This window comes from Streptomyces sp. NRRL B-3229, from assembly GCF_000719505.1.
Lineage (GTDB): Bacteria > Actinomycetota > Actinomycetes > Streptomycetales > Streptomycetaceae > Streptomyces > Streptomyces griseorubiginosus.
The window spans coordinates 1-113,590 of sequence record NZ_JOGP01000024.1; the positions used below are offsets into that span (position 1 = coordinate 1).

103 protein-coding genes, 1 tRNA gene and 1 riboswitch (1 of these 105 cut by a window edge) are annotated in these 113,590 nt (G+C 71.3%); of the genes, 47 read left to right on the forward strand and 57 right to left on the reverse strand.

Going from position 1 to position 113,590, the window contains the following annotated elements; genetic code table 11:
* Positions 1–329: 329 nt before the first annotated feature.
* A complete protein-coding gene (locus IF54_RS0131220) occupies positions 330–1,337 on the reverse strand; it encodes a stage II sporulation protein M (protein WP_030324852.1) in 1,008 nt (335 codons plus the stop codon).
* Between the two features lie 129 nt (positions 1,338–1,466).
* Here IF54_RS0131220 and IF54_RS0131225 point away from each other — a divergent pair, with 129 nt between their 5' ends.
* Positions 1,467–2,489 carry an RDD family protein gene (locus tag IF54_RS0131225; RefSeq protein WP_030324853.1) on the forward strand — a complete coding sequence of 341 codons (1,023 nt, stop codon included), beginning with the start codon at positions 1,467–1,469 and terminating at the stop codon, positions 2,487–2,489.
* Positions 2,490–2,527: 38 nt separating this feature from the next.
* Here IF54_RS0131225 and IF54_RS0131230 read toward each other — a convergent pair whose 3' ends face one another.
* The 8 genes from IF54_RS0131230 to IF54_RS0131265 form a co-directional block, all read right to left on the reverse strand.
* Positions 2,528–3,157 carry a hypothetical protein gene (locus IF54_RS0131230; RefSeq protein ID WP_030324854.1) on the reverse strand — a complete coding sequence of 210 codons (630 nt, stop codon included), beginning with the start codon at positions 3,155–3,157 and terminating at the stop codon, positions 2,528–2,530.
* Between the two features lie 154 nt (positions 3,158–3,311).
* On the reverse strand, positions 3,312–4,769 hold the full coding sequence (gene ahcY, locus IF54_RS0131235; protein ID WP_030324855.1) for an adenosylhomocysteinase: 1,458 nt from the start codon (positions 4,767–4,769) through the stop codon (positions 3,312–3,314).
* Between the two features lie 513 nt (positions 4,770–5,282).
* Positions 5,283–6,266: a cation diffusion facilitator family transporter gene (locus IF54_RS0131240; protein ID WP_030324857.1), complete on the reverse strand. Its 984-nt coding sequence runs from the start codon at positions 6,264–6,266 to the stop codon at positions 5,283–5,285.
* A 131-nt stretch (positions 6,267–6,397) separates the two neighbouring features.
* Positions 6,398–7,549, reverse strand: a complete 1,152-nt coding sequence (manA, locus tag IF54_RS0131245) for a mannose-6-phosphate isomerase, class I (protein ID WP_030324859.1) — start codon at positions 7,547–7,549, stop codon at positions 6,398–6,400.
* A gap of 45 nt (positions 7,550–7,594) precedes the next feature.
* Positions 7,595–8,722, reverse strand: a complete 1,128-nt coding sequence (locus IF54_RS0131250) for an SIS domain-containing protein (protein ID WP_030324861.1) — start codon at positions 8,720–8,722, stop codon at positions 7,595–7,597.
* 250 nt (positions 8,723–8,972) lie between these two features.
* On the reverse strand, positions 8,973–9,143 hold the full coding sequence (locus IF54_RS41590; RefSeq protein ID WP_007382472.1) for a Trm112 family protein: 171 nt from the start codon (positions 9,141–9,143) through the stop codon (positions 8,973–8,975).
* Positions 9,144–9,400: 257 nt separating this feature from the next.
* Positions 9,401–10,765 carry a phosphomannomutase/phosphoglucomutase gene (locus IF54_RS0131260; RefSeq protein WP_030324863.1) on the reverse strand — a complete coding sequence of 455 codons (1,365 nt, stop codon included), beginning with the start codon at positions 10,763–10,765 and terminating at the stop codon, positions 9,401–9,403.
* Between the two features lie 201 nt (positions 10,766–10,966).
* Positions 10,967–11,341: a DUF3499 domain-containing protein gene (locus IF54_RS0131265; RefSeq protein ID WP_020137945.1), complete on the reverse strand. Its 375-nt coding sequence runs from the start codon at positions 11,339–11,341 to the stop codon at positions 10,967–10,969.
* A gap of 376 nt (positions 11,342–11,717) precedes the next feature.
* Here IF54_RS0131265 and IF54_RS0131270 point away from each other — a divergent pair, with 376 nt between their 5' ends.
* The gene (locus tag IF54_RS0131270; RefSeq protein WP_199821267.1) at positions 11,718–12,167 is read left to right on the forward strand and encodes a metallopeptidase family protein; all 450 of its coding nucleotides are present in this window, start codon (positions 11,718–11,720) and stop codon (positions 12,165–12,167) included.
* A 154-nt stretch (positions 12,168–12,321) separates the two neighbouring features.
* On the opposite strand, the gene IF54_RS0131275 is transcribed toward IF54_RS0131270, so the two are convergent.
* The 3 genes from IF54_RS0131275 to IF54_RS0131285 all read right to left on the reverse strand — a co-directional run bounded on the left by IF54_RS0131275 (position 12,322) and on the right by IF54_RS0131285 (position 17,958).
* A complete protein-coding gene (locus IF54_RS0131275) occupies positions 12,322–13,827 on the reverse strand; it encodes a DUF5719 family protein (RefSeq protein WP_030324867.1) in 1,506 nt (501 codons plus the stop codon).
* Positions 13,824–17,510 carry a glycosyltransferase gene (locus IF54_RS0131280; protein ID WP_107047918.1) on the reverse strand — a complete coding sequence of 1,229 codons (3,687 nt, stop codon included), beginning with the start codon at positions 17,508–17,510 and terminating at the stop codon, positions 13,824–13,826. Before IF54_RS0131280 ends, IF54_RS0131275 begins: the two co-directional genes overlap by 4 nt.
* Before the next feature lie 184 nt (positions 17,511–17,694).
* Complete coding sequence (locus IF54_RS0131285) at positions 17,695–17,958, reverse strand: WhiB family transcriptional regulator (protein WP_020137941.1); 264 nt, start codon at positions 17,956–17,958, stop codon at positions 17,695–17,697.
* A gap of 705 nt (positions 17,959–18,663) precedes the next feature.
* Here IF54_RS0131285 and IF54_RS0131290 point away from each other — a divergent pair.
* The 4 genes from IF54_RS0131290 to IF54_RS0131305 all read left to right on the forward strand — a co-directional run bounded on the left by IF54_RS0131290 (position 18,664) and on the right by IF54_RS0131305 (position 22,662).
* Positions 18,664–19,173 (forward strand): cysteine dioxygenase, encoded by a 510-nt coding sequence (locus IF54_RS0131290; RefSeq protein WP_030324869.1) that lies wholly within the window; start codon positions 18,664–18,666, stop codon positions 19,171–19,173.
* Between the two features lie 90 nt (positions 19,174–19,263).
* A complete protein-coding gene (cofD, locus tag IF54_RS0131295; RefSeq protein ID WP_030324870.1) occupies positions 19,264–20,223 on the forward strand; it encodes a 2-phospho-L-lactate transferase in 960 nt (319 codons plus the stop codon).
* A 32-nt stretch (positions 20,224–20,255) separates the two neighbouring features.
* Positions 20,256–21,596, forward strand: a complete 1,341-nt coding sequence (locus IF54_RS0131300) for a coenzyme F420-0:L-glutamate ligase (RefSeq protein WP_030324873.1) — start codon at positions 20,256–20,258, stop codon at positions 21,594–21,596.
* A 58-nt stretch (positions 21,597–21,654) separates the two neighbouring features.
* The gene (locus tag IF54_RS0131305; protein WP_030324876.1) at positions 21,655–22,662 is read left to right on the forward strand and encodes a DNA-3-methyladenine glycosylase family protein; all 1,008 of its coding nucleotides are present in this window, start codon (positions 21,655–21,657) and stop codon (positions 22,660–22,662) included.
* A gap of 157 nt (positions 22,663–22,819) precedes the next feature.
* Here IF54_RS0131305 and IF54_RS0131310 read toward each other — a convergent pair whose 3' ends face one another.
* Positions 22,820–23,902, reverse strand: coding sequence for a sugar phosphate nucleotidyltransferase (locus IF54_RS0131310; RefSeq protein ID WP_030324878.1), 1,083 nt, complete (start codon positions 23,900–23,902; stop codon positions 22,820–22,822).
* Positions 23,903–24,023: 121 nt separating this feature from the next.
* Positions 24,024–25,571: a peptidoglycan recognition protein gene (locus IF54_RS0131315; protein WP_030324880.1), complete on the reverse strand. Its 1,548-nt coding sequence runs from the start codon at positions 25,569–25,571 to the stop codon at positions 24,024–24,026.
* A gap of 129 nt (positions 25,572–25,700) precedes the next feature.
* Here IF54_RS0131315 and IF54_RS0131320 point away from each other — a divergent pair, with 129 nt between their 5' ends.
* From IF54_RS0131320 to IF54_RS0131345, 6 genes are all read left to right on the forward strand, one after another.
* Entirely contained in the window at positions 25,701–26,435 is a 735-nt protein-coding gene (locus IF54_RS0131320; protein ID WP_030324881.1) for a TIGR03089 family protein, read from the forward strand.
* Between the two features lie 203 nt (positions 26,436–26,638).
* Entirely contained in the window at positions 26,639–27,823 is a 1,185-nt protein-coding gene (locus tag IF54_RS0131325) for an LCP family protein (protein WP_037820876.1), read from the forward strand.
* 153 nt (positions 27,824–27,976) lie between these two features.
* On the forward strand, positions 27,977–29,722 hold the full coding sequence (locus IF54_RS0131330) for an LCP family protein (protein ID WP_030324883.1): 1,746 nt from the start codon (positions 27,977–27,979) through the stop codon (positions 29,720–29,722).
* A gap of 131 nt (positions 29,723–29,853) precedes the next feature.
* Positions 29,854–31,455 carry an LCP family protein gene (locus IF54_RS0131335; protein WP_030324884.1) on the forward strand — a complete coding sequence of 534 codons (1,602 nt, stop codon included), beginning with the start codon at positions 29,854–29,856 and terminating at the stop codon, positions 31,453–31,455.
* Between the two features lie 275 nt (positions 31,456–31,730).
* Positions 31,731–33,458 (forward strand): LCP family protein, encoded by a 1,728-nt coding sequence (locus tag IF54_RS0131340; protein ID WP_030324886.1) that lies wholly within the window; start codon positions 31,731–31,733, stop codon positions 33,456–33,458.
* Positions 33,459–33,650: 192 nt separating this feature from the next.
* Positions 33,651–35,249, forward strand: a complete 1,599-nt coding sequence (locus tag IF54_RS0131345; protein WP_199821268.1) for an LCP family protein — start codon at positions 33,651–33,653, stop codon at positions 35,247–35,249.
* Positions 35,250–35,255: 6 nt separating this feature from the next.
* Here IF54_RS0131345 and IF54_RS0131350 read toward each other — a convergent pair whose 3' ends face one another.
* Positions 35,256–36,284 carry a glycosyltransferase family 2 protein gene (locus IF54_RS0131350; RefSeq protein ID WP_030324890.1) on the reverse strand — a complete coding sequence of 343 codons (1,029 nt, stop codon included), beginning with the start codon at positions 36,282–36,284 and terminating at the stop codon, positions 35,256–35,258.
* 131 nt (positions 36,285–36,415) lie between these two features.
* Here IF54_RS0131350 and IF54_RS0131355 point away from each other — a divergent pair, with 131 nt between their 5' ends.
* Both IF54_RS0131355 and IF54_RS43670 read left to right on the forward strand, forming a co-directional pair.
* A complete protein-coding gene (locus tag IF54_RS0131355; RefSeq protein WP_030324892.1) occupies positions 36,416–37,876 on the forward strand; it encodes an LCP family protein in 1,461 nt (486 codons plus the stop codon).
* Between the two features lie 148 nt (positions 37,877–38,024).
* Positions 38,025–38,126, forward strand: a complete 102-nt coding sequence (locus IF54_RS43670) for a GrpB family protein (protein ID WP_234439111.1) — start codon at positions 38,025–38,027, stop codon at positions 38,124–38,126.
* 67 nt (positions 38,127–38,193) lie between these two features.
* Here IF54_RS43670 and IF54_RS0131360 read toward each other — a convergent pair whose 3' ends face one another.
* Positions 38,194–38,763, reverse strand: a complete 570-nt coding sequence (locus tag IF54_RS0131360; protein ID WP_030324897.1) for an acyl-CoA thioesterase — start codon at positions 38,761–38,763, stop codon at positions 38,194–38,196.
* 118 nt (positions 38,764–38,881) lie between these two features.
* Between IF54_RS0131360 and IF54_RS0131365 the strand changes: the two genes are divergently transcribed.
* A complete protein-coding gene (locus tag IF54_RS0131365; RefSeq protein WP_030324899.1) occupies positions 38,882–40,144 on the forward strand; it encodes an LCP family protein in 1,263 nt (420 codons plus the stop codon).
* Between the two features lie 137 nt (positions 40,145–40,281).
* Here IF54_RS0131365 and IF54_RS0131370 read toward each other — a convergent pair whose 3' ends face one another.
* From IF54_RS0131370 to IF54_RS0131380, 3 genes are all read right to left on the reverse strand, one after another.
* Positions 40,282–41,097: a class I SAM-dependent methyltransferase gene (locus IF54_RS0131370; RefSeq protein ID WP_030324900.1), complete on the reverse strand. Its 816-nt coding sequence runs from the start codon at positions 41,095–41,097 to the stop codon at positions 40,282–40,284.
* A 70-nt stretch (positions 41,098–41,167) separates the two neighbouring features.
* A complete protein-coding gene (locus IF54_RS0131375) occupies positions 41,168–41,530 on the reverse strand; it encodes a four-helix bundle copper-binding protein (protein WP_030324902.1) in 363 nt (120 codons plus the stop codon).
* A gap of 182 nt (positions 41,531–41,712) precedes the next feature.
* A complete protein-coding gene (locus IF54_RS0131380; RefSeq protein WP_030324904.1) occupies positions 41,713–42,870 on the reverse strand; it encodes an acyl-CoA dehydrogenase in 1,158 nt (385 codons plus the stop codon).
* Positions 42,871–43,060: 190 nt separating this feature from the next.
* Here IF54_RS0131380 and IF54_RS0131385 point away from each other — a divergent pair, with 190 nt between their 5' ends.
* The 7 genes from IF54_RS0131385 to IF54_RS0131415 all read left to right on the forward strand — a co-directional run bounded on the left by IF54_RS0131385 (position 43,061) and on the right by IF54_RS0131415 (position 50,433).
* A complete protein-coding gene (locus IF54_RS0131385; protein WP_030324910.1) occupies positions 43,061–44,404 on the forward strand; it encodes a UDP-glucose dehydrogenase family protein in 1,344 nt (447 codons plus the stop codon).
* A 416-nt stretch (positions 44,405–44,820) separates the two neighbouring features.
* Positions 44,821–45,990, forward strand: coding sequence for an ATP-binding protein (locus tag IF54_RS0131390; RefSeq protein ID WP_030324911.1), 1,170 nt, complete (start codon positions 44,821–44,823; stop codon positions 45,988–45,990).
* A gap of 243 nt (positions 45,991–46,233) precedes the next feature.
* The gene (locus tag IF54_RS0131395; protein ID WP_030324912.1) at positions 46,234–46,869 is read left to right on the forward strand and encodes a hypothetical protein; all 636 of its coding nucleotides are present in this window, start codon (positions 46,234–46,236) and stop codon (positions 46,867–46,869) included.
* Positions 46,866–48,161 carry a copper resistance CopC/CopD family protein gene (locus IF54_RS0131400; protein ID WP_078852174.1) on the forward strand — a complete coding sequence of 432 codons (1,296 nt, stop codon included), beginning with the start codon at positions 46,866–46,868 and terminating at the stop codon, positions 48,159–48,161. Before IF54_RS0131395 ends, IF54_RS0131400 begins: the two co-directional genes overlap by 4 nt.
* 27 nt (positions 48,162–48,188) lie before the next feature.
* Positions 48,189–49,199 carry a cupredoxin domain-containing protein gene (locus IF54_RS0131405; RefSeq protein ID WP_030324917.1) on the forward strand — a complete coding sequence of 337 codons (1,011 nt, stop codon included), beginning with the start codon at positions 48,189–48,191 and terminating at the stop codon, positions 49,197–49,199.
* A gap of 110 nt (positions 49,200–49,309) precedes the next feature.
* Entirely contained in the window at positions 49,310–49,768 is a 459-nt protein-coding gene (locus IF54_RS0131410; protein ID WP_030324920.1) for a hypothetical protein, read from the forward strand.
* On the forward strand, positions 49,765–50,433 hold the full coding sequence (locus tag IF54_RS0131415) for a cupredoxin domain-containing protein (protein ID WP_037820882.1): 669 nt from the start codon (positions 49,765–49,767) through the stop codon (positions 50,431–50,433). Before IF54_RS0131410 ends, IF54_RS0131415 begins: the two co-directional genes overlap by 4 nt.
* 13 nt (positions 50,434–50,446) lie before the next feature.
* Here IF54_RS0131415 and IF54_RS0131420 read toward each other — a convergent pair whose 3' ends face one another.
* Positions 50,447–50,950 carry a CGNR zinc finger domain-containing protein gene (locus IF54_RS0131420; protein ID WP_030324924.1) on the reverse strand — a complete coding sequence of 168 codons (504 nt, stop codon included), beginning with the start codon at positions 50,948–50,950 and terminating at the stop codon, positions 50,447–50,449.
* A 117-nt stretch (positions 50,951–51,067) separates the two neighbouring features.
* Between IF54_RS0131420 and IF54_RS0131425 the strand changes: the two genes are divergently transcribed.
* Complete coding sequence (locus IF54_RS0131425) at positions 51,068–51,427, forward strand: VOC family protein (RefSeq protein ID WP_030324926.1); 360 nt, start codon at positions 51,068–51,070, stop codon at positions 51,425–51,427.
* Between the two features lie 27 nt (positions 51,428–51,454).
* On the forward strand, positions 51,455–51,838 hold the full coding sequence (locus tag IF54_RS0131430) for a VOC family protein (RefSeq protein WP_030324928.1): 384 nt from the start codon (positions 51,455–51,457) through the stop codon (positions 51,836–51,838).
* Between the two features lie 34 nt (positions 51,839–51,872).
* Here IF54_RS0131430 and IF54_RS0131435 read toward each other — a convergent pair whose 3' ends face one another.
* The 4 genes from IF54_RS0131435 to IF54_RS0131450 form a co-directional block, all read right to left on the reverse strand.
* On the reverse strand, positions 51,873–52,985 hold the full coding sequence (locus IF54_RS0131435; RefSeq protein WP_030324930.1) for a dipeptidase: 1,113 nt from the start codon (positions 52,983–52,985) through the stop codon (positions 51,873–51,875).
* 310 nt (positions 52,986–53,295) lie between these two features.
* Entirely contained in the window at positions 53,296–54,483 is a 1,188-nt protein-coding gene (locus IF54_RS0131440) for a dipeptidase (RefSeq protein ID WP_030324931.1), read from the reverse strand.
* Positions 54,480–54,977 carry a 5-(carboxyamino)imidazole ribonucleotide mutase gene (gene purE, locus IF54_RS0131445; protein WP_030324933.1) on the reverse strand — a complete coding sequence of 166 codons (498 nt, stop codon included), beginning with the start codon at positions 54,975–54,977 and terminating at the stop codon, positions 54,480–54,482. The genes IF54_RS0131440 and purE overlap by 4 nt, the downstream gene beginning before the upstream one ends.
* A gap of 20 nt (positions 54,978–54,997) precedes the next feature.
* Positions 54,998–56,158, reverse strand: coding sequence for a 5-(carboxyamino)imidazole ribonucleotide synthase (locus tag IF54_RS0131450; protein ID WP_030324938.1), 1,161 nt, complete (start codon positions 56,156–56,158; stop codon positions 54,998–55,000).
* A 177-nt stretch (positions 56,159–56,335) separates the two neighbouring features.
* Here IF54_RS0131450 and IF54_RS0131455 point away from each other — a divergent pair, with 177 nt between their 5' ends.
* A complete protein-coding gene (locus IF54_RS0131455; protein WP_030324939.1) occupies positions 56,336–56,851 on the forward strand; it encodes a GtrA family protein in 516 nt (171 codons plus the stop codon).
* Between the two features lie 152 nt (positions 56,852–57,003).
* Here IF54_RS0131455 and IF54_RS0131460 read toward each other — a convergent pair whose 3' ends face one another.
* Positions 57,004–58,278: an ATP-binding protein gene (locus IF54_RS0131460; RefSeq protein ID WP_030324941.1), complete on the reverse strand. Its 1,275-nt coding sequence runs from the start codon at positions 58,276–58,278 to the stop codon at positions 57,004–57,006.
* 32 nt (positions 58,279–58,310) lie between these two features.
* Positions 58,311–58,988, reverse strand: coding sequence for a response regulator transcription factor (locus IF54_RS0131465; RefSeq protein WP_007382513.1), 678 nt, complete (start codon positions 58,986–58,988; stop codon positions 58,311–58,313).
* Between the two features lie 296 nt (positions 58,989–59,284).
* On the opposite strand from IF54_RS0131465, the gene IF54_RS0131470 reads away from it, so the two are divergent.
* A complete protein-coding gene (locus IF54_RS0131470; RefSeq protein ID WP_030324943.1) occupies positions 59,285–60,829 on the forward strand; it encodes a peptide MFS transporter in 1,545 nt (514 codons plus the stop codon).
* Positions 60,830–60,928: 99 nt separating this feature from the next.
* On the opposite strand, the gene IF54_RS0131475 is transcribed toward IF54_RS0131470, so the two are convergent.
* The 6 genes from IF54_RS0131475 to IF54_RS0131500 form a co-directional block, all read right to left on the reverse strand.
* Positions 60,929–62,239 (reverse strand): hypothetical protein, encoded by a 1,311-nt coding sequence (locus IF54_RS0131475; RefSeq protein WP_420790698.1) that lies wholly within the window; start codon positions 62,237–62,239, stop codon positions 60,929–60,931.
* Positions 62,236–63,360 (reverse strand): hypothetical protein, encoded by a 1,125-nt coding sequence (locus IF54_RS0131480; RefSeq protein ID WP_030324948.1) that lies wholly within the window; start codon positions 63,358–63,360, stop codon positions 62,236–62,238. The genes IF54_RS0131475 and IF54_RS0131480 overlap by 4 nt, the downstream gene beginning before the upstream one ends.
* The gene (locus tag IF54_RS0131485; RefSeq protein ID WP_030324950.1) at positions 63,357–64,187 is read right to left on the reverse strand and encodes a hypothetical protein; all 831 of its coding nucleotides are present in this window, start codon (positions 64,185–64,187) and stop codon (positions 63,357–63,359) included. The genes IF54_RS0131480 and IF54_RS0131485 overlap by 4 nt, the downstream gene beginning before the upstream one ends.
* Positions 64,188–64,224: 37 nt before the next feature.
* The gene (locus IF54_RS0131490; RefSeq protein WP_030324952.1) at positions 64,225–64,938 is read right to left on the reverse strand and encodes an LPXTG cell wall anchor domain-containing protein; all 714 of its coding nucleotides are present in this window, start codon (positions 64,936–64,938) and stop codon (positions 64,225–64,227) included.
* A gap of 296 nt (positions 64,939–65,234) precedes the next feature.
* A complete protein-coding gene (locus tag IF54_RS0131495) occupies positions 65,235–65,717 on the reverse strand; it encodes an ATP-binding protein (protein ID WP_030324954.1) in 483 nt (160 codons plus the stop codon).
* 226 nt (positions 65,718–65,943) lie between these two features.
* A complete protein-coding gene (locus tag IF54_RS0131500) occupies positions 65,944–66,324 on the reverse strand; it encodes an STAS domain-containing protein (protein WP_030324956.1) in 381 nt (126 codons plus the stop codon).
* A 250-nt stretch (positions 66,325–66,574) separates the two neighbouring features.
* On the opposite strand from IF54_RS0131500, the gene IF54_RS0131505 reads away from it, so the two are divergent.
* Both IF54_RS0131505 and IF54_RS0131510 read left to right on the forward strand, forming a co-directional pair.
* Entirely contained in the window at positions 66,575–67,477 is a 903-nt protein-coding gene (locus tag IF54_RS0131505; protein WP_107047920.1) for an RNA polymerase sigma factor SigF, read from the forward strand.
* Between the two features lie 188 nt (positions 67,478–67,665).
* Positions 67,666–69,312, forward strand: a complete 1,647-nt coding sequence (locus IF54_RS0131510) for an RICIN domain-containing protein (protein ID WP_030324960.1) — start codon at positions 67,666–67,668, stop codon at positions 69,310–69,312.
* Positions 69,313–69,520: 208 nt separating this feature from the next.
* Here IF54_RS0131510 and hutI read toward each other — a convergent pair whose 3' ends face one another.
* The 4 genes from hutI to hutU are packed head-to-tail and all read right to left on the reverse strand — an operon-like array spanning position 69,521 to position 75,031.
* The gene (gene hutI / locus IF54_RS0131515) at positions 69,521–70,798 is read right to left on the reverse strand and encodes an imidazolonepropionase (protein WP_030324964.1); all 1,278 of its coding nucleotides are present in this window, start codon (positions 70,796–70,798) and stop codon (positions 69,521–69,523) included.
* Positions 70,795–72,135 carry a formimidoylglutamate deiminase gene (locus tag IF54_RS0131520; protein ID WP_030324966.1) on the reverse strand — a complete coding sequence of 447 codons (1,341 nt, stop codon included), beginning with the start codon at positions 72,133–72,135 and terminating at the stop codon, positions 70,795–70,797. Before IF54_RS0131520 ends, hutI begins: the two co-directional genes overlap by 4 nt.
* Positions 72,132–73,334: an allantoate amidohydrolase gene (locus IF54_RS0131525; protein WP_107047921.1), complete on the reverse strand. Its 1,203-nt coding sequence runs from the start codon at positions 73,332–73,334 to the stop codon at positions 72,132–72,134. Before IF54_RS0131525 ends, IF54_RS0131520 begins: the two co-directional genes overlap by 4 nt.
* A 32-nt stretch (positions 73,335–73,366) precedes the next feature.
* A complete protein-coding gene (gene hutU / locus IF54_RS0131530) occupies positions 73,367–75,031 on the reverse strand; it encodes a urocanate hydratase (RefSeq protein WP_030324969.1) in 1,665 nt (554 codons plus the stop codon).
* A gap of 137 nt (positions 75,032–75,168) precedes the next feature.
* On the opposite strand from hutU, the gene IF54_RS0131535 reads away from it, so the two are divergent.
* From IF54_RS0131535 to IF54_RS0131555, 5 genes are all read left to right on the forward strand, one after another.
* Positions 75,169–76,581, forward strand: coding sequence for a hypothetical protein (locus IF54_RS0131535; protein WP_030324970.1), 1,413 nt, complete (start codon positions 75,169–75,171; stop codon positions 76,579–76,581).
* A gap of 170 nt (positions 76,582–76,751) precedes the next feature.
* Positions 76,752–77,162, forward strand: coding sequence for a hypothetical protein (locus IF54_RS0131540; protein ID WP_030324971.1), 411 nt, complete (start codon positions 76,752–76,754; stop codon positions 77,160–77,162).
* The gene (locus tag IF54_RS43125) at positions 77,159–78,259 is read left to right on the forward strand and encodes a hypothetical protein (RefSeq protein ID WP_030324972.1); all 1,101 of its coding nucleotides are present in this window, start codon (positions 77,159–77,161) and stop codon (positions 78,257–78,259) included. The genes IF54_RS0131540 and IF54_RS43125 overlap by 4 nt, the downstream gene beginning before the upstream one ends.
* A gap of 34 nt (positions 78,260–78,293) precedes the next feature.
* Entirely contained in the window at positions 78,294–78,818 is a 525-nt protein-coding gene (locus tag IF54_RS0131550; RefSeq protein WP_030324974.1) for a roadblock/LC7 domain-containing protein, read from the forward strand.
* Positions 78,819–78,839: 21 nt separating this feature from the next.
* Complete coding sequence (locus IF54_RS0131555; protein WP_020137891.1) at positions 78,840–79,214, forward strand: hypothetical protein; 375 nt, start codon at positions 78,840–78,842, stop codon at positions 79,212–79,214.
* A gap of 19 nt (positions 79,215–79,233) precedes the next feature.
* On the opposite strand, the gene IF54_RS0131560 is transcribed toward IF54_RS0131555, so the two are convergent.
* The 3 genes from IF54_RS0131560 to IF54_RS0131570 form a co-directional block, all read right to left on the reverse strand.
* Positions 79,234–79,818: a hypothetical protein gene (locus tag IF54_RS0131560; protein WP_030324976.1), complete on the reverse strand. Its 585-nt coding sequence runs from the start codon at positions 79,816–79,818 to the stop codon at positions 79,234–79,236.
* Between the two features lie 105 nt (positions 79,819–79,923).
* Positions 79,924–80,775 (reverse strand): MurR/RpiR family transcriptional regulator, encoded by an 852-nt coding sequence (locus IF54_RS0131565; RefSeq protein WP_030324978.1) that lies wholly within the window; start codon positions 80,773–80,775, stop codon positions 79,924–79,926.
* Between the two features lie 5 nt (positions 80,776–80,780).
* The gene (locus IF54_RS0131570) at positions 80,781–82,424 is read right to left on the reverse strand and encodes an aromatic amino acid ammonia-lyase (RefSeq protein WP_030324980.1); all 1,644 of its coding nucleotides are present in this window, start codon (positions 82,422–82,424) and stop codon (positions 80,781–80,783) included.
* Positions 82,425–82,565: 141 nt separating this feature from the next.
* Here IF54_RS0131570 and IF54_RS0131575 point away from each other — a divergent pair, with 141 nt between their 5' ends.
* From IF54_RS0131575 to IF54_RS0131595, 5 genes are all read left to right on the forward strand, one after another.
* Positions 82,566–83,600 (forward strand): ABC transporter ATP-binding protein, encoded by a 1,035-nt coding sequence (locus IF54_RS0131575; RefSeq protein ID WP_030324983.1) that lies wholly within the window; start codon positions 82,566–82,568, stop codon positions 83,598–83,600.
* Positions 83,597–84,238 carry an ABC transporter permease gene (locus IF54_RS0131580; protein ID WP_030324984.1) on the forward strand — a complete coding sequence of 214 codons (642 nt, stop codon included), beginning with the start codon at positions 83,597–83,599 and terminating at the stop codon, positions 84,236–84,238. Before IF54_RS0131575 ends, IF54_RS0131580 begins: the two co-directional genes overlap by 4 nt.
* A gap of 1 nt (position 84,239) precedes the next feature.
* Positions 84,240–84,902, forward strand: a complete 663-nt coding sequence (locus IF54_RS0131585) for an ABC transporter permease (protein ID WP_030324985.1) — start codon at positions 84,240–84,242, stop codon at positions 84,900–84,902.
* Between the two features lie 11 nt (positions 84,903–84,913).
* Positions 84,914–85,843: an ABC transporter substrate-binding protein gene (locus tag IF54_RS0131590; RefSeq protein WP_030324986.1), complete on the forward strand. Its 930-nt coding sequence runs from the start codon at positions 84,914–84,916 to the stop codon at positions 85,841–85,843.
* 71 nt (positions 85,844–85,914) lie between these two features.
* Positions 85,915–86,346, forward strand: a complete 432-nt coding sequence (locus tag IF54_RS0131595) for a hypothetical protein (protein ID WP_107047919.1) — start codon at positions 85,915–85,917, stop codon at positions 86,344–86,346.
* A gap of 106 nt (positions 86,347–86,452) precedes the next feature.
* On the opposite strand, the gene IF54_RS0131600 is transcribed toward IF54_RS0131595, so the two are convergent.
* The gene (locus tag IF54_RS0131600) at positions 86,453–87,214 is read right to left on the reverse strand and encodes an SDR family oxidoreductase (protein WP_030324989.1); all 762 of its coding nucleotides are present in this window, start codon (positions 87,212–87,214) and stop codon (positions 86,453–86,455) included.
* Between the two features lie 177 nt (positions 87,215–87,391).
* On the opposite strand from IF54_RS0131600, the gene IF54_RS0131605 reads away from it, so the two are divergent.
* Positions 87,392–88,228 carry a helix-turn-helix transcriptional regulator gene (locus IF54_RS0131605; protein WP_030324991.1) on the forward strand — a complete coding sequence of 279 codons (837 nt, stop codon included), beginning with the start codon at positions 87,392–87,394 and terminating at the stop codon, positions 88,226–88,228.
* Positions 88,229–88,595: 367 nt separating this feature from the next.
* Here IF54_RS0131605 and IF54_RS0131610 read toward each other — a convergent pair whose 3' ends face one another.
* Positions 88,596–89,984 carry a cystathionine beta-synthase gene (locus tag IF54_RS0131610; protein ID WP_030324993.1) on the reverse strand — a complete coding sequence of 463 codons (1,389 nt, stop codon included), beginning with the start codon at positions 89,982–89,984 and terminating at the stop codon, positions 88,596–88,598.
* A 162-nt stretch (positions 89,985–90,146) separates the two neighbouring features.
* Between IF54_RS0131610 and IF54_RS0131615 the strand changes: the two genes are divergently transcribed.
* The 3 genes from IF54_RS0131615 (at position 90,147) to IF54_RS0131625 (ending at position 93,544) form a co-directional block, all read left to right on the forward strand.
* Complete coding sequence (locus IF54_RS0131615) at positions 90,147–91,169, forward strand: SGNH/GDSL hydrolase family protein (RefSeq protein WP_030324995.1); 1,023 nt, start codon at positions 90,147–90,149, stop codon at positions 91,167–91,169.
* Between the two features lie 103 nt (positions 91,170–91,272).
* Entirely contained in the window at positions 91,273–92,493 is a 1,221-nt protein-coding gene (locus tag IF54_RS0131620; protein ID WP_030324997.1) for an acetyl-CoA C-acetyltransferase, read from the forward strand.
* A gap of 268 nt (positions 92,494–92,761) precedes the next feature.
* The gene (locus tag IF54_RS0131625; protein WP_037820884.1) at positions 92,762–93,544 is read left to right on the forward strand and encodes a hypothetical protein; all 783 of its coding nucleotides are present in this window, start codon (positions 92,762–92,764) and stop codon (positions 93,542–93,544) included.
* 107 nt (positions 93,545–93,651) lie between these two features.
* Here the strand turns inward: IF54_RS0131625 and IF54_RS0131630 are convergent, their stop codons facing one another.
* Complete coding sequence (locus IF54_RS0131630) at positions 93,652–93,963, reverse strand: hypothetical protein (protein WP_028809678.1); 312 nt, start codon at positions 93,961–93,963, stop codon at positions 93,652–93,654.
* Positions 93,964–94,065: 102 nt separating this feature from the next.
* Between IF54_RS0131630 and IF54_RS0131635 the strand changes: the two genes are divergently transcribed.
* Entirely contained in the window at positions 94,066–94,296 is a 231-nt protein-coding gene (locus tag IF54_RS0131635) for a DUF4287 domain-containing protein (RefSeq protein WP_020137875.1), read from the forward strand.
* Between the two features lie 65 nt (positions 94,297–94,361).
* Here the strand turns inward: IF54_RS0131635 and IF54_RS0131640 are convergent, their stop codons facing one another.
* From IF54_RS0131640 to IF54_RS0131665, 6 genes are all read right to left on the reverse strand, one after another.
* Positions 94,362–95,252, reverse strand: coding sequence for a Bax inhibitor-1/YccA family membrane protein (locus tag IF54_RS0131640; protein WP_030325001.1), 891 nt, complete (start codon positions 95,250–95,252; stop codon positions 94,362–94,364).
* Between the two features lie 133 nt (positions 95,253–95,385).
* Complete coding sequence (locus IF54_RS0131645) at positions 95,386–96,561, reverse strand: 4-hydroxybenzoate 3-monooxygenase (protein ID WP_030325003.1); 1,176 nt, start codon at positions 96,559–96,561, stop codon at positions 95,386–95,388.
* Positions 96,562–96,732: 171 nt separating this feature from the next.
* Positions 96,733–97,407, reverse strand: a complete 675-nt coding sequence (locus IF54_RS0131650; protein ID WP_030325005.1) for a hypothetical protein — start codon at positions 97,405–97,407, stop codon at positions 96,733–96,735.
* Positions 97,408–97,684: 277 nt separating this feature from the next.
* Positions 97,685–99,619, reverse strand: coding sequence for a M50 family metallopeptidase (locus tag IF54_RS0131655; RefSeq protein ID WP_030325007.1), 1,935 nt, complete (start codon positions 99,617–99,619; stop codon positions 97,685–97,687).
* A gap of 95 nt (positions 99,620–99,714) precedes the next feature.
* Positions 99,715–99,933 carry a hypothetical protein gene (locus tag IF54_RS0131660; protein ID WP_020137870.1) on the reverse strand — a complete coding sequence of 73 codons (219 nt, stop codon included), beginning with the start codon at positions 99,931–99,933 and terminating at the stop codon, positions 99,715–99,717.
* Between the two features lie 57 nt (positions 99,934–99,990).
* Positions 99,991–100,206, reverse strand: a complete 216-nt coding sequence (locus tag IF54_RS0131665) for a hypothetical protein (RefSeq protein ID WP_030325009.1) — start codon at positions 100,204–100,206, stop codon at positions 99,991–99,993.
* 232 nt (positions 100,207–100,438) lie between these two features.
* On the opposite strand from IF54_RS0131665, the gene IF54_RS0131670 reads away from it, so the two are divergent.
* Complete coding sequence (locus IF54_RS0131670) at positions 100,439–100,816, forward strand: helix-turn-helix domain-containing protein (protein WP_030325012.1); 378 nt, start codon at positions 100,439–100,441, stop codon at positions 100,814–100,816.
* A 314-nt stretch (positions 100,817–101,130) separates the two neighbouring features.
* On the forward strand, positions 101,131–101,382 hold the full coding sequence (locus IF54_RS0131675; protein ID WP_234439110.1) for a hypothetical protein: 252 nt from the start codon (positions 101,131–101,133) through the stop codon (positions 101,380–101,382).
* 47 nt (positions 101,383–101,429) lie between these two features.
* Here IF54_RS0131675 and IF54_RS42805 read toward each other — a convergent pair.
* A tRNA-Leu gene (locus tag IF54_RS42805) sits at positions 101,430–101,513 on the reverse strand.
* Between the two features lie 392 nt (positions 101,514–101,905).
* Between IF54_RS42805 and IF54_RS0131680 the strand changes: the two genes are divergently transcribed.
* Positions 101,906–102,676: an ABC transporter ATP-binding protein gene (locus IF54_RS0131680; protein WP_030325015.1), complete on the forward strand. Its 771-nt coding sequence runs from the start codon at positions 101,906–101,908 to the stop codon at positions 102,674–102,676.
* Complete coding sequence (locus tag IF54_RS0131685) at positions 102,676–105,204, forward strand: ABC transporter permease (protein WP_030325017.1); 2,529 nt, start codon at positions 102,676–102,678, stop codon at positions 105,202–105,204. Before IF54_RS0131680 ends, IF54_RS0131685 begins: the two co-directional genes overlap by 1 nt.
* 75 nt (positions 105,205–105,279) lie before the next feature.
* Here the strand turns inward: IF54_RS0131685 and IF54_RS0131690 are convergent, their stop codons facing one another.
* From IF54_RS0131690 to IF54_RS0131725, 8 genes are all read right to left on the reverse strand, one after another.
* Entirely contained in the window at positions 105,280–106,569 is a 1,290-nt protein-coding gene (locus IF54_RS0131690) for a class I SAM-dependent methyltransferase (protein WP_030325019.1), read from the reverse strand.
* 264 nt (positions 106,570–106,833) lie between these two features.
* Positions 106,834–108,210, reverse strand: a complete 1,377-nt coding sequence (locus tag IF54_RS0131695; protein ID WP_037820886.1) for an NAD(P)/FAD-dependent oxidoreductase — start codon at positions 108,208–108,210, stop codon at positions 106,834–106,836.
* A gap of 432 nt (positions 108,211–108,642) precedes the next feature.
* Positions 108,643–109,584, reverse strand: coding sequence for a Ppx/GppA phosphatase family protein (locus tag IF54_RS0131700; protein ID WP_030325024.1), 942 nt, complete (start codon positions 109,582–109,584; stop codon positions 108,643–108,645).
* On the reverse strand, positions 109,581–110,186 hold the full coding sequence (locus IF54_RS0131705; protein WP_030325026.1) for a DUF501 domain-containing protein: 606 nt from the start codon (positions 110,184–110,186) through the stop codon (positions 109,581–109,583). The genes IF54_RS0131700 and IF54_RS0131705 overlap by 4 nt, the downstream gene beginning before the upstream one ends.
* 40 nt (positions 110,187–110,226) lie before the next feature.
* Positions 110,227–110,703, reverse strand: a complete 477-nt coding sequence (locus IF54_RS0131710) for an FtsB family cell division protein (RefSeq protein ID WP_030325028.1) — start codon at positions 110,701–110,703, stop codon at positions 110,227–110,229.
* A gap of 113 nt (positions 110,704–110,816) precedes the next feature.
* Positions 110,817–112,103, reverse strand: coding sequence for a phosphopyruvate hydratase (eno, locus tag IF54_RS0131715; protein WP_007382562.1), 1,287 nt, complete (start codon positions 112,101–112,103; stop codon positions 110,817–110,819).
* A gap of 268 nt (positions 112,104–112,371) precedes the next feature.
* Positions 112,372–113,052, reverse strand: coding sequence for a transglycosylase family protein (locus IF54_RS0131720; RefSeq protein ID WP_030325030.1), 681 nt, complete (start codon positions 113,050–113,052; stop codon positions 112,372–112,374).
* Between the two features lie 3 nt (positions 113,053–113,055).
* Positions 113,056–113,218, reverse strand: a riboswitch (cyclic di-AMP (ydaO/yuaA leader).
* Between the two features lie 205 nt (positions 113,219–113,423).
* Positions 113,424–113,590: the 3' end of a transglycosylase family protein gene (locus IF54_RS0131725; protein ID WP_030325032.1), read on the reverse strand. The gene runs 814 nt beyond the window's last position; the window shows 167 of its 981 coding nt (coding positions 815–981); the start codon falls outside the window, past its right edge — the gene reads right to left on this strand; it ends in the stop codon at positions 113,424–113,426.

Sequence of the window (113,590 nt, forward strand, 5' to 3'; positions counted from 1 at the left end):
CCCTTCGGTCTTGCGTTTCCGACTCTATCAGACCGTTTCCGGTTCCGATTTCCTCGGTGCTTTCCAGGTTCCCGCTTCCGCGTTTCCCTTTCCGGCGGTCCCAACATTATCAGAAGTTTCGGGCCGGACTGACCGGCCATCTGTTTCCGATTTATCGGGAGGAGCTCCTGCGAAATCGAGATTTCCAGAAGCAGATAGATACTAACCTCTGCCGAGCGGGATGAACCCGGCTCCAGGCAACTGTTCGAATCTACCTCCCCGCATGGTCCGTGTCAACGGCTCCTGTGGGGCGAAGGAGACAGTAGCAGCTCACCACGGTCGCCTGCACATCAGGCGGCTGTGGGCACCCCGGCGCTGCGCTCGGCCGCCTCGACGTCGCCGGTGTCACCGGCACGCGCGGCTCGTCCGCCCAGGACGAATACGTAGGCGAGAAAGGCCAGCTCGGCGACTACCCCTATGGCGATGCGGGCCCAAGTGGGCAGGCCAGAGGGGGTTACGAAGCCCTCGATGGCCCCAGAGACGAAGAGGACCAGCGCGAGGCCTATCGCCATGCCCACGGCGGCTCGGCCCTCCTCGGCCAGTGCGGTGCGCCGGGAACGGGGGCCCGGGTCTATCAAGGTCCAGCCGAGGCGCAGTCCGGTGCCGGCGGCGACGAAGACCGCGGTGAGCTCCAGGAGACCGTGCGGGAGTACAAGGCCGAGGAAGGTGTCCAGGCGGCCGGCCGAGGACATCAGGCCGATGCCGACGCCGAGGTTGAGCATGTTCTGGAAGAGGATCCACAGGACCGGAAGGCCCAGGAAGACTCCGAGGACGAGGCACATGGCAGCGGCCTGTGCGTTGTTCGTCCACACCTGGGCGGCGAAGGAGGCCGCGGGGTGGCTGGAGTAGTAGGTCTCGTACTGGCCACCGGGGCGGGTGAGCTCGCGCAGTTCGCTGGGGGCTCCTATGGAGGACTGGACCTCGGGGTGGGTGCCGATCCACCAGCCCAGCAGTGCTGCGACGACCGTGGAGAGCAGTGCGGTGGGCACCCACCAGTGGCGGGAGCGGTAGACGGCGGCGGGGAAGCCGTGGGCGAGGAAGCGTGTGACATCGCGCCAGGAGGCGCGGCGGGTTCCTGTGACGGCACTGCGCGCGCGTGCCACGAGCTGGCTGAGTCGACCCGTGAGCTGGGGATCAGGGGCGCTGGACTGGATCAGGGAGAGGTGGGTGGCGGTGCGTTGGTAGAGGGCGACGAGTTCGTCCGCCTCAGCGCCGTTGAGGCGGCGTCGGCGCCCCAGCAGGGCGTCGAGGCGGTCCCACTCGGCTCGGTGGGCGGTGACGAAGACGTCGAGGTCCATCGGTGTGCCAGCTCCTCGGCTGATCGTCGGCTGCCGTCGTGAGAGTCAGCTTGTCGTACTGCGGCGCGATGCGCCCTCAGCTTGGCAGACTGGCCGTCCAAGAGGCGGTGCAGGGGAAGGACGGCGGGCGTGAGTGAGCTGGTGACGGGCGAGGCGGTGGCGCTGGAACTGCGCCCTGCGAGGCTGCCCAGCAGGGCGTTGGCCGTGCTGATCGATCTGGCGCTGGCCATGGCTGTGTACCTTGCCGTGACCGTCGCGCTGGTGGCCGCTTCCGCCTCTCTGGACGACGCGGCTCAGGTCGCGATCTCGATCGCTGCGTTTCTGCTCGTGCTGGTGGGCGGACCGATCGCGGTCGAGACGTTGAGTCACGGTCGGTCCTTGGGGAAGCTCGCCGTCGGGCTTCGTGTGGTGCGGGACGACGGTGGGCCGATCCGGTTCCGGCATGCGCTCGTGCGGGGCGCGATCGGGGTCGTCGAGATCGTGATGACGTTCGGGGTCGTCGCCTGTACCGCCTCGCTCGTCTCGGCACGGGGGCGGCGGCTGGGTGATGTGTTCGCGGGGACGCTGGTCGTACGGGAGCGGATTCCCGTCGCGCCCAGCGGTTTCGTGCCGCCGCCTCCGCCCTGGCTGGCCGGGCGGTTCACGGAACTCGACCTGTCGGCGGTCCCCGACGGTCTGTGGCTTGCCATCCGGCAGTACCTGACGCGGATGCACCAGCTGGACCAGCAGGTCGGCTTGGCCATGGCGGCGCGACTGGCGTCCGAGCTGGCGGCGAGTACCGGGACTCCGGCTCCGCAGGGGGTGCCGCCGGGCGCGTATCTGGCGGCGGTGGTGCAGGAGCGGCAGGCGCGGGAGGCCCGGAGGGCCTTCGGCGGCGGTACGGCGGGGCCGGCTAAGGCGGCGCACGCATCGGCGTCGTCACCTGTGGCGGGGTACGGACCTGCGGCCGGGGTGCCAGGGGGCTACCCGTATCCAGGCGGGCGACCCGCGGCCGCGCCCTCCCCCCAACCGCCCGTGGCGTACGGCAGGGCAGCGGCTCCCGGTGCGGGAGGTCCCGGTGTTCCCGCGGCAGCCGGTGATCCGTCCGAGGCCTCCCGGCCCGCTGTGCCGCCGGAGGGCAGGCCTGCATCGGGGTTCGTACCGCCTGCGTGACTTCCTGCCGCCCGTGGACACCTGCGGCCGGAGTGGGTTCAGTCGAGCGGTGGATCGGGGAAGGCGGACGGCGGGGATTCGAGGTCCTCCAGCTCGATGCCAGGAGCCGCGAGGACCACGTCCCCGGCGATGTGCACGGTGTGCTGTTCGCCGGTGTCCAGGGCTGTGACCTGGTATTCCTCCACGGTCAGGGGGCCATTGTCAGTGGAGTGTGCTTCTCTTCTCAGCAAGGTCCAGGACTGGTCCACGGTGCGCGGGGCGAGGACGGGGTCCGTGAAGGCCACGAGGCGTACGCGCGTTGCTGAGGAGGAGGGGGTGAGGCGCAGGAGACGGGTGGTGGCGACGAGGAACGCGGGGGACGTGCCGGTGAAGGCATGGGCGGCGACATTGCCTTCCGTGGCGTGGGTCCCGGTGGGGTCCGTGCGGACCCAGGTGACACCGTCGAGCGCGGCACCGCGCACCTGCCAGCTCGCGGCGTGGACTTCGAGGCGGATGGGGCGGCCGAGGTCGTCGAGGGTGAGGTCGACCGAACCGCTGTGACCACCTTCGGGGTTGGTCAGTTGAGAGACGTAGCGCCAGCCCGACGGGCCGGGGGCGCACTGGAAGTGTTCTTCCGCGAGGGGGGTGTGATCGTGCGGATCGTGGAGCGAATAGCGGCCGCGGGGCATGAGGGTCCTGGGTTCTGACGGCTGGCCGAGGTAGGAGGGCCACGAGACCAAAGGGGCAGGCCCCCGACACGGGGGTGCGGGGGCCTGCCTCTGAGGAACTACTGCTGGGCCGGGTACTGGGGCGCTGCCGTGATCAACGGCTGTGCCCTGCGGCTCAGTAGCGGTAGTGGTCCGACTTGTACGGGCCGTCGACCTCGACGCCGATGTAGGCGGCCTGCTCCGGGCGCAGCTGGGTCAGCTTCACGCCGAGGGAGTCCAGGTGGAGGCGGGCGACCTTCTCGTCGAGGTGCTTGGGCAGCACGTAGACGTCCGTCGGGTACTCGGACGGCTTGGTGAACAGCTCGATCTGGGCCAGGGTCTGGTCCGCGAAGGAGTTGGACATCACGAACGACGGGTGACCGGTGGCGTTGCCCAGGTTCAGCAGGCGGCCCTCGGACAGGACGATGATCACCTTGCCGTCGGGGAAGGTCCAGGTGTGGACCTGCGGCTTGACCTCGTCCTTGACGATGCCGGGGATCTTGGCGAGGCCGGCCATGTCGATCTCGTTGTCGAAGTGGCCGATGTTGCCGACGATCGCCTGGTGCTTCATCTTGGCCATGTCCGAGGCCATGATGATGTCCTTGTTGCCGGTCGTGGTGACGAAGATGTCGGCCTTGTCGATGACCTCGTCCAGCGTCGTGACCTGGTAGCCGTCCATCGCCGCCTGGAGCGCGCAGATCGGGTCGATCTCGGTGACGATGACCCGGGCGCCCTGGCCGCGCAGGGACTCCGCACAGCCCTTGCCCACGTCGCCGTAGCCGCAGACGACGGCGGTCTTGCCACCGATGAGGACGTCGGTGGCGCGGTTGATGCCGTCGATCAGGGAGTGGCGGCAGCCGTACTTGTTGTCGAACTTCGACTTGGTGACGGCGTCGTTCACGTTGATCGCCGGGAACAGGAGGACGCCGTCGCGCTGCATCTCGTACAGGCGGTGGACGCCGGTCGTGGTCTCCTCGGTCACGCCGCGGATCTCCGAGGCGAGCTGGGTCCACTTCTGGGAGCCGTTGCTGATGGTGCGGTGGAGGAGCTCCAGGATGACCTGGTGCTCCTCGTTCTCGGCGGTGTCGACCGAGGGGACCTCGCCGGCCTTCTCGTACTCGACGCCCTTGTGGACGAGGAGGGTGGCGTCACCGCCGTCGTCCAGGATCATGTTCGGGCCGCCGGTGGGGGTGTTCGGCCAGGTCAGCGCCTGCTCCGTGCACCACCAGTACTCCTCCAGGGTCTCGCCCTTCCAGGCGAAGACCGGGACGCCCTGGGGGTTGTCCACGGTGCCGTTCGGGCCGACGGCGATGGCGGCGGCCGCGTGGTCCTGGGTGGAGAAGATGTTGCAGGACGCCCAGCGGACCTCGGCGCCGAGGGCGACCAGGGTCTCGATGAGGACGGCGGTCTGCACGGTCATGTGCAGGGAACCGGTGACGCGGGCGCCGGCAAGCGGCTGCGCCTCGGCGTACTCCTTGCGGATCGCCATCAGGCCGGGCATCTCGTGCTCGGCGAGGGTGATCTCCTTGCGGCCGAAGGCGGCCAGGGAGAGGTCGGCGACCTTGAAGTCCTGTCGGTTTTCGACAGTCGTCATTCGAGCTGCTCCTCGGGGTTGGGGCGAGGTGGGTACGGCTGGTCTGCGCGGCGGCGGACACGGGAGTGCCCGAAGAGGACACAGGCATGCCCGGTGCGCGCAGCGCAGTCCGTCGGAGGCCCTCTCTCCCTCGGTCGGTCCGCGGTGGGACCGCCCGACCGCCATCAGCAGCGACGTCTGGCTCCGTCCCAAGCTACACCGGTCGGGCGGGCGACCCCAGTCCGCCTCCGAACACATCAGGCCGATCAGGGGCTGCGGCGAGGGAGGTCGTCGGTCGTTCAGGGCAGGGTGCCCCGGGGTGGTGGCAGCAGTCCTACGAGGAGGGGAACAGGCGGCAACGGGGCAGGCCATGCGGCACTTCTGCTCGTCGGGCGGTCCGGGCGGGCCTGGGGGGATGTGAGGAGATCAGCACACATCCGATCGATCTCGCGGGGCTGAAAATGTTCCGCTGACCTCGGAGCACTCGGTGAGCCCCGTCACCGTACGGTCCCAGCCCCTCGGACCCTCGGATCCTCAGTGGCCCGGGGCCGGGTGCTGGGCCGGGCCGCCGGGGGTCGCCTCGCGGTCGGCGCCCTTGGCGGCTTCCTTCTCGCTGTAGATGTCCGGTTCGAGGTAGATCACGCGGGCGATCGGGACGGCTTCGCGGATGCGGGCCTCGGCGGCGTTGATCGCGGAGGCGACCTCGGCGGCCGTGTCGTCGTGCTGGACGGCGATCTTCGCGGCGATGAGCAGTTCCTCGGGGCCGAGGTGCAGCGTGCGCATGTGGATGATGCCGGTGACGGTGTCGCCGTCGACGATCGCGGTCTCGATCTTCTGGACCGCCTCGATGCCCGCGGACTCGCCGAGCAGCAGGGACTTGGTCTCGGCGGCGAGGACGAGGGCGATCAGGATGAGCAGGATGCCGATGCAGAGGGTGCCGATGCCGTCCCAGACGCCGTCGCCGGTCAGCAGGGCGAGGCCGACGCCGCCGAGGGCGAGGACCAGACCGACGAGCGCGCCGAAGTCCTCCAGGAGCACGACCGGGAGTTCGGGCGCCTTGGCGCGGCGGATGAACTCCTTCCAGGAGAGGTCGCCGCGCAGCGGGTCGGACTCCTTGATGGCGGTCCGGAAGGAGAAGCCCTCGGCGATGATCGCGAAGACGAGGACGCCGACCGGCCAGTACCAGTGCTCGATCTCGTGCGGGTGCTTGATCTTCTCGTAGCCCTCGTAGATGGCGAACATGCCACCGACGGAGAAGAGCACGATGGAGACCAGGAAGGCGTAGATGTAGCGCTCGCGGCCGTAGCCGAAGGGGTGTTGCGGGGTGGCCTCGCGCTGGGCCTTCTTGCCGCCGAGGAGCAGCAGGAACTGGTTGCCGGAGTCGGCGAGCGAGTGCACGCCCTCGGCGAGCATCGAGGACGAGCCGCTGAACGCGAACGCCACGAACTTCGATGCCGCGATCGCGAGGTTGGCGCCGAGTGCCGCCACGATCGCCCTGGTTCCGCCTGACGCGCTCATCTGCTCGCGTTGTCCCTTCGCCTCAAGTGCCGCTACGCCGTCCAGGCCTTTGCCCGTCCTTTGCCGGTGGGCCATTGTTGCAGCCTCGCCCGGCACGGACGTCTCAGGTGTCCACAGCCCCAGTCATACCGTCACACGATCACGGTGGCGCGGAAGACCGTGCCCGTGCCGGACACCTCGGCCTTCTCGCCCGCCGGGACGAAGACCGACCGACCGGGGCGCAGTTCGTGTTCCCCGGCCCGCACGGAACCTGCCGTGCAGAGCAGGATCTGCGGCGTCGAACGGGTGAGGTCGTGGGGGGCGGCGCCCTCGGGAAGGACGTACCGGGACAACCGGAACTCGTCGATGGGGGTCTCGTAGACCTCTTCGCCGTCGGGGGACGCCTCGGGGCGGAGCACACCCGGGTCGGCGGCCTCGAAGCGGACGACGCGCAGGAGTTCGGGGACGTCGACGTGCTTGGGGGTCAGGCCGCAGCGCAGGACGTTGTCGGAGTTGGCCATGATCTCGACGCCGAGGCCGTTCAGGTAGGCGTGCGGGATGCCGGCGCCGAGGAACAGGGCCTCGCCGGGCTGAAGCCGGACGTGGTTGAGGAGCATCGCGGCGATGACGCCCGGGTCGCCCGGGTAGTGGTGGGCGATGGCGGCGTAGGGGGCGTGGTCGCCGCCGAGGCGGGCGCATGCGGCCGCGGCCTCGGTGACGGTGTGGGCCATCTCCTCGCGGTCCGCGGTGAGGATCGCGGTCAGGACCTCCCGCAGGGCCGCCTCCTCCGGGCGGGCGTGCAGGAGGTCGACGTACGGCTTGAGGGAGTCGACGCCCAGCGCCTCCAGCAGCCCGGCCGCGCGCGCGGGTTCGCGGAATCCGCACAGGCCGTCGAACTCGGTGAGGGCGCAGATCAGTTCGGGCTTGTGATTGGCGTCCTTGTAGTTGCGGTGGCCCGCGTCCACCGGGATGCCCCGGCGCTCCTCGTCCTCGTAACCCTCTTTCGCCTGGGCCAGGTCGGGGTGCACCTGGAGGGAGAGCGGGGCGCCGGCGGCGAGGATCTTGAGGAGGAAGGGCAGGCGGGGGCCGAACTTGGCGACGGCCGCCTCGCCCAGTTCGCGCGCGGGGTCCGCGTCGATGACCTCGACGAGCGTGCCCCGGTCGGTGCGCGAGGGCGCGCCGGGGTGGGCGCCCATCCACATCTCCGCCTGGGGTTCACCGGTCGGCTCCAGACCGAGGAGTTCGGGGATGGCGGTGGTGGAACCCCAGGCGTAGGGCCGGATGGTGTTGTCGAGGCGGTCCATCGAACTCTTTCTTTGCGTACGGCGGTCAGGGCGTCCTGGGCAACATCAGGCCCCCGAGGCGAGCGCCAGGTAAACGGCGGCGAAATCCGTGACGGCGATCAGTTCCGCGAGGGTCTCGATCTCGCCGCCGGCCTCCGGCTCCAGCTCGCTGATGGGCGTGTCGTGGCTCAGGGCCAGGTCGCGGGCGGACGGCGCGGCGCTGAGGCCGCCGATCGGACGGTCCCGCAGGAGCACCACGCGCGCGTGGAGCGCGGGAGGTTCCTCGACGCGGTCGCGGAAGAAGTCGTCGGGGTCGGCGCCGGCGGCCAGCGGCCCGGAGAGCAGCGTGCTGTGCGCGGCGAGGGCCTCGGGCAGTTCGGAGACCACGGAGGGGCGGCCGGCGAGTTCGGCGAGGGCGGCGGCGAAACGGCGGCCCGCGGGGCCCGCGGAGGTGCCCTCGGTCCAGATCACCGGAAGGGAGTCGGCGAGTTCGGCGGCGAGGGTCTTGGCGGGGTTGCTGTAGGTCGCGATGGCGGGACCGCAGCGCTCGGCGATGTGGTCGAGACGGTCGGCGATCTTCGCGAGGGCGTCGGGCGGGGCGGAGAGCAGGCCGGTGCGGTCGAGGATCGCGAGGAGCGGGGTGAGCAGGGCCCACAGGACGCCCGGGGCGGAGGCGGCGAGCGGTGTGTCCTGCTCGTACGGGGCCGTCGCCATGGGCACGAAGAGGCCATGGGCGCCCTCGACCGCCTCGGTGAGGGGGGTGCGGGCGGGGGCCACGGCGACGACCGTGCAGCCGCGCCGGTAGGCCTGGTCGGCGAGGAGCGACAGGCCCGGCTCGGTGCCGTCGGGGGTGGCGATCAGGAGCAGGTCGACCGAGCCCGCCCAGCCGGGGAGTTCCCAGCGCAGGGCGCCCGCTGCGGGGGCGACGCCGGTCGGGGCGAGGCGGGTGACAGGGCTGCCGGCGCCGGCGAGGGTGCCGAGGAGGTCGGCGACATGGGTGGCGGCGGCGCCGGGGCCCGCGATGAGGACCGCGCGGGGGCGGCCGTCGGGCTTGAGGTCGTTCACCCCTGCCTCGGCGGCGTGCCGGGCGGCGGTGCGGACGCGGGCGCCCGCCTCGGCGGCCCCGCGGAGCAGGCCTCGGCGGTCGGCCTCCGAGAGGGCCTCGGGGGTGTCTAGCAGCGATTCGTCGAGCATGGGGCGGCAGCCTCCGATCGCCGGGTCTCCTGGACGCCGGGTGGTCGCTTCACCGGATCCTGGGAGCCGGGGCCTGGGGAGCCGGGGCCGGGGAGCCGGGGCGGCCTCGGGTCCGGGACGCCGGTGGTCGCTGTGTCGTTGTCGCTTACGGCGGTGGGTGCGCTGGGTGTCCTGCGGCGGTGAGGGTGCCGTATCGCCTACGGCTGTGCGCGTGCCGTGTCTCCTGCGGTGACCGCCCGCGCGGTGCGCTTTACGCGGGGCGGCGGGCCTCGTCGACGAGGAGGACGGGGATGCCGTCGCGGACCGGGTACGCGAGGCCGCAGTCCTGGCCGGTGCAGATCAGCTCGGTGTCCTGCTCCTTGAGGGGGGCGTGGCAGGCCGGGCAGGCGAGGATCTCCAGGAGGCCGGCTTCGAGCGGCATGGGGGTTCCCTTCGGGGGCGGTACGGCTGCTTGTGCGGATGTGCCTGGTCAGGGTACCGCCGGGGAGAGGGGGGTGCCGGGGTTGGGGCGAGGTCGGTGCGGGGTGGTGCCGGGGGGATTTTTTCGCCCCCGCCGCCCCTACCCGTCCCATTCCCAGGGGCTGCCGCCCCTTCGACCCCGCTTCCAGGGGCTCCGCCCCCGGACCCCCGCTCCTCAAACGCCGGAGGGGCTGGATTTCAGGCGCCGGAGGGCTGGATTCACGCTCTGATGATCGCCAGCACCTCGTCTCGTACCTTCGCCATCGTCGCCTCGTCCCTCGCCTCCGCGTTCAGGCGGAGCAGGGGTTCCGTGTTGGAGGGGCGGACGTTGAACCACCAGTCGGCGGTCGCGACGGTGAGGCCGTCGAGCTCGTCGAGCCGGACGCCCTCCTGGTTCTCGTAGGCCGCCCTGACGGCCGCGAGGCGGCCTGCCTGGTCGGCGACCGTGGAGTTGATCTCGCCGGAGCCGGTGTAGCGGTCGTACTGGGCCACCAGGGACGACAGGGGGCCTTCCTGGCCGCCGAGCGCCGCAAGGACGTGCAGGGCCGCCAGCATGCCGGTGTCGGCGTTCCAGAAGTCCTTGAAGTAGTAGTGGGCGGAGTGCTCGCCGCCGAAGATCGCGCCGGAACGCGCCATCTCGGCCTTGATGAAGGAGTGGCCCACACGGGTGCGTACCGGGGTGCCGCCGTGCTCCTCGACGACCTCGGGGACGGACCAGGACGTGATGAGGTTGTGGATGATCACGCCCTTGCCGCCGTTCCTGGCCAGTTCGCGCGCGGCGACCAGGGCGGTGATCGCGGACGGGGAGACGGGGTTTCCGCGCTCGTCGACGACGAAGCAGCGGTCGGCGTCGCCGTCGAAGGCGATGCCGAGGTCGGCGCCCTCCTCGCGGACCCGCTTCTGGAGGTCGACGATGTTGGCCGGGTCGAGGGGGTTGGCCTCGTGGTTGGGGAAGGTGCCGTCCAGCTCGAAGTACATCGGGACGACGTCCAGGGGCAGGCCCGCGAAGACGGTCGGCACGGTGTGGCCGCCCATGCCGTTGCCCGCGTCCACGACGACCTTGAGGGGGCGGATGGCGGTCAGGTCGACGAGTGAGCGGAGGTGTGCGGCGTAGTCCTCCAGCGTGTCCCGCGCGGTGATGGTGCCCGTCGAGGCGGTCACCTCGGGGGCGCCCTCCTCGCTCCAGCGCTCGACGAGTTCGCGGATCTCGGCGAGGCCGGTGTCCTGGCCGACCGGGGCCGCGCCCGCACGGCACATCTTGATGCCGTTGTACTGCGCGGGGTTGTGGGAGGCCGTGAACATGGCGCCCGGCAGGCCCAGTGCGCCGGACGCGTAGTAGAGCTGGTCGGTCGAGCACAGGCCGATCTCGGTGACGTCCACGCCGCGGGCGGCCGCTCCGCGCGCGAAGGCCCGGGACAGGCCCGGGGAGGACGGCCGCATGTCGTGGCCGGTCACCAGAGCGGTCGCGCCGGTCACCTGGACGAAGGCGGCACCGAAGAGCTCGGCAAGCGTCTCGTCCCACTGGTCCGGGACGACACCGCGCACGTCGTACGCCTTAACGAGCTGTGACAGATCAGCGGCCACGGCCAACCTTCCTGGAAGTTGTGTCGGTCGGCACAAACTACCCGTAGCCACTGACAGCGGGCTGTGTGGGACCTCACTGGTACTCCCGACCGTGACCTCGGACGACGCCTTCAGGACAGGGGCCGGACCAACGCGTCCAGGATGTCGGTGAGTTGCGCGGGACGGCGATACGGGCACGCGTGATCACGCGCGGAGCGAAGGTCAGTTGTCCGGCGAGCGGAGAATCCGCAGATGGCCGCGGCGCGCGACCTCCATCGGGTCTGCCCGGCGGGCCCCGCCGCCCGCCTCGGCGGCGCGCTCCTGGGGACGGGCCGCCTCACGCACGGCGTTGGCAAGCGCTTCCAGGTCGTCGCCGCTGGGCCGGGCCGGGGCCGAGCCGTCGAGGAGCCGGACGACCTCCCAGCCGCGCGGGGCGGTGAGGCGCTCGGAGTGCTCGGCGCACAGGTCGTAGCAGTGGGGTTCGGCGTAGGTGGCGAGCGGGCCGAGGACCGCGGTCGAGTCGGCGTAGACGTACGTCAGCGTCGCGACGGCGGGACGGCCGCAAGCGGTGCGCGAACAGCGACGTACAGGGCTCACAGCGTTGGACGGTACCGCACTCTTGAGCGGGCCGCGACGACTCTCCCCCAGGTCACTCCACCGTGTCGTGCTGTGAAACGCCCCACAGGCCACTCCGCTCACACCGCGGTGACCTGCACGGACACCCGTTTTCGAGGGGCCGAACACACCTTGCTCCGGTCACGAGTTGGCACAAACCATGTCAATTGCCTTGAGATCGACGGTCTCGGAGAGATACGGAATCGAGCCCAACCTTGGCTTGAATGGTCAACTGCCGACAGGTCGTACGAGACGCCCGTACGTCGTTTCGGACAGTGCCCGGGAGTGTCCGGGAGTGTCCGGGTGCCGCGTGGGGGGTCGGGCGCGGGAGTGCGGCGAGGATTACCCTTCACCAGTGATGGAGAACCCCGTACCGCCCCGCGCCACCGGCCCCGGGCCCCGCCGCCGTGATCGCCACGGACGCGGCATGCGCGGTCCGATCGCCCCGCCTCAGGTGCCGCTCGCCGCCAGTCGTGCCGACGTGTTCGCGGACCTGGTGCAGGACTCCGTGGAGCGCCTGGAGCGGCGGTGGCCGCAGCTCGCCGAGATCGACTTCCTGGTCCTGGAGGTGCCCCGGCTGGACGGTCCCGGGCAGGCCTGGAACGACGAGGCGGTGCCACTGGGCGGCACGATCCCCGCGCGCGAGGGACGCCCCGCGCGCGTGGTCGTCTACCGGCGGCCGGTGGAGATCCGCACCAAGGGGCGGGACGAGCGTGCGGCGCTGGTGCACGAGGTGGTCGTGGAGCAGGTGGCCGAGCTGCTGGGACTCACTCCGGAGACGGTGGATCCGCGCTACGGCGAGGACTGAACCACGCGAGGATCCGCGCCACGGCGAGGACCGAACCACGCGAGGATCCGCGCCACGGCGAGGACCGAACCACGCGAGGATCCGCGCCACGGCGAGGACCGAACCGCGCGGGACCCACCGCCGCTGCTTCTCTGCACCGCGCACGGCCCCACCACTACTTCTGGAGCACCGACAGGTCCTCGTCCGCCTCCGGTACGGCCACCATGCCCCGGTCGTCCGGGAGGGTCTGGATCGTGAAGCCGGGGACGCCGTCCTCCGTGGCCGCCAGGGTGCGGGCGCCGTAGACGGGGCCTCCCGAGACGTGCTCCACCGTGAGGGCGAAGGTGCCCTTGAGGCCTGTCGGCGTGGGCGCCTCGACGTTCTGCGTGGTGCCCGCCTTGATCGTGAACGTCTTCGAGACGGCCTCGCCGCGCTCGCTGCCCGCCGAGGCCGTGACCTTGACCGTGGCGGTCCTGGTGGGGGCGGTCAGGGAGAGGGTGCTGCCCTTGGCGCTGTTGTCGGCGACGGTCCCGCGCGTGCCGACCGGACGCGTGGCCGGGATGAACGCCGTCTCCTGGTCTGCGCCCTTGCCGCGGACGACCCGCAGCGCGGCGACCACCGGCACGGAGGCGTCGGTGGGGGTCAGGACCAGCGAACCGGCCTCCCCGCGCGTGACGTCACCGAGGTCGACGGCCGTCGTCATGCCGCCCTTCACGTGCAGCGTCTCGTTGCCCGCCGGGGTGATCAGGCCGGACGGCGAGGCGAGCTGCACCTTCAGGTCCGCGTCGGAGTCGCTGGGCGTGAAGGCGACCAGGCGCACGGCGGTGGCGTCCTTCGGGATGCCGGGCAGCACCAGGCTGCCGGCCGGGTCCGTGGACGCGGCCAGCCAGTCGCCGCCGAGCTTGTCGTCCAGGGCCTGCACGGCCGCGCCGACGCGTCCGCTGCGGACGTTCACATGGACCGTGAGGTCCTCCTGCTTCTCCTCGGTGAGCGTGGACAGCAGGATCGGGTCGCTGGAGTGCGGCGCGACGGTGATGCCCTCGCCCAGGGAGGAGTCCAGGGCGCCGTCCTTGCCGTAGAGCTCGATGTCGACGACGGCGGCGGAGTCGTCGGGGTTGGTCAGGTGCACGTAGTCGGTGCGGTCGGCGGCCGTGCTGGCGCCCGGGAACCAGAACTCGGTATCGGGAGCGGAGCAGTTGACGCCCTGGAGTCCGCGGCCGGCGCCCGCGGCGACCTCGGTGGTCTCCTGGACGGTCCAGCCGGGCGCGAACTTCCCCTCGGCGGTGCCGACCAGTGCGGGCGCGTCCCCGCCGGAGGTGTCCCCGGTGACGGGCGTGCCGGGCTCCTTCGGTGTGAGGACCGGCTTGGCGGGCTTCTTCCTGCCCTTGCTCCTGGCCTTGTTCTTGCTCTGGTTCTGGCCGCCCGACTCCTCGGCGGCCGCCTTGAGTTCGGCCTTGCCGTCATTTCCCGTGTTCTTGGTGACGGGCGTGAACGAGGTGTACGACGTCTCCGCGACCTCGGAGGTGCTGGGCTCCGGGCAGAGCAGGCTGGTGCGCTCCACGGGCAGCTCGGCGGCCGTCCCGGCGGTGGTGGCGGCCTGCGGTGAGCTGAGCGTGGCGAACCCGGTGACGGCGGCGAGCGCGGCGGTGCCGGCGAGGAGGGACAGGGTGGTGCGGTTCACTGCTGACTCCCGTCGGGGCGCTCACTGCCATGGGCACCCGGGTGCTGCTGTGCCGGGTCGTACGCCGGGTCGTAGCCCTGCTCGTACTGCTGCTGGTCGTACTGCTGCTGGTCGTACTGGCCGCCGTAGGTCTGGTCGTACGGCGGCTGCTGGGACTGCCCGCCGTAGGCGTACGGGTCGTACTGGCCGCCCTGGTAGGGGTCCGCCTGGTACGGCTGCTGGTCGTAGCCGCCCGCCGGGTACTGCTGGGCGGTGCCCTGGTACTGGTCGGCGGCGTAGGGGTCGTACTCGGCGTTCGCGTAGCTCGGGGCGTCCCAGTCGCCGTAGGACTGCTGCTGCGGGACGGCGGCCGGGGTCTCCTGCGGGGGCGCCGGGGAGTCCTCGGTTCCGGGGCTCCCCTCGGCCTCGGCCTCGGCCTGGGCGCGCAGGCGGCGGGCGCGGCGGCCCTCGCCCGCCACGGCCTCGGCCGGGACCGACGGCTCCTCGGGGAGGTCGTCGTCGACGTCACGGCGGCGGCCGGGCAGGGCCATCACCACGAGGACGACGGCGAGCGCGCCCTGGATCCACAGCCACAGGGTGTGGGTGAACGGGGGGTCGAAGGTGACGTCCAGTCTGCCGCCGGAGGCGGGGAGTTCGAAGCCCTGGGCCCAGCCGTCGACGGTGGTCGGGGTGAGCGGTTCGCCGTCCAGGGTGGCCGTCCAGCCCTCGGCGGCGGTGTCCGCGAGGCGCAGGATCCGGCCGTCGGCGCCGGACGGGATCGTGGTGTGGATGTCGACCGGGCCGGCCGCCACCGGCAGCGCGGTGCCCGAGCCGGACTTGGCGGCGATGGTGGCGCGCGCGACCTCCTGGTCGACCCGCCACAGGCCGCTGCCGTCCTGCTGGCTGAGCCGGGTCAGACCCGGCGTGGCGTCCAGCACGCGGGTGACCTCGCGGGGCGCGCCCTTGTGGACGAGGACGTAGCGCACGGCGAAGCCGCCGAGCTGGTTCGCCTGGTCGGCGCCGGAGCCGGCGACGAGGTTGGCGACGACCTTGTCGAGCGTGCTGTTCTCGCCGTCGGCCGCGGCGAGTTCGCCGTCGCCGAGACGGGCGCCGGAGCCGCGCACCAGCATGTAGCCGACGTGGGCGGCGGAGTCGCTGTCGAGGACGAGGGTGCGGGCCTGGTCGCGGGTGCCGCTCTCCTCGGCGACGAACGCGGGCACCTGGGTGGGGTCGCGGCGCTCCAGCGGTCCGTCGGCGCCGCCGATCATCCAGCCGGCGGCGACCAGCAGGGGGCCCGCGGCGGAGGCGAAGGCGATGAGCGCGGCGACCGGCTGGCGCCAGCCGAAGCTCTGCTCGGCCACACGCGAGCGTGCCCCGTCGGCGCCGAGCGCGGCGGCGGCCAGCAGGGCGAGGCCGTAGACGAGGGTGGCGGGGCCGGCCCAGGTCGAGTCGTTGGACAGAACCGCGAAGACGAGGCCGACCAGGGCCACCGCCCAGGCGGTCCAGATGCCGAACTGCCGCTCGGAGCGCAGCAGGGCGGCGAGCGCGGCCAGCACGATGCCGAAGAGCATGAGCCCGTGGACGGTGCCGGGACCGCCGGGGCTCGCGCCGAGCAGTTCGAGGGCGGAGGCGGCCGAGGAGCCGTACGGAAGGCCCGCCTGCTGGAAGAAACCGAACGGGAGCAGCGTCAGCGACCAGGGCGCGAGGACCAGCAGGGGCACGCCGAACTGGGCGAGGAAGCGCAGTCCGTAGGCGGTGATGTCGGTGCGGCGCACGACCAGCAGGCCGAGGCCGAGGAGCAGCGCGATCGGCCAGATGATCGGGGTGAACGCGGTGGTGAGGGTCAGCAGCAATGCGAACGCCCAGGTGGCACGCCAACTGCCGCGCGCACCCGTGCTGTTCGTGAGTCCGGCGGCCGCGACGCCCGCGCGCGCGAGAAGCGGCAGCAGGACGGCGAGGACGGAGGTGCCCACGCGGCCGCCGGCGAGGGCACCGGTGGCGGCGGGCAGGAAGGCGTAGACGACGGCCGCCCATGCGCGCAGCAGGCGGGACTCGACGAGCGGGCGGGAGGCGAAGTACGCCGTGAAGCCCGCCAGCGGCACCGAGCAGACCAGCAGGACCGTCAGCGCGAGGCCGGTCGAGCCGAACAGCACGGAGGACAGCGCGGCGATGACCGCCAGGTACGGCGGTGCGGACGGGGTGCCGCCGGCGCCGACCGCGTGCCACGCGTCCGTGTAGCGCGACCACAGCTCGCTCGCGTCGGCCGGGGCGGGCAGCAGGGCGCCGCCCGCGAGCGCGCCGCCGCCCAGGAGGTTGCGGCAGGCGACGAGGGCGACCAGCAGCAGTCCCAGGAAGAGCATCGGGCCGGGGTTGCGGGCGATGCGCTTGAGGCGGGCGAACTGTTCGATCTCCAGGAAGTCCGCGTCGTCGCCGCCGGGCCCGGACTCGATGCCGCCGCCGTGCCGGCCTGCGGTGGCGGCGTCGGCGTCGGAGCCGCCGAAGAAGTTGCCGGCGACCTGTTCCACGGTGGCCCGCACGGTCGCGCCGGGCGGCGGGAACAGTTGTCTGAGCTCGTCCTTGTCGACGACCGGCTTGCCGCGCCTGCCGCGTCCGGTGATGATCCGCTCGGGGCGCAGCAGGGTGCCGAGCAGACCCCGGATCTCGTCGACGGCCTGTCCGGGGACCTTGCCGACGAGGTAGGCGACGGTCCGCAGCAGGGTGCCCAGGACCAGGCGCACCAGCACCCAGGGCAGCATGGCCGTACGGGTGTTGACGAGCAGGGTGTAGACGGCGCCGGCTTTGTCGACCTTGTGCGGGGAGGCGCTGGTGCGGCCGGCGCAGTCGACGGTGCGGCGCTCGCGGGAGGCCGCCTCGGCATGGCGTACGACGGCCTCGGGGGCGATGAGGACGCGGTGGCCGGCGGCCTGGGCGCGCCAGCACAGGTCGACGTCGTCGCGCATGAGGGGCAGTTGCCGGTCGAAGCCGCCGAGCTGTTCGTAGACGTCCCGGCGGATCAGCATGCCGGCGGTGGACACCGACAGCACGGGCCGGACGTGGTCGTGCTGACCCTGGTCCTGTTCGCGGCGGTCCAGGCCGGTCCAGCGACGGCCGGAGTGGGCGATGGAGACGCCGACTTCGAGGAGCTGCCGCTTGTCGTACCAGCCGCGGAGCTTGGGGCCCACGACGGCGACGTCGTCCCGGCCGAGTTCCAGTTCGTTGTCCACGACGCGCAGCAGCTGGGCCAGGGCGTCGGGTTCGGGGGCGCAGTCGTCGTGCAGCAGCCACAGCCACTGGACCGGTTCGCCGTGCGGCAGTTCCGGCATGTCGTAGGCGTCGTCGCGCCACGTGCGCGTGACCGGGTCCCAGCCGCTGGGCCGCTTCAGGTACGGCAGCTCGTCCGGGGTGAGGAGCGGAGCGGAGCGGTGCGCCTCCTCGACGGCCTGGCCGAAGCCGGTGCGCCGGGCGAGGTGCAGGACCCGGTCGGCGCCGAGGGCGTCGGTGACCAGCTGGGCGGAGTCGTCCGCGCTGCCGGTGTCGGCGGCCAGGGCGAACTGCACGGGGCGCTCCTGGCCGAGCAGCCCGGCGAGCGCGTCGGGCAGCCAGCGGGCGCCGTCGTGGGAGACGAGCACCGCGGTCACCACATGGCGCGGGAACTCAGGAGTGGCAGCGTGGTCTTGGGCTGCCGTGTGGCTGTGCACGGACATCGAGGTACGGGCCCCGGTTCGCTGGACTGCGGTGGACGCCTGCGCTCTGGAGGGGGCGGTGAGGCGTCTCGGACGAGCGCCCACACTATCGGCTGGGCAAGACGGCGGCCCGCCCCCTGTGGATAACCCACGGGCGACGGGCCGTTCGGTTGCGTAAGAGAAGTCCCGCGCAGCCTGCCTCGCGTCAGACGGCGGCCTTCTTCAGCCGACGGCGTTCGCGTTCGGACAGGCCGCCCCAGATGCCGAAGCGCTCGTCGTTGGCGAGGGCGTATTCGAGGCACTCGGAGCGGACCTCGCAGGAGAGGCAGACCTTCTTGGCCTCGCGGGTGGAGCCGCCCTTCTCCGGGAAGAAGGACTCGGGGTCGGTCTGGGCGCACAGCGCGCGCTCCTGCCAGCCGAGTTCCTCGTCCGCGTCGTCGACCAGCAGTTGCTGCACCGTCTCGGTCATGTGCGCCCCTCGTCTGTCTTTCGCGTCCCCGTGTGACGGCCGTTACCGATATCGGCTGAACGACACGAGTGAAATTACAAGTGTGCTGCTCCGGGCGAGTCAAGCCGAGATCTGCTATTGGGCCCCTTATTCACTCTGCGGAACCAAGGCCTAGCGGAAAGTGTTCAAATCGGCATAAACCTTGACACGCAGCTGAAGCCCGGGAGGGCTGCCGAGCCTCGTCAGGCCTTGCGGGGCCTGTACGGGGAAGGACGCCCATCAGTTCGATCTCGTTCCGCACGCGCGCGTGAAGTCTCGGGGGAGATCACGGCCCGCGCGCCCGGTTGTGCGCCATGTGTCCCGGTAAGCGCATGAGCAAACCTTTCACCACGGAGATGGACCGGATGAGGTGAAACATGTCCCACATCCCGGTCGTCGAGTTGACAGTGGAGGTGTGAGCCGCTGTCCTTGTGGGCATGCTCGCGAACTTGGCACTCACCTCGACCCGCTCCGCCGGGTCCCTCGGTGCTGACCACGTTCGCTGTAGCTGTTGTTGCTGTTGCAGCTGTTGAGCCCAACGCGCTCCGGTTGCTCCTGAGTCCACCGTGACTCGGCTGCTAGTGCCCCGCCCGCACCAGGGCATTCCTGTCTCCCCGTGATCCGGGCGGGACGGTACGCGACACCCAGCCGGCCCCCCACTTCTTCCGCCGAGGAACCCCGCACTCCATGAACAGCGACAACGACCTCCAGATCGCCGGCGACCTCCTCGAGGTCCCGCATCTCCTCCAGGCCCCGCGCGAACACCCGGCCACCGTCGCCGAGTTCGCCGGTCTGGCCCGCGCCATCGCCGAGGACCGCTCCCAGTGGGCGCATCTCGTCCAGTACGACGCCACCAGCCGCTGGTACCACCGGCTGCGCACCGGCCCGGGCTACGAGGTGTGGCTGCTGTCCTGGGTGCCCGGGCAGGGCAGCGGACTGCACGACCACGGCTCTTCCTCCGGTGTCCTCACCGTCCTGGAGGGTGCGCTGACCGAGCGGACCGAGCGGGGCACACGCGCGCTGGGGGCGGGGTCGCAGCGGGTGTTCGCCCCGGGGTACGTGCACGAGGTCGTCAACGACGCGCTGGAACCGGCGGTGAGCCTGCACGTCTACTACCCGGGCCTGACCGAGATGCCCATGCACACGGCCTGCACCGCGCGCGAGTCCTACGACGAGAAGGACGTCGTGACCGCGTGACGCGTTGTCGTACCCGCCTGCGAGACTGTCCCACCCGCCGCCCGACCACCGCCCCTCAACGAGTCAGCCTTCGGCTGACACACTGTTTCCATGCGAATCGTGGTTCTGGCAGGCGGCATCGGCGGTGCCCGTTTCCTGCGTGGTCTGAAGCAGACCGCGCCGGACGCGGACATCACGGTCATCGGCAACACCGGGGACGACATCCACCTCTTCGGGCTCAAGGTCTGCCCGGACCTCGACACCGTGATGTACACGCTCGGCGGCGGCATCAACGAGGAGCAGGGCTGGGGGCGGGCCGAGGAGACCTTCCACCTCAAGGAGGAGCTCGCGGCGTACGGCGTCGGGCCCGAGTGGTTCGGGCTCGGGGACCGGGACTTCGCCACCCACATCGTGCGCACGCAGATGATCGGCGCCGGCTATCCGCTGAGCGCGGTCACCGAGGCGCTGTGCGACCGGTGGAAGCCGGGGGTGCGGCTGATCCCGATGACCGACGACCGGGTCGAGACGCATGTGGCGGTCGAGGTGGACGGCGAGCGCAAGGCCGTGCACTTCCAGGAGTACTGGGTGCGGCTGCGCGCGTCGGTGCCGGCCCACGCGGTCGTGCCGGTGGGCGCGGAGCAGGCCAAGCCGGCGCCAGGAGTCCTGGAGGCGATCGCGGAGGCGGACGTCGTGCTGTTCCCGCCGTCCAACCCCGTGGTGTCGGTCGGCACCATCCTGGCCGTGCCCGGCATCCGCGAGGCCATCGCCGAGGCCGGGGTGCCGGTCGTCGGTCTCTCCCCCATCGTCGGGGACGCGCCCGTGCGGGGCATGGCCGACAAGGTCCTCGCGGCGGTCGGCGTCGAGTCCACGGCCGCGGCGGTCGCGGAGCACTACGGCTCCGGCCTGCTGGACGGCTGGCTCGTCGACACCGTCGACGCGGGCGCGGTCGAGCGGATCGAGTCGGCCGGCATCCGCTGCCGGGCCGTACCGCTGATGATGACGGACCTCGACGCGACCGCGCGGATGGCCAGGGAGGCCCTGGACCTGGCGGAGGAGGTGCGCGGGGCGTGAGCGAGATCTCCGCCGAAGCCCGAACCGACGCCCTGGGTCAGGCCCAAGCCCGAGGGCAGTCCGAAGTCCGCGGCCAGGACGACGGCTACCGGGTGTGGGCGGTTTCCGGCCTTCCCGAGGTGCAGCGTGGGGACGACCTGGCCAAGATGATCGCCGCCGCCGAGCCCGGGCTGGCCGACGGGGACGTCCTCCTCGTCACCTCGAAGATCGTGTCCAAGGCGGAGGGGCGGATCGTCGAGGCAGCCGACCGGGAGGCCGCGATCGACGCCGAGACCGTGCGGGTCGTGGCCCGGCGCGGGCCGCTCAGGATCGTGGAGAACCGGCAGGGCCTGGTGATGGCCGCCGCCGGGGTGGACGCCTCCAACACCCCCGCGGGAACCGTGCTGCTGCTGCCCGAGGACCCGGACGCGTCCGCGCGGGCGATCCGGGACGGCCTGCGCGCCGCCCTCGGGGTCGACGTCGGCGTCGTCGTCACCGACACCTTCGGGCGGCCCTGGCGCGCCGGGCTCACCGACGTCGCGATCGGGGCCGCGGGGGTGCGGGTGCTGGACGACCTGCGGGGCGGGACGGACGCGTACGGCAATCCGCTGAGCGCGACCGTGGTGGCGACGGCCGACGAACTGGCCGCCGCCGGTGACCTCGTCAAGGGCAAGGCCGCCGGGCTGCCCGTCGCCGTGGTGCGCGGCCTGGCGCACGTGGTGGCCGGGGAGCCCGGGGATGGCGCGCGGGCCATGGTGCGTCACGCGCGCGACGACATGTTCCGGCTCGGGACCTCCGAGGCGGTACGGGAGGCGGTGGCCCAGCGGCGTACCGTACGGGCCTTCACCGACGAGCCCGTCGACCCCGGGGCCGTGCGGCGGGCGGTGGCGCTCGCGGTCACCGCGCCCGCGCCGCACCACACCACGCCGTGGCGGTTCGTGCTGCTGGAGTCCGCCGGGTCCCGCACCCGTCTCCTCGACGCCATGCGGGACGCCTGGATCGCCGATCTGCGGCGGGACGGGAAGTCGGAGGAGTCCATCGCGAAGCGGGTGCGGCGCGGGGACGTCCTGCGCAATGCCCCGTATCTCGTCGTGCCCTGTCTGGTGATGGACGGCTCGCACACCTACGGTGACGGGCGGCGGGACGGGGCCGAGCGGGAGATGTTCGTCGTCGCGGCGGGCGCCGGGGTGCAGAACTTCCTTGTCGCGCTGGCCGGGGAGCGGCTCGGGTCGGCGTGGGTGTCGTCCACGATGTTCTGCCGGGACGTCGTGCGGGAAGTGCTGGGGCTGCCCGGGGAGTGGGACCCGATGGGGGCCGTGGCGGTGGGGCATCCGGCGGAGGAACCCAGGCCGCGGCCTCAGCGGGACGCGGGAAGTTTCATCGAGGTGCGCTGAGATGCGCATAGTCTCGTAGGGCTTCTCCCGGTTCCTCTCGTACTCCAGGACATCACTCGTGGCAGGACGCTTCACTCCTCGGCCCACCCGTACGACCGTGCGCGGCGGCGAGGTCGTCGTGCCCGTCCCGCGGCGGGAGCCGGCCCCGGTCGCGGCCCCGCTGGTGCGGAGGTGGGCCCCGGGATGGCCGGTCGATCTCGGGCTGGTCCTCGGGGCGCTCAGGCGCGGGCCCGGGGACCCCACCTTCCGGGCGATGCCGGACGGGTCGGTGTGGCGGGCCAGTCTCACCCCGGCCGGGCCGGGGACGCTGCGGGTCCGTGTGTACGGCGGTGAGGTGCTCGGCGAGGCGTGGGGGCCCGGGGCCGAGTGGCTGCTCTCGCAGCTGCCGGAGCTGCTCGGGGCGGCGGACGATCCCTCCGCGTTCGTGCCCCGGCACCGGATCGTGGCGCACACCTGGCATCGGCGGCCGGGGCTGCGGCTGACGCGGACCGGGCTGGTGCTGGAGTCGTTGATCCCGTCCGTGCTGGAGCAGAAGGTCACGACGGACGAGGCGTACCGGGCGTGGCGGTTGCTGGTGCGCAAGTTCGGGGAGCCGGCGCCGGGACCCGCGGCGGGCGGGCGGCTGTGGGTGATGCCCGCGCCCCGGACCTGGGCGCTGATTCCTTCGTGGGAGTGGCATCGGGCCGGGGTCGACAACAAGCGGGCGTCGACGATCCTGCGGTGCGTGCGGGTCGCTGCGCGGCTGGAGGAGGCGATGTCGATGCCGCCGGCCGCTGCGCAGGCTCGGTTGGAGGTTGTACCGGGGGTGGGGCCGTGGACGTCCGCGGAGGTGGTGCAGCGGAGTCATGGGGCGGCGGATGCGGTGACCGTGGGGGATCTGCATCTGCCGGGGATCGTGGGGTTCGCGCTTGCGGGGGACCGGGATGCGGATGATGCGGTGATGCTGTCGCTGTTGGAGCCGTATGCGGGGCAGCGGCATCGGGCTGCTCGGTTGATCTTGTTGAGTGGGCGTACGCCGGGGCGGCGGGCTCCGCGGATGACTCGGGGGGATATCGGGCGGTTGTGACGGTCGGGGGTGCCGTGGGGTGCCGGCGGATTTTTTCGCCCCCGCCGCCCCTACCCGTCCCATCCCCAGGGGCTGCCGCCCCTTCGACCCCGCTTCCGGGGGCTCTGCCCCCGGGCCCCCGCTCCTCAAACGCCGGAGGGGCTGAGTTTCGCCGCGCTTACTGGTCCGACGAGAAGCGGACCGCTCCCGCCGGAATTCTCGCGTCGCACCAGATCCTCATGCCGTCCAGCAGTTCGTTGTCGGGGCCGATGATCGCGCCGTCTCCTATGACCGTTCCGGTGAGGACGGAGCGTTCGCCGACTCGGGCCCTCGTGCCGATCAGGGAGTCGGTGATGACCGCGCCCGGTTCGATCACCGCGCCCGGGAGGATCGTGGAGCCGGTGACCCGGGCGCCCTCCGCGACGTACGCGCCCTCGCCGACCACCGTGCCGCCCGTCAGCTTGGCGTCGGCAGCGACCCTGGCCGTGGGCAGGATCAGGCGGTCGCCGCAGCGGCCGGGGACCGCGGGGGACGGGGCGCGGCCGAGGACGAGGTCGGCCGAGCCGCGGACGAAGGCGGCGGGGGTGCCGAGGTCCAGCCAGTACGTCGAGTCGACCATGCCCTGGAGGTGGGCTCCGGCCGCGAGGAGTTCGGGGAAGGTCTCACGTTCGACGGAGACCGGGCGGCCCTGCGGGATCGTGTCGATGACGGAACGGCGGAAGACGTACGCGCCCGCGTTGATCTGGTCGGTGACGATCTCCTCGGGGGTCTGCGGCTTCTCCAGGAAGGCGAGGACCCTCCCCGTGTCGTCGGTGGGGACCAGGCCGTAGGCCCGCGGGTCCGTGACCTTGGTGAGGTGGAGCGAGACGTCGGCGCCGGTCTCCTCGTGGGTGCGGACCAGCGCCCCGATGTCCAGACCGGTGAGGATGTCGCCGTTGAAGACCAGGACCGGGTCGTCGGGGGCCGAGTGCAGCCGGGCTGCCAGGTTGCGGATCGCGCCGCCGGTGCCGAGGGGCTCCTCCTCGGTGACGTACTCGAGGTGGAGGCCGAGGGAGGAGCCGTCGCCGAAGTGCGGTTCGAAGACCTCCGCGAGGTAGCTCGTGGCGAGGACTATGTGGTCGACCCCTGCCGCTCTCGCTCTCGCCAGCTGGTGGGTGAGGAAGGGGACCCCGGCCGCCCGGACCATGGGCTTCGGCGTGTGGACCGTGAGGGGCCGCAGCCTCGTGCCCTTGCCGCCGACCAGGAGGATCGCTTCTGTCACCTGTTGTCTCCGCTTCCCGCCGGGACCGGCCCGAACTGTCTTTCGACCGGCAAGTGTATGCAGATCGTGGTGCCGTGCCTTCGACGGGTGTGCGGCGGTTCAGCCCCTCGCTCGGCGATCGTCAGCGGCCCTGGTAACGCGCGGCTGTCGTGCGGGTGGATCCGAGCTTGCTGTAGAGCTGCCGGCCGGGGCACTCCGTGGCGAAGCCGTCCCGGTGACCGGAGATGACGTTCAGTCGTACCTTCTTGCCCTTCGGGTAGAGGTTGCCCCCGCCCGACTTCAGGTAGGTCTTGCCCTTCGGGTTCGCGCCGTACAGGCCGAGCTTCCACGCCGTCAGCCGTGCGACGGCCTTCACCACGGCGGCGGGCGGCTTGGTCGTGCCGTAGCTGCCGAGGACGGCGATCCCCACGCTGTTGGTGTTGAACCCGAGGGTGTGGGCGCCGAGGACCGCCTTCGCCACGCCGCCGGCCCGGCCCTCGTAGATGTTTCCGCACTTGTCGACGAGGAAGTTGTAGCCGATGTCGCGCCAGCCCATGCTCTTGACGTGGTACCGGTAGATACCGCGGATGAGCGAGGGTGCCTGTGCACAGCTGTATCCGTTGCCGGACGCCGTGTGGTGCACGAAGGCCGCCTTGACCTTCTTCGTGTAGACGAACGTCCGCTCGCGCAGCGTCTCGTCGGCTCCCCAGCCGCGCCGGGTGACGATCCGCGGGCGCGGCCCGATGTACGGCTTCGCCCGCTGCTGCGTCGTCAACTCCCCCGCGCGCAGGGAGAACAGCTCCCGCTCGGTCCGGACGCGGCTCAGCTCGGGGATCTCGGTGGCGCCGGGGGCGGCCAGGCCGGCGTTGGCGGCGTCCGCGTCCAGCGCGGTCGGGTCGGCGGCCTGTTCTGCTCCTTGTTCGGCGCCCGGTTCGCCGGTGGGGGCCGTGTCGTACGGGACGACGGCGCGGGAGGCAGCGGGCCGGTCGGCGGCCGGTGCGGCTTCCCGGGTACCGGGCGCCGGGGCGCTGCTGCCCGGGTCCACGAGTTCCAGGCGCAGGCCCGTCGGGAGGGGGGCGCTCGCCGTCACGGTACGGGAGCCGCGGGCCGTGTCCTCGGTCCTGCGGTCGGCCTCGGCGCGGACGCGCACCTCCACGCCGTCCGAGTCGCCCACCCACAGCGGTGCGGTGGCGCCGTGGACGCGGCCGGAGGCGCGTTCGGCGGTGCCGGGGTCGGCGGCGTCGTCGTTGTGGGTCTCCAGGTCCTGCCAGCCGGACCAGGTGTCGGCACCGACGGCGCGGGTGCGGACCTGGACGCTGCCGTGCAGCACGGTGTCCGGGTCGTTCCAGACGACGCCGACGAGGGAGAAGTGCCGTACGTCCCGGCGGGACAGGCCCTGTTCGGCGGCCGCGGGGGCGAGGGTGCGGTCGCGGGAGGTGAGGGGCGCGAGGGGCAGCGACTGGGTGCTGCCGAGGGTCTGGGCGACGTCCTGGGCTCGGCCCCCGCGGAGGGCTTCGGCGGCACCCCTGGCTTCCGCGCCCGCCACCGTGCTCACGGATGCCGTGCTCGCGAACGCCGTGCCCGCGGATGCCGGGGACGCCGGTCTCGCCGCGGCGGCGGGCGAGCTGAGGGGCAGAGCGAGGGCGGCCGCACAGGTGACGCCGATCGAGGAAGCAAGAAGTCCACGCATGCTCCCGATATTGGACATAGTCATATAAATCTGTCCATCCGGGAACTGACGGACCGTCGGGTGCTGTTGCGCCGAACCGGTGGCCCCGCGCGAGGGCGTCCGGCGGTGCGCCCGCGTACGCTTCTGCGGGTGAACGCCACTGATCGCACCCCTGCCGACCTGCTGCGTTCCGCGCTCGCCGCGGATCCCGGACGCCCCCTGGTGACCTTCTACGACGACGCCACGGGCGAACGTGTCGAATTGTCCGTGGCCACCTTCGCCAATTGGGTGGCCAAGACCTCGAACCTCCTCCAGGGCGACCTCGCCGCGGCACCCGGCGACCGGGTGGTGCTGCTGCTGCCCGCGCACTGGCAGACGGCGGTCTGGCTGCTGGCGTGTGCGTCGGTGGGGGTGGTCGCGGACATCGGCGGGGATGCCGCTTCGGCGGACGTCGTGGTGAGCGGACCGGATTCCCTGGAGGCGGCCCGGGCCTGTTCCGGGGAGCGGGTCGCGCTGGCGCTGCGGCCGCTGGGCGGGCGGTTCCCGCAGCCGCCGGACGGGTTCGTCGACTATGCCGTGGAGGTGCCGGGGCAGGGGGACCGGTTCGCGCCGTTCGCTCCGGTGGATCCGGATGAACCCGCGCTGGTCGTCGCCGGGCGCGAGTTCAGCGGGGCGGAGGTCGTGGAGCGGGCGCGGGCCGAGGGGACGGGGGACCGGGTGCTGTCGGGGTTGCCGTACGACACCTGGGACGGGGTGTGTGCGGGGTTGTACGGGGCGCTCGCCAACGGGGGGTCCGTGGTGTTGTGCCGGCATCTGGAGCGGTTGGGTGAGGAAGGGCTTGCCAAGCGGGTCGAGGATGAGCGGGTGGGTGTTGTGCGCCGCTGAGAGGGGGGTGGGCGCCTCCGGTTGGCGGGTGCAGGTCGCCTGTGGCTTGTCGCGCCCACGCGGCGGAGCCGCATATTGATACAGCCCCGCGCCCCTGAGGTGGGAACAGTCACCCGGATGGATTAGTACCGGGCCGTCACCGCACTCCGTTCACGCCATGGTCGTAGGAACAGATCCCTACGCCATGAGGGGTGGGCCGACCCTTGACCGACAGTCCTCGTGCCCTCGGGCCCGGTCTCGGGGTGTCGGCCCACGGTGAGGGGCTCGTACGGCGGGGTCGGCGGCGGTGGCTGCGCCGGGCCGGGGCGGGCGCCGGTGCGGTCGTCCTCGTCGCCGCCGGTGCCGGAGGGATCCTCTACGCCAAGCTCGACGGGAACATCACGCCCGACGAGGCGGCCGCTGCCGAACTCGCCCGGTACGAGAAGGAGCGGCCGACCTCGCTGGTGAAGGGTGCGCTGAACATCCTGCTGATCGGGTCGGACTCGCGGTCGGGGGACGGCAACGCGCGCTACGGGCGCGACACGGGGACCGAACGCTCGGACACCACGATCCTGTTGCACCTGTCCGCCGGGCGGCACACCGCGACCGCGGTGTCGCTGCCGCGGGACCTGATGGTGGACGTGCCGGCCTGCCGCCGGCCGGACGGCACCCGCAGCCGGCCGACGTTCGACATGTTCAACCACGCCTTCCAGAAGGGCGGTTCGGCCTGCACGATCCGGACCGTCGAGAAACTCACGGACGTTCGTGTGGATCACCACATGGTCGTCGACTTCCACGGCTTCAAGGACATGGTCGACGCGGTGGACGGGGTGACGGTCTGCCTCTCCGAGCCGATCGACGACAAGGCCGCCAAGCTGCGGCTTCCGGCGGGACGGGTGACGCTGGACGGCGAGGAGGCGCTCGGCTACGTACGGGCCCGCAAGTCGCTCGGCGACGGCAGCGACACCGAGCGGATGGATCGACAGCAGCACTTTCTCGGGGCGCTGGTGCACAAGGTGCAGAGCAATGACGTACTGCTGAATCCGGTGAAGCTCTATCCCGTGCTGGACGCGGCGACCTCCTCGCTCACCACCGACCCGGACCTGGCGAGCCTGCGCGGGCTGTACGAGCTCGTGCGCGGGCTGCGGGACATCCCCATGGGGCGGGTGCAATTCCTCACCGTGCCGAGGGAGCCGTACGTTCACGACGCAAATCGCGACCAACTCGACGAACCCGAAGCCCGGCGCCTTTTCGAACGGTTGCGCAAGGATGAGCCGGTGAAGGTGACGGAGAAAGCCCCGAAGGTTTCAGAAGATTCTCATGACGAAGAAGCCTATGAAGAATCTGAGAACGTCGGCGGGGTGCCCGCCTTCCGCGGCAACACGGCCGCCCAGGACACCTGCGGGTAAAGCATTTCCCAAGGGGGCGGAGCGGTGTCCAGGCAAATGGGCGGATTGCCCGGTTGTAGGCACGTGGAATTCATCACCGCCGTAACCTGTCGGCGAATCGGACGGCTAGGGTGAGCGCTCCGGTGCATCCGGCCGTCGGAGGATTCAGCAACCATGGACGCACAAGGCCGTGGACAGGCGGGCGACATCGACCCCGCCGACCAGTGGGTACTCAACCCGCACACCGGTGAATACGAACTGCGACTGAACCCTTCCGCACCGCAGTCGGGTGTTCCCGGTCCCCGTAGATCCGCCCCCGCGCCCAGCAGGACGGGCCCGCCCGCCGGGCGTACGACCGCTCCCCCGGCGCCGGGCCGTGACGTGCCCGCGCCGCGCAGGCGACGGGGCGCTCCGCCCGAGGAACCGCTGCCGGGACGGCGGGGACGCCGGCCGGTCAAGAAGAAGTCGAATGCGAAGAAGGCGCTGCTGTGGACCGGCGGCACGATGGCGTTCGTGCTGATCGCCGCCGCGGGCGGCGGATACCTCTACATCCGCCATCTCAACGGCAACATCACCTCCGTCTCCGACGACGGCGCGAGCACCGGTGGCTTCCAGACCGACAAGGCGATCAACATCCTGCTGATCGGCACGGACAAGCGCACCGGGGCGGGCAACGAGAGCTACGGCGACAAGAACAGCGTCGGACACGCGGACACCACGATCCTGCTGCACGTCTCCAAGGACCGTACGAACGCGACCGCGCTCAGCATTCCGCGCGACCTGATCGTGGACGTGCCGGACTGTCCGACCACGCAGGAGGACGGTTCCACCAAGATCATCGCGGGCACGGACGCCGTGCGCTTCAACACCAGCCTCGGGCAGGGCGGCCGTACGCCCAGCTGCACGGTGCGGACCGTGACCGAGCTCACCGGCATCCAGGCCGACAACTTCATGGTGGCCGACTTCAACGCGGTCAAGACGCTGACCACGGCGGTCGGCGGGGTCGAGATCTGCCTGGGCAAGGACATCGACGACAAGGACTCCAAGCTCAAGCTGTCCAAGGGCACGCACACCATCTCCGGTGAGGACGCCCTCGCGTTCGTGCGCACCCGGCACTCGGTCGGCTTCGGCGGTGACCTGAGCCGGATCGGGCTCCAGCAGCAGTTCCTGAGCGCGCTGATGCGCAAGCTGAAGTCGAACGACACGCTCACCAGCCCGACGAAGATGCTGAAGCTGGCGGAGGCGGGCACCAAGGCGCTGACCGTCGACTCGCAGCTCGACAGCATCTCCAAGCTGAAGGACCTCGGTCTGGAGCTGGGCAAGCTGAACGTCAAGAACCTGACCTTCACGACCGTGCCGGTGGTCGACAACCCGGCGGAGAAGGTGAAGGCGACGGTCGTCCTCAACGACGCGACCGCGCCCACCGTGTTCGACATGATCAAGAACGACGTGTCCTTCACGGAGGTCAAGAAGAAGGCCAGCGCGTCCAAGAGCGCCGAGGCGGCCGAGGAAGCGGCCCGGCTCAAGGGCACCAAGTCGGCCGCGTCCGCGGTGCGGGTGCGGATCCTCAACGGCGGTGCCCAGGCGGGCAGTGCGCAGGCCGAGCTGGAGTACCTCCAGAACGAGGAGGGCGTGCTGAAGTCGGAGAACGCCGGCAACGCGGGCACCTCGCTGGCGAAGACGACCCTGGAGTACTCGCCCGACCAGGCCGACCAGGCGCGCCGCCTCGCGGACATCCTGGGCCTGTCCGGGGCGCAGCTGAAGCCCGGCAAGAGCGTCACCAACTCCCAGGGCCTGCCCACCATGACCCTGACCCTGGGCAAGGACTTCAAGGGCGCGGGGGTGTCCTTCACGACGGCGACCAAGGCCCCCGAGGGGGTGCAGCAGTCCACGGCCGACAAGGTCGAATGCGCCAAGTGAGGTGACCTGAAGGGCCTGTTGTGCGTCTTACGGGGCGTACGGCAGGTCTTTCTGCTGCGTACGGCGGCTCTTCTGCTGCGTACAGCAGGTCTTTCGTTCGTTCCGTGTGTGTGAGGGTGGGGAGACAGGGGATGGCGCACAGCAGTGTCCAGGGGGAGGGAACCCGGGCGGATGTCCGGCCCGGCCAGGGGGCGGGTCCGGAGAGACCGGGGCGGCACGGGCGGCGGGGGGTCCGGCGCAAGCACCGGGTGCTGCGCTGGTCGGCGGTCACGCTCGCCGTGCTGATACTCGGCACCGGCGGCGCCGGTTACCTCTACTACCAGCACCTCAACGGCAACATCCGCAAGGGCGAGCGCAGCAGCGGCGACTCCAAGGCGCGGAAGACGGAGGCGAACGCGGCCGGCCAGACCCCGCTGAACATCCTGCTGATCGGCTCGGACAGCCGTAACTCCGACGAGAACGTGAAGCTCGGCGGCAGCAGGGACGACCGGGGCGACGCGCCCCGGGGCGATGTGCAGATGCTCATCCACCTGTCCGCGGACCGCAAGAGCGCCGCGATGGTGAGCATCCCGCGCGACACCCGCGTCGACATCCCCAAGTGCCAGGACCCGGACACCGGGAAGAAGTTCGCCCCGACCAACACCATCATCACCAACTCGCTGGCCCGCGGCGGGGCCGGCTGCACGCTCGCCACCTGGCAGAACCTCACCGGGGTCTACATCGACCACTGGATGACCATCGACTTCGCGGGCGTGGTGCGGATGGCGGACGCCATCGGCGGTGTCGACGTGTGCGTCCGGCAGAACGTGTGGGACCGCCCGACCCCTTCGGTGCCCGGCGGTTCCGGCCTGAAGATGAAGGCGGGCACCCACAAGGTCGAGGGCAAGCAGGCGCTCCAGTGGCTGCGCACCCGGCACGCCTGGGGCAGTGACCTGATGCGGGCCAGGGCCCAGCACATGTACCTGAACTCGATGATGCGCACGCTGACGAAGCAGAACGTCTTCACCGACACCCCGCGGCTGATGGACCTGGCCGAGGCGGCGACGAAGTCCCTGAAGGTGTCCGAGGAGATCGGCACCGTGAAGAAGCTCTACGACCTGGGCACCCAGCTCAAGTCGGTGCCGCCGGACCGCATCACCTCGGTGACGATGCCGAACCTCGAGGACCCGCAGGACGAGAACCACGTCGTCCCCGACACCAGGAACGCCGACAAGCTCTGGGAGATGCTCCGCGACGACGTGCCCCTCGACGACAAGGGCAAGGCGTCCGACGCGAAGAAGACCGTCAAGGCCCAGGCCACCAAAGCCCCTTCGGCGCCGGACAACCAGATCGGTGTCCTCGTGCAGAACGCCACCGCCACCGCCACGCTCGGCCCGGTGAGCGGACGCGCGGGCGTGCTCGCCCAGGAACTCGTGGAGAAAGGTTTCACGCAGGCGTCCAAGGACGCGTCCGCGGGCCTGTCCGAGGACCGGACGGTCGTGCGCTACCCGAGCGCCGATCTGGAGGGCGACGCCCAGCGCATCGCCAAGTCCCTCGGGATTCCGCTGAGTTCGGTGAAGAAGTCCACCGACGTCTCCGGGGTCACCCTCGTCGTGGGCGCCGACTGGCGCACCGGCACCGCCTATCCGAAGCAGTCCGCGCCCAGGGCCGGGGACCTGCCCGCCAACTCGGACGCCATCAACGGCTCGGACACCAAGCAGTGCATGCCCGTGTACGGGGTCTACCAGTGGTAGTCGAACGGCCCGGGCCGTCCGTACGTACTCCTTGGGCAGGAACCGCTCGCACACCAGGACGCCGGACCCCCTTCCGAGGAAATGGGGTGGATTGACCGCTTGTGAGGCCGAGGAATCCCTCGCTGCTTGGCTCGACGCCCGAACGGGCGGCTAGTGTGAGCGATCCAGTGATCCCCGGCCATGAGACCTGTCCTGGGATCGAGCACTGTGTCGACCGAACCGTGCGCCTTCCGGGGGGAGGTGTCGCGTGGCCCTGACGGAGGATTCGGACCAACGTGGACGCGCAAGGCCATGGGCGGGCGAACGACGTCGATCCCGCAGACCAGTGGGTACTCAATCCGGCCACCGGCGAATACGAACTGCGGCTGGCTCCCGCCGCACCGCAGTCGCCCGTGCCCGGACCCCGTAGGGCCGCCCCCGTGAGAAACGGCGCTCCCGCCGGCCGTACGACCGCGCCCGTGGCCCCCGGCCGTGACGTCCCGCCGCCGCGCAGACGGCGGGACGCCCCCGAGGAGCCGCTGCCGGGGCGGCGCGGACGCCGGCCGGTCAAGAAGAAGTCGAACGCGAAGAAGGCCCTGCTGTGGACCGGCGGCACCATGGCCTTCGTCCTGGTCGCCGGTGCCACGACGGGCTGGTTCTACCTGAAGCACCTCGAAGGCAACGTCGGCACGACGGACGTCGGCGACGCGGCCGCGAGCAGCTTCAGCAAGGACGAGGCCTTCAACATCCTCGTCATCGGCACCGACAAGCGCACCGGTGAGGGCAACGACGGCTACGGCGACAAGGGCAGCGTCGGCCACGCCGACACCAACATCCTGCTGCACGTCGCCAAGGACCGTTCGAACGCGACCGCGCTCAGCATCCCGCGTGACCTGATCGTCGACATCCCGGACTGCCAGACCAAGCAGGAGGACGGCTCCGACGCGGTCGTCGCGGGGCAGGACGGCGTCCGCTTCAACCGGAGCCTCGGTGAGCGCGGCCGGGACGCGGGCTGCACGATGCGTACCGTCGAGGCGGCCACCGGCATCAAGCCCGACCACTTCGTGATGGCCGACTTCAACGCGGTGAAGACCCTCACGACGGCCGTGGACGGGGTCGACGTGTGCGTGGAGAAGGCCGTCGACGACAAGCAGTCGAAGCTGAAACTGCCCGCCGGCGAGTCGAAGGTGGAGGGCGAGCAGGCCCTCGCCTTCGTGCGCACCCGGCACGCCTTCGGCAACTCCGGCGACCTGGACCGGATCAAGGTGCAGCAACAGTTCCTCGGCTCGCTGATGCGGAAGATGACCTCCGGCGACACCCTCACCAGCCCGACCAAGCTGCTCAAGCTGGCGGAGGCCGCGACCGAGGCGCTCACCGTGGACAAGGCGATCGGCAACGTCGGCACGCTCAAGGACATCGCCCTGGAGCTGAAGAAGGTGCCGACGAAGAACATCAGCTTCATGACGGTGCCGGTGAAGGACAACCCCGCCGAGACGATCAAGGCGACGGTCGTCGTCGACGAGTCCCAGGCTCCCGCGATCTTCGAGGCGATCAAGAACGACGTCTCGTTCACCGAGGTCAAGACGGAGCAGAAGAAGGAGAAGGCGGAGATCGCCGCCCGGCTCAAGGGCACGAAATCGGCCGCCTCCGACGTCCGGGTCAGCATCCTCAACGGCGGAGCACCGGCCGGAAGCGCGCAGCAGCAGCTCGCCTACCTCCAGACCGAGGCGGGCGTGACCAAGTCCGACAACGCGGGCAACGCCGAGGCGCCGCTCGCGAAAACGACCCTGGAGTACGACCCCGACCAGGCCGACCAGGCCCGCCGGCTCGCGGACATCATGGGCCTGCCCGGCGCGGCGCTGAAGCCCGGCAAGAGCGTCACCAACGCCCAGGGGCTGCCGGCCATGACCCTCACCCTGGGCAAGGACTTCAAGGGCGCCGGGGTGAAGCTGAACGCGGCCACGACCGCCCCGGCGAACGTGGCGGGCAGGTCCACCGCCGACAAGGTGCAGTGCGCGAGCTGAGGGTTCCCGGGCCCGGAACAGGTCTGACGGTTCCCGGGTCCGGAACAGGTCTGAGGGTTCCCGGGTCCGGAACAGGTCTGACGGTTCCCGGGTCCGGAACAGGTCTGACGGTTCCCAGGTCCCGCACAGGTTCGTAGGGCAACCTCACGGGCCCGTCGTATGTCTAAGGACGTGCGGCGGGCCCGCGGTGTGATGTGCGGGTCCGGTGGGGTGGGTGGGAGGACAGGAACGTTGACAACGCAATACAGCGTGCAGGAAGCGGCGCCGGCGACCGAGGCGGAGGGCTGGGCGGGCAGCCGTCGGGCGCCGCGCAAGCACCGGCTGCTCAGATGGTCCGCGACCACGCTCTCGGTACTGATACTCGCGGCGGCCGGGACCGGCTACGTGTACTACCGGCACCTGAACTCCCAGATCCAGCACGCCGATCTGAACCTCGGGGACAACAAGGTCGCCGGGCCGACGCCGAACGCCGCCGGCCAGACCCCGCTGAACATCCTGGTCATCGGCTCCGACGCGCGGGACAACGAGGAGAACCAGAAGCTCGGCGGCGCCCGGGAGACCTTCGGCTCCACTCCCCTCGCCGATGTGCAGATGCTGCTGCACGTGTCCGCCGACCGCAGCAACATGTCGGTCGTCAGCATGCCGCGCGACACCCTCGTGAAGATCCCCAAGTGCACGGATCCCGACGACGGCAAGGTCTACGCGGCGAGCGAGGGCCGGGTGATGACCAACCAGAGCCTCGGCCACGGCGGGCCCGGCTGCACGGTGGCCACCTGGCAGGAGCTCACCGGCATCCACATCGACCACTTCATGATGGTCGACTTCTCCGGTGTGGTGTCCATGGCCGACGCCATCGGCGGCGTCCCGGTCTGCGTGGACGCCAACATCCTGTCCCGGGACAGCCAGGGCCACGGCTCCGGACTCAAGCTCAAGAAGGGCACCCACCCCGTCAAGGGCGTGCAGGCCCTCCAGTGGCTGCGCACCCGATACGGCTTCGAGGACGGCAGCGACCTCGCCCGCGCCAAGGCCCAGCACATGTACATGAACTCGATGGTCCGGCAGCTGCGTGAGAACGCGACCCTGAGCAGCCCCAACAAGCTGCGCAAGCTCGCCGAGAAGGCCACCGAGGCGATCACCGTCGACCCGGACCTCGGCAGCGTCAAGGAGCTCTACGACCTCAGCAACGAGCTGCGCAAGGTCGAGCCCGCGCGGATCACCATGACGACCATGCCGAACCGGTACGTCGGTGCCCGCGTGGAGCCCACCGAGGACGCCGAGCAGCTGTTCCGGCTGGTGCGCGAGGACATCGCGCTGGACGGCAAGGACGCGAAGAAGGCGACCGCCGAGAAGTCCGAGGAGACCACGGCCGACCCGGCCGCCGCGAAGGACGAGATCGGGATCCTCGTCCAGAACGGCACCCGCACCAGCACCCTGGCCGCGGCGAGCGGACGCGCGAGCACGGTGGCCGGACTGCTGACCGGGAAGGGCTACACCAAGGCGTCCTCCGACCGGTCCGCCTCCCTCAGCGAGGCGCGGACACTGGTGCGCTACCCGAGCGCCGAGCTGGAGGGCGACGCCCGGGCGGTCGCCAAGTCCCTGGGAATCCCGATGACTTCGGTGAAGAAGTCCACCGACGTCTCTGGGGTCACGCTCGTCGTCGGCGCGGACTGGCGCGAGGGGACGACGTACAAGGCACCCAAGCAGGACGACACCACCCCGAAGACGGCGGAAGCCCTCAACGGGGCGGACGAGTCGGCCTGCATGCACGTGAACCCGGGGTTCACCTGGTGAAGTGACTCACACCTCGTTCAGCACGGCGGGCCGTCGGGAGGCGATGACCCGCCGCGCGAGCGACCGCGGGCTCGTCAGGAAGCCGTACCCCCAGCACATGTGCATGGTGGCGAGGGCCACGGGGATCTGGAGCCGCGCCTTCAGCGGCAGCCCCTTGCCCGCGGGCAGCGAGCCGAGGACGATCGCCGCGAGGTAGCCGCCCGGGATCACGAAACCGAGCGGGGTCAGCGCGGCACCGACCACGATCCCGGCCGCGATCGCGCACACCGCGGTCGGCGGGGCGAGGTAGCGCAGGTTGATGGAGCCCTCGTGGTAGCGGGCGACGACGTGCCGCCAGCGGCCGTAGTCCTTGTACTGCTTGGCGAGCGCCTTCACCGACGGCCTCGGGCGGTACGACACCCTGAGCTCGGGCGAGAACCAGATCAGCCCGCCCGCCTCGCGGATCCGGAAGTTGAGCTCCCAGTCCTGCGCACGGATGAACTCCTCGTTGTAGCCGCCCTGTTGCTCCAGCGCCTCGCGCCGGAACACCCCGAGGTACACGGTCTCGGCGGCCTGTGCCGCGCCGCCCGTGTGGAAGGCCGCGTTGCCGACGCCGATCTTCGAGGTCATCGCGGCGGCGACCGCGCGCTCCCAGTCGTTCTCGCCCTCGGCGTGCATGATGCCGCCGACGTTCTGCGCGCCGGTCTCCTCCAGGAGCCGCACCGCGGTAGCGATGTAGTTCGGCGAGAGCATGCCGTGCCCGTCGACGCGGACCACGATCGGGTGCCGGGAGGCCTTGATCGCGGCATTGAGGGCGGCCGGCGTGCGGCCGGTCGGGTTCGGGACGGTGTGCACGCGCGGGTCGTCCGCCACGAGCTGGGCCGCGATCTCGTCCGTGCGGTCCGTGGACGGACCCAGGGCGATCACGACCTCCATCTCGCCGGCGTACTCCTGCGCCAGGATCGCTTGGACGGCTCCGCGCAGATGCCGCTCCTCGTTGAGGACGGGCATGATCACAGAAACGGCGGGGAGTCGCACGTCGGGCTTGGCGTTCATAGGGGGCTCACGTTACCGCGAACGGGGGACACCGATGCGCCCCGCCCGGGGCGGTGCCCCTCGTCGCAGATCGTATCGGCCTACGGTGCTCACGATCCCTCGTTCGGCTGCCCTCGCGGAGGTGTTCCCGCATGCCCACCACGCCGCCCCGCCCCTCCGCCGCCCGCCCTCGTCCCCCGCAGCGCCGCCCAGCGCGACCCCCGGTACGCCGCAAGCGGCCGCGCTGGGCCCTGCGGGCGGCGACCACGCTCTCCGTCGTCGTGCTCGCCTCCGCCGGGATCGGGCACGCGGTGATGACCAGTCTCGACGCGGACATCGCACGCGTGGACCCCTTCAAGGACATGAAGAACCGGCCGCGCGCCGGACACGGCATGAACGTGCTCCTGGTCGGCACCGACGGCCGCGACAAGATCACCGAGGAGGAGCGGCAGAAATACAGGCTGGGCGGCGCGCCCTGCCACTGCACCGACACGATCATGATCGTGCACATCTCGGAGGACCGGGAGCGGGCCAGCGTGGTGAGCCTGCCGCGCGACTCGTACGCGATGACGCCCGCGCACGTCGACGCCACCACCGGGGAACGCCACCAGGGGCACCCCATCAAGATCAACGCGGCGTACGCGGAGGGCGGACCGCAACTCACGGTCCGGACCGTGGAGTCCATGACCCACGTGAAGATCGACCACTACCTGGAGGTCGACTTCACCAGCTTCATGAAGACGGTGGACGTCCTCGGCGGCGTCGAGATCTGCAACGCCGACCCGCTGAAGGACGCGTACACCGGCCTCGACCTGGCGGCCGGCCGGCACCGGCTGATGGGCGGCGAGGCACTCCAGTACGTCCGCTCCCGGCACGCCGACGGCTCCTCCGACCTCGGCCGGATGAAACGCCAGCAACGCTTCCTCGCGGCGCTGATCGACCGGGCGACGTCCTCCGGGATCCTGCTGAACCCGATGAGGTTCCGTGACGTGACCCGGGCCGTCCTCGGCTCCGTGCGCGCCGACAAGGGCTTCGGCACGGACGAACTGCTCGACCTGGGCCGGGCGATGCGGAACTTCTCCCCCTCCTCGTCGGAGTTCACGACCGTGCCGATCGGTCAGATGGGATACCTCGTCAAGGGCGTCGGCTCGACCCTGAAGTGGGACCCCGCGAAGTCGGCGCAGCTCTTCAAGGCCCTGCGCGAGGACCAGCCGCTCGCCGCGCACAAGCCGCGCAGCAAGGCGCTGCTGGTCCCCGTCTCCCCGCAGCAGATCCGCGTCCAGGTCGAGAACGGGACGGCGAGGACGGGACTCGGCCAGCGCGTCGACGCGGCGCTGGCGGCCACGGGTTTCCGCACGACGGGCACCCCGACGAACTCGGCCACCCCCGCCACCAAGCGCACCCTCATCACCTACGACCCCCGCTGGGACCGCTCGGCCCGCTCCCTGGCCGCGGCCCTGCCCGGCAGCGAACTGCGCGCGGTGCCCGGACAGGGGGCCGTACTGAAGGTGGTCGCGGGGACGGACTTCGAGCACGTCCGGAAGGTACGGGCCGAGGACGAGTTGCAGGGGGAGTTCGGCGTGGTCACGGGGGACGAGGTGGGGTGTGTTTAGGGGAGACGGTGGCCCGGGGCGTCCGTAGCGGAAAGCGGGTGGCCCAGGGTGCCGCGAGGGTGGTCCGGCGGCGCAGGATGGGCTCGCGCCCGCCGACCTCCGTATCGCCGACCACGACCCCGACTGGCCCCGCCGGGCCGCCGCCGCTATCGACGCCCTGCGCGGGGCGGCTCCCGGGCTGTTCGCGGAGATCGAGCACCTCGGGTCCACGGCCGTTCCGGGGCGGCCGCCAAGCCCGTCCTCGACCTGATGGCCGCCGTCCGTGACCTAATGGCTGCCGCCGGGGCCCGTGTGTGTGAGGGGGGCCTGGGTCGTGCTCAGTCGTCGAAGCCCTCCGCCGCCCGCTTCTCCCGTAGTTCCTTGATCGCCCGGCGCCTCGCGAGGCGGTGCGTGCGGCGGATCTGGGCCTCCTGGTAGCGGCGCTCGTCGCGCTCCGTCTCCGGGAGGACCGGAGGGACCCGGCGGGGCCTGCCGTCGGCGTCCACGGCCGCGAAGACCAGGTAGGCCGAGCCGACCTGGGTGGCCGGGGTCGACTCGTTCCAGCGCTCGGCGAGGACCCGTACCCCGACCTCCATCGAGGTCCGGCCGGTCCAGTTGACCTGGGCCTTCACATGGACGAGGTCGCCGACCCGGACCGGCTCCAGGAACGCCATCTCGTCCATGGAGGCGGTGACCGCGGGTCCGCCGCTGTGCCGGCCCGCCACCGCGCCCGCCGCGTCGTCCACCAGTTTCATGATCACGCCGCCGTGCACCGTACCGAGGAGGTTGGTGTCGGCCTGGGTCATGATGTGGCTCAGCGTGGTGCGGGACGCCGAGGTGGGCTTGCCCGGGATCTCCGGAGGCTCCGGAGTCTCCGGTCCGGCGGCGGCGGTGGCCTGGTCTGTCATGGCCCCACCCTATGCCGTGATGACAATTCGGGAATTTGTGTCAGCTTGGCAACAGCGGTGACCTGATTTTCCGACGGCCCTTGTATAGGGCCCGGCGGGTACCGGCACACTGGGGCCCATGAACGATTGGCCCGAGGGATGGTCCGGCGACAACCGCGGAGACCGGTACGGACGCGGCAGCGCGAGCGCACAGCCCGAGAGCGCCCGCGTGATGCGCCAGGTGCGCCGCGGCCAGGCGCCGCCGTACAACGCCGGCGTGCCCCCGCAGCAGGGGTACGTCAACGGCCAGGGCCACGGTGACTACGACGGGTACGACAGCGGCTACAACACCGGCCAGGTGTACGGCGGCGCCGGCCACGGCGGTCCCGGCGACCCGGTGGGCGGCCGGGGTCCGCGTCCCGCGCCGAACTGGCGCAAGCGGATCAAGTGGACCGCGATCGTGGTGATCACCGGGCTGGTCGTGACGACCGTCGGCACCTACTTCTGGGCCGACTCCAAGCTCAACCGCGAGGTCGACCTGTCCAAGGTCATCGACCGGCCGGAACAGGGCGACGGCACCAACTACCTGATCGTCGGCTCCGACAGCCGCGCCGGGCTCTCCTCCGAGCAGAAGAAGCAGCTGCACACCGGCTCCGCCGAGGGCAAGCGCACCGACTCGATGATGATCCTGCACACCGGCAGCAGCGGCGACACGCTGATCTCGCTGCCGCGTGACTCGGACGTGGAGATCCCGACCTTCGTGGGCTCCGAGTCCGGCAAGACGTACAAGGGCACCGGCCGGCACGTGAAGCTGAACGCCGCGTACGCCGAGGACGGCCCCGAACTGCTGGTGCGCACGGTGGAGTTCAACACCGGGCTGCGCATCGACCACTACGTCGAGATCGGCTTCGCCGGCTTCGCGAGCATCGTGGACGCGGTCGGCGGTGTCGAGATCGACATCGACAAGGGGTTCAAGGACAAGTACTCCGGCGCCGACTTCAAGTCGGGCAAGCAGACGCTGAACGGCGACCAGGCGCTCGCCTTCGTCCGCACCCGGCACGCGTTCGCCGCGTCCGACCTGCAACGCACCAAGAACCAGCAGAAGTTCCTCGCGGCCCTCGCCCACCAGGTGGCGACCCCCGGCACGGTCCTGAACCCGTTCAAGCTCTACCCGACGCTCGGCGCGGGCCTGGACTCGCTCATCGTCGACAAGGACATGGGCCTGTACGACCTGGGCTCGATGTTCTTCGCGATGAAGGGCGTCAACGGCGGCGACGGCACCTCGCTGAACATGCCGATCTCCGGGTCCACCGGCGGCAACCTCGTCTGGGACAAGGCAAAGGTGAAGCAGCTGGTCCAGGAGCTGAACAACGACGAGAAGGTCACGGTCACGGGCAACTGACCGCGACGGACACCGCGAAGGGCCGGTCCGGCGGACCGGCCCTTCGCCCTGTCCGGCCTACGCCCCGTCTGCCCTTCGCCCTGCCTGCCCTTCGCCCTGTCCGGCCTACGCCCTGTCTGCCCTTCGCCCCGTCCGCCCTACGCCCGCCGGGCCGAGCCCAGCAGCGCGGTGTGCGGCAGCACCAACCGTCCCTCCCCGTCGGCGACTTCGGCCGCGAGACGGTCGTACTCACGCCTGATCCGCACGACGGTCCCGGGGCTCTGCGAGGTGACGACCAGCCCGATGGTGCCGATCCCCGCGGCGGCCCCGCTCCACCACTCCTCGGCGGTGGGGCGGTGCTCCCACGCCACCTCCGCGCACCGCGCGTCGACGAGACCGGCCTCCGCGAGCAGCGCCGCGAACCCCTCCGTCGTACGGCCGAAGTCCTCGTCCGGGGCGAGGCGGGGCAGGTGGTCCGGCGGTACCGCCCCCGCGGCCTCGCAGGCCCGCCCGAGCAGCTCCATGCCGCTCTGGCGGCCGCCGGCCCAGATGGTCAGGGCCGCGCTGCCACCCGGCCGCAACACTCTCCGCAGCTCGGCCAGCGCGGTGCGGGGGCGGCCGACGTGGTTGAGGACGAAGTTCCCGACGACGGCGTCGAACTCGGCATCCGGGTAAGGAAGTTCGGGCAGTACGCCGATCCGTGCGTCGACTCCGGCGGTCCGGGCCGCCGCGACCATCCCGGCATCGGCGTCCACCGCGCTCACCCGTGCCCCGCGCGCCACCGCGGCCAGCGCCGCCGTACCGGTGCCGGTGCCGACGTCCAGCACACGCGTCCCCTCCACGACCCCGGCCGCGTCCAGCAGCGCGGGAACCGGGTGCGCGCACAGCCGCGCGAAGCTGCCCGCGTAGGCCTTCGTCCGCCCCGACCACATCGTCCGCTCGGCCGTGTCGAAGGCCTCTGTCGCACTCGTCATGGCGCCAGCCTGCCGCAGACGGGGTCGGAGGCACCCGGCAGGGGGCGCCTCCGACCCTGGGCGGCCTGCGTCACATCGCCATGCCCGCCATCGCCCGACAGGTCTCCACGCAGCGGCGACACGCCTGCGCGCACCGCATCAGCTGGGGATCGTCCGGCATGGACATACACGCCTCGGCGCACGTCTCGCACGCCTTGGCGCACATCGCGCACATCTCCGCCGACATGGACGAGCGGCGCATCATCATGTCCGCGCACATGCGGGTCATGTCGGCGCAGTCCATGAGCGCACGCATGATCTGCATCTGCGCCTGGCCGCCCCTCTGCATGCAGGCGCTCATCGTCTCCTCGCAGACGCTGTGGCACTCCATGCACGCCGCCACGCAGTCCTGCATCTCCTTGCTCATCGCGGACATGCTCTCGGCCTGGGTCATGGCTCCTCCTGGGGGCGCGGGAGCCCGGGGCGGGCCCCGTGTCCTTCCGTCCTACGCCCCTGCCACGCCGGGCGCCATCGGGCGGACGTCATCAATCCGCCCCGAAATGCCCCACCCCACGACATGACAAAAGCCCCCGGAACACCTCCGGGGGCTCAGTCGTCGCCGCAACGGGCGTGCGGTTACGGCAGGTTGCGGGCCATGACGATCCGCTGGACCTGGTTGGTGCCCTCATAGATCTGTGTGATCTTGGCGTCGCGCATCATCCGCTCCACCGGGTAGTCCCGCGTGTACCCGTACCCGCCGAGCAGCTGGACCGCGTCCGTGGTGACCTCCATGGCCACGTCGGAGGCGAAGCACTTCGCCGCCGCGCCCTGGAAGGTGAGGTTCTTGTCGCCGCGCTCCGAGGCGGCCGCGGCCTGGTAGGTCAGGGCGCGGGCGGCCTCGATCTTCATGGCCATGTCGGCGAGCATGAACTGGATGCCCTGGAAGTCGGCGATGGCCTTGCCGAACTGCTTGCGCTCCTGGACGTAGCCCTTGGCGTAGTCGAGGGCGCCCTGGGCGACGCCGAGGGCCTGGGCGGCGATGGTGATGCGGGTGTGGTCCAGGGTCTTCATCGCGGTGGCGAAGCCGGTGCCCTCCTCGCCGATCATGCGGTCGGCGGGGATGCGGACGTTGTCCAGGTAGACCTCGCGGGTGGGCGAGCCCTTGATGCCGAGCTTCTTCTCCGGGGCGCCGAAGGAGACGCCCTCGTCGGACTTCTCGACGACGAAGGCCGAGATGCCCTTGGAGCGCTTGGTGGGGTCGGTGACGGCCATCACCGTGTAGTACTCGGACTCGCCGGCGTTGGTGATCCAGCGCTTGACGCCGTTGAGGATCCAGTGGTCGCCGTCGCGGACGGCCTTGGTCTTCATGCCGGCCGCGTCGGAGCCGGCGTCGGGCTCGGAGAGGGCGTAGGAGAACATCGCCTCGCCCTTGGCGAGCGGGGCCATGTACTTCTTCTTGAGCTCCTCCGAGCCGGAGAGGATCACCGGGAGCGAGCCCAGCTTGTTCACCGCGGGGATCAGGGAGGAGCTGACGCAGACGCGGGCGACCTCCTCGATCACGATGACGGTGGCCAGCGCGTCGGCGCCGGCGCCGCCGTACTCCTCGGGGACGTGCACGGCGTGCAGGTCGTTGGCGACCAGTGCTTCCAGGGCCTCGCGAGGGAAGCGGGCCTCCTCGTCGACCGCTGCGGCGTAGGGCGCGATCTTCGCCTCCGCCAGCGAGCGGATGGCGTCCCGGAGCATGTCGTGCTCCTCGGACGGGCGGTACAGGTCGAAGTCAGCCGATCCGGCCAAGGTCTCTCACGCTCCAAGGACGCTGCAATGCCTGTGCTAATTACCGTTAAGTAACTCAAATTTTAGGGGCCCGCCCACGGGAGTGATACGTGAGCTTGGCGACAGGGTGGACGGGCAGGGGGAAAAATGCCCGGCACAGGGCCCGACTATGCTCGGGCACCGCACGACCGCAGCCCTCCCTGGAGACCCCATGAGCCTCAAGATCACCGTGATCGGCACCGGCTACCTCGGCGCCACGCACGCCGCGGCCATGGCCGAACTCGGGTTCGAGGTGTTGGGGCTGGACGTGGTGCCCGAGAAGATCGAGATGCTCCAGCGGGGCGAGGTCCCGATGTTCGAGCCCGGTCTCGAGGATCTGCTGCGCAGGCATGTCGCCGGGATCGAGGGCTCCACGGGCCGGCTCCGCTTCACCATGTCGTGGGAGGAGGCAGGCGCCTTCGGTGATGTGCACTTCGTCTGTGTGAACACGCCTCAGCGGCACGGCGAGTACGCCTGTGACATGTCGTACGTCGACTCCGCGATCGCCTCCCTCGCCCCGCACCTGACCCGCCCGGCCCTCGTGGTCGGCAAGTCGACGGTCCCGGTGGGGTCCGCCGACCGGCTGGCCCGCTATCTGGCCGACCACTCCCCCGCGGGCGCGGACGCCGAGCTGGCCTGGAACCCGGAGTTCCTGCGCGAGGGCTTCGCGGTGAACGACACGCTGCACCCGGACCGGATCGTGGTCGGGGTGCGCAGCGAGCGCGCGGAGAAGCTGCTGCGCGAGGTGTACGCCACACCGCTGGCCGAGAACACGCCGTTCGTGGTGACGGACTTCCCGACCGCCGAGCTGGTGAAGACGTCGGCGAACTCCTTCCTGGCGACGAAGATCTCCTTCATCAACGCGATGGCGGAGGTCTGCGAGGCCGCCGACGGCGATGTCGCCAAGCTGGCCGAGGCGATCGGGTACGACGACCGGATCGGCAGCAAGTTCCTGCGGGCCGGGATCGGCTTCGGCGGCGGCTGTCTGCCCAAGGACATCCGTGCCTTCATGGCCCGCGCGGGCGAGCTCGGGGCCGACCAGGCGCTGACCTTCCTGCGCGAGATCGACTCGATCAACATGCGCCAGCGCGGGCAGATGGTGGAGCTGGCCCGGCAGATACTGGGCGGCGGGCCGTTCCTCGGCAAGCGGGTCGCGGTGCTCGGCGCCACCTTCAAGCCCGACTCGGACGACGTGCGCGACTCCCCCGCCCTGAACGTGGCCGGGCAGATCCACCTCCAGGGCGGCCAGGTCACGGTCTACGACCCGAAGGGCATGGCGAACGCCCGCCGCCTCTTCCCGACCCTCGGCTACGCCGACACGGCCGTGGACGCGGTCCGGGGCGCCGACGTGGTGCTCCACCTCACGGAGTGGCGCGAGTTCCGCGAACTGGACCCGGCGGCCCTGGGGGAGGTCGCGGCATCGAAGACCGTCCTGGACGGCCGCAACGCCCTGGACCCGGCACTGTGGCGCAAGGCGGGCTGGACTTACCGGGCCATGGGGCGGCCCACCGCCTGAGCGGGGGCCTGGGCCGCACGGCCCCGGCCCCAGCTCTGGAGCTCTGGAGCTCTGGAGCTCTGGAGCTCTGGAGCTCTGGAGCTCTGGCCCAGGCTCCGGCAGGCTTCCTTACAGGTCTCAGCGGCTCTCGGCGCGATGGTCGGATGCCGTCGCGCCGGGAAGGCCGTCGGCACCGCAACGCCCCTCGGTGCGATGCCGTGAATCAACGGCCCAGGCTGCGCCGGGAATTGGGCCGCGCGCGGTCCGGGCGGGGGCCTGGAGACCTTGCGGCGGGGTTCCGGTAGCTCATGGCCGACCGGCTCCCGGTGGGTCCCCACCCGGCCGTCCATGCCCTCGACACACCCGCCCTGACCTGGTGTTTTCCTGGAATTCGCCTAGGCTGACGAGGCCTGTCGGACGGCATCGCGGGAGAACCCATGGGCGAGAAAGCCATCGAGTACGACGCCAGTTGGATCGAGGTCCTGGAGGGGCGGCACGCGATCCGTAAACGGCCGGGGATGTATGTCGGCTCGACCGGCGAACGGGGCCTGCGGCAGACGGTGTTCGACGTGGCCGACCGGGCGGTGAACGAGGTCCTCACCGGTTCGGCCACCCGCCTCGGCATCACCTTCCTGTCCGACGGCAGGGTGCGGGTCGACGACGACGGACCAGGCGTCCCCGTCGAGGCGGCCGGCCACACCGGCGGTCCCGGTCTGGAGACCCTGCTGACGCGCCCCTTCACCGGGCCGGACACCAGCGGGCGGCACGACCTGACGTCCGGGCTCGTCGGCGTCGGCCCCTGCGTCACCAACGCCCTGTCGAGTCGTCTGACGGCCGAGGTGCGGCGGGACGGGACGCGTTGGGTCCAGGAGTACGCCCACGGGGCCGCGCTCGCCCCGCCCGTCGCCGTGGGCCCGGCGAGCGGCAGCGGGACCACGCTCACCTTCCGGCCCGACGCCGGCATCTTCGAGACGACGGAGTTCGTCTTCGGCGTCTTCGTGGAGCGCTTCAGGGAACTTGCCTTCCTGTACCGGGATCTGGACGTGTCGCTGACCGACGAACGCCCTCCGGGGGAGCCGCGCTCAGTGCGGTTCCGATTCCCGGACGGGGTACGGGAGTTCGTCGCCTTCCTGGACGCGGAGGCGTGGACGGCCGGGACCGCCGGGCCGGCCGGGGCTGCCGTCCATCCGGACGTCATCGCCTTCGAGCGGGACACTCCAGAGGCGACGGTGGACGTGGCCCTGCGCTGGTCCGACTCCCGCGAGGAGCGGGTCCGGGGCTTCGCCAACGGTGTGCCCACCCTTGAGGGGAGCACCCATCTGCTGGGCTTCCGGGACGGGTTGGCCGCCGCGGTGGGCGCGTACGCGCGTGAGCGGCGGTTGCTGACGGCGGCCGACCCCGATCCGTGCGCGCACCGGATCGGCCAGGGCCTGACGGCGGTCGTGTCTGTCAAGCTGGACCGGCCCGAGTTCCTCGGTGCCACGCGCGGCTCGCTGGGCAATCCGGCAGCGCGTTCGTGCGTCGCGGAAACCGTGCGGGATCATCTCGGCGCCTGGTTCGCGGCACAGCCGGAGCAGGCCTGGGCCGTCGTCAGTCGGTTCCTCTGAGGCGCTCGCCGGGTCCCGCGCGACGGCATATGCCGTCGTCCCCGGAATCATCAACACGAGTTCGATTTGCATTCGAGTACGGTGGGGATTTGACCGTTCTCACAGGCCATACCCCCGTAAAGGAGAGGTAGGCAACGGTCGGTTAACCGACGCGTAGTCAAGCGGAATCCGCTCTCCACTCCACTGTTCGTCACCCGCCGGATTCTTCCGGTGGATTGACCTGAGCATGTCAGGAGTGGAGTCATGCCCTTGTTCCGCAGGGCGGTCTGGCCTCGTGATCATCGCGACGAACTGGTCGCCGGGGCACTCGTCGGCGCGGTGGTGATCGTGCTGGGGTACGCGTCGGGCATCGGCGCCCCCGGAGCGGCCGAAGCCGTGGTACCCCCGGCCGTTGCGCCCGCGACCACCGCGCCGACGACCGCGCCCACCTCCCCCGAGGCGGGGCAGGCCCCGGGCGGATCCGGTGGAATGCCGGCCTACGGCGGGGGTTACGCGGACGTCGGGTACGGCGGCGGAGACGGAGGCGTCGTGACCGGTACCGGCCCTGGCGATCATGCGGGCGGCCACACCGGAGGGCACGAGAACTCGCCCCCCGCGTCCGGCCCGACGCCCACCACCCCTGCCCCTGCGCCCACCCCCACGCCCACGCCCGCACCCACCCCGACGGGCACCTGCGAGGACGGCCAGGTCACCGTCGTACAGCCGCTGCTCGTCGGCCTCACCGAGCCCGTGCTCGGTCTCCTGGGCGGAGCCGGCACTTCAGCCTCGCCCTCAGCCTCCCCGTCACCCACGCCCTCCCCCTGCGTCGGCCTCCCGCCCGTCTCCAGTCTCCTCGGCGGCGTCCTCGCCCCCTCCCCGCTGCCGGAGGAGACCCCGTGAGGCGCCTGCTCCTCCTCGCCGCCCTGCTCCTGTGCGCCCTGCTCGGCACGGCCCAACCCGCCTCCGCACACACCGAGTTGGTGAGTTCCTCCCCCAAGGACGGAGCCACGCCCGCGAAGGCCCCCGACCACCTCACCCTCACCTTCGACGAGGCCGTCGACGTCGCCGACGTCAGGGTGCTGACCGTGGACGGGGACCGACTGCCGGTGTCCCGGACGGCGCACCGGAACGTCGTGCGGGTCGCGCTCGGCAGCCCCGCGGACGGGAGCTTCGCGCTCGTGTGGTCGGTCGTGGACGAGGAGGACGGACACGCCTCCTCCGGCCGGATCGCCTTCTCCGTCGCCGCGCAGGCCGCCCCGGGCGGCAGCGCGGAGTCGTCCGCTCCCGCCCCCTCCCCCTCGGTGCGCAAGGGCCTCGTGGCCGCCCGCTGGGCCGGCTACCTCGCGCTGGCCCTGTTCGTCGGCGGGCTCGCCTTCGTCGCGCTGCTGTGGCCGGGCGGGGCGTACGAGCCGCGGGCCCGGGCGCTGCTGGGGTTCGCCTGGACGGTCGGCCTGCTGGCGACGGTCGCCGCGGTCGGGCTCCAGGGCGCGTACGCCTCCCTCGGCGGCCTGCGCGACGCGTTCCACCCGGCGGCCTACGCCGACGTCCTCAGCACCCGGCCCGGCATCGTGCTCGCCGCGCGCGGGCTGATGTGGGTGCTCGCGGCGGTGGTGCTCGCCGCGCTGCTCCAGGGTGCCGCCCGCTCTCCGGGCTGGCGGGTGGGCGCGCTCGCGGTGACGTTCGGACTTCTGCGCACCACCGGCATGACGGGCCACAACTCCGAGGGCAACGAGCCCACTTGGGGTGCCGTCGCCGACTTCCTGCACCTGCTCGGGGCCGCCCTGTGGATCGGCGGGCTCGCCATGCTCGCGCTGGCGGTGCTGCCGCGCAGGCGCCCCGGGGAGCTGGCCGAGGTGGTGCCCGGCTACGCGCGGCTCGCGGCGCTGAGCGTCGCCGGCATCGTGGGCGCCGGGCTGGTGCTCGCGTGGCAGGTGGTGGGGTCGTACGACGCCCTGCTGCACACGTCGTACGGGCATCTGCTGCTCGTCAAGACGGCCGTCCTCGGGGGCGTCCTGGTGGCCGCGTACGCGAGCCGCCAGTGGGTGCGCACCCGTCTCGATCTCGCCGTGCTGCTGCGCGGTGACGCCGCCACCGTGCGGTCCTTCGGTTACTCGGTCGCGGCGGAGACGGGGCTGGTCCTCGTCGTGCTCGCCGTGACGAGTCTGCTGGTCACGGCCGACCCCGGCCGCTGAACTCCCCCAAAGTCAGAAGGAGTTGTAGTGAAGAGAAGTGACGACACCGGTGAGCGCAGGCCGCCCGCCGGGAAGACCGGGAACCGGTCCCTGCTGTTCGCCGGACTCGGCGCGACCCTCGCCGCCGTACTCAGTCTCGGGCTGCTGAGCGCGGCCACGGGTTCCACCACGGCCTCGCAGCAGGCGGCGGGCGCGGCTCAGGCGCCCGCGGCCGCGGCGGCCGACATGAAGGCCGCCGCCACTCCCGACCACCAGGTCGACATCACGGGGTACAAGTTCGGCGACGGCAAGCAGCTGGTCGTGGAGGTCGGGCAGACCGTCCGGTGGACCAACCACGACAGCGCGCCGCACACGGTGACCACGACCAAGGCCCCGGTGGCCTTCGACTCGGGGACGCTGAAGCAGGGCCAGTCGTGGTCGTACACCTTCACCAAGGTGGGGACGTACGAGTACTACTGCGCGGTGCACCCGGACATGGTGTCCTCCGTGAAGGTCGTGGCGGCCTCCGGCGGTGGCGGTACGACGCCCACGCCGACCCCGACGCCCACGACCGCCCCCACGGGCACGCCCACGGCCACACCGACGGCCTCCCCCACGCCGACCCACACCGGCATGCCGACGGCGACCCCGACGGCCACCCCGACCGCCACGCCGACCGATGGCACCGGTGGCGGCTCCGGCGAGCAGTGCGCCAGCATCCGCAACGAGCTCCTGCCGGTCCTCCAGCACCTCTACGCGGCCCACCTGGAGGAGTCGCCCGGGCAGCAGGTGCAGGACGCGCTCGCGCTCGACTCGTATCTCAAGAGGCACACCGTGTGGATCGAGTCCATTCTCAAGCCCGCCGTCGCCGACGGGGGTTCGGTGGCCGACGACACTCTCACCGTGCTGCTCCAGCACATCTACTCGGCACACCTGGAGGAGTCGCTCGGGCAGCAGGTCACGGACCTGCTCGACGTCGACAGCTACGTGAAGATGCACACCGTCTGGGCCGGGCACATGCTCACGCCCACCACGGACTTCCTCACCGCGAGCTGCTGACGCATGGGTGAGCGCCGCTCCGGCCGAGGCTCAGTCGGCCGGAGCGGCGCTCGCGCCCATTCTCCACACCCCCACCACATTTCGGGAACCGCTTTCCAAGGAGTTCGGGGATGACAACCGTCACTCTGCCCACTGTTCCACCACCGCGCCGCCTTTCCGTGCCCCCCGACCGCTCGCTCGCCGAACTCACCGCCTGGTACGGCCCGTTGCCCGTACGGCGGCGGCGGGTGCCGCTCGCCGCGGCGACCCTGGACCTGCCCGTGGAGGCCGGACAGCCCGCTTTCCGCCTTGAGTTCGACGACCGCGAGCTGCGGGCGGTCCTCACCTCCGAGCGGGTCGAGGACCTGCCCGGCGACCGCCTCCAGCTCACCGCCGACCTCGACATCGACGGCACGGCCTTCCCCGTCCTCCTGCGGCTGCGGGTGGTCGACCGCTCCGAGGACCGGCTGCTCGTCGTGGGCACGGCCCGGCTGCCGTACCGGCTGCTGCGCCGGGCCACCGGGTTCCGGCTGCCGTGGCGACTTCCGGCCACGCGGCTCAGGCTGCTCGTCGCGGCGGAGTTCGCGTGAGGGCGCTGCTGCGGGCCGCGGCCGCGCTCGCCCTCCTCACGGTCTGGCTGCTCCCGTCGGGCCGGGCGTCGGCCGCGTCCTACTCCGTCGCCATGAAGGGCTATGCCTTCTCGCCCGCCTCCCTGAGCGTCCCCGCGGGCTCCACGGTCACGTGGACCAACTACGACACCGCCCCGCACGACGTGAAGACCACCTCCGGCCCGCTCTCGATCCACTCGCCCATGCTCGACAAGGGCGAGAGCTGGAGTTTCACGTTCGCCACGGCCGGTTCCTACGGCTATGTGTGCACCGTCCATCCGGACATGACGGCCGGGATCACGGTCCGGGCGGCGGCTCCGGCTCCGGCTCCGGCTCCGGCGACGAGGTCGGCGGCGCCGGCCGAGCACGCACACACCGCTGAGCCGCGGACCACCTCACGTCCGGCCCACTCGGCACCAGCCCGCTCGGCACCGGCGATGACGATGCCGTCGCCGACTCCGACCCCCACGGTGTCCGAAGCCGCCGTACCGCAGGCGGCGCAGCCCCCCGCGACCACGACGACGGCCTCGACGGTCCGCCCCCTGGACCCCCTTCTGCTGCTGGCGGGCCTGGTGGCCGGAGTCGCGGTCCTGTGCCTTCTGCTGGTGGGCTCACGGACCTCCCGGGCACGGGAGGAGGAAGCCTGACGGGAGCGCCCGCTCACGCCTTCGCCCGGTACCGCCGCATCTTGGCCCGGGCCCCGCACACCTGCATCGAGCACCACCGCCCCCGCCCCGCCGGACTGCGGTCGTAGTACGCCCAGTGGCAGTCCACGGCCTCGCAGGCCTTCAGCCGGGTCCACGTGCCCGCGACCAGCGACTCGGCGACGGCGGCGGCGACGCGGGAGATCAGGGGCCCGGTGTCGGCGGGGGCGAGGGCGGCCGAGCCGTCGGACGGGGACACCGTCACCAGCAGGGGGGCGGTCGCCAGCAGCTCCCCCAACGGCGTCACGGAGCGGTGCGCCGGATGTCCCGCGTGGGCCAGCAGGGCGACCCGCAGCGACTCCCGCAGCTCGCGGGCCCCGGCCGCCTCGCCCTCGGCGATCCCGAACCGCTCCCGCCCCTCCGCCGTGTCCAGCGCATCCGCCCCCGACTCCAGGTCGAGCGTGTTGACCAGCGACTGGACCAGGGTCAGTCCGCCGGGCGCGGGCGATCGCTCACTCATGGCTGCACGCTACCTACCTCGTGAATCCCCTTGCGACGTTACCTCCTATACGGGAGCATGCGGTAACCGTTACTGGTTACTCACCTCTACAGGTAACAACATTCCAAGGAGGAAGCCATGGCCGTCGCCGAACTCGGAGCCGTCGTACTGGACTGTCCCGACCCCCGCGCGCTCGCCGGTTTCTACGCCGGTGTCCTCGGCGGCACCGTCGAGGGCGAGGGCGACTGGGTGGACCTCAAGGCCCCCGGGGGGCGGACGCTGTCCTTCCAGGCCGCACCCGGATTCGTACCGCCCAGGTGGCCCGCACCCGACGCCTCGCAGCAGTTCCACCTGGACCTGAGCGTCCCGGACCTGGACGCGGCCGAGAAGGAGGTGCTGGCACTCGGGGCCACGCCGCTGGACACCGAGGACCGCTCCCGGAGCTTCCGGGTGTACGCGGACCCGGCTGGGCACCCGTTCTGCCTCTGTGCCTGCTGAGACGACCGCCGACCAGGAGGAACCCTCGTGACCGTCGCCCGCTTCCGTTCCGTCGTGCTCGACTGCCCCGATCCCCGCGCGCTGGCCCACTTCTATGCGGGCATCGTGGGCGGCACCCCGGAGGACGACGACCCCGACTGGGTCGTCCTGCGGGTCCCCGCCGGGCCGCGCCTCGCCTTCCAGAGCGCCCCGGGGTTCACCCCGCCGGAGTGGCCGCGCGCCGACCGCAACTCCCAGCAGTTCCACCTCGACCTCGACGCCGGCAGCACCTGGGAGGAGATCGAGGCGGCCGAGGCCAGGGTGCTGGAGCTGGGCGCGCGGCTGCTGCAAGCGGAGAGCAAGGAGGACTTCCGGGTGTACGCGGACCCGGCGGGACATCCGTTCTGCCTGTGCCGGATCGACCCTGTGTGAGGTCTGCCCGGGCGCTGCGTGAGGCGGCGGCCGGTCAGCCGTCCAGGTCGGCGATCTTCGCCGTGGACGGCTCCCGGCGCTGCTGTGCCGCCCGTGCGGTGAAGTCGGACTCGCGCAGCACCCGCTGGACGTTGCCCCAGGTCAGCAGGGCGAGGTCGGCCTCCGCCCAGCCGCGGCGCAGCAGCTCGGCGACGAGGTGCGGGTAGCAGGAGGCGTCGCCGAGTTCCTGCGGGTGCGCGGTCCCGGCGTCGTAGGTGCCGGACAGGCCCACGCACTCGACGCCGGCGACCTCGCGCACATGGTCGAGGTGGTCGGCGACGTCCCGGACCGTGGGCCCGGTCTGCTCGGCGGTCAGCGGCACCATGCACAGCCCCTTGGCCGCGCCCAGCTCGGTGAGCAGGTCGTCGGGGAGGTTGGCGGGGTGCGGGCGCAGGGCGCGGGCGGCGGAGCGGGTGAACAGCACGGGCGCCTTGGAGACCGCGAGGACCCGCCGGATGGTGTCCCCGGAGGCGCCGGAGAGATCGGCGAGAACCCCGAGCCGGTTCATCTCGCGCAGCACCTCCTCGCCGAACCGGGTCAGCCCCGCCTCGCTCGCCCAGGACACCCCGGACAGGGTGAGGGCGCGCAGGCCGAGGGCGTGCAGGGAGCGCAGGATGCCGAGCGAGTCCCCGAGGGCGGCGGCACCGGCGGGGCCGAGCAGGACGGCGACGCGTCCGCAGTGGTGGGCGTCGGTGGTCTGTCCTGCCGTACAGGCCAGGCGCAGGCCCTCGGGATGGTTCCGTACGACCGTCTTGACCAGGTCGAGCTGCTCCAGCGTGGCCCCCACCGCACGGTCCCCGTCGAGGCCCTCGGGCAGGTGCAGCGACCACAGCAGGGCGCCCACGTGTCCCTCCCTGAGCCGGGGCACGTCCGTGTCCACGGCGCTCTCGCCGAGTTCCAGGTCGAACCAGGGCAGGTGCCGCAGCGCCCAGGGCAGTCCGCTGTAGCCGTCTGCGACGGGGTGCGCGGCGAGGAGGGCGCGGGCGCGTTCCAGGGGCTCGGCGTCCGGGTCGGAGACAGGGGTGTACAGCTCCGGCACGGCCCCGAAGAGCTGGGGCAGCTCTCCCACCTCGGCCGGGGGGTGCAGTTCGTCCTGGAGGTCTGCCATGACGGGCTCCGTACGTCGTGATCTTCCTGATCGCCGTACGGTCACCGTCGCACGGGGTGCGGGGCGCTTCCTGGTGGACGGGGCGTTCGGGGGTACGGCCCGGATCCACGCGGGGGGCCTGGCCGGTCCACCGGCCCCACGGGCCGCCCAAAGGCCTCCGACCTCGCCTTTCACCCCTTGCCCCCTGCCCCCCGACCGCGGCCGTGGGTCAGGTGTTCCTCGTCCCTCCCGGGGCCCGCACGGGATTCAGCGCCGCCCCCGTATACGTGGGCGGGGCGGACGGCTGCACCGACCACCCCGCCCTGGACGCTCAGCCGTCGAGTGCGGTGAGAGTCGCGTTGGACGGACCCCGTGTGGCCCGAAGGTCGCGGGAGACGTCCTCCGCCGCGCCCAGCACCCGGACCGCGTTCTGCCAGGTCAGCTTGGCCAGGTCCGGCCTGGACCAGCCGCGGTCGAGGAGTTCCGCGATGAGGTTCGGATAGCCGGAGACGTCGTCGAGGCCGTCCGGGGTGAAGGCGGTGCCGTCGTAGTCGCCGCCGATGCCGATGTGGTCGACGCCCGCCACCTCGCGCATGTGGTCGAGGTGGTCGGCGACCGTCGCGACCGTGGCGACGGGGCGCGGGGTGCGCTCCTCGAAGGCGCGGTGCACCTTCATCGCCTCCGGGGTGGTGTCGAGGTGGTGGAAGCCGTGCTCGCGCATGTTCTCGTCGGCGGCGGCCGTCCAGTCGACGGCGGCCTGGAGGACGAACTTCGGCACGAAGGTCACCATCGCCATGCCGCCGTTGGCGGGCAGGCGTTCCAGGACGTCGTCGGGAACGTTGCGCGGGTGGTCGCACACGGCTCGCGCCGAGGAGTGCGAGAAGATCACCGGCGCGCTCGTCGCGTCCAGCGCGTCCCGCATGGTCGTCGCCGCCACGTGCGAGAGGTCCACGAGCATGCCCTCGCGGTTCATCTCCCGCACCACCGCACGGCCGAACGCCGACAGGCCCCCGACACCGGGCTCGTCGGTCGCCGAGTCCGCCCAGTCCACGTTGTCGTTGTGGGTGAGGGTCATGTAGCGCACGCCGAGCGCGTACAACGCGCGTAGCGTCGCGAGGGAGTTGGCGATGGAATGGCCGCCCTCGGCGCCCATGAGGGAGGCGATACGGCCTTCCCGGCGGGCCGCCTCCATGTCCGCGGCGGTGAGCGCGGGCCGCAGCGTGTCGGCGTACCGCGCCTGGAGCTGCCGTACGCAGTCGATCTGTTCCAGGGTCGCCGGCACCGCGTCGGGCAGGTCCGAGCGGACGTACACCGACCAGTACTGCGCGCCGACCCCGCCGGCCCGCAGCCGGGCCAGGTCGGTGTGCAGGTGGGCCGACTGGTCGGTGGCGATGTCCCGGGCGTCGAGGTCGTAGCGGACCTGTTCGCGCAGGGCCCAGGGCAGGTCGTTGTGGCCGTCGACGACCGGGAACTCGCTCAGGAGTTCCCGGGCCGCCGCCAGCTCTGCCGCGGCCGTCACTTGCCGAAGCCGAAGCCGTTGGAGCCCTCGACCTTGGCCCTGAGGCGCTTGCCCTTATCGGTGGCCTGGTCGTTGAGCTCCTGCTGGAACTCCCGCATCCGGGCGAGGAGTTCCTCGTCGTGGGCGGCGAGGATCCGGGTCGCGAGCAGACCGGCGTTGCGGGCGCCGGCGACGGAGACGGTCGCGACCGGGACACCGGCCGGCATCTGCACGATCGACAGCAGCGAGTCCATGCCGTCGAGGTACTTCAGCGGCACCGGGACGCCGATCACGGGGAGCGGGGTGACGGAGGCGAGCATGCCCGGCAGGTGGGCGGCGCCTCCGGCACCCGCGATGATCACCTTCAGGCCCCGCTCCGCCGCCTGCTCGCCGTACGCGATCATCTCGCGCGGCATCCGGTGCGCGGAGACCACGTCGACCTCGTACTCGATCTCGAACTCGTCGAGCGCCTGGGCGGCGGCCTCCATGACGGGCCAGTCGGAGTCCGACCCCATGACGATGCCTACAACGGGGCTCATTCGGTGATCGTGCCTCTCAGGTAGCCGGCAGCGTGACGTGCGCGTTCGAGAACGTCGTCCAGGTCGTCGCCGTAGGTGTTGACGTGGCCGACCTTGCGGCCGGGCTTCACGTCCTTGCCGTACATGTGGATCTTCAGCTTGGGGTCGCGGGCCATGCAGTGCAGGTACGCGGAGTACATGTCGGGGAAATCGCCGCCGAGGACGTTGACCATGACGGTCCACGGCGCGCGGGGGCGCGGGTCGCCGAGCGGGAGGTCGAGGACGGCCCGGACGTGGTTGGCGAACTGCGAGGTGATCGCGCCGTCCTGGGTCCAGTGGCCGGAGTTGTGCGGGCGCATCGCGAGCTCGTTGACGAGGATGCGGCCGTCGCGGGTCTGGAACAGCTCGACGGCGAGGTGGCCGACGACGTCCAGTTCCTTGGCGATCGACAGGGCCATCTCCTCGGCCTTCAGCGCGAGGGCCTCGTCCAGGTCGGGCGCGGGGGCGATCACCGTGTCGCAGACGCCGTTGACCTGCTGGGACTCGACGACCGGGTAGGCGACGGCCTGGCCGTGCGGCGACCGTACGACGTTGGCGGCGAGCTCGCGGACGTAGTCGACCTTCTCCTCGGCGAGGACGGGGACGCCGGCCCGGAAGGGGTCGGCCGCCTCCTCGACGGAGTCCACGACCCACACGCCCTTGCCGTCGTAGCCGCCGCGGACGGTCTTGAGGACAACGGGGAAGCCGTCGCCCTCCGCGCCTTCAGGGAGGCCTTCGCGGGCGAACGCGGCCACGTCGGCCGGGTCGCTCACGATCCGGTGCCGGGGGCACGGCACGCCGATCTCGGTGAGCCTCGCGCGCATCACCCCCTTGTCCTGGGCGTGCACGAGCGCGTCGGGGCCGGGGCGTACGGGGATGCCGTCCGCCTCCAGGGCCCTGAGGTGCTCGGTGGGTACGTGTTCGTGATCGAAAGTGATCACGTCGCAGCCCTTCGCGAACTCGCGGAGCGTGTCGAGGTCGCGATAGTCGCCGATGACGACATCGCTCACCACCTGCGCCGCGGAATCCTGAGGGGTGTCACTGAGGAGCTTGAACCTGATGCCGAGCGGGATGCCCGCCTCGTGTGTCATACGAGCGAGCTGCCCCCCGCCGACCATGCCGACTACCGGGAACGTCACGCCCTTAGGGTATCGGTCGCGCCACGGCGGCCGGATTCCGCGCCTCTTCCGGTCCTCTTACCAGCTTGTTTCCCTGTGTGTGAGTTCATCCACAGGAAACCGGCAGGGGGGATGGTTAGCATGGCTGAGTTGACGAAATCACTCGACTGACCGACCCGACTGGGGGACTGTACAACCATGGGACATGGTTCCTCAGGGCTGCGGAGGGTCGTTCGCGAGGCCGCCAAGTTCGGCGCGGTCGGCGGTGCGGGCCTCCTGGTCAACCTCGCCGTCTTCAACCTCGTCCGGCATCTCACCGACCTCCCGGTGGTCCGCGCGAGTGTCATCGCCACGGTGGTGGCCATCGTCTTCAACTACATCGGGTTCCGGTACTTCACCTACCGTGACCGCGACAAGAGCGGCCGCACCAAGGAACTGACCCTGTTCCTGCTGTTCAGCGCGGTCGGCCTGGTCATCGAGAACGGCATCCTGTACGCCGCGACCTACGGCTTCGGCTGGGACAGCCCGCTCCAGAGCAACATCTTCAAGTTCCTCGGCATCGGCATCGCGACACTTTTCCGCTTCTGGTCCTACCGCAGCTGGGTCTTCAAGACCCTGCCGGCCCGGGAGGCCGTGGCCAGCGCGGAGTCCTTCCTGGAGGAAGCGGAGCAGGCGGCGGCGAGGAAGCTCCGACCGCGCCAGCGAGCGCTCTGACGAGAGTTTTCACCGGCGCGGTTACGACGCTTGCAGGGCCGCGGGGCACTCCGGGCTACTTTCAGAGCCGCGGGGACGATGCCTTTCAGGGGCGCGGGGAACTGCGCAGAACGCCCGCCCCCACCGGCCCGCACCCGAAGAACCACCGCCGCTCATCTCACCATCGGCTCGTCGTCATCCACCAACGACGACCTCAGCGGCGTCCGCGACAGGAACAGACCGAACACCGGCGGCTGAGCCTGGAGCATCTCCAGTCGGCCCCCGTCCGCCTCCGCGAGGTCCCGGGCCACCGCAAGGCCGATCCCCGTGGAGTTGCGGCCGCTGATCGTGCGCTCGAAGATCCGCGCCCCGAGGTCCGCGGGGACGCCGGGACCCTCGTCGGTGACCTCGATGACCGCCTGGTTGCCGGTGACCCGCGTGCGCAGCGCCACCGTGCCGCCGCCGTGCATGAGGGAGTTCTCGATCAGCGCGGCCAGGACCTGCGCGACCGCGCCCGGCGTGCCGACTGCCGTGAGGTGCCTTTTGCCCGAGCTGACGATGGCCCGGCCCGCGCTGCGGTAGGCGGGCCGCCACTCCGCGAGCTGCTGCTGGATGACCTCGTCGAGGTCGAAGGTGACGGCGTTGCCGGCGCGCGGGTCACGGGAGTTGGTGAGCAGCCGCTCGACCACGTCCGTCAGCCGCTCGACCTGCGTGAGCGCGACGTTCGCCTCCTCCTTCACCGTGTCCGGGTCGTCGGTGAGGGTGATCTCCTCCAGCCGCATCGACAGCGCGGTGAGCGGCGTACGGAGCTGGTGCGAGGCGTCCGCGGCCAGCCGCCGTTCCGCCGTGAGCATGCGCGCGATGCGCTCCGCGGAGGAGTCCAGGACGTCGGCGACCCGGTCCAGCTCGGGGACGCCGTAGCGCTTGTGCCGGGGGCGCGGGTCGCCGGAGCCGAGGCGTTCGGCGGTCTCGGCGAGGTCGGTGAGCGGCGAGGCGAGCTTGTTGGCCTGGCGGATCGCGAGGAGTACGGCGGCGATCACCGCGAGCAGGGCCACCAGGCCGATGATCAGGAGGGTGCGGCCGACCTCGCGGGTCACCGAGGAGCGCGGCTCCTGCACGGTGACCGTCTCGCCCTCCTCGCCCTCCTGCGTGGAGCTGATGACTTCACCGGAGAGCCTGGTGCCGACCTCGATCGGGTCCCGACCGGGGATCCGGATCACGGCGTACCGTTCCTGCGCGACCTGGTCACGCAGGATCTCCCCGGTCACGTCCTCCGCGGCGAACAGCCGGCTGTCCACGATCCCGGCCAGCCGGATCGCCTCGGAATCCACCCGCTCCTGAGCGCTGTTGCTGATGGTGCGAGTCTCGACGATGACGAGGGACACGCCGAAGACGGCGATCACCACGAGCACCACGGCGAGCGTGGACTGGATCAGTCGACGGCGCATGTCCTCTTACCTGCTAGCCGGATGGCCGGGGTTCAGCTCTTCTCGAAGCGGAAGCCCACGCCTCGTACCGTCGCGATGTACCGCGGGTTCGCCGCGTCGTCGCCGAGCTTCTTGCGCAGCCACGAGATGTGCATGTCCAGCGTCTTGGTCGACGACCACCACGTCGTGTCCCAGACCTCGCGCATCAGCTGGTCCCGGGTCACCACCCGGCCCGCGTCCCGCACCAGCACCCGCAGCAGGTCGAACTCCTTGGCGGTGAGCTGGAGTTCCTCGTCGCCCATCCAGGCGCGGTGCGACTCGACGTCGATGCGCACGCCGTGCGTGGCGGGCGGCTGGGCCGGCTCCGCGGCGCCGCGCCGCAGCAGCGCCCGGACCCGGGCGAGCAGCTCGGCGAGGCGGAAGGGCTTGGTGACGTAGTCGTCGGCGCCCGCGTCCAGGCCGACGACGGTGTCCACCTCGTCGGCGCGTGCGGTCAGGATGAGGATGGGTACGGCGTGGCCCTCGGCGCGCAGTCGGCGGGCCACCTCGAGGCCGTCCATGCCGGGCAGACCCAGGTCGAGGACGACCAGGTCGATGCCGCCCTGCATTCCGGCGTCGAGTGCGGTGGGGCCGTCCTCGCGCACCTCGACCTCGTACCCTTCCCGGCGCAGGGCGCGGGCCAGCGGCTCCGAAATGGACGCATCGTCCTCGGCGAGCAGTACACGGGTCATGAGCTGATGGTAGACCGCTCATGACAGATGCTGCGGTGTGATCGCAACCCCGTGATTCTTACCTTTCACGATTGTGGGGCGAACCTGTGAGTGTGGGATGGCAATCGTGTAGGGACCTTAGAAACCGGGTGTACGGTTCCACCGGCACCTGTGATTCAGGTCTCAAGTCCTTCCATTTCCGGCACTGTCCTGCCGTATGGTGACTCGAAGCCTGTCGCAACGTGGGGACCTTTGGCGCGCATCCGTCGCCAAAGGTCTCTTTTGTGTGCGGTAATCCCCACCAGCAAGGAACGACCATGGCGTCCAGCCTGACGAAGGACTCGGTGACTCCGGGCACCCCCGGTTCCGACAAGACCTTCTTCGGCCACCCCCGCGGACTGGCCACTCTCTTCATGACCGAGATGTGGGAGAGGTTCTCCTACTACGGCATGAAGGCCCTGCTCACCGTCTACCTGCTCTCCGGCGGCCCCGACGCCGGCAAGGGCAGCATGGGCGGCGGCCTCGCGATGGACCTGGCGACCACCACCGTGATCGTCTCCGTCTACTCGGCGATGGTCTACCTGCTCGCCATGCCCGGCGGCTGGCTCGGCGACCGTGTCTGGGGCCCCCGCAAGACGGTGGCCATCGCCGCCGTCACGATCATGGCCGGTCACCTCACGCTGGCGCTGCCCGGCGGCCAGGCGCCGTTCTTCGCGGGCCTGGCGCTGGTCGCGGCCGGTTCCGGTCTGCTCAAGGCCAACATCTCCACGATGGTCGGCCACCTCTACGACGGCCCGGACGACCCGCGCCGCGACGGCGGCTTCACGATCTTCTACATGGGCATCAACGCCGGTGCCTTCTTCGCCCCGCTGGCCATCGGCACCGTCGGCCAGGAGGTCAGCTGGCACCTCGGCTTCGGCATGGCCGCGGTCGGCATGGCGATCGGCCTGGCCGCGTTCCTGCTCGGCACCCGCAACCTGAGCCCGGTCAGCAGCGTCGTCCCCAAGCCGCTGGCGGCCGAGGAGCGCGCGGCCTGGCTGCGCAAGGGCCTGTTCTGGGTCATCGCCGCGACCGTCTTCTACGGCGTCGTCGGCTTCACCGGCCACTTCACGCTGAACTGGGCGATGATCCCGCTCACCGTCATCGGCCTGGTCGTCCCGGCGGGTGTGCTGCTGCGCATCAAGCGGGACAAGGAGCTGACGAACGACGAGCAGTCGAAGATGTCCGGCTACATCTGGTTCTTCGTCGCGGCCGCCGTGTTCTGGATGATCTACGACCAGGGCGCGTCCACGGTCCAGGCGTTCGGCTCGAACGACCAGAAGACCGCGGACTCCCTGCTCGGCTTCGGCTTCCCGACCTCCTGGTACCAGTCGCTGAACCCGCTGTTCATCATGGCGCTGGCCCCGGTCTTCGCCTGGCTGTGGGTGTGGCTGAACCGCAAGGGCAAGGAGCCCAGCACCATCGTGAAGTTCTCGATGGGCCTGGTCCTGATCGGCGTCTCGTTCTTCTTCTTCCTGATCCCGATCGCCATGGCGGCGAACGGCACCGCGGTCAGCCCGATGTGGCTGGTGGGCATCTACTTCATCCAGACCGTGGGTGAGCTGTGCCTCTCCCCGGTGGGTCTGTCGGTGACCACGAAGATGGCCCCCGCGAAGTACGCCTCGCAGATGATGGGTGTCTGGTTCCTCGCGGTGACCGCGGGCGACTCGATCACCGGCCTGCTGTCCAACCCGGCGATCGCCGGGGTCGACCTCAGCGGGACGGCGGCGGTCTTCGGTGAGGCGGCGCTCGCGGCTCTCGCCGGGTTCGCCGTGTGGATGTACCGGCGGAAGGTGAAGTCCCTCATGGGGGACGTTCGCTGAGTCAGTTCTGAAATCAAGGGGCCGTTGGAATCCAGGTGGGTTCCGACGGCCCCGTCGGTTTCACGTACCGTGCGCGGTGCCCCGCGCCCCTGAGGTCGGCTACCGTGCCCTTCTTCCGGGCATGAACGTGAACACCGCGCCGCCCAGCAGCACCGCCGTGCCCGCCACCAGGCCCAGTGCCTTCAGGGCCGCGTGGTCGTCGGCGCCCGTCGCCGCCAGGCCGCCGCTCGTCGAGGAGCCGCCGGTGCCTGAAGTGCCGCCCGAGCCTGACGTCCCGCCGGACGCGCCGCCCTCCTGTTTCTCCGTGGTGAGGGTGAGGGAGACCTCGGTCTTGTCGGGCTTGCAGGTGGTCGTCGTACCCAGGGCCTTGATCGTCAGGACGCCCGGGGACAGGGTCGACTCCCCCGTAGCCCCCGGCTTGTACGTACCCGTCATGTCGGGGATCGCGATCGGGTCGCCGGACTTGATGGGCGCGGAGTTGGTGGGCCCCTCGACGGAGACCGTGCCGGTGTCGGCACCGCCCAGGGTGACCTCCATGGAGGGCTTCACCGAGTCCGCGGGGATGTCGGCGGGGCTGTCCATCGGGGAGTTCTTGAACTGCACGGTGATGCCGTAACTGCCGCCGTCCTTCTTGGCGTTGATCTGGATCTCGGAGGTCGCCTTCTTCTCACCGAGGGGCGACTGGCAGGTGTAGGGGATGGAGACCGCCTTGCCGGTGAAGTCGGTCTGGCCGCCGCCCGAGGACTCCGTGGTGCTCGGGGTCGGGCCAGGACTCCCGGTGTCCGTGGGGGTCGGTGTCGGGGTCGGGGTGTCGGTCGGGTCCGGTGTCGACGTCCCGTTCCCCTGCACCACGGTGACCGTCGCCGCCTTGGGGACCGTCTCCGTCGGCGTGCACACCGTGTTGGTGCCCATCGCGTTCACCGTGTAGGCGCCCGGCGTCAGCGTCAGCTCCCCGGCCGCCGTCAGTTTCAGGGTGCCCTTCATGTCGGACAGCACCATGTCGCCGCCCTTGGGGATGGCGGGGTTCTCGCGCGGCCCGGTCATCGCGATGTCGGCGCTCTGCGCACCGGCGGCCTTCAAGGTGCCGGTCGGCTGCACCGAGTTTGCGGGCAGGTCGATGATGTTCGGGTTCTTGGACGCGGCCTGGGTGAACTTCCACACCACGGTGATCTCGTCGCCGACCTTCGCCGTGGCGGGGGCGGTGACCTCGACCTTGGTGGTGCCGTTGACGGGGTCGAGCCCGACACCCGCGGGCGGCACACAGCGGGTCGCGAACGACACCTCGGCGGCCTGCGCGGGCCCGGCCGCCAGGCCGAGCACCACGCCCGCCCCGACCAGCGCCAGCGCCGCACCGGCAGCGCCCGCTCTTCTCGGCCCGGCGGCCGGTGTGACTCTCCTTCGCATGCTCACGTGGATCCCTCTCTGGTGGGAGTCGCAGGACTCGTGGGAGCCGGAGGACTCGTGGGAGTCGCTGGACTCGTCGGGCTGTCGTCGTGCGGTGCGGAGAGCCGGCCACCGGCCGCGCCCGGATCAGCGTCCGGGGTGAACCACGGCAGGGTGGAGGTGCTGGGAGGGGCCGCGTGCGCGGCCGTGGAGGGCTTGAACCCCGGCAGGCGCAGGGCGAGTTCGGGCAGCCGCACACCGCGGTGCCGGACCCCGCCGGCGGGCCGCGGCCGCACCCGGTCCACGACGGCCATGCCGGTGCGGAACAGCGCCGCCGGCACGACCAGGCAGACCAGGATCCAGAACAGCGTCACGCCCCAGGGCCGGCCCACGCCCCAGGGCTGCTCGGCGAGCACCTTGCCGCCGTACTTCAGGGACACCGTGTAGTCGCCGTGCGCGCCGGCCGAGAGCTCGACGGGCAGTTCGATCCGTGCCCTGCCGCCGGGCTTGACGGTGCCGCGCCACTGCTGTTCGTCCCACTGCGGGGCGAACACGCCGTGGGCGGTGCCGACTTGGAAGACCGGGTTCCTGACGTCGGAGGTGCCGACGTTGCCGACGGTGAAGACCAGGGTGCGGGCGGGAGGTGCTCCGAACCAGGTCAGCAGGCCGCTGGAGCCTTTCAGGGCGGTGTCGGTGAGGACGGACAACCGCCCGCCGGAGGTGTCCGCGGGCAGCGGCTCCACGGCGTGCCCGGCCACCTGGAAGATCACGTCGGCCTCGGCCTTGGCGCCGGTCACCGTGGCCACGTGCACCACGCACGGGCAGGGCACCGGCGGTTCGGACACGGGGAGCTTCCTGCTGAAGCCGCCCTTCGCGTCGGTGGTGACGGCCCGGCCGTCCGCGTTGGCACAGGAGTTGGTGCCGCCCGGCACCCCGCGCGAGGGCACGGCCTGTCCGCAGATCAGGATCATCAGCAGCGTCCGCCCCCGCCAGCCGCTGCCGCTCACGGTGATCGAACCCCCGGTGCCCGCCTGGGACTTGGACAGCTGCACGCTCGGCCGGTCGGCCGCGGCGGCGGTCCCGGCGAGGGGGGCGAGCAGCAGCGCGAGCACCGCCACCAGCACCGCGGCCCGAAGCTTCCGGTTCACGTCGTCGCTCCCGTCAACTCGGCTTCCGTGCACGGCGCGTCGGAGGTCAACCGGTCGGTCGTACGGCTCCTTCGACGGCGTACGACGAAGCAGGCGCCCCCAGCCGCCAGCGCCACCGCGGCTCCCGCCACCCCGCGCCAGGGCACGAACCGTGCGGACGCGCCTGCGGTGTCGTGGGCGCCTCCTGCCGCGGTGACCGTAAGCCGGACAGAGACCGCGTCCAGAGCGGGCGGGTCCGCCCAGGGCTCGGTGAGGTGCAGGCGGGAGCCCGGCGGGAGGCGCACGGGGAGGGTGCGTGGAGGCAGGTCGAGGAGGCGACCGAGGACGCCGTCCGCGCGTACGGCGACGCGCGGCGTGAGGGGCGTTGTACCGCGGTTGACGACGTCGTAGGTGATGCGGTCGGCGTGCACCGTGACGTGCTCGACGGTCAGGGCGGACAGCTCGGGGGCGGTCGAGCGCAGGTGGACCGGGAGGCTCCGGGTGCCGCCGGTGTCGTCGCGCGCGAGGATCCGGGTGCCGCGGTCGTGGTCGGGGACGGTCACCGTGAAGGGGACGTCGGCGCGGGTGCGGGCCGGGACCCGGACGGCACCGCGGGCGAACGTGGCGCCGGACAGCCGTACGGTGACCGGCCGGCTGCCCCGGTTGGTCACGGACACCGTGTCCTGGACGACTGTCCCGGGCGCGCCCTCGGCGTAGAAGGCGGGCCGGCCGCCGCCCGCGGGCGCGAGGGACCATCCGTCGGCGGCGCGGGCCGCGGCGACGGGCCCCAGCAGGAGCAGCAGGGGCAGGGAGAGGGCCAGGGGCAGCGTGCGGGCGGCGGACGGCATGGGCGGCTCCAGCTGTCGTACGGACTGTCGTACGGATTCAGCGGCGCACGCGGGCCGTCTGGTGGCGCCGGGTGAGCCAGAGGGTGCCCGCGGCGCCCGCGAGCAGCACGGTGCCGCCGAGGGTGCCCAGGGCGATCGCCGAGTCCTCGGGGCCGGTCTGCGGGAGCGAGGTGCCAGTGCCGCCGGAGCCGCTGCCGCTCCCGGTGCCGCCGGAGGAGCCGCTGCCGCCGGTGGAGCCCGAGGCGGCGGTGACGTCCAGGGTGAGGGAGGCGCCGGGGCTGTTGGTCGGCGTGCACGTGGTGGTCGTGCCGAGGGCCTTGATGGTGAGCACGCCCGCGGTGAAGGTGACCTTGCCGGACTTCTTCGGGGTGTACGTCCCGGTCAGGTCGTTGATCTTGATGGGGGTGTTGGCGGGGACGACGGCCTGGTTGGCGGGGCCGGTCACGTTCATCGTGCCGCTGTCCGCGCCGCCCAGCTCGATGGTGGCGCTCGGGTTCATCGCGCCCTTGCCGAGGTCGACGGGGCTGGACGAGACGCCCTTCTGCCAGGACATGGTGATCTTGTATCCGCCGCCGCTCTTGACGCCCTTGATGTCGATGGGCGAGACGGCGCTCTTGTCGCCGATCGGGGTCTTGCACTGGTAGTTGACGTTCACGACCTCGGCATGGGCAGCGGGGGCGGTCATCAGCACCGCCGAGCCGGCCAGGGCCGCGACGGACGCGAGCGCGGCGGTTCGCTTCGGGTACGACACGGTTCCGCTCCCCTTACTCGTTCCTGACGGCACATCAGATCGGCCGTCAAGGTACGCCGGGGCACCGGAGGAAGGAAGAGAAAGGAAGCGCCGGAACTGTGGGGGCGCTCCTTGAGACAGGACGGGGAGCTACCGCTCCCGGGATCGGCTGCTCAGGTGGACTGCTCACGTCGACTGCTCAGCTCGGCCGATCCGCACGGCCGGTCCGCACGGCGGCAGAAGGCAGCTCGGCACGCCTGAAGGACGAAAAGGCCCCGGGGCCGGGATGTACCGCTCGCGACGGCGTCCCGGCAGGGTCAGGCCGGGGCGCCCAGTTCCGCCCACACCGTCTTGCCGGTCTCGCCGGGGCCGCGGACGACTCCCCAGTCGAGGCAGAGCCGCTGCACGATGAACATCCCGTGGCCGCCGGGGCGCCCGGCCCGGTGCGGTGAGCGGGGAGCCGGCTGGCCCGCGCCCTTGTCGGAGACCTCGAGCCGGATGACCTTGCGGTCGCAGGAGATCTGAAGCTGGTCCGGCCCCTCCGCGTGCAGGCACGCGTTGGTGACCAGCTCCGACACCACGAGCAGGACGTCCTCCGCGGCGGCCCGCTGGTCCGCGCCCGCGGCCGGCAGCCAGCCCCACGCGTACAACGCCTGCCGGGTGAAGTCGCGCGCGAGCGGAACGACCGCACTCTCGCCGTCGAAGCTCAGCCGGCGGACCTGCCGTCCTTGCGGCACCTCGGCGGCAGCCTCGGGCTCCGGGTCACGGTCGCCCGGCGGGTAGGGCCGGGTGGTGCTCATCAGCGCTTCACCTCACCGATTCACCGGTTCACGATTCAAAACGTCACTGCATGGTCGTTCACCGAAAACAGTCAGTACGGATGTCTCCTGCCCGAGCGGACCGGTGGAACACCCCTCTATTCGGGACGTATGTCCCGCACGCGGGGTGTGACACCCGATGAGTACCGGTCGGAGGAGACGAACGGGCACGAGCGGAGGCCCCTGGGGCCGCCGCCCTGCTCGGGTCTCAGTCGCCGGCCCCGTCGGCCAGGGCCTCGTCCAGCGTGTCGTGCACGGTGAAGACCGCGTCGGCCCCCGTGATCTCGAAGACCCGCGCCACGACGGGCAGCATGCCCGCAAGATGTACGCCACCCCCCGCCGCCTCGGCCTTCAGCCGTGCCCCCAGCAGCACATTCAGTCCGGTGGAGTCACAGAACTCCAGCCGTGTGCAGTCGACGACAAGCCGGCTCTTCCCCTTGGCGAGGCAGTCCTCGAGTGGCTCACGCAACAAATCGGCCGTGTGGTGATCCAACTCACCTGCCGGAGTCACGACGGCACTGGAGCCCTCTTGCCGCACCTCAACCAGAAGCCGGCCAGACTGTGCGCTGCCGACCGTCCCGCGGTCCATGCCGTCTCTCTCTCCCGACGTCGTGGCTGCTGATGACGCCCTCGAACACTACGCCTTCTCCACACCCTCCGACACCCGAACAATCGCACGCAAACGGACATAAACACACAGAACACACTTGCGGTCGTGTCGGGAAACCGGGTAGGGCTAGTAGACACACGTACTCGACACGGCCGGCTTTGGAGGCGCCGCACACCGCAGTGCACGAACTGGCTTCGGCAGCCTTATGCCGAGAACGATGGAGGACATCATGTCACCCCGGCTCGACGCCTCGCATACCCATCAGGCGGCGTTGACATCCCCCCCGGAACATCTGAATCCCATCGAGCAGGACAGCGAAGACGACGTGCTCGCCGGGCTTCCGGAGATCCCGCCGTTCGAAGAGGTGGGAGCGATGGACGCGCGAGCCCTCTCCAAGACCCTCTTCGCGCGGCTTGAGTCGCTGGAGGAGGGCACGCACGAGTATTCGTACGTCCGCAACACGCTCGTCGAACTGAACCTCGCCCTGGTCAAGTTCGCCGCCTCCCGGTTCCGCTCCCGCAGTGAACCGATGGAGGACATCATCCAGGTCGGCACCATCGGCCTGATCAAGGCGATCGACCGCTTCGAACTGAGTCGCGGAGTGGAGTTCCCCACCTTCGCGATGCCAACCATCGTGGGCGAGATCAAGCGTTTCTTCCGGGACACGTCCTGGTCGGTGCGGGTGCCGCGCCGCCTTCAGGAGCTCCGGCTCGACCTGGCCAAGGCCGGCGACGAACTGGCCCAGAAGCTCGACCGCGCCCCCACCGTGGCCGAGCTCGCCGAGCGCCTCGGACTGTCGAGGGAGGAGGTCGTCGAGGGCATGGCGGCGTCCAACGCGTACACCGCCGCCTCGCTGGACGCCCAGTCCGAGGAGGACGACTCCGAGGGCGCGCTGACCGACCGGATCGGCTACGAGGACCACGGGCTCGAGGGCATCGAGTACGTCGAGTCCCTGAAGCCGCTGATCGCCGAACTGCCCTCCCGGGACCGCACCATCCTCTCGCTGCGCTTCGTCGCGGGCATGACCCAGTCGGAGATCGGCGACGAGCTCGGGATCTCCCAGATGCACGTGTCGCGGCTGCTGTCGCGGACGCTGGTGAAGCTCCGCAAGGGCCTGACCGTCGAGGAGTGACGGGTCGGCACCACTGACCTGCGCGTGTGCCCGGTGTCCGATGGGACACCGGGCACCGTGCGTTCCGGACCCGTCCGCACGGGCATTTCGGACGCTCCACAGTTACTTGGAGTAACCCTTTCCCCCAGGGTGCACTTCCCTCACTATGGTCGCTCACAGACTGGCCGGTACGTCAGGAGGAGAGGCGCATGGCGCGGGCCGAGGGGGCGGGGGACGGCGTACGCGCCGGGGGGCACGAGGGCGCGTCCGACGCCCGTCTCACCGAGCTGCTGCGCGCCGACACGACCACGGCGTACGCGGCCCTGCTGGAGCTGCGCGCCCGCCACCAGCCCGCGGTCCTGGCCTACGCCCGCCTGTGCACGGCCGGTGAGAGCGCGGCCCGGCAGCTGGCCGCGCAGACCTTCACGCTCGCGGCCAGGGAGACGGCCCGCGGAATCGACCCCGGCCTCCCCTGGCGCCACCGGCTCCTGCTGCTCACGGCCCGCTCGGCCGCGCAGTGGGCCGGGGACCAGCGGTCGGCCGGCCTGGAGGCGAGCATCCTGCTGCTCCTGAACACCTCCGGACCCGACGGTCCCCTACCCCCCGTGCTCACCGCCTTCGAATCCCTTCCGGCCCGCGTCCAGGGCCTTGTCTGGTACGCCCTGGTGGAGGCCGAGCCGGAGGAGCGCACGGCCGTCCACCTGGGCCTCACCCGCGAGGACGTGGTCTACGGCACGGAGGGCGCCCTGAACGCGCTCGCCCAGGCCTGTCTGCGGTCCCGCCTGGCCGCCTCGGACGATCCCCGCTGCGCGGACTTCCGCCGGCTCATCGAGGAGTCCGTACGGCCGGACAACCCCCGGGACAGCGCCGATCTGCGCGCCCACATGATCCACTGCCCGCACTGCGCGGCCGCCCACGAGGAACAGCGCGCACTGCGCGACACCCCGCGGACGGCACTGGCGGAGGGGCTGCTGCCTTGGGGCGGGGCGGCGTACGTGCGGGCGGAGCGGGACGCGGGGGCGGGTGCGCGGCCGTCGGAGGCGGGACCGCTGTCGCAGGCGTCGGGGGCGGGCGGGTCCCGGTCGCGGGAGTCGAGGGCGGGCGGGTCCCGCTCGGGTCGGCGGGCGATGCCGGGGGCGGTTGCGGGGACCTGGCCGCGGCAGCGGCGGCTCGTGCTGGCGTCGGCGGCGCTGGGGGTGGCGTTGGCGCCGCTGCTGCTGTTCCTGGGGACGCGGGACGGTGACCCGGCCTCGGAAGCGGCAGGCACCGCGCTGCCGGGCCCCTCGCAGGTGACGGTGACCACGACGGTCCCGCCGACCCTAGCGCCCTCCCTCTCCCCCTCTTCGTCCCCGTCCTCGTCCCCGTCCCCGTCCCTCTCCTCGTCGAGCAGACCGCCTTCCGCGTCACCGAGCCCGTCCCCGCCCCGCAGAACGAGCCCACCCCCGTTCCGCGCGCCCGGCGGCTCCTACGCCCAGGTGGTGAATCTCGCCACGGGCCGCTGCCTGGACGTCTCCGGCGACCTCGACAACGGCACGGACGTCGTCACCGCGCCCTGCACCTCGGCCGCCTCCCAGCGCTGGCGTGCCGACACCGCCCGTGGTGTCCTCCAGTCCGCCGCCGACCCCGACTTCTGCCTCGACAGCCGCGGGGACGTCGACAAGGGCCTCGGCATCTGGTCCTGCGACTCCGTGGAGGGCAGCCACGGCGACAACCTCCGCTTCACGGTGGACTCCGACGGCGTGATCCGCCCGGCGATCGCGATCGAGACGGGAGTGACCCCGGGCGACGCGAACGGGGTCTCGCTGGAACCGCTGACCGGGGGTGCGGAGCAGCGGTGGCGGGCGGGGGCGTCGTAACGGCGATGTCCGTCAGGGCGGTCAGGGCGGTCAGGACCGTCAGGGCCGTCAGGGCCGTCAGGACCGTCAGGACCGTCAGGGCCGTCAGGGCCGTCAGGGCCGTCAGGGCCGTCAGGACCGTCAGGACCGTCAGGACCGTCAGGACCGTCAGGACCGTCAGGACCGTCAGGGCATGCGTACGCCCCGGCTGTCACGCGTGTCGCACCGGTCAGGCCACGCGTACGCCCCGTCGCCACACCCCGCTCACCAGCGGCACCCCCGGCCGGTACGCCAGGTGCACGTGGCTGGGGGCGGACAGGAGGATCAGGTCGGCGTACGCGCCCGGGGTCAGCCGGCCGATGTCCTCGCGCCGCAGCGCCGCCGCCCCGCCCGCCGTGGCCGACCAGACCGCCTCGTCCGGGGTCATCCCCATGTCGCGTACCGCGAGGGCGACGCAGAAGGGGACGGAGGAGGTGAAGGAGGAGCCAGGGTTGCAGTCGGTGGAGAGGGCCACGGTGACGCCTGCGTCCAGGAGGCGGCGGGCGTCCGGCCACTCGGCGCGCGTGGAGAACTCCGCGCCGGGCAGCAGCGTGGCGACCGTACGGCTGTTCGCCAGGGCGTCCACGTCCGCGTCGGTGAGGTGGGTGCAGTGGTCGGCGCTGGCGGCGTCGAGCTCGACGGCGAGTTGCACGCCGGGGCCGTAGGTGAGCTGGTTGGCGTGGATGCGGGGGTGCAGGCCCTTCGCCTTGCCCGCCGTGAGGATCGCGCGGGCCTGGTCGCCGTCGAAGGCGCCCTTCTCGCAGAAGACGTCGATCCACCGGGCGTGCGGCGCGCAGGCGTCCAGCATCTCGCCGGTGACCAGGGCCACGTAGGCCGCCGGGTCCTCGGCGTGGTCGGGCGGGACGATGTGGGCGCCGAGGTAGGTGACCTCGTCGGTGTGCGCGGCGGCGATCCGCAGGGCCCTCGCCTCGTCCTGGACGGTCAGTCCGTAGCCCGACTTGGTCTCGAAGGTCGTGGTGCCCTGGCGCAGGGCCTCGGCGAGGTGGTGGGTGAGGTTGCGTTCGAGTGCGTCGTCGCTCGCCGCCCGCGTCGCCGCCACCGTCGTGCGGATGCCGCCCGCGGTGTAGGGGCGGCCGGACATCCGGGCGTTGAACTCCTCGGTGCGGTCGCCCGCGAAGACGAGGTGGCTGTGAGAGTCGACGAAGCCGGGCAGGACCGCCCGTCCACCTGCGTCGACCCGATTGTCAGTGGCGGGTGCTTTGCTTTGATCACCGGTCCACACGACGCGGTCGCCCTCGATGGCGACGGCCGCGTCCTGGATCAGTCCGAGGGGGGATCCGTCACCTAGGGAGGGGTCGTTGGTGACCAGGGCGGCGATGTTGGTGATGAGTGTGCTCGCGGTGCTGGCCGAGTGGGCGGGGCTGACGGTCGTCGCGTTGTTCATGGCGTCCTCGGTGGCCTGGTCGGCGGTGGGGGCGGGTTCGCTGCCGGGGTTCCGCGGTGTCATCCGCGCAGGGCGGCGACGGCGTCCGCGAGGGCTCGGGGCACGTCCGGCACAAGGGTGTGCACCCCGTCCCGTACGACGTGCCGGCCTGCCACAACCGTGTGCGACACGTCCGCTGCCGACGCGGCGAATACGGCCGTCTCGGCCCCGAGCCGCGGAAGCGGCCCTGCCGTCCTGACCGAGTCGAGGGCGACGGTGGTGAAGTCGGCGAGCGCGCCCGGCTCCAGCTTGCCGGCCTCGTCCCAGCCGAGGGCCGCGTGGCCGTCGGCGGAGGCCGCCCGCAGAAGGGCCGCCGCCGTCCAGTGACCCCGGGTGCGGGTGCGCAGGCGCTCGTTCAGCTCCATCGCACGGGCCTCCTCCAGCAGGTCGATCACGGCGTGGCTGTCGGAGCCGAGGGAGAGCGGTGAGCCCTCGTTCTGGAGGGCGACGGCCGGGCCGATTCCGTCCGCGAGGTCCCGCTCGGTGGTCGGGCACATGCAGGTGCCGGTGCCGCTGCCGCCGAGGAGGGAGATGTCCTCGGCGGTGAGGTGGGTGTTGTGGACGCCGGTGGTGCGGGGGCCGAGGACCCCGTGCAGGGCGAGGAGCTGGGTCGGGGTGCAGCCGTGGACCTCGTGGCAGGCCTCGTTCTCGGCGGTCTGCTCGGAGAGATGGACGTGCAGCGGCGCCCCGCGCTCCCCGGCCCAGCCCGCCACGGTCGCCAACTGCTCGGCGGGCACGGCCCGTACGGAGTGGATCGCGGCACCGATCCTCGCGTGATCACGGTCCTTGAGAACTGAACAGCGTGCGGCCCATTCCTCGGCCGTGCCGTCCGAGAAGCGGAGCTGATGGGTGGTGGGCGGCTGTCCGAACCCGGAGGAGAGGTAGGCGGTGTCGAGGAGGGTGATGCGGATGCCGGCTTCGGCGGCGGCCTCGATCAGGGCCTCGCCCATGGCGTTGGGGTCGGCGTAGCGGGTGCCGCCGGGGGCGTGGTGGAGGTAGTGGAACTCACCGACGCCCGTGATCCCGGCCAGCGCCATCTCGGCGTACACGGCGCGGGCGAGCGCGTGGTACGTCTCGGGGGTCAGCCTGTCGGCGACCGCGTACATGACCTCGCGCCAGGTCCAGAAGGTCCCGGAGCCGACCTGGACGGTGCCGCGCAGGGCCCGGTGGAAGGCGTGCGAGTGGGCGTTGGCCAGGCCCGGCAGGGTCAGTCCGCGCAGGATCTCGGCGCCGGGGGGCGGGGTGGCGGTGTCCGTGCGGACGGCGGTGATGCGGCCGTCCCGCACGTCCAGGGCGACGCCCGGCTCGACGTGGGTGCCGAGCCAGGCGTGCTCCAGCCAGTAGGTCTTCGGGGTCGTCACCGGCAGGCCAGCCCTTCCAGTACGTCGGCGAGCGCGAGGACCCCGGCCAGGCAGTCGTCCTCGGCGGCGGACTCCGCCGGGGAGTGCGAGACGCCCGTGGGGTTGCGCACGAACAGCATGGCGGTCGGAATGCTCCCGGACAGGATTCCCGCGTCGTGTCCGGCCCCGGTCCCGAGAACGGGCACCTTGAGGTCGCGGTCGGTGCCGAGGATGCGGGCGAGTTCGTCGCGCAGGACGTGGTCGAACTCGACGACGGGGGTGAAGGACTCCCTCACGATCTCGAGGTCGACGCCGTGCGCCTCGGCGTGCTCCCCGGCCGCCTTCTCGATGCCGCCGACCACCTGGTCGAGGCTGTCCTGGTCGGCGGCGCGGGAGTCGAGCCAGCCGCGCACCAGGGAGGGGATGGCGTTGACGCCGTTCGGCTCGACGGAGATCTTGCCGAAGGTGGCGACGGCTCCGGCGAGTTCGGCCTCGCGGCGGGCGGCGAGCACCGTCTCGGCGTACGACAGCATGGGGTCGCGCCGGTCCACGAGGCGGGTGGTGCCGGCGTGGTTGGCCTCGCCCCGGAAGTCGAACCGCCAGCGCCCGTGCGGCCAGATCGCGCTGGCGATGCCGACCCGGTCGCCGCTGAGGTCCAGGGCTCGCCCCTGTTCGACGTGCAGCTCGACGAAGGCGCCGATGCGGGCGAGCCGCTCCGGGTCGGCTCCGATGCGGTCGGGGTCGTGTCCGGCGGCCTCCATGGCCCGCGGAAGCGTGACACCGTCCCCGTCGGTCAGCCGGTGCGCCTGCTCGACGGTGAGCTGCCCGGCGGTGAGCCGGGAGCCGACGCAGGCGAGCCCGAAGCGGGCGCCCTCCTCGTCACCGAAGTTGACGAGGGCGAGGGGCCTCGCGAACTCGGCGCGCCGGGCCCGGAGTTCGTCGAGCGCGGCGAAGGCGGACACGACGCCGAGGGGGCCGTCGAAGGCGCCGCCGTCGGGCACCGAGTCGAGGTGCGACCCGGTGACGACGGCGTCCCCGGCGGTGGGGTCGCCGAGCCAGGCCCACTGGTTGCCGTTCCGGTCGACCTCGTAGGTCAGTCCCCTGGTCTCGGCCTGCTCCTGGAACCAGGCCCGGCATTCGGTGTCGGCCCCGGTCCAGGCGTAGCGGCGGTAGCCGTGGGAGTCGGGGTGGCGGCCGATGGGGAGCAGCTCACGCCACATGGTGTGGAACGAGCTGCCGTGGGACGTCTGCGTCACGCCGAGTCACCCTCGCGCATCGGGATGCGCACACCGCGCTCGTCGGCGACGGACTCGGCGATGTCGTAGCCCGCGTCGACGTGCCGGATGACGCCCATGCCGGGGTCGTTGGTCAGGACCCGGCGGACCTTCTCGCCGCCGAGCCTGGTGCCGTCGGCGACGGTGACCTGGCCGGCGTGGATCGAGCGGCCCATGCCGACACCGCCGCCGTGGTGCAGGGAGACCCAGGAGGCGCCGGAGGCCACGTTGACCATCGCGTTCAGCAGCGGCCAGTCGGCGATCGCGTCGGACCCGTCGAGCATGGCCTCCGTCTCGCGGTACGGGGAGGCCACCGACCCGGCGTCCAGGTGGTCGCGTCCGATCGCCAGCGGCGCGGCCAGCTCGCCGCTCGCCACCATGTCGTTGAAGCGCTCGCCGGCCTTGTCGCGCTCGCCGTAGCCGAGCCAGCAGATGCGGGCGGGCAGGCCCTGGAAGTGGACCCGTTCGCCGGCCATCCTGATCCAGCGCGCGAGGGACTCGTTCTCCGGGAAGAGCTCCAGGATCGCCTTGTCGGTCTTGGCGATGTCGGAGGCCTCGCCGGACAGCGCGGCCCAGCGGAAGGGGCCCTTGCCCTCGCAGAACAGCGGGCGGATGTAGGCGGGGACGAAGCCGGGGAAGTCGAACGCCCGGCTGTATCCGGCGAGTTGGGCCTCGCCACGGATCGAGTTGCCGTAGTCGAAGACCTCGGCGCCGGCGTCCATGAAGCCGACCATGGCCTCGACGTGCCGGGCCATCGACTCCCGCGCGCGGGTGGTGAAGCCCGCCGGGTCCTTCGCCGCCGCGTCCGCCATGTCCTCGAAGGCGAGGCCGGTGGGCAGGTAGGCCAGCGGGTCGTGGGCCGAGGTCTGGTCGGTGACGATGTCGATGGGCGCGCTCTCGGCGAGCATGCGCGGCAGAAGCTCGGCGGCGTTGCCGAGGAGGCCGATGGAGAGCGGGCGGCGGGCGTCGCGGGCCTCCACGGCCAGCTGGAGGGCGTGCTCCAGGGAGTCGGCCTTCACGTCCAGGTACCGGTGCTCGATGCGGCGCTCGATGGCCCGGGGGTCGCAGTCGATGCAGATCGCGACGCCGTCGTTCATGGTGACGGCGAGCGGCTGGGCGCCGCCCATGCCGCCGAGGCCGGCGGTGAGGGTGATGGTCCCGGCGAGGGTGCCGCCGAACTTCTTGGCGGCGACGGCGGCGAAGGTCTCGTAGGTGCCCTGGAGGATGCCCTGGGTGCCGATGTAGATCCAGGAACCGGCGGTCATCTGGCCGTACATGGTGAGGCCGAGCGCCTCCAGGCGGCGGAACTCCTCCCAGTTGGCCCAGTCGCCGACCAGGTTGGAGTTGGCGATCAGGACGCGCGGGGCCCATTCGTGGGTCTGCATGACGCCGACCGGGCGGCCGGACTGGACCAGCATGGTCTCGTCCTGCTTGAGGGTGCGCAGCGTGCGGACCATGGCGTCGAAGGACCGCCAGTCACGGGCCGCCTTGCCGGTGCCGCCGTAGACGACGAGCTTGTCGGGGTGTTCGGCGACCTCGGGGTCGAGGTTGTTCTGGAGCATCCGCAGGGCGGCCTCCTGCTGCCATCCCAGGGCGCTCAGTTCCGTACCGCGCGGCGCTCGGACGGGGCGGGGTCCTGACATGGTCTGCCTCCTGGGGGCTGTGCTGCGGATGGCCGCGTGCCGGTGAGTGCTGTCGATATTCACATCCTGGCCGCCTGAATAGAACTAGTCAATACGTTCTCGCGTCTGCCTCAGGAGGGAAAGGATGTCTCCTGGACATGCGCACCCTCGAAGCACAGGCGAGGACGGGAGTCGTGGTGGACGAGTACGGCAACACCGGCGAAGCACGGGCGGTCCGCCGGGACGAGGCGGTGCGCGGGGCCGTGGAGCGGGGCCTGCTGGGGCCGGACGCCCCCATCGTCGGACTTCTCGACGTCACCGGCATCCGGGAGTCGGCGCGGGAACTGCGGGCGGCCTTCGACTCCGTCACGGCACCCGGAACCCCGGTGCTGCACGCCTTCGCGGTGAAGGCGACCCCGCTGGTGCCGGTGCTGCGGCTGCTGCGCGAGGAGGGCATCGGCGCGGAGGTGGCGAGCCCGGGTGAACTGGCCCTGGCGCGGGCGGCGGGCCTCTCGCCGGCCCGGACCGTGCTGGACTCGCCCGCCAAGACGGCGGCCGAACTGCGGGAGGCCCTGGCGCTGGGGATCGCGGTCAACGCGGACAACCCGCAGGAGCTGGACCGCATCGACGGCCTGATGCGGTCGGCGGTCAGCCGCTCACCGCTCGGGATCCGGGTCAACCCGCAGGTCGGCGGCGGTTCCATCGGGGCGACCTCGACGGCCACCGAGACCTCGAAGTTCGGGGTGGCGCTGCGGGACGAGGGGGCCCGTGAGTGGGTCGTGCGCGCCTACCTCGACCGGCCCTGGCTGAGCCGGCTGCACGCGCACACCGGCTCCCAGGGAATCCCGCTCTCCCTGATGGTGCGGGGTGTCGAGGAGACTTACGCGCTCGCCGAGGAGATCAACCGGCGGATCGGGCGGCCCCAGATCGACACGATCGACATCGGCGGCGGGCTGCCGGTGAACTTCGCCTCGGAGGCGACGGCACCGACGTACACGGAGTACGCGCGGGCGCTGAAGGCGGGGGTGCCGGGGCTGCTCGACGGGCGGTACGGGCTGGTGACCGAGTTCGGGCGGTCGCTGCTGGCCAAGCACGGCACGATCGTGGCGCGGGTGGAGTACGCCAAGAGCGCGGGCGGGCGGCCGGTCGCGGTGACGCACGCGGGCGTGCAGGTGGCGACGCGGACGGTGTACGTGCCGGGGTCGTGGCCGCTCAGGATCGCGGCGTACGACGGAAAGGGGCGGCCGAAGAGCGGGCCCGAGGTGGTGCAGGACGTGGCGGGGCCTGCCTGTTTCGCGGGCGACCTGCTGGCCGAGGGGCGTGCGCTGCCCCTGCTGGACCAGGGGGACTACGCGGCCGCCCTGGACACGGGCGCGTACTACTTCGCGCACCACTACGCCTACAACTCGCTGGCCCGGCCGGGCATCTACGGCTTCGTGCCCGACCCGCAGACGGGCGGCGTCCGTTTCGCGACCGTGCGGGACCCGCAGACCGTCGCCTCGATCGTGGCCGAATCCGGAGGGGCGCACGTCGGGGCGCTCACCACCCTGCACGCCCCCGGGAGCCGTTGACACGCGCCCCGGAGGTCACTGATCAAATAGCCGGTGAAACAAGGCAAGTCGACCCACTCTAGCCACTCCGAGCATGTTCCACCGGAAAATGCCAGATCCCTCACCCCTGGCGCACACGTTGCGTAGTTTCGGCGTCACTCAGCCGAACCCCAGGCGGGAGGGGAGCCACGGTGCAGGGAATCGACGAGTGCCTGCTGGAAGCCATGCGACTGCCGGGTGCGCGGGGCGCCGCGCTGGTCGACTGGACGAGCGGGCTGGCCCTGGGCGCCGTGGGGGAATCCCCCGGCGGTGACCAGGAGGCGGCCGCGGCGGAGGCCGCCGAGCTCGCCCGGCTCGCCGCGGAACAGCGCGCCTTCGCCTCCGGTCCCGACGACATCGGTGCGACCGCCGAGCAGGACGGAATCCCGCCGGTCGAGGACCTCATCCTCAGCAACCGGGACAGCTACCACGTGCTGCGCTTCGTGGCGACGTCCTTCGACAGCAGTGTCTTCCTGCACCTGTGGCTGACCCGCGCGGAGGGCAACCTCGCGCTGGCCCGTATCCGGCTGGGCGAGATGGCCGGACGGCTGGTGCTCGGATGACGACGGTGAAGACCACGGCGGCCACCCCGCCGCCCCGGCTGCCGGTCCGCGACAAGGCGGCCGCCCTCGGCCGCGGCTGGGGCGGGCTCTCGCCGATGCTGACCCGGCTGGCCGCCGAGCGCGCCACGGGCGTGCTGGTGCGCGAGCGCGGGGCCCTGCACCTCGCCGACGGCAAGGTGGTGCACGCCGAGAGCCCGGCCGCCCCCGGCGCCCACGACCTGCTCGCCGCCCACGGCACCCTCGACGCGGACGCCTGGGCCCGGGCGCTGGCCGAGAGCGCGGCGCACGCCGAGGGCCCCGAGCACTCCGGCGCCGGGACCGGCACCCGCCGCCGCACCGGCGCGGAGGTCGTGCACCACGCGGGCCGCCGCCTGGTCGAGGACGGACTGCTCGCCCCCGGCGCCCTGGAGCTGTGCCGGCTGACCGCGCTGTACGACGCGGCGTACTTCGCGCTGGCCCCGAGCAGCGCCCCGGGCCGCTTCCGCTACGGCTCCGAGGACGACCTCGGCACCCCCGGCACCGGCTCCGCGGGCACCCCCGGCCTCGCGGGCACTCCCGCCACCGACTCCCCCGGCGCCTCCCCCTCCACGAGCCCCCTGGGCGCTCCTGCCGCCCTGGTGGTCCCGGACGGCCCCGGCTCCCGCGGAAGCGCGCTGACCGGCCCCGGCGTCCCGCACCCGATCCCGGTCGCCGACCTGGAGCGGGAGACGCTGCGGCGGCGGGACCTCCTGCACCGCATCTGGCCGGACGCGCTGGTCGACGAGGCCCCGCTGACCCGCGAGCACCACCCCGCGCCCGCCCCGCTCCCGGCCCGCAGACAGGCCGTGCTGGCCCTGGTGAACGGCGTCCGCACGGCCTCCGACATCGCCCGCGAGCTCGGCCGCCCGGCGTTCCACACCCTGGTGGACATACGGCGGCTGGTGGCCGCCGGAGCCGTGTCCCCGCGCCCGGTGACGCTTCCGGGCGACCCGCTCTCCGTCCCGCTGCCCGGGCCCGCCGGCACCGGCCCGCCCGTGGATCTCACCGGCACCACCGCGCCCGTCGATCCCCACATCACGCTGCTGAAGAGGCTCAGGGATGCGCTGGAGGCCCTTTGAGCGGCAGCGGATCCGCGCCGAGAGGAGAGATCTGATGGCGGCTGCGCAGGACGGCATCCTGGAGGAACTGCGCCGGCTCCGGGCCCGGGTGCCGCAGCTCACCGGCGCCCTCGCCGCCGACTCCGACGGTCTCGTCCTCGCCCAGGACACCCCGGGCGTCGATCCCGAGACGGTGGCCGCGCTCGCCGGGGCCACCCGGGTGCTCGCCGCCCAGCTGACCGACGAGACCGGCCAGGGCGATCTGCGCGAACTGCTGGTGCGGGGCCTGTACGGCTATGTCGCCACGTACGCGGCGGGCGCCGGTGCCGTCGTCACGCTGCTCGCCCAGGACCGCGTCAACGTCGGCAGGCTCCATCTGGAGGGCCGCAGGGCGGGGGCCCGGATCGGCGAACTCGTCGACGCCGTGGCCGCCGCCGAACCCACCGAGACCCCTGTGAAGGCGCCCGCGAAGCCTGCTCCGGCCCGTGCCAGAGCGGCCCGCCCGTCCCGGGCCAAGCCCGCGGACACCCGCGCCACGGCCGTCGCACCGACGGCGGCCGGTACCACCACCGAAAGTTGAGAGAACCGAGGAGACACAGTCATGGCCAACACCGAAACCGCACTGAAGGAAGCCCTCGCGTCCATCGAGGGCGCGACCGGCGTCGCGCTCGTCGACTACACCAGCGGCATGGCGCTCGGCACCATGGGCGGCAGCAAGGGCTTCGACCTGAACGTGGCCGCCGCCGGCAACACCGACGTGATCCGCGCCAAGATGCGCACGATGGAACACCTGGGGCTCAAGGGCCAGATCGAGGACATCCTGATCACTCTGTCCGACCAGTACCACCTGATCCGCCTGATCAGCGGGCGCGGTGGCAACGGCCTCTTCCTCTACCTGGTCCTGGACGCCAAGCGGGCCAACCTCGCGATGGCCCGCCACCAGCTGCGGTCCATCGAGAACGACCTGGAGGTGTGATCCCGTACCGAGGCCTGTTCTAGACGAGTGCCGCGGTGCGGCGGCGTGCCCCGCCCGGGGCCGCGTCGCCCGCCGCGATACCCGTGCTGCGGTACGCCCTGACCGCCTTGCCGGCCGGGCGGCCGCCGTTCGCGGCGAGCCAGTCGACCCGCACCCACAGCAGCGCGTCCTCGTCCCGCTCGCGCCGCCCTAGCCAGGCCGCCTTGAGCCTCAGGCCCGTACCGCATCCGGCGAGCAGCAGACCGCCCGCGACAGGCACGGCGAAGTTGCCGCCGAGGGCGAGCAGCCAGGCCAGCAGCAGCCACCAGCGGTGCCCGCGGCGCCAGTTGCGCACCCCGACGGCACGGTCCTGGAGCACGTCGTGCTTCCCGGCCCGGACGGCGGCCCGCCCGAGTGCCGTGTACCGCCTGCGGCGTGCGTACGACACCACGGCCGCGGCCACGATGAACAGCGCCGCTCCGGCCATGACGCCGATCCGCCGGCCCGTGATGCCCGGCACCAGCAGCCCCACGGCCGCCGCGAACACGCCGGCCCACCACAGGGGCGCGGCTCCGGCCCGTACGACGACGGCCACCCGCACCAGTCCCTGACCTCCGCGTGCCACGTCCGTCCTCCCGTCTCCCGTGTGCGGAATCCGCGGGCAGGCTAGCGAGGGAACGTGAGACGAGTCTGAAAAAGCACCTCGGGCCCTGCTCACTCGGGGGCCCGGCTACTCCACGAACAGCCCCCGCGCCGCCGCCCGCGCGTCGAACTCCTCCAGGCGGGCCTGGGCGTCCGGCAGGTCGTCGCACATCGCCTCCAGCAGGACCCGGCCGAGCAACATCGGCGCGCAGGCCGTGTCGAAGGCGAGGCCGGTGCCGACGGCGGCCGGCAGGAGCAGGTCGGAGACCTTGGCGACGGGGGCGAAGGCGGAGTCGGCGACGGTGACGACGGTGAGCCCCGCCTCCTTGGCGTAGGCAAGGGTGTCGACGACCTCGCGCGGGTGCCGGGGCAGGGCGAAGCAGAGCAGGGTCGAGGCGCCCGCGCGCACGGCGGCGTCGATCCGGTCGTGGATCATGGTGCCGCCCTCGTGGAGCAGCCGTACGTCCGGATGGACCTTGGCCGCGAAATACGCGAAGCCGTAGGCCTGGGAGGCGGCGGCCCGCAGGCCGAGGACCGGCAGCGGGCGGGAGGCGGCCAGCAGCCGTCCCGCCTTCCGCACCGGCCGGGGGTCGGCGAGGATCTCCGCGAGGTGCCGGAGGTTCTCGATCTCGGCCTGGACCGCCTGCTGGTACTCGTTGGACGACTCCGAGGCGGCCGTCTGTTCGGCCGGCGCGACCTCGCGCAGATGGCGGCGCAGGGCGGGGTAGCCGTCGAAGCCGAGGGCGACGGCGAAGCGGGTCACGGAGGGCTGGCTGACCCCGGCCAGTTCGGCCAGCTCGACGCTGGACAGGAACGGCACGTCGGCGGCGCTGCGCACCATGCTGTGCGCGATGCGCCGCTGGGTCGGTGTGAGCCGGTGCCCCTCGAACAGCGCCTGAAGCCGTCCCGCGGGTGTGTCCGCCACACCCGCCGTACTCATGTCGCTCATGACTCGCTCCCCCTCCAGATGTCCGTGAACCGGTCGAGCAGTGCGGCCGCCGCCGTCACGTCGCCCGTGAGCGGCCGGTCGGCCGGGTCCTCCGCCAGCACCGTCTCGGCGAGCTCCAGCGCGCGACTCACCGCGAGCCCCGGCTCGGGCCTCAGGTCACGCTGGCGCAGCGCCCGTACGGCGGCCACGAGTTCGCAGCCGACCACGAGACGGTACGCGCCGCACGCGCGCAGTGTCTGACGGGCGGCGAGCGAGGCGAAGCTGGCCTGTTCCTCGACGCCCCGGGAGAGTACAGCGTGGCCGAGCGAGGCGGGCGCGGAGAAGGCCCGCAGGTCGCCGAGGGCCGCTCCGGCGGCGTACTCCAGGATCATCACGCCGGACGAGGCGGGTTCCTGGTCGGCGAGGAAGGGCCTCAGGCGGGTGAAGGCCGGCTCGTTGAGGGTCGAGAGCCGGGAGGTGGACAGCCGGGCGACCTGGGTCAGGGCCAGCCTGAAGTGGTCCAGCGCGAGGGCGAGTTGGGCCTGGTAGAAGCCGCCGTGGTGGTAGGCGGCCATGTCCTCGGGGGAGATGAGGGGGTTCTCGGCGGCCGCGTTGATCTCGATCGCGAGGACCTCCTCCAGCGCGTCGGCCGCGTCATGGGCGGGGCCGTGGATCTGAGGCAGGCAGCGGAAGCCGTACGGGTCCTGGATCCGGCCGAGCGGCGGGGTGGGCCGGTCCTCGGCGCCGATCAACTGCCGCATCCGCCGGGCCACTTCGGCGGAGCCGCGGTGCGGACGGGCGACGTGCACAGGGGCGGCGTACGCCTCGTGGGAGCCGTCCACGGCGAGCAGGGACAGCGCCGCGACGACCTGGGTGGCCTCGACGAGCCCGCGCAGTTCGTGCAGCGCGAGGGCGGCCTGGCCGAGGGTGAGGGCGTTGCTGCTGATGAAGGCGAGGGCGTCGTTGTTGTCCAGCGGCTGGGGCTCGGGGGCACCGGACGCCGACCGCCAGGGCTCGGGGTGCTCGGCTGCCGAAGGCGAGGCACCCACGACTGCCGCGCCCCGGCCGTCGACGGCCGCCCATTCCGCACGCTGCCCGCCGGCGTCCGTGCCGGCGTTCCCGGCCTCCCGCCAAGGGTGTTCCCCAGCCAACGCCAGGCCCGCCTGGGCCAGCGCCGCGATGTCCCCGGTGCCGACCGAGCCGAACTCGTTGACGACCGGGTACGCCCCGTTCTCCAGCGCCTCGCACAGGGCCGTCACCACCGTCGGCCGCAGTCCGGCGCCGCCCGCGAGCAGCTGGTTGGCGCGGACCGCGAGCATCGCGCGGACCTGCCTCGCGGGGAGCTCCTCGCCGATCGCGCCGGCGTGACTGCGCAGCAGGCGCAGACCGTGTTCGGCGGCCGCGTCGGTGGGCACGTCCTCGTTCCGGTTGGCGCCGACGCCGGTCGAGCGGCCGTAGACGCGGCCGGTCGCGGCGATCTGCCGGGCGGCGTCCCAGGACTCGGCGACCCGCTTCATCGCATCGGTCCCGGGCACCGGCCGCGCGCTCCCGTCGGCGAGGCGGACGACGTCCGCGACCCTCAACCCGATCCCGTCGAGGACCACCAGACCGGTGTGCGCGACGGCGGCAGGGTCCGGTGCGTCCACGATACGAGACGACATAGAGTCCAAACCCCTCTCAATGCGGACACTTGATCTTGCCTGTCGGGCATCCGTTACCTCGGATTAACACCGAACCGTTGACAACCTATTCAGATACCGAGAACTCTGCATGACGTTATACAGCCGGGCAAGGGACATCTCATGATCCAGTTCGACGCGGTCCACAAGCGCTTCCCCAACGGCACGACAGCAGTGCACGATCTCACCCTCGACATGCCGGAAGGCGGCGTCACGGTCCTCGTCGGATCTTCCGGTTGCGGCAAGACGACCACCCTCAGGATGATCAATCGTATGGTCGAGCCGACCTCCGGCACGATCAAGGTCGGCGGCAAGGACGTCACCGATCAGGACGCGGCCGGACTGCGCCGCTCCATCGGCTACGTCATCCAGCAGTCCGGCCTCTTCCCGCACCGCACGGTGCTGGACAACATCGCCACCGTCCCGCTCCTGCTCGGCCACGGCCGCAGGAAGGCCCGCGCCCGCGCCGCCGAGCTGCTGGAGACCGTCGGTCTGACCGCCGAGGCCGGCAAGCGCTACCCGCACCAGCTCTCCGGCGGCCAGCAGCAGCGCGTCGGGGTCGCCCGCGCCCTCGCCGCCGACCCGCCGGTACTGCTCATGGACGAGCCGTTCGGCGCGGTGGACCCGGTGGTGCGCACCCAGCTCCAGGACGAACTGCTCCGGCTCCAGAAGGAGTTGAACAAGACCATCGTCTTCGTCACCCACGACGTCGACGAGGCCGTACGGCTCGGCGACCGCATCGCAATCTTCCGCACCGGCGGCCACCTCGTCCAGTGCGCCCCGCCCGCCGAACTCCTCGCCCGCCCCGCCGACGACTTCGTTGCCGACTTCCTCGGCGCCGAACGCGGCCTGAAGCTGCTGTCGTTGCAGACGATCGCAACCGTCCCTCAGGGCCCGGCGCCGGAAGGAGACACCTGGAGCCTGGTCTGCGACGAGACGGGCAGGCCCCTGCACTGGGCCTCGCAGCGGACAGAGCTCCCCGTACGACCGCTCAGGGACGGCGACTCGCTGCTCGCCGCCCTCGACGAGTCCCTCGCCTCCCCCACCGGCCTGGTGGCCCGGGTCGACGCGGACGGCGTCCTCACCGGTGTCAGCTCCCGCGACGACATCCACGCGCACGCCGGACAGGCGCACGCGGACGCCCGGGTGGCCGCATGAGCATCGACTGGTCGTGGATCTCCGGCCACACCGACGACCTGACCTCGCTCACGGTCTCCCACCTCCAGGCCGCCCTGAGCGCCGTCTTCTTCGGACTGCTGATCTCGTTGCCCCTCGCCGTGGTCGCCCACCGGATCCGCCCCCTGCGCGGCTTCCTGCTCGGCCTCTCGAACGTCCTGTTCACGATCCCCTCGATCGCGATCTTCGTGCTCCTGCTGCCGGTCAGCGGTCTGACCCGGACCACGACCGTGATCGGCCTGACCGTCTACACCCTGGTCGTCCTGCTGCGGAACACGGTCGAAGGGCTCGACTCGGTCCCCGCGAAGACCAAGGAAGCGGCGAAGGCGATGGGCACGCGCCCGCTGCGCACGCTGCTGACCGTCGAACTCCCCCTCGCGCTCCCCGTGATCATGGCGGGCGTCCGTATCGCGACCGTCATGTCCATCTCCCTGGTGTCGGTCGCCACCTACATCGGCGACGGCGGCCTCGGCCAGCTCTTCACCGACGGCTTCCAGCGCGACTTCCCGACCCCGGTGATCGTGGGCGTGGTCCTCACGCTCCTGCTCGCCGTGGTCGCGGACGCCCTGCTGGTGGCCCTCCAGTACGTCCTGACCCCGTGGCGGCGGAGGCGAGCCTGACATGTACGAACTCTTCGAGAACCTCGGCACCTGGCTGACCAGCGGCTCCCAGTGGACCGGCACCGACGGCATCGCCCACCGGCTCGCCGAGCACCTCCAGTACTCGCTCCTCGCGACCCTCGTGGCGGCCGCGATCGGCCTCCCCCTCGGCCTGCTGATCGGCCACACCGGCAAGGGCGCCTTCGTCGCCATCAACCTCGCGTCCTTCGGCCGCGCCCTGCCCACCGTCGGCCTGGTCGTGCTGGTCTTCCTGGCCGGCGGGCTGTCCATGCTCCCGGTCTACGTCGCCCTCGTCGCCCTCGCGGTCCCGGCGATCGTCACCAACACCTACGCGGGGATGACGGCCGTCGACCCGGACGTGAAGGACGCGGCCCGCGGCCAGGGCATGCGCGGCCACCAGGTCCTGTTCCAGGTCGAGTTGCCGCTCGCGCTCCCCCTGATCATGACCGGCCTGCGCCTGGCACTGATCCAGGTCGTCGCCACCGCGACCATCGCGGCCTACGTCTCCTTCGGCGGCCTCGGCCGCTACGTCTTCGACGGCCTCGCCCAGCGCGATCTCGTGCAGGTGCTCGGCGGGGCGGTGCTGGTCGCCGTGGTCGCCGTCGCCCTCGACCTGCTGCTCTCCGGCCTCCAGCGCTACCTCTTCCGTCACCGCACCGCGTAAGGACCCCTGAGATGAACCGACGCACCCTCCTCGGCGGCCTCTTCGCGGCGGCCTCCGTGCCCGCTCTCTCCGCCTGCTCCAGCGGCATCACCTCCCTCGACGGCGGTGGCACCACCTCCGGCGGGAGCGGCTCCAGCAAGGGCGGCATCACCATCGGCACCGCCAACTTCACCGAGAACCAGGTGCTGGGATACCTCTACGCGGCCGTGCTCAAGAAGGCCGGCGTCAAGGTCAAGGTCCGCCCCAACCTCGGCACCCGCGAGATCGTGATCCCCGCGCTCAAGGCGGGCGACATCGACCTGCTGCCCGAGTACCAGGGCGCCCTCCTCAACTACCTGGCCCCCAAGGACGCGTCCGCCGAACCCGGCACCATGCAGAACGCCCTGACCCTGGCCCTGCCCGCCGGGCTCCAGGTCCTGCCCTACAGCCAGGCCGCCGACTCCGACTGCTTCGCGGTCACCCGGGCGACCGCGAGGAAGTACGGCCTGGTCACCCTCGCCGACCTCGCCAAGCAGAACGGCAAGCTGGTGATCGGCGCCGCCCCCGAGGTGAAGAAGCGCCGGGTGGGCGCGGTCGGCCTCAAGGACGTGTACGGCGTCGAGTTCAAGGAGTTCAAGTCGCTGGACTCCGACGGACCGCTGGTCAAGGGCGCCCTGAAGAAGGGCGACGTCGACGTGGCGAACCTCTTCACCACCGACACCGACATCGCGGCCAACGGCTGGGTCATCCTCACCGACCCGAAGAACCTCATCCCCAGCCAGCACATCGTCCCCCTCATCGCCGACCGCAAGGCCGACGACACCGTCCGCAAGGCCCTCGCCCGCCTCGGCAACACCCTGACGACCGCCCAGCTCACCGAGCTCAACAGCCAGGTCGACAACGACAAGAAGGACCCGGAGGACGTGGCCGACGCCTACGCGAAGCAGCACGGGCTGGCCTAGGACGATCCCCCGCCGCAACAGGGGGGCTAACCCCAGTGCAGCGACCGTCGGGGCTGCCTACCGTGGTGCCCATGACCGGAATGGACGCGCGGGACCCCGAACTCAAGAAGGAACTCAACGCCACCCTGCAAGCGCGCAGGGAACTGGGCGAGGAGTACGAGTCCGCGCTGGTCGACTCGTTCCTGGAGAAGGTCGACCAGCGGATCGACGGCGCGGTGGACCGCCGCCTGCGCCGTCAGCTCGCCGAGCAGCAGATGGTGACGGCCCGGGGCGCCCGGTCGCCCAAGCCCACCGACTCCTTCGGCGAACGCTTCGGCTTCGGCATCGTCTCGCTGGTCCTGGCGATCCCGCTGTCCGGGATCGGCGGCGGGGTGGCCCACCTGCCGGGCCTCCTGGTGACCTGGGTCGGCATCGTCGGCGTCAACGCCTTCCAGGCCCTGCGCACCAACCCGGACCTGTTCCGGGGCCGCCGCCACAGGAACAAGTCCGACTGGGAGGACTGAGGGGGGCGCCGCAGGCGCCTAAGGGGCGCGGGGAACTGCGCGACCAGCCACAGCGAACCCGCACCCGCCACCCAACAGCGGCGCCCCCAAACCTCAGGCGAACACCTCACACCTGACGCGTGGGCAGCACCATCACCTGCCGCAGATTCACATGCGCCGGCCGACTGGCAACGTAAGCCACCACATCCGCCAGTTCGTACGGCGACAGCGCCCCGAACGCCTCCACCAGCCCCCCGATCGCCTCCTGCCCCTCCGCATCGAGACGCGAGGCGATCTCCGTCTCCGTCACCCCCGGCTCGACGTTGGTCACCCGCACCCCACGCGGCGAGAACTCGCCCCGCAGCAGCGCCGAGAGGTGGGTGACCGCGGCCTTCGTCGCCCCGTACACGGCGAAGCCCGGAAAGCCGGTCAGATGCGCGGCGACGGACGAGATGTTCACCAGGTCCGCGCTCCCGCCGCGTGCCGCCGCCTCGCCCAGGTCCCCGGCGAAGGCCCCGGTGATCCGCAGCACCCCGGTGAGATTGGTGTCGATCATCGCCTGCCACTCGTCGACGGGCGCCTGCTCGATCGGGTTCGGCAGCATGACACCGGCGTTGTTGACCACCAGGTCGACGGTCCCGTACGCCTCGTGGACCCGCGCCACCGCGGCCGCCACCGACGCGTCGTCCGTGATGTCGGCGACCACGGCCAGCGCCTGCCCGCCGTCGGCCGCGATCTTCTCCACGACGGCGTCGAGCCGCTCCGCGCGCCGCGCCAGCAGCGCGACCCTCGCGCCCTCGGCGGCCAGCGTCACGGCGACCGCCTCACCGATCCCGCTCGCGGCCCCGGTGACGACGGCGGTGCGTCCGGCCAGATTCTCGTACGACATGAAAGTGCTCCTCGGAAGGCGGAAAGCGGAAGCGGAAAGCCGAAGGAATGTCAGCCGGGGCCTCTCCCCGGCTCGTCCACGACTCTCCGCCGCCCGGGCCGCCGTACCCAGGGATGAGCTTTTCCTGGGTCTGCCAGTACCAGGTTCCGCACCCTCGGCTCCCCTACGATCGAACTCATGGACGGGGATCTCGGAGACTTCCTGCGCTCGCGCCGTGCCCGCATCCGGCCCGAGGACGTGGGCCTGCCCTCGTACGGCCGGCGCAGGGTGCCCGGCCTGCGCCGCGAGGAGGTGGCGCAGCTGGCCGGGGTGAGCGTCGACTACTACATCCGCCTGGAGCAGGGCCGGGGCCCGAGCGTCTCGGACGCCGTCCTGGACTCCGTCGCCCGGGTGCTTCAGCTGGACGAGACCGAGCAGGCCTATCTGCGGACGGTGGCCCGGCCGCCGAAGAAGGAGAGGGACGGCCGCCGCCGCAGCACACGGCCGGGCATCCGCGCCGGTGTCCAGCGGCTGCTGGACAGCATGGACCGCACCCCGGCCTTCGTCCTCGGCCCCGCGATGGAGGCGCTGGCCTGGAACGAGCTCGGGGACGCCCTGCACGGGTTCAGCCGGCTGCCAGCGGACCGGCGCAACATCGTCCGGCACCTCTTCCTGGAACCCGAGGGCCGGGACCTGTACCCCGACTGGAACGCGGTCGCCGCCCAGTGCGTGGCCACCCTGCGGCTGAGCGCCGGCACCCACGCCGACCACCGCGAGCTGCGCGACCTCGTCGGCGAACTCTCCCTCAAGAGCGAGGACTTCCGCCGGCTGTGGGCCGACCACCAGGTCAGGGCGTGCATGTACGGCACGAAACGCTTCCGGCACCCCGTCGCGGGCCTGCTGACGCTGCCCTACGAATCGCTGACGCTCCCGGAGACACCGGAGCAGACCTTGGTGGTCTACACACCGGAGCCGGGATCGGAGACCGCGGAGCGGCTGGCGCTGCTGGGCAGTTGGGCCGGTACGAGCGCGTAGGAAGTGGCAGTACGAGGTCGTGGTGCCGGTACGAGCGCGTAGAAAGTAATGCGCGGGGACCGCCGCACCCCCGTTTGACGGGGGGCGGGACGACGGCGGTCCCCGCGAGGGACGTCGACCGGGTCAGGCCAGGTCCACGTCCGGCGTCCATGGAGGTCCGGGAGCCGCTCCGGAGGTCCTTGGACGTTCGGCGCCGGCTGGGGCGGGGAGCCGCTCCCGCCCTGCCGACACCCACTAATCTGCCGGACCCGTGTTAAGCGTGTGCTGCGCGGACGTGACGCCCTCGTACCACTTCCACGAAGTCCACCCGTTGGGTGGGAAACCGGAAGTTCGCCTCCGGCGCCCGGCGTTCACCGGACGTTTGTCTCTACTTACCGCCCTTGGCGAGGAAGGCCAGCAGGTCCTGGCGGCTGACGACGCCGGTGGGCTTGCCCTCCACGAGGACGATCGCCGCGTCCGCCGCGCCGAGGACCGACATCAGGTCGCCGACCGGTTCGCCGGAGCCGACCTGGGGCAGCGGCGCCGACATGTGCTTCTCCAGCGGGTCCTGGAGCGAGGCCCGCTGGGTGAACAGCGCGTCGAGCAGTTCGCGTTCGACGACCGAGCCGATGACCTCCGCGGCCATCACGTCGGGGTGGCCGGCGCCGGGCTTGACGATCGGCATCTGCGAGACGCCGTACTCGCGCAGCACCTCGATGGCCTCGCCGACCGTCTCGTCGGGGTGCATGTGGACGAGGGACGGGATGGCACCGTGCACCTTGTCGTTGAGGACGTCGGCCACGCGGGCGCTGGGGCCCTCGTCCTCCAGGAAGCCGTAGTCGGCCATCCACTCGTCGTTGAAGATCTTCGAGAGGTAGCCGCGCCCGCTGTCCGGGAGCAGGACCACCACGACGCCGTTCTCGTCGAGGCGTTCGGCGACCCGCAGGGCCGCGACGACGGCCATGCCGCAGGAGCCGCCCACCAGGAGGCCCTCCTCCTTGGCGAGGCGGCGGGTCATCTGGAAGGAGTCCTTGTCGGAGACCGGGACGATCTCGTCGGCGACGGTCCGGTCGTAGGCGGTGGGCCAGAAGTCCTCACCGACGCCCTCGACGAGATACGGCCGCCCGGAGCCGCCGGAGTACACCGAGCCCTCGGGGTCGGCGCCGATCACCTGGACCGCGCCGTCGCTGGCGTCCTTCAGGTAGCGGCCGGTGCCGGAGATGGTGCCGCCGGTGCCGACGCCCGCCACGAAGTGGGTGATCTTCCCCTCCGTCTGCTCCCAGAGCTCCGGGCCGGTGGAGTGGTAGTGGGAGAGCGGGTTGTTGGGGTTGGAGTACTGGTCGGGCTTCCACGCGCCGGGCGTCTCACGGACCAGCCGGTCGGAGACGTTGTAGTAGGAGTCCGGGTGCTCCGGGTCCACGGCGGTCGGGCAGACGACGACCTCGGCGCCGTACGCGCGAAGGACGTTGATCTTGTCGGTCGAGACCTTGTCGGGGCACACGAAGATGCACTTGTACCCCTTCTGCTGCGCCACGATGGCGAGCCCGACACCGGTGTTGCCGCTGGTCGGCTCGACGATGGTGCCCCCGGGCTTCAGCGCGCCGCTCTCCTCCGCCGCCTCGATCATGCGCAGGGCGATGCGGTCCTTCACGGAACCGCCGGGGTTGAAGTACTCGACCTTGGCCAGGACGGTCGCCTTGATGCCCTTGGTCACGCTGTTGAGCTTCACCAGCGGGGTGTTGCCGACGAGGCTGATCATCGAGTCGTGGAATTGCACCGTTGTCTCCGGATGCTTGCAAAGAAAGTGGTCCTAGTGGTCCAGCCAGCCTATGGCCTGTTCGGGCGCCATGACGGTTGTTCACTCGCTGTGGGGATTGGGCCACGGTCCGTGCGGGGCAAGGAGTGGGTGTAGCGGGTACGACGGAGGTGGCGGCGACGTATGACGAGCATGTCGAGGGCGAGGGTGGCCCGCCGGATCGCGGCCGGCGCCGCGTACGGCGGTGGCGGGATCGGACTGGTCGGTGCGGCGACGATGGGTCTGCTGCTGGCGGAGGTGCGGCTGGCCAGACGTCAGGTGGGCAACGGCACGACGCCGCACGTCCCGCAGGCCGATGGCCGGTACGGCCATGTGTACACGGTGGTCGGTGAACCTCCCCTGCGGCTGGTGATGCTGGGCGACTCCACGGCCGCGGGCCAGGGCGTGCACCGGGCGGGCCAGACGCCGGGCGCGCTGCTGGCGTCGGGCCTGGCGGCGGTGGCGGAACGGCCGGTGGAACTGCGCAACGTCGCCCTGCCCGGGGCCACCTCGGACGACCTGGACCGCCAGGTGGCACTGACCCTGTCGGATCCGGCGCGGGTCCCGGACGTGTGCGTGATCATGATCGGCGCGAACGACGTGACGCACCGGATGCCGGCGACGCGCTCCGTGCGCCATCTGTCCTCGGCGGTACGGCGGCTGCGCACGGCCGGCGCCGAGGTGGTGGTCGGCACCTGTCCCGACCTGGGCACGATCGAGCCGGTGCAGCAGCCGTTGCGCTGGCTGGCGCGCAGGGCCTCCCGGCAGCTGGCGGCGGCCCAGACGATCGGCGCGGTCGAGCAGGGCGGGCGCACGGTGTCGCTCGGCGACCTGCTGGGTCCGGAGTTCGAGGCGAATCCCCGTGAGCTGTTCGGGCCGGACAACTACCACCCCTCGGCGGAGGGTTATGCGACGGCGGCGATGGCCGTGCTGCCGACGGTCTGTGCGGCCCTGAGCCTGTGGCCGGCCGACGAGGACCGTCCGGACGCGTCCCGCCGCGAGGGCTTCCTGCCGGTGGCCAGGGCCGCGGCGGAGGCCGCCTCGGAGGCGGGCACGGAGGTCGCGGCGGCGCTGCCGACGGGTCCGACCGGGCCGTGGGCGCTGCTGAAGCGCCGGCGCAGGCGGCGGGTGTCCGCCGTGGAGCCCGAGACCCAAGCAAGCGCTTAGACATAGGTCACACCGCCACCCCCGTGACCCAGGCCATACGGACGGGTAACTTCCCAAGCAGCCCCGTCCTGAAGAAAACCCCCGCACGCCAATGGAGCCCGTGATGCCCGAAGCCGTGATCGTCTCGACCGCCCGCTCCCCGATCGGCCGCGCCGTCAAGGGCTCGCTCAAGGACCTGCGCCCCGACGACCTCACCGCCACGATCATCCAGGCCGCCCTCGCCAAGGTCCCGGAGCTGGACCCGCGCGACATCGACGACCTGATGCTCGGCTGCGGTCTGCCCGGCGGGGAGCAGGGCTACAACCTGGGCCGGATCGTCGCCGTGCAGATGGGCATGGACCACCTGCCGGGCTGCACGATCACCCGTTACTGTTCCTCCTCGCTCCAGACGAGCCGCATGGCCCTGCACGCCATCAAGGCCGGCGAGGGTGACGTCTTCATCTCGGCCGGTGTCGAGATGGTCTCCCGCTACGCCAAGGGCAGTTCGGACGGCCTGCCGGGCACCACCAACCCGCTCTTCGACGAGGCCCAGGCCCGCACCGCGGCCACCGCCGCCTCCGAGGGCTCCACCTGGCACGACCCCCGTGAGGACGGCCTGCTCCCCGACCCGTACATCGCGATGGGCCAGACCGCGGAGAACCTGGCCCGCATCAAGGGCGTCACCCGCCAGGACATGGACGAGTTCGGCGTGCGCTCGCAGAACCTCGCCGAGGAGGCCATCAAGAACGGCTTCTGGGAGCGCGAGATCACCCCGGTGACGCTGCCCGACGGCACGGTCGTCAGCAAGGACGACGGCCCCCGCGCCGGCGTCACCCTGGAGGGCGTCCAGGGCCTGAAGCCGGTCTTCCGCCCCGACGGCATGGTCACGGCCGGCAACTGCTGCCCGCTGAACGACGGTGCCGCCGCGGTCGTGATCATGTCCGACACCAAGGCGCGCGAGCTGGGCCTCACCCCGCTGGCCCGGATCGTCTCGACCGGAGTCTCGGGCCTGTCCCCCGAGATCATGGGCCTCGGCCCGGTCGACGCGAGCAACCAGGCCCTGCGCCGCGCCGGTCTCACCATCGACGACATCGACCTGGTCGAGATCAACGAGGCGTTCGCCGCCCAGGTGATCCCCTCCTACCGCGACCTGAACATCCCGCTGGAGAAGCTGAACGTCAACGGGGGCGCGATCGCCGTCGGCCACCCCTTCGGCATGACCGGCGCCCGCATCACCGGCACGCTCATCAACTCCCTCCAGTTCCACGACAAGCAGTTCGGCCTGGAGACGATGTGCGTGGGCGGCGGCCAGGGCATGGCCATGGTCATCGAGCGCCTCAGCTGACGGAACGTACCCAACCGGGCACCCAGCGCCACCCTTTGGCCCAGAACCGTGGAAACTCCAAGGTTCTGGGCCGATTTGTGATCCAATCTCCCTCAGGATGTGACCTATATCGCTCGCGTGGGGATTTCCGCAGGTCACACCACTCCCTCCCTAAACCCCGACCCCAAAGTCCTGTCCGATTCGTGACGTTACGCACTGACAGCTGGATAGTTAGCCCTTCAAGCTGATGTAGGAAGTCGGGGGTCGACTTTGAACCGGGAGTACGTCAGTGAGCGCCATGCCGATCGCCTTGCTGGTCACCACGGCCGCCACCGGCGCCGTGGGCGTCGCCGTCCTGCGCACCCTCATGGTGCTGCGCCGACAGGTCGCCGCCCTCCATACCGAGCTCGCCAGGAACAACAGCGCACCCGTCCGGGGCTTCGTGCCGGCCGCCCGCCCCGCCACCGACGTCGACGAGATACGCGCCGCGGTGGCCGAGGCCCTCGCCGAGGAGCGTGAGCGCGAACTCGCCGAGGCCCGCGCCTTCTGGGCCGCGCAGGAGGCCCGGGACGTCTCCGACGCGCCGTCGCTGCTCGGTCTGCCCGACAGCGAGCTGTTCCTGCCCCGGCAGGCGGACTTCGTGGGCCTGGAGCCGGTCTCGGAGCCGTCGGCCGACCTGGACGAGTTCGCGGGCGACTCCCCCGAACTGGCCGCGGCCCGCCGCCGTCACCCGAGCCACCCGGACTTCGTCCCGGTCGGTTCACCCGTCGTGAACGACCATGAGCGCACGGTGGCGACCCTGGAGGACCTCGCGGCCTCCGGCACCGAACTCGCGGACGTCCGCCCCGGACCGCTCGGCACGCTCGATGTCTACGTCTTCGCCGACGGCACCACGCTCTGCATGACCCCGGGGCACCGCGAGACGGCCGAACGCCTCTCCGCGGCCCTGCGTGCCGGCGAGACCCCGGTGCTCCTCGGCGGCTCGGGCATCTCGGGCGCGTACACGCTGACGTTCGCGTGCGGCGAGGAGAACGTCTACATCCTGGCGGACCGGGTCATAGCCTCGCTTTGAGGCGCCGGGAGCCTGGCACCCACCCAGGGGCGCGGGGCTGTGTCGATATGCGGCTCCGCCGCGTGGGCGCGACCAGCCCCCACCGGGCCCGCGGTCGCCACGAATCCTCAGACCCCCGCCCGCTTCTGCGCCTCCTCCACCAACAGCACAGCCTCAGACACCTGGCCCTCGTCCGAAAGCACGAGGGCCAAGTCATGTGCCGCCACGGTGATCTGGTCGGCCGCGGCGAACATCCCGGCGTCCGGCATCACCCGGGGCCTCGCCTCCGGCTCCTCGATGACCTGCGCCCGATGGGCCAACTCACGGGCCAGCCCCAGGGCCTCGGCGGCGGCGCCGCGCTGGAGTCGGGACTGCGGCGCGGCCCTGAGCCGGTCGGCGAAATGGTCCACAGCCTGGGTCAGACGCGAGGTATCAGCCACCCGGCAACCGTACGCGTCCTCCCGGGACTGTTGCCAACAGGCGAACGCTCAGGCACCGTGACCTGAAGGACCGGCTTACATCCCCTGCGCACGGAGGCGCCGATGTCCCAAGTCTTCTCCGAGGAGACCCACCGCAACATGCTCGCCCGCATCCCCCATTGCACCGGTCGTGAAGTCTCCGACTGGCTCCGCACCGTCGACGAAGGCCCGGCTCTCTTCCGCTTCGAGGAAAAGGTCAGCTGGCTCCGCCACGAACACAACCTCGCCTATGGCCATGCGAAGGCCATCATCCACGAGTACGACCTGAGGAGGGCCGCGCGCAGGTACTTCTGAGCCGCGCACATGCCGAAGGGCCCCCGGTCGGAACCGGGGGCCCTTCGCCGTACTGCCGGCAGCGACTAGTCGCTGCTGTTGAGGATCGCGACGAGGCGCAGGAACTCCATGTAGATCCAGACCAGCGTCAGCGTCAGACCGAACGCCGCCAGCCAGGCCTCCTCCTTCGGCGCGCCATAGGCGATGCCGTCCTCGACCTGCTTGAAGTCGAGGGCGAGGAAGCACGCGCCGAGCAGGACGCCGATGACGCCGAACAGGATGCCGAGGCCTCCGCTGCGGAAGCCGAGGCCGTCACCGCCGCCGAAGACGGCGAACAGCATGTTGACGACCATCAGCAGCAGGAAGCCGAGCGTGGCCGCCATGACGAAGCCGTAGAACCGGCGGTTCACGCGGATCCAGCCGGCCTTGTACGCGACCAGCACCGCGGCGAAGACCGCCAGGGTGCCGATCACGGCCTGCATGGCCGCGCCGCTGGCGATGCGGTTGTCGACGATGCTGGAGATGACGCCGAGGAACACGCCCTCGAACGCGGCGTAGGACACGATCAGCGCGGGCGTGGCCTTGCGCTTGAACGACTGGACGAACGCCAGGACCATGCCGATCAGCGCGGCGCCGATGCCGATGCCGTACGAGCGGCCGATGTTGGCGTCGTCGACCGGAAGCAGCGCCCAGGAGAGCGCGGCCGTGACGATCAGGACGCCGAGGGTGGTGCCGGTGCGCAGGACGACGTCGTCCATCGTCATGCGGCCGGTGGTCACCGGGGTCTGCGGCGGGGCGCCCTGCTGGAGGTCCTGGGCGTAGGGGTTGGTCGCGTACGGGTTGGCCTGCGGCTGCGCGTAGGGGCTGCCCTGCGTGCCCACAGCTGCGCCCCCGGCCTGCGGCGCGGTGTTGAAGCCCGCGTAGCCGTTGTCGCGGCTGAACCCCCGTCGCGAGAAGACCGGGTTGCTGCTCCTCATTTCACTCCTCCATGGCCACCGTGTGTGGACCTTGCCCTCAAGAGTAATGGGTAGGCAAAGGAATGACCCTAGTGCTTGAGGAGGATCTTCCCTCGTTGTCCTGCGCAACACGCGGCCGGGGGGCGTGATTCCCTCAGTCGAAGGGGAAGCCGGTGTACGCCTCGGCGAGGTCGGTCTCCGCGGCCCTCGACCCGGCGATCCGCTCCAGGCGGGCGAGCTGCATCCGGTCCTCGAAGGGGGTGGCGCCGGGCGCCCGGTGCAGCAGGCTCGTCATGTCGTACGAGAACCGTTCGGCCTGCCAGATCCGGCGCAGACAGGTCTCGGAGTAGCGGTCGAGGGCTTCCGCCGAACCGGTCTCCCTCTGGTACGACAGCGCCCTCGCGAAGGTCACGACGTCCCCCACGGCGAGGTTGAGGCCCTTGGCGCCGGTGGGCGGGACGATGTGGGCCGCGTCGCCGGCGAGGAAGAGCCGGCCGTGGCGCATGGGTTCGTGGACGTAGGACCGCATGGGCGTGACGGACTTCTGGGTGATCGGTCCCCGGTCGAGCGTCCAGTCGTCGTCGGTCTCGAAGCGGCGCTCCAGCTCGTCCCAGATCTCCTCGTCGCCCCAGCTGTCGGCGTCGGTGCCCTCCGGGACCTGGAGGTAGAGGCGGGAGACGGAGGGGGAGCGCATGGAGAGGAGGGCGAAGCCGCGGTCGTGGCGGGCGTAGACGAGTTCGTCGTGCGAGGGCGGGACGTCGGCGAGGATGCCGAGCCAGGCGTAGGGGTACGTGCGTTCGAAGACGCGGGTCAGTTCGGCGGGGATCGCCTTGCGGGCCACTCCCCAGAAGCCGTCGCAGCCGACGACGTACTCGCACTCGAGCACGTCCTCCCGGCCCTCGTGGCGGAAGCGGATGCTCGGGGCGTCGGTGTCGGCGCCCTCGACGGCCAGCGCCTCCGCCTCGAAGAGCAGCGGGCCGCCCTCCTTCAGCTGGAGGGCGATCAGGTCCTTGCAGACCTCGGTCTGGGCGTAGACCGTCACGGACCGGCCGCCGGTGAGGGCGGGGAAGTCGACGCGGTGACGCTTTTTGTCGTAGCGCAGCTCTATGCCGTCGTGCCGCAGTCCCTCCCGGTCCATGCGCTCCCCGGCACCGGCCGCGCGCAGGACGTCGACCGTGCCCTGTTCCAGGATTCCGGCGCGCTGGCGGTGCTCGACGTAGGCGCGGTCGCGGCTCTCCAGGACGACCGAGTCGATGCCGGCGCGGTGGAGGAGCCGGGCCAGGAGGAGGCCGGCGGGGCCGGCTCCGATGATGCCGACGGTGGTGCGCATCGGGCGTTCCCTTCGGGAGACCTTATGACTGCGTTCGCCTGGTGAACTTTCTTTCACTTCTGTGGGGCGAGTCTGCGCCGAGGGTCCGGCGCTGTCAATGGTCCTCGCGAGGAGTCCTCCCCCGGACGTCCGGCCCACGGAGTCGCTGCGGGCCGGACGTCCGGGAGCGGGTCAGCGGGGTGGCCAGCCGTCCAGGTGGCGCCGCATCGTGACGTCCTGCCGGGCGTCGCCCTTCGGGGCCTTGTCGACGGCGTCCTTGAGGACGGCGTTGACCTCCGCCGCGAGGCCGTCGGCCCGGGTGCGCAGGTCGGTCGCGGGGACCTTGGAACGGGTCAACGCGTCCAGCCTGCGGTGGATGTCGGCGAGTTGGCGCCGGTGGGCGGAGTCCAGGGTGAGCGGGGTGGGCGTGGAGACCACGAACTGGTAGGCGCCGGCCAGGGTCTGGCAGCCGGTGCAGCTCTTGTTGGCCGCGTCGCTGAGGTTCACGGCGTTCAGCCGGGTCTGCTCACCGGCGAAGGTGACGATCTGGAAGGACAGCGCGACCGAACGGCAGGCGTCGTCGGCGGAGCAGCCCGAGGAGACGGCGTTGGCCTGGTTGCGGACGTTGGCGGCGCTCACATTGCCGTACTGGCGGATGGTGAACGAGTCCTGCGACTCCGTGTGGTCGTGCTGGTTGGCGCGGCTGAACACATGGTCCGACGCGACGGCGACCTTCGCGGGGCCGTTGTCGGCGGCCTGAGCCGGCACGGCCGTCGCCACACCGGCGACACCGGCGGCGAACAGCCCCACCCGCACGGCACGGCGGGTGAACGGGGTGGCGGCACGGGGTTTTCGATGACTGCTCAAGGGGTCTCCTTGGATGGGTGGATCGGTACGGATGTGGGGGGGTGGCGGCGGATGAGGCACGGTCGGGGCGAGGCGATGGCCCGCGCACACCTGCCGCGGCTCGGGCAACGGCCCGGCCGTACAGGCGCTGCGCGTCCTGATGCGGGCCCCGCTCGGAGCCCCTGACCGCCGGACACCCGCGTTCCGGCGTGCCCGCCGGCCGGGGAGACCGTCCCCGACGACGGCACTCCCCTCACGAAGCCCCCTCAGCAGTGCCGGGGTTCGGTGCGCCCGCTCCTCACGACGAAGCGGGTGAACCGCTGGCCGGTGGTGGGGGCGGGCTGTCGGTCGGGGTGGGCTGGGCGCTCTCCGACGGGACCGGGGAGGAGACCGGGGTGGACGATCCGGGACCCGTGCCCGGTGACGAAGGTTCCGGACCCGTGGACCCGTCCGGTGCCGAGCTCGCCGTACCGCGGGCGGTGCCCCCGGTCGCCACGCCTGGTGCCGTCGCCGACGGGGCCGGCGAGGCGGACGCGGAGGCGGCGGCCGAGGTGCCCGCCGACGGGGCGGCGGAGCCCGGGGAGGCGCCCGCCGCCGGCGGCGGGACCGCGCCGGGGCCGGTGCCCGACGGACCGTCCGACGGACCGTCGTCCGCGGTGGACCCGTCGCCGTCGGGAGCCGTGGCCTGCCGGGGCTCCGGTTCCTCCGTCGACACACCGGGCTGGAGGATCGGCGCGATCGGCGGCTTCTTCGGCAGCGGCTGGGGGGTGAGCCCCGAGGTCCACGCGTAGCTCAGGCCCGTCAGCCCGGCGAGGATCACCGCGCACAGCGCCATCCGCAGCGCGGGCCGGCCGTCCGTGGACTTCTTGGCGGCACGGAAGATCCGCCCGCCGATCTTCACGGTGAGATAGACGACCCCGCCCATCGGGATCAGCAGCATCAGACAGCCCAGGACCCCGACGAGGCCCTCGACGATCTTCCCGTCCGCGAGGGCCGACCCGGTGCCGGAGAACTGCTCGACCATGGACCGGATCATCGTGGCGATGATCCTCGGCAGGTTCCACAGCGCGTACGCCAGCTCGCCGACGATCAGCGGCACCATTGTCAGCACCCAGGCCGCCACGACGGTCCGTGCCGACTTCTTCAGCCCGGCGACCTCCTGGCGCGCCGCCCGCCCCTTCCGCCCCGGCACCAGGCCGAGGAGGATCGGCTTGATCTTGCCGTAGAGGTCGGGCACCCCCGCGAGGTCGCCCAGGATGTAGTAGCCGTCGAGACGCACGGCCGGCATCAGCTGTTCGAGGATCTCGAAGTGCCCGAGGTAGACGGCGGCCAGGAAGAACGGCTCGCCGGTGGCGAAGTACAGCCCGGCCATGCCGAGCATGAAGACCACGTTGAAGTAGACGCCGCCCAGGTCGGTCCTGATCCGCCCGCCCCGGCCGATCCGGTAGACGTCGGTGACGTCGGTGTACATGGACGGCCAGATGAGGAAGATCCCGCAGCCGATGCAGCCGGGCCGGGCACCGCCGTATCTGCACGCGGAGGCGTGGCCGAACTCGTGGAAGACGAGCGAGGCCACGGTCAGCAGGAAGACGGCCAGGATCAGCACCGGCTGGTCGAGTACTTCGAGAACCGGCTCGATCGCCCCGTAGAAGGCGAACAGCCAGACGTCCATGGCCACGGCCGCAGCCAGCATGACGGCGACCACGACCGGCCGGTGCAGCCACGCGAAGCTCCGGGCGATCTTCGCCGTGCGCCGCTCGTCGAAGATGACCCGGTGCCCCTTGAGGGCGAGCAGCAGATCGGAGCGCGGGGCGTCGACCTCGTCGCTCTCCTGGCCCTCGGGGACCGTCACGCCGAGCGGTTCGAGCTTCTTCTCCACCAGGTAGCGGATGTTGTCACCGCTGACCTCGCGGCCGAACCGGGCGCTCACCCGGTGGGCGATCGACTCGGTGTCGCGCACGCCGTCCACGGACGACGCCACGAGGTACAGCAGCCGCGACAGCTGCACGACCTGCCCGTCCCCCCGACGGGCGATGTACTTGGGCTCGGTGAAGCCCGACCCCTGGTACTCGCCGTGCAGCCGCAGTCCCGCGCTGAGCCGGGGCACCAACTGCGGTTCCAGGACCGGCAGGCTGCCGGTCGCGACCTGCTCGTAGGTCACCGGCCAGCCGCCGGGCCCGGGCACCGGCCCGGTGTCGTACAGCGTCGGCGGCCCGTCTCCGAGCACTGTCATATGTGGTCTCCCCCCATGTCCTGCCCCCCCTCATGGCCGCCGGGGCGGACCGCGCACAGGTGCGGTCCGCCCCGGCGGCCGTCGTCAGCGCAGGGTCACTGCTTGACGGAGATGGACTGCGAGGCCTGCGACTCGGCGGCCGACCAGGCGGAGTGGTCGTTGACGGCCGCGGACTGGTTGTCGGCGTGCACGGTCGCGATGTGCTTGGTGACGTTGGTGGTGCGGTTGAAGCTGAACTTCAGCTTGCCCAGGGCCTCACGGCCCGGCAGCAGCTCCGCGGACTCGGTGTCGAGCTCGTGCATGTCCATGCTCATGATGGATGTCCTTCCAGGTGGTGATGGATGAGTGGGTGTGGAGGTGGTGCGCGGGTGCTACTGCGTGACGCTGATGGCCTGCGAGGCGCCGGAGCTCGCCACCGACCCGATCGAGTGGTCGTTCAGGGCGAGCGAGGAGTTGCTGGCCTGGACGTGGGCGATGTGCTTGGTCACGTTGGTGGTGCGGTTGAAGCTGAACTTCAGCTTCCCGAGGGCCTCGCGGCCCGGCAGCAGTTCCGCGGACTCGGCCTCGAGCTCGTGGGCGTCCATCATGATCAGTTCCCCCTCAGGGATGGGCATTTCCGGTCGGACCGAGTCGAGTTCCCCCCGCACTCTGTCCAACTTGGTCGGACGTTCTGTCCAACGAGATTGGACACTAGGGCCTCGCGGGGCCGGTGCGCAACCCGTTCGGGGAATCACTCTTTCGGCGGCGGGTGGGGCCGCCCGTAGAATCGGCTCCGACATGGACGGTTCCGCCGAGCGGCGAGCAGGAAGTGACCCACCCGTGGCCAACGCACTCCAGCAGTTGATCCGTGAGCGCCTGGACCTCAAGGGCTGGTCCTACGGCGAGGTGGCACGCCGTGGCGGCATTCCGCGCTCCACCGTCCACCACCTGGCGACCACCGACCGGGTCGTCCGCATGCCCCAGTCGGCCACCCTGGAGGGACTGTCCAAGGGGCTGGAACTCCCGTTGGACACCGTCCGCCGAGCCGCCGCGGAGGCCTGCGGCATCCACGTCTACGGCACCGAGGGCACCGCCGGCCGGCCGGCCGACCCCGAGGTGGATCTCCTGATCGCCAGCGTCCAGAAACTCTCCGCCGACGACCGCCGGCACGTGGCCGCCCTGGTGGAGTCCCTCCTGGACCGCACCCCGAAGCAGTAGCCGACCGGCGGTGTGACGATGCCGTCGGTCGACTGCGGGTCTGTGGTGGCCCGCGTGACCGCACCCGTCCGGGGGGCGCGGAGAACTGCGCGACCAGCCCCCACCGGCCCGCAGCCGACCGACCACCCCGCCGGCACATGACCGTCCGGGAACCGGGTCGCGGCGGTCCGCGATCGGGGATGTTCACTCTTCCGTGCAGTCGGAAAAAGAATTCGACTGTGCCCGAAATGGCCGCACTCCCCCGCTAGTGTCTCGTCCTGCCCGAGGAGCGAGAGCCGCACGACCCCGGGCTCCCAGGGGGGAATGTGTTGCTTGTGCATGGTGGACCGGCCACGGCCGTGGTCCGCGGGCCCGCCGGTGAATCGGTGGTCCTGCTCGCCGGCGAACTGCCGGACGCACTGACCGACGAGTCGGTATCCGAACTCATGGAACTGGCCGCCGCCGTCCTGGACGCGGACGAGCTGCCCCTGTTCCGGACCTGCCTGAGAACCCTGCGCCGCGACGGCATGCGCGCGGGCCGCCGGATCGAGATCGACGGCGCCGTACTGACCGTCTACGAAGGCTGACGGCGGGGCCGGCCCACGCGGGAGTCATCACCGCGTGGGCGGGAAAGTGCCCGGAGCCGGACTTGAACCGGCACGCCCGCGAAGGGGCAGCGAGGTTTAAGCTCGCCGTGTCTGCTTTCCACCATCCGGGCAGGTCATGGGCTCCGCGTTTGAGTCTCTGAGCCTATCGGGACGCATCCCTCGAACAGCGGACGGGCGGACCGATGTTGTCTTATTTTATTGGCGTCTGAGGGTGCATCAGACCATGGAACAGGCCATCCGCACTTGCCAATAGCCTTACGCGGGGCGCCCACCCGCGCATGCGGAATGACGGAATTTCACCGCCCGAACGAGGACGCTCCACCTGTTCTTCGCGCACGCACCGAATCAGGGGTCTGCGTCATCCCCAGGTATGACACCGAGCCGCGCGGTCCGTCCGAAGTCTGCCCTCGGAACCAGAACTGCGACTGACTACACGGCCCGCTCCGGCCACCACGATGGAAGACGTCCTTCAACGATGTCGTCCCGCGAGGAGTTCCATCCCGTGACCACCACCCCCGTAGCCGGCCGGACCACCTCCGTGGCCGCACGCGCCACGGAGCTGTCGAAGATCTACGGACAGGGCGAGACCCAGGTGGTCGCCCTGGACCGGGTCACCGTCGAGTTCCGGCAGGCCGAGTTCACCGCGATCATGGGACCCTCCGGTTCCGGCAAGTCCACGCTGATGCACTGCGTGGCCGGGCTGGACACCTTCTCCTCCGGTTCGGTCCGCATCGGCGAGACCGAGCTGGGCTCCCTGAAGGACAAGCAGCTCACCAAGCTGCGGCGGGACAAGATCGGCTTCATCTTCCAGGCGTTCAACCTGCTGCCGACGCTGACCGCGCTGGAGAACATCACCCTCCCGATGGACATCGCGGGCCGCAAGCCGGACAAGGAGTGGCTGGACTCGGTCATCCGGATGGTCGGACTCCGGGACCGTCTCGGCCACCGTCCCGCCCAGCTCTCCGGCGGTCAGCAGCAGCGCGTCGCCGTGGCCCGCGCCCTGGCCTCCAAGCCCGACATCATCTTCGGCGACGAGCCCACCGGAAACCTCGACTCCCGCTCCGGCGCCGAGGTGCTGGGCTTCCTGCGCAACTCCGTACGGGAACTCGGGCAGACGGTCGTGATGGTGACCCACGACCCGGTGGCCGCTGCCTACGCGGACCGGGTGGTCTTCCTCGCGGACGGCCGGATCGTCGACGAGATGTACAAGCCCACCGCCGACAACGTCCTCGACTTCATGAAGCAGTTCGACGCGAAGGGCCGCACCAGCTGATGTTCCGCACCGCCCTGCGCAACGTCCTCGCGCACAAGGCCCGACTGCTGATGACCGTGCTCGCCGTGATGCTCGGCGTGGCGTTCGTCTCCGGCACCCTCGTCTTCACCAACACCATCTCCGAGGCCTACCAGAAGAGTTCGGCCAAGGGCTTCGACCAGACCGACGTCGCCGTCACCGCCAAGTGGGACGAGGACAAGGGCAACACGCTCGGCAAGCGCCACGCGCTGACCCAGGCCGTGCTCGACAGGAGCGCCGAGGTCCCCGGGGCGGCGAACGCCATCGGTGTCGTCAGCGGCTTCACCGCCATCGCCGACAAGGACGGCAAGCTCATCGGCGGCGGTTTCCAGTCGCAGGGCGGCAACTACTACGGGGCCGAGGACCCCCGGTACCCGCTGGCCGAGGGCAAGGCCCCGCACGGCGCGGACCAGGTCGCCATCGACTCGGAGACGGCGAAGCGGGCCGGCTACAAGGTCGGCGACACCGTGCGCCTCTCGGTCGACGGCCCCGTCCTCGAGCCGGTCATCACCGGGATCTTCACCACCGACGACGGCAATGTCGCCGCCGGTGGCAGCCTCGCGCTGTACGACACGGCCACCGCCCAGAAGCTGTTCGGCAAGCCGGGGACGTACGACGAGATCGACGTGAAGGCGGCCCCCGGCACCTCCCAGACCGCGCTGAAGGCGGCGCTGGACAAGGCGCTGCCCGCCGCCCGGGTGGAGACCACCACCGGCAAGGAACTCGCCGACGACCAGGCCGAGTTGATCTCCTCCTCGATGTCCGGTCTCAAGCAGGGCCTGCTGGTCTTCGCGGGCATCGCGCTCTTCGTCGGCACCTTCATCATCGCCAACACCTTCACCATGCTGGTCGCCCAGCGCACCAAGGAGCTGGCGCTGCTGCGGGCCGTCGGCGCGTCCCGTCGGCAGGTCACGCGGTCGGTGCTGATCGAGGCGTTCGTGGTCGGTCTGGTGGCCGCGGTGACGGGCCTGGTGGCCGGCATCGGCATCGGCGCCGGGCTCAGGTCCCTGATGGGCACGCTCGGCGCGACCGTCCCGGACGGGCCGCTGATCATCACGCCGGGCACGGTCGGCGCGGCCCTCGCGGTCGGCGTCCTCGTCACCATGCTCGCCGCCTGGCTGCCGGGCCGCAGGGCGGCGAAGATCCCGCCGGTGGCGGCGATGAGCAGCCTGCACGCCAAGGCGACCACCAAGTCGCTGGTGCTGCGCAACACGCTGGGCGCGCTGTTCAGCGGGGCGGGGGTGGCCGTGATCCTGGCGGCCACCACGATGGACGGCTCGGACGGCCAGGCCCCCATGGGTCTCGGCGCGGTCCTGCTGATCATCGGTGTCTTCATCCTCACGCCCCTTCTCTCCCGCCCCCTGATCGCGGCCGCGGCCCCGCTGATGCGCGTGTTCGGCATCTCCGGGAAGCTGGCCCGGCAGAACTCGGTGCGCAATCCGCGCCGTACGGCCGCCACCGCGTCCGCGCTGATGATCGGCCTCACCCTGATCACCGGGATGACAGTGATGGCGGGCAGCCTCCAGAAGTCGATCGACAAGATGGCGACGGCGGCCGTCAAGGCGGACTACGTCGTCTCCATGGCGAACGGCAACGAGCTCTCCCCGGACGTGGAGAAGAAGCTGGCGAAGGTGGACGGCGTCACCGAGGTCAGCCCGCTGCGCAACGCGGCCTCCCGCATCGACGGCGAGACCGAGTACCTGAAGGGCGTGAACGGCTCGGCGATCGGGAAGCTGACCGACCTCAAGGTGGACGACGGCTCGTTCAAGGTCGGCGGCACCCAGGTGGTCGTGGACAAGGACCGGGCCAAGTCCTTCGGCTGGAGGGCGGGTTCGACCTTCACCGTGCACTACGAGGACGGCAAGGCGCAGCGGCTGACGGTCGCCGGGGTCTACGAGGGCAACGAGCTGATCAGCGGCATCATGCTGGACACCGCCACGCTCTCCCCGCACCTGAGGGACGCGTCGGACATGCAGGTCATGCTGAAGACGTCCGACGGCACCTCAGACGCCACCAAGGACCGCCTGGAGAAGGCCCTCGGCTCCAACCCGGCCATCAAGGTCCAGGACAAGAAGGACCTCTCCGACTCCATCGCGCAGATGTTCACGCTGATGCTGAACATGCTCTACGGCCTGCTGGCCATGGCGGTGCTCGTCGCGGTCCTCGGGGTCATCAACACCCTGGCCATGTCGGTGTTCGAGCGCTCCCAGGAGATCGGCATGCTGCGCGCGATCGGCCTGGACCGCAAGGGCATCAAGCGGATGGTCCGTCTGGAGTCCCTGGTCATCTCCCTGTTCGGCGGGGTGCTCGGCATCGGCCTGGGCGTGTTCTTCGGCTGGGCGGCCGGTGAGCTGCTCGGCGCGAGGATGGCGACGTACGAACTCGTCCTGCCCTGGGCCCGGATGGCGGTGTTCCTGCTGCTCGCGGCGACGGTCGGCATCCTCGCCGCGCTGTGGCCGGCCCGCCGGGCGGCCCGCATGAACATGCTGTCGGCCATCAAGGCGGAGTAGCCGTACGGCTGTCGGGGCCCGTCGCGGAGGAAGCGGCGGGCCCCTTCTGTGTCTGCTCCTGGTCCTGCTTCCCGCTCAGTTCCAGGTGCGGGCGCGCAACGGCAGCCCGGAGGCGCCGGATTCGGGGGTTCTGACGGCCAGGACCTGGTTGACGCCGAGGTGGTTGCGTTCGAAGCCGAGGGCACAGGCGGCCATGTAGAGGCGCCACACCCGGGCCCGGCCGGGGCCGGTGAGCCGGACCGCCCGCTGCCACCCAAACTCCAGGTTGGTGACCCAGCGGCGCAGCGTGTGGGCGTAGTGCTCGCGGATCGACTCGACGTCCCGCACCTCGAACCCGGCCCGCTCCAACTGGGTCACGGTGGTGCCGAGGGGGGCGAGTTCACCGTCGGGGAAGACGTACGCGTCGATGAACTCGTCGAGGTCGTACGCCGATTCGTCGGACATCGGGCGCCGGGCGATCTGGTGGTTGAGCAGCCGTCCGCCGGGGGCCAGCAGCCGGTACAGGTCCTGGGCGTACTCCAGGTACTTCTCCGACCCCACGTGCTCGGCCATCCCGATGGAGGAGATCGCGTCGTACGGCCCGTCGGCCACGTCCCGGTAGTCCTGTACGCGGATCTCGATCCGGTCGGTCAGCCCGGCGTCGGCGACGCGCTTGCGGGCGTAGGCGGCCTGCTCGTGCGAGAGGGTGATGCCGACCACGCTCACGCCGTACTCGCGGGCCGCGTGGATCGCCATCGAGCCCCATCCGCAGCCGACGTCGAGGAGCCGCTGCCCCGGGCGGAGCGCGAGCTTGCGGCAGACAAGGTCGAGCTTGTCGTGCTGGGCCTGCTCCAGGGTGGCGTCGGGGTCCGGCCAGTAGGCGCAGGAGTACACCATCGACGGGCCGAGGACGAGCTCGTAGAAGCCGTTGCCGACGTCGTAGTGGTGGCTGATGGCCCGCTTGTCACTGCGCCGGGTGTGCAGATGGCCGCGGGCGCGGCGGATCTCCTCGCGGGGCGGGGCCGGGGGCAGCGGCAGCCCGCCGAGCCGGACGAGGCCGAACAGCGCGGCACGGGTCCGCGCGTCGCGCAGGATCTCCAGGCCCGAGCGGGTGTCGTCGCGTTCCCAGACCAGGCCGGAGAGGAGGGCGAGGGCGCCGTAGAAGTCGCCCTCGATCTCGAGGTCACCGGCGACCCAGGCACGGGCCAGGCCCAGCTCGCCCGGTTTCCACAGGAGCCGGCGTACGGCACGGCGGTTGCGGACGACCAGGGCGGGGGCGCCGGGTGGTCCCGCTTGCGAACCGTCCCAGGCCCTGATCCGCACCGGCAGCTCGGATCCAAGCAACTGTTCGAGCAGACTCTTCAGCCGCAGTGCGGCATCCGCCATGATCCACACCTCCGTGACGAGGATCCCGGAATTGTCCACCTGGGTAAACAACGGCACGGTCATGGTCACTCCCCAAATCGGCGGAGGACCGAAATCGACGCCGACCGAAATCGATGGCGACGGAAATCGACGGCGGACCGAGATCGGTGGAGGAGCCGAACCGACGGGGACCGGAAACGCCGAAGGACCTCCCGCACCACGGATGGCGGAAGGTCCTTCGGGGTGGATCAGCGACCGGCTCCGGTCACGGGTGACCGGAACGAGTCAGGAGGCCTTGGCCTCGGTCTTCTTCGGTTCGGCGGCCGGCACGGGGCGCGCGGCCTCGTAGAACTCCTCGCGCGGGTTCTCCATGGCGCCGAGGGAGACGACCTCGCGCTTGAGGAACATGCCGAGGGTCCAGTCGGCGAAGACACGGATCTTGCGGTTCCAGGTCGGCATGGCCAGACCGTGGTAGCCGCGGTGCATGTACCAGGCGAGACGGCCCTTGAGCTTGATCTTCATCTTGCCCATGACGATCATCGCGACGCCCTTGTGCAGGCCGAGACCCGCGACAGCACCCTTGTTGGAGTGGCTGTACTCCTTCTGCGGGAAGCCCCGCATGCCGGAGATCACGTTGTCGCCGAGGACCCTCGCCTGGCGCAGCGCGTGCTGGGCGTTCGGCGGGCACCAGGCGTTCTCGACACCGGCCTTGCGGGCGGCGACGTCCGGCACCTGGGCGTTGTCGCCGGCGGCCCAGATGTAGTCGGTGCCCTGGACCTGGAGGGTCGGGGCGGTGTCCACGTGGCCGCGCGGGCCCAGCGGGAGGCCGTAGCGGGCCAGGACCGGGTTGGGCTTGACGCCCGCGGTCCACACGATGGTGCTGGAGTCGACCTCGAGGCCGTTCTTCAGGACCACGTGGCCGTCGACGCAGGAGTCCATCGAGGTGGAGAGGTAGATCTCGACGCCCCGGCTCTCCAGGTGCTCCTTGCCGTACTGGCCGAGCTTGGGGCCGACCTCGGGGAGGATCTTGTCGGCGGCGTCGACGAGGATGAACCGCATGTCCTCGCGGGAGACGTTGCTGTAGTACTTGGCCGCGTCGCGGGCCATGTCCTCGACCTCACCGATGGTCTCCGCACCGGCGAAACCGCCGCCGATGAAGACGAAGGTGAGCGCCTTGCGGCGGATCTCCTCGTCCTTGGTGGAGTCGGCCTTGTCGAGCTGCTCGAGGACGTGGTTGCGCAGGCCGATGGCCTCCTCTACGCCCTTCATGCCGATGCCCTGCTCGGCGAGGCCGGGGATCGGGAAGGTGCGGGAGACCGCGCCGAGCGCGATCACCAGGTAGTCGAAAGGCAGCTCGTACGCCTCGCCCACGAGGGGGGCGATCGTGGCGACCTTGCGGTCCTGGTCGATGGTGGTGACCCGGCCGGTGAGAACCTCCGCCTTCGGCAGCACGCGTCGCAGCGGGACGACGACGTGGCGCGGGGAGATGTTGCCGGCGGCGGTTTCGGGGAGGAAGGGCTGGTAGGTCATGTACGACCGGGGGTCGACGACCGTGACGGTCGCCTCGCCGTAGCGCATCTTCTTGAGAATGCGCCGAGCTGCGTACAGGCCTACGTACCCACCGCCTACTACGAGGATCCTGGGACGCTCCGTGGTGCTCATGGCATCGAGTATCCACCCGCCCCAGGGGGGTCGCTCGTGCGCCCCTTCACAAGCTCTTGGAGGGGGTGTGTTATCCTCCGCGACCCACGTGATCCACGTCATGGCGCCGGACGGGAACCACGGTATAGGGATCTCCGTTGTCAACGCCGCGTGAGCTGCTTCTCCGTGCCGGAAAGCGCTCCGCGCGGGGCTCTCACAGACCCCTCGCAGACCCCTCTCCCCAGGTCCGCAACCCACCGTTTTGAACGTGTTCACAGGGGGGTTGGGCCCCCGGAAGGGTCAACCGGCCCTCATTCGTCGTCCGACAGGACCCAATTCCTTGTGAAGAACTTCACGAACTTTCCCGGCGCCACGCCGAAGAGGGGCCCCGAAGGGCCCCTCTGAGTCGCTCATCCGATGTTCTGCCTGCTCAGCAGAGGTGCCCGGCGGGGTCTACGCAATCGACCACGCGATGCCGTCGAGGATGTCGTGCTCGCTCACGACGACCTCCTCGGCGCCGATCCGCTCCATGATCGACAGCAGGACGAGCGCGCCCGCCGCGATCACGTCCACGCGGCCCGGGTGCATGGAGGGAACGGCCGCGCGCTCGGCGTGGGTGGAGCGCAGCAGCCACTCGGTGATCTCACGGACCCGCTCGCGGGAGACCCGGGAGTGGTGGATGGCCGCCGAGTCGTACTCGGGCAGCTCCAGGGCGATCGCCGACACCGTGGTGACGGACCCGGCGAGCCCCACCAGCGTGCGCGCCTCGCGCAACGGCACCGTCTGCTCGGCGAGGTCGAGCGCGGCCTCGATGTCGGCGCGCATGGCTGTGATCTGCGCGGCGCCGGGCGGGTCGCTGACGGCCCCGTCCTGGACGAGGTGCCGCTCGGTCATCCGCACACAGCCGACGTCCACGGACCGCGCGGCCCGCACGTGGTCGTCGCCCACGACGAACTCCGTCGAGCCGCCGCCGATGTCCACGACCAGGTAGGGCCGGGCCAGGTGGTCGCTGCCGGTGAGCTCCTTGGTCGCCCCGGTGAAGGAGAACTCGGCCTCCTGGTCCCCGGTGATGACCTCGGGCTCGACGCCGAGGATGTCGAGGACGCCCCGGACGAAGTCGTCCCGGTTCTCGGCGTCCCGGGAGGCGGAGGTGGCCACGAACCGCAGCCGCTCGGCCCCGTGCTCCTTGATGACCGCCGCGTACTCCCGGCACGCGGCGAAGGTCCGCTCCAGCGCCTCGGGGGCGAGCCGCCCGGTCCGGTCGACGCCCTGCCCCAGCCGCACGATCGTCATGCGGCGGTCCAGGTCGACGAGCTCGCCGGTGGCCGGGTCGCAGTCGGCGACGAGCAGGCGGATCGAGTTCGTACCGCAGTCGATGGCGGCGACGCGGGTCACCGGTCGCCGTCCTCGACCGGCTTGAAGGCGAAGTGGCCCGTGCCGTCCTCGGAGGCCTGCACCTGCCACTCCTCACCGGTCGGCGGCCCGGAGGGCGTCACGCACGCACCCTTGCGCCACCACTCCGGCAGCATCGCGATCGCCTCGTCGCCCAGCGGGTTCACGCCGGGGCCCGCGGCCAGCGAGTGGCCCACCAGGACGTGCAGGCACTTCACCCGGTCCGGCATGCCGCCCGCGCTCGGGAAGCCCTCCAGGACCTCGATGGCGTCCCGGCGGGCGAGGTAGTCCTCGTGCGCGGCCCGGTACGCCTTCGCGAGCTCCGGGTCGGTCTGGAGCCGCTCCGTCATCTCCTTCATGACGCCGTTCGCCTCCAGCGTGCCGATCGCCGAGGCGGCGCGCGGGCACGTCAGGTAGTACGTCGTCGGGAAGGGCGTGCCGTCGGGGAGGCGGGGCGCCGTCTCCACCACGTCCGGCTGACCGCAGGGGCAGCGGTGCGCGATCGCGCGCAGCCCGCGCGGCGGCCGGCCGAGCTGCTGCTTGAAGGCCTCGACGTCCGCGTCGGTCGGCTCAGTGCGAGGCGTGGTAGGCGGGGGAGTTTCCATCGGTCCTGAGCTTGTCTTTCTGCTGTCCGTCGTGGTCGGTTCACTGGTCCGAGGCGTCGGACTTGTCGACGCCGTCCCAGACGTTGGAGTACCAGGGGCGGTCGGCCGCCCCGATATCGGTGCGGGACTGCTTCGCCGCGTCCGGGTCGACGACGATGAAGCCCGTCTCCCCCGGCAGCACGTAGTGCAGCCGCTGCCGGATCTGCTGCTCCGCGTACGCGTCGTCCTGCCAGCGCGCCTTGAGATCGCGCAGCTTCTCGACCCGCTCGGCGGCCTGTGCCTTCTCCCGCTGGAGATCGGAGATCTCGGCGCGCTGGGAGACGTACTGCCTTATCGGGTACGCCAGCGCCACCACGAGGGTGCACAGCACGAGGGCGAGCAGCGCGGCCCGGCCGGTCAGCCGGGAGCGCCGGGCCTGCCGTTTGGTCTGGGAGCGGTAGACCCTGGCCGCGGTCTGCTCGCCGAGCAGCTTGATCCGTGTCGCGGTGGAGAAACGGTCCCGGTCCTTCACGGCCATCGGCTCTCCGCCTCCCCTTCTACGTGCGTACGTCCCCGCACACGGTACGGGACCGGTACGGGGACGTACGTACGACTGGCTAAGGCTTGACCCCGGAAGGGCCAGCCGGTGTGTCAGCCCTTGAAGCGCGGGAACGCGCTGCGGCCGGCGTAGACCGCGGCGTCGTCGAGGATCTCCTCGATGCGCAGGAGCTGGTTGTACTTGGCGACGCGCTCGGAGCGGGCCGGGGCGCCGGTCTTGATCTGGCCGCAGTTGGTGGCGACGGCGAGGTCGGCGATGGTGACGTCCTCGGTCTCGCCGGAGCGGTGGGACATCATGCACTTGAAGCCGCTGCGCTGGGCGAGCTCGACGGCGTCCAGGGTCTCGGTGAGCGAACCGATCTGGTTCACCTTGACCAGGAGGGCGTTGGCGGCGCCGTCCTCGATGCCGCGGGCCAGACGCTCCGGGTTGGTGACGAACAGGTCGTCGCCGACGATCTGGACCTTGTCGCCCAGCTTGTCGGTGAGGACCTTCCAGCCGGCCCAGTCGTCCTCGAACAGCGGGTCCTCGATGGAGACGAGCGGGTAGGCCGCCACGAGCTCCTCGTAGTACTCCGTCATCTCGGCGGCGGAGCGGTCCTTGCCCTCGAACTGGTACTTGCCGTCCTTGTAGAACTCGGAGGCGGCGACGTCGAGGGCGAGGGCGACCTGCTCGCCGGGGATGTAACCGGCTTCCTTGATGGCCTCGAGGATGAGGTCCAGGGCGGCGCGGTTGGACTCGAGGTTCGGGGCGAAGCCGCCCTCGTCGCCGAGGCCGGTCGACAGGCCCTTGCTCTTCAGGACCTTCTTGAGGGTGTGGTAGACCTCGGTGCCCCAGCGCAGCGCCTCGGAGAAGGACTCCGCGCCGATCGGGGCGATCATGAACTCCTGGATGTCCACGTTGGAGTCGGCGTGCGAGCCGCCGTTCAGGATGTTCATCATCGGAACGGGCAGCAGGTGCGCGTTCGGGCCGCCCAGGTAGCGGAACAGCGGCAGGTCGCTGGCCTCGGAGGCGGCGTGGGCGACGGCGAGGGAGACGCCGAGGATGGCGTTGGCGCCGAGCGAGCCCTTGTTGTCGGTGGCGTCCAGGTCGAACATCGCCTGGTCGATCAGGCGCTGCTCGGTGGCGTCGTAGCCGACGAGCTCCGGGCCGATCTGCTCGATGACCGCGAGGACGGCCTTCTCGACACCCTTGCCCTGGTAGCGGTTGGGGTCACCGTCACGCAGTTCGATGGCCTCGAAGGCGCCGGTGGAGGCGCCGGACGGGACGGCGGCACGACCGGTGCTGCCGTCGTCGAGGCCGACCTCGACCTCGACGGTGGGGTTGCCTCGCGAGTCGAGGATTTCCCTGGCTACGACGACGTCGATGGACGGCACGAGCATCTCCTTCACGAATGGTGAGCCTGGCGACTAGAGCCTAACCGGCTCCGGGGCATCGGCCACCGTGCGGACCGACCTGTGGACGAAACCGAGAGTAAATTGTTTCTGAACTGAACAAAGACGGCCGTGCAAGCGCGCACAAAAAACCCCGCCCCGGTGCGTACGGGGGAACACGCACCGGAGCGGGGAGCCCGTGGGGACGGGGGGTGGCCCTCACGAGGTCTTCAGTATGAGGACCACGGGTATGAGGGCGCTGTGGTTCAGGTAGGAATCACTTGAGGTGCAGCTGCTGACCCGGGTAGATCAGGTTCGCGTCCTCGATGATGTCCTTGTTCAGCTTGAAGAGCGTCTGGTAGCCGCCCTTGACCTTGTGCTTCGCGGCGATCGAGCTGAGGGTGTCACCCTTGACGACCTTGTACTCGCCGTCGCCCTTCTTGACCTTCTTGCCGGTCGGGGTGGTGACGGTCTTCTTGGCCGCCGGACGCTCGGAGGAGCGGGAGGCGCTCTGCTCGTTGGTCGAACGCGTGCTGGAGCCCGAGTTCGAGGAGCTGGAGGAGGACGAGCTGCTGCCGTTGTAGGCAGCGCCGGACAGGCCCGTGCCGCAGACCGGCCAGGCGCCCTTGCCCTGGGAGGCGAGGACCTTCTCGGCGACGGCTATCTGCTGCGCCTTGCTGGCCTGGTTGGCCTGCGGAGCGTAGGCGGTGCCGCCGTACGCGGCCCAGGTGGAGGCGGAGAACTGAAGGCCGCCGTAGTAGCCGTTGCCGGTGTTGATGGACCAGTTGCCGCCGGACTCGCACTGGGCGACGGCGTCCCACTCGGAGGCGGTGGCGGCGGAGGCGTTGCCGGCCGCCATCAGCGGGGCGGCGATGGCGACACCGGTGACGCCGGCGAGCGCGGCGGCGCGGGTGGCCTTGGACGGACGACGGTGCTTGCCCTTGCCGGAAAACAGCATGGTGGATCCCCTCACCGACGCCTGCGAGGTGAGCTGTCGGGTTCGGGCCGGTTGAGTTGCCCGGTCACGCGCACTGCGTGACTTCACCCCAAGCCGGTCCAGCGTGAACTGCTGGGCCCGGCGCTTACCTTGGGTCCCCCGCTCCTGCCTACGGCGCTTGACGCGACGACTGTTCCCGTACGGCCGCTGGCAGGATTCGGCGTTGCGACAGACGGGGCTCGGGTTGCCGAGCGGTGACGACGGTAGACATGCGCTCGGCGGAATTTCAAAGACGATCAGGGCTTCTGAGACTCATCCCACACTTTCACCAAAGTGGACATTCGGTGCGAAGTATGACGTGAACTCCCGCTGTTTTTCAGGCCTTTTCGGCCCTATTCCACCCCTGTGTCGAGCGTCTGACCGGCGGAGATGTCGCTCGGGTCGGCCCCGATGCGGTCCTTGTTCTCGGCATAGAGGGCGCGCCATCCGCCGTCGAGGCCAAGGGAGTCGGCGATGGAGGCGAGGGAGTCGCCTTCCTTGACGGTGTACGTACGAGCGG

Coding starts and splice junctions, on each gene's coding strand:
- IF54_RS0131550 (WP_030324974.1), top strand. CDS start 78,294: ATGGCGGCTGCGCAGGACGGCATCCTGGAGGAACTGCGCCGGCTCCGG.
- purE (WP_030324933.1), bottom strand. CDS start 54,977: ATGGGGTCGGACTCCGACTGGCCCGTCATGGAGGCCGCCGCCCAGGCG.
- IF54_RS41590 (WP_007382472.1), bottom strand. CDS start 9,143: ATGCCGCTCGAAGCCGGCCTCCTGGAGATCCTCGCCTGCCCGGCCTGC.
- cofD (WP_030324870.1), top strand. CDS start 19,264: ATGCGAATCGTGGTTCTGGCAGGCGGCATCGGCGGTGCCCGTTTCCTG.
- IF54_RS0131315 (WP_030324880.1), bottom strand. CDS start 25,571: ATGCGTGGACTTCTTGCTTCCTCGATCGGCGTCACCTGTGCGGCCGCC.
- IF54_RS0131330 (WP_030324883.1), top strand. CDS start 27,977: ATGGACGCACAAGGCCGTGGACAGGCGGGCGACATCGACCCCGCCGAC.
- IF54_RS0131280 (WP_107047918.1), bottom strand. CDS start 17,510: ATGTCCGTGCACAGCCACACGGCAGCCCAAGACCACGCTGCCACTCCT.
- IF54_RS0131595 (WP_107047919.1), top strand. CDS start 85,915: ATGACCGGAATGGACGCGCGGGACCCCGAACTCAAGAAGGAACTCAAC.
- IF54_RS0131655 (WP_030325007.1), bottom strand. CDS start 99,619: ATGACAGTGCTCGGAGACGGGCCGCCGACGCTGTACGACACCGGGCCG.
- IF54_RS0131565 (WP_030324978.1), bottom strand. CDS start 80,775: ATGAGTACGGCGGGTGTGGCGGACACACCCGCGGGACGGCTTCAGGCG.
- IF54_RS0131250 (WP_030324861.1), bottom strand. CDS start 8,722: ATGCTCGACGAATCGCTGCTAGACACCCCCGAGGCCCTCTCGGAGGCC.
- IF54_RS0131620 (WP_030324997.1), top strand. CDS start 91,273: ATGCCCGAAGCCGTGATCGTCTCGACCGCCCGCTCCCCGATCGGCCGC.
- eno (WP_007382562.1), bottom strand. CDS start 112,103: ATGCTCGTGCCGTCCATCGACGTCGTCGTAGCCAGGGAAATCCTCGAC.
- IF54_RS0131635 (WP_020137875.1), top strand. CDS start 94,066: ATGTCCCAAGTCTTCTCCGAGGAGACCCACCGCAACATGCTCGCCCGC.
- IF54_RS0131470 (WP_030324943.1), top strand. CDS start 59,285: ATGGCGTCCAGCCTGACGAAGGACTCGGTGACTCCGGGCACCCCCGGT.
- IF54_RS0131345 (WP_199821268.1), top strand. CDS start 33,651: ATGTGCGGGTCCGGTGGGGTGGGTGGGAGGACAGGAACGTTGACAACG.
- IF54_RS0131220 (WP_030324852.1), bottom strand. CDS start 1,337: ATGGACCTCGACGTCTTCGTCACCGCCCACCGAGCCGAGTGGGACCGC.
- manA (WP_030324859.1), bottom strand. CDS start 7,549: ATGGACCGCCTCGACAACACCATCCGGCCCTACGCCTGGGGTTCCACC.
- IF54_RS0131555 (WP_020137891.1), top strand. CDS start 78,840: ATGGCCAACACCGAAACCGCACTGAAGGAAGCCCTCGCGTCCATCGAG.
- IF54_RS0131590 (WP_030324986.1), top strand. CDS start 84,914: ATGAACCGACGCACCCTCCTCGGCGGCCTCTTCGCGGCGGCCTCCGTG.
- IF54_RS0131390 (WP_030324911.1), top strand. CDS start 44,821: ATGGGCGAGAAAGCCATCGAGTACGACGCCAGTTGGATCGAGGTCCTG.
- IF54_RS0131375 (WP_030324902.1), bottom strand. CDS start 41,530: ATGACCCAGGCCGAGAGCATGTCCGCGATGAGCAAGGAGATGCAGGAC.
- IF54_RS0131585 (WP_030324985.1), top strand. CDS start 84,240: ATGTACGAACTCTTCGAGAACCTCGGCACCTGGCTGACCAGCGGCTCC.
- IF54_RS0131695 (WP_037820886.1), bottom strand. CDS start 108,210: ATGAGCACCACGGAGCGTCCCAGGATCCTCGTAGTAGGCGGTGGGTAC.
- IF54_RS0131355 (WP_030324892.1), top strand. CDS start 36,416: ATGCCCACCACGCCGCCCCGCCCCTCCGCCGCCCGCCCTCGTCCCCCG.
- IF54_RS0131705 (WP_030325026.1), bottom strand. CDS start 110,186: ATGGAAACTCCCCCGCCTACCACGCCTCGCACTGAGCCGACCGACGCG.
- IF54_RS0131640 (WP_030325001.1), bottom strand. CDS start 95,252: ATGAGGAGCAGCAACCCGGTCTTCTCGCGACGGGGGTTCAGCCGCGAC.
- IF54_RS0131370 (WP_030324900.1), bottom strand. CDS start 41,097: ATGACGAGTGCGACAGAGGCCTTCGACACGGCCGAGCGGACGATGTGG.
- IF54_RS0131660 (WP_020137870.1), bottom strand. CDS start 99,933: ATGAGCATGGACATGCACGAGCTCGACACCGAGTCCGCGGAGCTGCTG.
- IF54_RS0131485 (WP_030324950.1), bottom strand. CDS start 64,187: ATGCCGTCCGCCGCCCGCACGCTGCCCCTGGCCCTCTCCCTGCCCCTG.
- hutI (WP_030324964.1), bottom strand. CDS start 70,798: ATGACACCGCGGAACCCCGGCAGCGAACCCGCCCCCACCGCCGACCAG.
- IF54_RS0131580 (WP_030324984.1), top strand. CDS start 83,597: ATGAGCATCGACTGGTCGTGGATCTCCGGCCACACCGACGACCTGACC.
- IF54_RS0131645 (WP_030325003.1), bottom strand. CDS start 96,561: ATGCGCACCACCGTCGGCATCATCGGAGCCGGCCCCGCCGGCCTCCTC.
- IF54_RS0131420 (WP_030324924.1), bottom strand. CDS start 50,950: ATGAGTGAGCGATCGCCCGCGCCCGGCGGACTGACCCTGGTCCAGTCG.
- IF54_RS0131465 (WP_007382513.1), bottom strand. CDS start 58,988: ATGACCCGTGTACTGCTCGCCGAGGACGATGCGTCCATTTCGGAGCCG.
- hutU (WP_030324969.1), bottom strand. CDS start 75,031: ATGTCAGGACCCCGCCCCGTCCGAGCGCCGCGCGGTACGGAACTGAGC.
- IF54_RS0131360 (WP_030324897.1), bottom strand. CDS start 38,763: ATGACAGACCAGGCCACCGCCGCCGCCGGACCGGAGACTCCGGAGCCT.
- IF54_RS0131615 (WP_030324995.1), top strand. CDS start 90,147: ATGACGAGCATGTCGAGGGCGAGGGTGGCCCGCCGGATCGCGGCCGGC.
- IF54_RS0131335 (WP_030324884.1), top strand. CDS start 29,854: ATGGCGCACAGCAGTGTCCAGGGGGAGGGAACCCGGGCGGATGTCCGG.
- IF54_RS0131410 (WP_030324920.1), top strand. CDS start 49,310: ATGACAACCGTCACTCTGCCCACTGTTCCACCACCGCGCCGCCTTTCC.
- IF54_RS0131270 (WP_199821267.1), top strand. CDS start 11,718: ATGGAGAACCCCGTACCGCCCCGCGCCACCGGCCCCGGGCCCCGCCGC.
- IF54_RS0131460 (WP_030324941.1), bottom strand. CDS start 58,278: ATGCGCCGTCGACTGATCCAGTCCACGCTCGCCGTGGTGCTCGTGGTG.
- IF54_RS0131230 (WP_030324854.1), bottom strand. CDS start 3,157: ATGCCCCGCGGCCGCTATTCGCTCCACGATCCGCACGATCACACCCCC.
- IF54_RS0131455 (WP_030324939.1), top strand. CDS start 56,336: ATGGGACATGGTTCCTCAGGGCTGCGGAGGGTCGTTCGCGAGGCCGCC.
- IF54_RS0131570 (WP_030324980.1), bottom strand. CDS start 82,424: ATGTCGTCTCGTATCGTGGACGCACCGGACCCTGCCGCCGTCGCGCAC.
- IF54_RS0131425 (WP_030324926.1), top strand. CDS start 51,068: ATGGCCGTCGCCGAACTCGGAGCCGTCGTACTGGACTGTCCCGACCCC.
- IF54_RS0131290 (WP_030324869.1), top strand. CDS start 18,664: ATGAACAGCGACAACGACCTCCAGATCGCCGGCGACCTCCTCGAGGTC.
- IF54_RS0131535 (WP_030324970.1), top strand. CDS start 75,169: ATGCGCACCCTCGAAGCACAGGCGAGGACGGGAGTCGTGGTGGACGAG.
- IF54_RS0131690 (WP_030325019.1), bottom strand. CDS start 106,569: ATGGCGGATGCCGCACTGCGGCTGAAGAGTCTGCTCGAACAGTTGCTT.
- IF54_RS0131710 (WP_030325028.1), bottom strand. CDS start 110,703: ATGGCCGTGAAGGACCGGGACCGTTTCTCCACCGCGACACGGATCAAG.
- IF54_RS0131350 (WP_030324890.1), bottom strand. CDS start 36,284: ATGAACGCCAAGCCCGACGTGCGACTCCCCGCCGTTTCTGTGATCATG.
- IF54_RS0131285 (WP_020137941.1), bottom strand. CDS start 17,958: ATGACCGAGACGGTGCAGCAACTGCTGGTCGACGACGCGGACGAGGAA.
- IF54_RS0131385 (WP_030324910.1), top strand. CDS start 43,061: ATGAGCCTCAAGATCACCGTGATCGGCACCGGCTACCTCGGCGCCACG.
- IF54_RS0131525 (WP_107047921.1), bottom strand. CDS start 73,334: ATGTGGCGTGAGCTGCTCCCCATCGGCCGCCACCCCGACTCCCACGGC.
- IF54_RS0131720 (WP_030325030.1), bottom strand. CDS start 113,052: ATGCTGTTTTCCGGCAAGGGCAAGCACCGTCGTCCGTCCAAGGCCACC.
- ahcY (WP_030324855.1), bottom strand. CDS start 4,769: ATGACGACTGTCGAAAACCGACAGGACTTCAAGGTCGCCGACCTCTCC.
- IF54_RS0131665 (WP_030325009.1), bottom strand. CDS start 100,206: ATGATGGACGCCCACGAGCTCGAGGCCGAGTCCGCGGAACTGCTGCCG.
- IF54_RS0131435 (WP_030324930.1), bottom strand. CDS start 52,985: ATGGCAGACCTCCAGGACGAACTGCACCCCCCGGCCGAGGTGGGAGAG.
- IF54_RS0131365 (WP_030324899.1), top strand. CDS start 38,882: ATGAACGATTGGCCCGAGGGATGGTCCGGCGACAACCGCGGAGACCGG.
- IF54_RS0131495 (WP_030324954.1), bottom strand. CDS start 65,717: ATGAGCACCACCCGGCCCTACCCGCCGGGCGACCGTGACCCGGAGCCC.
- IF54_RS0131240 (WP_030324857.1), bottom strand. CDS start 6,266: ATGAGCGCGTCAGGCGGAACCAGGGCGATCGTGGCGGCACTCGGCGCC.
- IF54_RS0131600 (WP_030324989.1), bottom strand. CDS start 87,214: ATGTCGTACGAGAATCTGGCCGGACGCACCGCCGTCGTCACCGGGGCC.
- IF54_RS0131395 (WP_030324912.1), top strand. CDS start 46,234: ATGCCCTTGTTCCGCAGGGCGGTCTGGCCTCGTGATCATCGCGACGAA.
- IF54_RS43125 (WP_030324972.1), top strand. CDS start 77,159: ATGACGACGGTGAAGACCACGGCGGCCACCCCGCCGCCCCGGCTGCCG.
- IF54_RS0131500 (WP_030324956.1), bottom strand. CDS start 66,324: ATGGACCGCGGGACGGTCGGCAGCGCACAGTCTGGCCGGCTTCTGGTT.
- IF54_RS0131685 (WP_030325017.1), top strand. CDS start 102,676: ATGTTCCGCACCGCCCTGCGCAACGTCCTCGCGCACAAGGCCCGACTG.
- IF54_RS0131575 (WP_030324983.1), top strand. CDS start 82,566: ATGATCCAGTTCGACGCGGTCCACAAGCGCTTCCCCAACGGCACGACA.
- IF54_RS0131505 (WP_107047920.1), top strand. CDS start 66,575: ATGTCACCCCGGCTCGACGCCTCGCATACCCATCAGGCGGCGTTGACA.
- IF54_RS0131510 (WP_030324960.1), top strand. CDS start 67,666: ATGGCGCGGGCCGAGGGGGCGGGGGACGGCGTACGCGCCGGGGGGCAC.
- IF54_RS0131605 (WP_030324991.1), top strand. CDS start 87,392: ATGGACGGGGATCTCGGAGACTTCCTGCGCTCGCGCCGTGCCCGCATC.